At 57.1% G+C, this 115,343-nt stretch carries 86 protein-coding genes and 18 pseudogenes; 52 read left to right on the plus strand and 52 right to left on the minus strand.

Features of this window, described 5'->3' with window-relative positions:
• Nucleotides 1–635 precede the first annotated feature (635 nt).
• Nucleotides 636–4,595 (plus strand): DUF5801 repeats-in-toxin domain-containing protein, encoded by a 3,960-nt coding sequence (locus ACP2YO_RS19765; RefSeq protein WP_426442328.1) that lies wholly within the window; start codon nucleotides 636–638, stop codon nucleotides 4,593–4,595.
• Nucleotides 4,596–5,166: 571 nt separating this feature from the next.
• Here ACP2YO_RS19765 and ACP2YO_RS19770 read toward each other — a convergent pair.
• Nucleotides 5,167–5,451 (minus strand): annotated as a pseudogene (locus ACP2YO_RS19770) (transposase); the annotation flags it as partial.
• Between ACP2YO_RS19770 and ACP2YO_RS19775 the strand changes: the two are divergent.
• From ACP2YO_RS19775 to ACP2YO_RS19785, 3 genes and pseudogenes are all read left to right on the plus strand, one after another.
• Nucleotides 5,432–5,740: pseudogene (locus ACP2YO_RS19775) on the plus strand (plasmid pRiA4b ORF-3 family protein); the annotation flags it as partial. The pseudogenes ACP2YO_RS19770 and ACP2YO_RS19775 overlap by 20 nt on opposite strands.
• 75 nt (nucleotides 5,741–5,815) lie before the next feature.
• Nucleotides 5,816–6,085: pseudogene (locus ACP2YO_RS19780) on the plus strand (transposase); the annotation flags it as partial.
• Nucleotides 6,086–7,179: 1,094 nt separating this feature from the next.
• Nucleotides 7,180–7,674, plus strand: coding sequence for an H-NS family nucleoid-associated regulatory protein (locus ACP2YO_RS19785; protein WP_426442329.1), 495 nt, complete (start codon nucleotides 7,180–7,182; stop codon nucleotides 7,672–7,674).
• Between the two features lie 820 nt (nucleotides 7,675–8,494).
• On the opposite strand, the gene ACP2YO_RS19790 is transcribed toward ACP2YO_RS19785, so the two are convergent.
• From ACP2YO_RS19790 to ACP2YO_RS19800, 3 genes are all read right to left on the minus strand, one after another.
• Nucleotides 8,495–8,692, minus strand: coding sequence for a hypothetical protein (locus ACP2YO_RS19790; protein WP_426442330.1), 198 nt, complete (start codon nucleotides 8,690–8,692; stop codon nucleotides 8,495–8,497).
• A gap of 106 nt (nucleotides 8,693–8,798) precedes the next feature.
• Complete coding sequence (locus ACP2YO_RS19795) at nucleotides 8,799–9,446, minus strand: PEPxxWA-CTERM sorting domain-containing protein (protein ID WP_426442331.1); 648 nt, start codon at nucleotides 9,444–9,446, stop codon at nucleotides 8,799–8,801.
• A gap of 715 nt (nucleotides 9,447–10,161) precedes the next feature.
• Nucleotides 10,162–10,419: a hypothetical protein gene (locus tag ACP2YO_RS19800; protein WP_426442332.1), complete on the minus strand. Its 258-nt coding sequence runs from the start codon at nucleotides 10,417–10,419 to the stop codon at nucleotides 10,162–10,164.
• 155 nt (nucleotides 10,420–10,574) lie between these two features.
• Between ACP2YO_RS19800 and ACP2YO_RS19805 the strand changes: the two genes are divergently transcribed.
• Nucleotides 10,575–12,035, plus strand: coding sequence for an undecaprenyl-phosphate glucose phosphotransferase (locus ACP2YO_RS19805; protein ID WP_426442333.1), 1,461 nt, complete (start codon nucleotides 10,575–10,577; stop codon nucleotides 12,033–12,035).
• A gap of 570 nt (nucleotides 12,036–12,605) precedes the next feature.
• Here the strand turns inward: ACP2YO_RS19805 and ACP2YO_RS19810 are convergent.
• Together ACP2YO_RS19810 and ACP2YO_RS19815 are read right to left on the minus strand one after the other, a co-directional pair.
• Entirely contained in the window at nucleotides 12,606–14,039 is a 1,434-nt protein-coding gene (locus ACP2YO_RS19810) for an HlyD family type I secretion periplasmic adaptor subunit (protein ID WP_426442334.1), read from the minus strand.
• Nucleotides 14,036–16,744: a type I secretion system permease/ATPase gene (locus ACP2YO_RS19815; protein WP_426442335.1), complete on the minus strand. Its 2,709-nt coding sequence runs from the start codon at nucleotides 16,742–16,744 to the stop codon at nucleotides 14,036–14,038. The genes ACP2YO_RS19810 and ACP2YO_RS19815 overlap by 4 nt, the downstream gene beginning before the upstream one ends.
• 1,349 nt (nucleotides 16,745–18,093) lie before the next feature.
• On the opposite strand from ACP2YO_RS19815, the gene ACP2YO_RS19820 reads away from it, so the two are divergent.
• On the plus strand, nucleotides 18,094–22,863 hold the full coding sequence (locus ACP2YO_RS19820) for a hypothetical protein (protein ID WP_426442336.1): 4,770 nt from the start codon (nucleotides 18,094–18,096) through the stop codon (nucleotides 22,861–22,863).
• A 261-nt stretch (nucleotides 22,864–23,124) separates the two neighbouring features.
• Here the strand turns inward: ACP2YO_RS19820 and ACP2YO_RS19825 are convergent.
• A pseudogene (locus ACP2YO_RS19825) lies at nucleotides 23,125–23,836 on the minus strand (IS5 family transposase).
• A gap of 168 nt (nucleotides 23,837–24,004) precedes the next feature.
• Nucleotides 24,005–24,121, minus strand: a pseudogene (gene tnpB, locus ACP2YO_RS19830) (IS66 family insertion sequence element accessory protein TnpB); the annotation flags it as partial.
• A 189-nt stretch (nucleotides 24,122–24,310) separates the two neighbouring features.
• Between tnpB (ACP2YO_RS19830) and ACP2YO_RS19835 the strand changes: the two are divergent.
• From ACP2YO_RS19835 to ACP2YO_RS19860, 6 genes and pseudogenes are all read left to right on the plus strand, one after another.
• Nucleotides 24,311–24,655 carry a transposase gene (locus ACP2YO_RS19835; RefSeq protein WP_426442337.1) on the plus strand — a complete coding sequence of 115 codons (345 nt, stop codon included), beginning with the start codon at nucleotides 24,311–24,313 and terminating at the stop codon, nucleotides 24,653–24,655.
• A complete protein-coding gene (gene tnpB, locus ACP2YO_RS19840; protein ID WP_426442338.1) occupies nucleotides 24,652–24,801 on the plus strand; it encodes an IS66 family insertion sequence element accessory protein TnpB in 150 nt (49 codons plus the stop codon). The genes ACP2YO_RS19835 and tnpB (ACP2YO_RS19840) overlap by 4 nt, the downstream gene beginning before the upstream one ends.
• Before the next feature lie 31 nt (nucleotides 24,802–24,832).
• Complete coding sequence (gene tnpB, locus ACP2YO_RS19845) at nucleotides 24,833–24,997, plus strand: IS66 family insertion sequence element accessory protein TnpB (protein WP_426443260.1); 165 nt, start codon at nucleotides 24,833–24,835, stop codon at nucleotides 24,995–24,997.
• Between the two features lie 73 nt (nucleotides 24,998–25,070).
• Nucleotides 25,071–26,695, plus strand: a pseudogene (tnpC, locus tag ACP2YO_RS19850) (IS66 family transposase).
• A gap of 456 nt (nucleotides 26,696–27,151) precedes the next feature.
• Entirely contained in the window at nucleotides 27,152–29,812 is a 2,661-nt protein-coding gene (locus ACP2YO_RS19855; RefSeq protein ID WP_426442339.1) for a hypothetical protein, read from the plus strand.
• Between the two features lie 304 nt (nucleotides 29,813–30,116).
• Nucleotides 30,117–30,992: pseudogene (locus ACP2YO_RS19860) on the plus strand (UDP-glucuronic acid decarboxylase family protein); the annotation flags it as partial.
• A gap of 21 nt (nucleotides 30,993–31,013) precedes the next feature.
• Here ACP2YO_RS19860 and tnpC (ACP2YO_RS19865) read toward each other — a convergent pair.
• The 5 genes from tnpC (ACP2YO_RS19865) to ACP2YO_RS19885 all read right to left on the minus strand — a co-directional run bounded on the left by tnpC (ACP2YO_RS19865) (nucleotide 31,014) and on the right by ACP2YO_RS19885 (nucleotide 36,434).
• Nucleotides 31,014–32,618 (minus strand): IS66 family transposase, encoded by a 1,605-nt coding sequence (gene tnpC, locus ACP2YO_RS19865; protein ID WP_426443212.1) that lies wholly within the window; start codon nucleotides 32,616–32,618, stop codon nucleotides 31,014–31,016.
• A 73-nt stretch (nucleotides 32,619–32,691) separates the two neighbouring features.
• Nucleotides 32,692–33,036 carry an IS66 family insertion sequence element accessory protein TnpB gene (tnpB, locus tag ACP2YO_RS19870; RefSeq protein WP_426433797.1) on the minus strand — a complete coding sequence of 115 codons (345 nt, stop codon included), beginning with the start codon at nucleotides 33,034–33,036 and terminating at the stop codon, nucleotides 32,692–32,694.
• Nucleotides 33,033–33,419: a transposase gene (locus ACP2YO_RS19875; RefSeq protein WP_426435284.1), complete on the minus strand. Its 387-nt coding sequence runs from the start codon at nucleotides 33,417–33,419 to the stop codon at nucleotides 33,033–33,035. The genes tnpB (ACP2YO_RS19870) and ACP2YO_RS19875 overlap by 4 nt, the downstream gene beginning before the upstream one ends.
• Nucleotides 33,420–33,673: 254 nt before the next feature.
• Nucleotides 33,674–34,726 carry a glycosyltransferase family 2 protein gene (locus ACP2YO_RS19880; RefSeq protein WP_426442340.1) on the minus strand — a complete coding sequence of 351 codons (1,053 nt, stop codon included), beginning with the start codon at nucleotides 34,724–34,726 and terminating at the stop codon, nucleotides 33,674–33,676.
• Nucleotides 34,727–35,207: 481 nt separating this feature from the next.
• Nucleotides 35,208–36,434 (minus strand): glycosyltransferase family 4 protein, encoded by a 1,227-nt coding sequence (locus ACP2YO_RS19885; RefSeq protein WP_426442341.1) that lies wholly within the window; start codon nucleotides 36,432–36,434, stop codon nucleotides 35,208–35,210.
• 31 nt (nucleotides 36,435–36,465) lie between these two features.
• On the opposite strand from ACP2YO_RS19885, the gene ACP2YO_RS19890 reads away from it, so the two are divergent.
• The gene (locus ACP2YO_RS19890; RefSeq protein WP_426442342.1) at nucleotides 36,466–37,812 is read left to right on the plus strand and encodes an oligosaccharide flippase family protein; all 1,347 of its coding nucleotides are present in this window, start codon (nucleotides 36,466–36,468) and stop codon (nucleotides 37,810–37,812) included.
• A 14-nt stretch (nucleotides 37,813–37,826) separates the two neighbouring features.
• Here the strand turns inward: ACP2YO_RS19890 and ACP2YO_RS19895 are convergent, their stop codons facing one another.
• Complete coding sequence (locus ACP2YO_RS19895) at nucleotides 37,827–38,993, minus strand: glycosyltransferase family 4 protein (protein WP_426442343.1); 1,167 nt, start codon at nucleotides 38,991–38,993, stop codon at nucleotides 37,827–37,829.
• Between the two features lie 551 nt (nucleotides 38,994–39,544).
• Here ACP2YO_RS19895 and ACP2YO_RS19900 point away from each other — a divergent pair.
• The 5 genes from ACP2YO_RS19900 to ACP2YO_RS19920 all read left to right on the plus strand — a co-directional run bounded on the left by ACP2YO_RS19900 (nucleotide 39,545) and on the right by ACP2YO_RS19920 (nucleotide 46,826).
• Nucleotides 39,545–40,609, plus strand: coding sequence for an IS630 family transposase (locus ACP2YO_RS19900; RefSeq protein ID WP_426442344.1), 1,065 nt, complete (start codon nucleotides 39,545–39,547; stop codon nucleotides 40,607–40,609).
• A 260-nt stretch (nucleotides 40,610–40,869) separates the two neighbouring features.
• Nucleotides 40,870–43,074 (plus strand): NAD-dependent epimerase/dehydratase family protein, encoded by a 2,205-nt coding sequence (locus ACP2YO_RS19905; RefSeq protein WP_426442345.1) that lies wholly within the window; start codon nucleotides 40,870–40,872, stop codon nucleotides 43,072–43,074.
• Nucleotides 43,075–43,141: 67 nt separating this feature from the next.
• Entirely contained in the window at nucleotides 43,142–44,074 is a 933-nt protein-coding gene (locus ACP2YO_RS19910; protein WP_426442346.1) for a glycosyltransferase family 2 protein, read from the plus strand.
• A gap of 66 nt (nucleotides 44,075–44,140) precedes the next feature.
• Nucleotides 44,141–45,460 carry an O-antigen ligase family protein gene (locus ACP2YO_RS19915; protein ID WP_426442347.1) on the plus strand — a complete coding sequence of 440 codons (1,320 nt, stop codon included), beginning with the start codon at nucleotides 44,141–44,143 and terminating at the stop codon, nucleotides 45,458–45,460.
• 175 nt (nucleotides 45,461–45,635) lie between these two features.
• A complete protein-coding gene (locus ACP2YO_RS19920) occupies nucleotides 45,636–46,826 on the plus strand; it encodes a glycosyltransferase family 2 protein (protein WP_426443261.1) in 1,191 nt (396 codons plus the stop codon).
• A 272-nt stretch (nucleotides 46,827–47,098) separates the two neighbouring features.
• Here the strand turns inward: ACP2YO_RS19920 and tnpC (ACP2YO_RS19925) are convergent.
• Nucleotides 47,099–48,109: pseudogene (gene tnpC, locus ACP2YO_RS19925) on the minus strand (IS66 family transposase); the annotation flags it as partial.
• Between the two features lie 59 nt (nucleotides 48,110–48,168).
• Here tnpC (ACP2YO_RS19925) and tnpA (ACP2YO_RS19930) point away from each other — a divergent pair.
• On the plus strand, nucleotides 48,169–48,573 hold the full coding sequence (gene tnpA, locus ACP2YO_RS19930; protein WP_426437458.1) for an IS66-like element accessory protein TnpA: 405 nt from the start codon (nucleotides 48,169–48,171) through the stop codon (nucleotides 48,571–48,573).
• A complete protein-coding gene (gene tnpB, locus ACP2YO_RS19935; RefSeq protein ID WP_426437457.1) occupies nucleotides 48,570–48,779 on the plus strand; it encodes an IS66 family insertion sequence element accessory protein TnpB in 210 nt (69 codons plus the stop codon). The genes tnpA (ACP2YO_RS19930) and tnpB (ACP2YO_RS19935) overlap by 4 nt, the downstream gene beginning before the upstream one ends.
• A gap of 6 nt (nucleotides 48,780–48,785) precedes the next feature.
• On the opposite strand, the gene ACP2YO_RS19940 is transcribed toward tnpB (ACP2YO_RS19935), so the two are convergent.
• From ACP2YO_RS19940 to ACP2YO_RS19955, 4 genes are all read right to left on the minus strand, one after another.
• Nucleotides 48,786–50,903, minus strand: coding sequence for a recombinase family protein (locus tag ACP2YO_RS19940; protein ID WP_426440433.1), 2,118 nt, complete (start codon nucleotides 50,901–50,903; stop codon nucleotides 48,786–48,788).
• A complete protein-coding gene (locus ACP2YO_RS19945) occupies nucleotides 50,900–51,175 on the minus strand; it encodes a hypothetical protein (protein WP_038388924.1) in 276 nt (91 codons plus the stop codon). Before ACP2YO_RS19945 ends, ACP2YO_RS19940 begins: the two co-directional genes overlap by 4 nt.
• A gap of 29 nt (nucleotides 51,176–51,204) precedes the next feature.
• Nucleotides 51,205–51,669 carry a helix-turn-helix domain-containing protein gene (locus tag ACP2YO_RS19950; RefSeq protein ID WP_426437455.1) on the minus strand — a complete coding sequence of 155 codons (465 nt, stop codon included), beginning with the start codon at nucleotides 51,667–51,669 and terminating at the stop codon, nucleotides 51,205–51,207.
• Nucleotides 51,670–51,789: 120 nt separating this feature from the next.
• Entirely contained in the window at nucleotides 51,790–52,125 is a 336-nt protein-coding gene (locus ACP2YO_RS19955; protein WP_426443209.1) for a DUF5372 family protein, read from the minus strand.
• 17 nt (nucleotides 52,126–52,142) lie between these two features.
• Between ACP2YO_RS19955 and tnpB (ACP2YO_RS19960) the strand changes: the two genes are divergently transcribed.
• Both tnpB (ACP2YO_RS19960) and tnpC (ACP2YO_RS19965) read left to right on the plus strand, forming a co-directional pair.
• Nucleotides 52,143–52,316 carry an IS66 family insertion sequence element accessory protein TnpB gene (tnpB, locus tag ACP2YO_RS19960; protein ID WP_426437454.1) on the plus strand — a complete coding sequence of 58 codons (174 nt, stop codon included), beginning with the start codon at nucleotides 52,143–52,145 and terminating at the stop codon, nucleotides 52,314–52,316.
• 47 nt (nucleotides 52,317–52,363) lie between these two features.
• A complete protein-coding gene (gene tnpC, locus ACP2YO_RS19965) occupies nucleotides 52,364–54,016 on the plus strand; it encodes an IS66 family transposase (RefSeq protein ID WP_426442348.1) in 1,653 nt (550 codons plus the stop codon).
• A 78-nt stretch (nucleotides 54,017–54,094) separates the two neighbouring features.
• Here tnpC (ACP2YO_RS19965) and ACP2YO_RS19970 read toward each other — a convergent pair.
• Both ACP2YO_RS19970 and tnpB (ACP2YO_RS19975) read right to left on the minus strand, forming a co-directional pair.
• Nucleotides 54,095–54,694 (minus strand): annotated as a pseudogene (locus ACP2YO_RS19970) (IS66 family transposase zinc-finger binding domain-containing protein); the annotation flags it as partial.
• A gap of 73 nt (nucleotides 54,695–54,767) precedes the next feature.
• On the minus strand, nucleotides 54,768–54,947 hold the full coding sequence (tnpB, locus tag ACP2YO_RS19975; RefSeq protein WP_426441666.1) for an IS66 family insertion sequence element accessory protein TnpB: 180 nt from the start codon (nucleotides 54,945–54,947) through the stop codon (nucleotides 54,768–54,770).
• A 23-nt stretch (nucleotides 54,948–54,970) separates the two neighbouring features.
• Between tnpB (ACP2YO_RS19975) and ACP2YO_RS19980 the strand changes: the two genes are divergently transcribed.
• From ACP2YO_RS19980 to ACP2YO_RS19995, 4 genes are all read left to right on the plus strand, one after another.
• Nucleotides 54,971–55,300, plus strand: coding sequence for a DUF5372 family protein (locus ACP2YO_RS19980; RefSeq protein WP_426443262.1), 330 nt, complete (start codon nucleotides 54,971–54,973; stop codon nucleotides 55,298–55,300).
• Between the two features lie 118 nt (nucleotides 55,301–55,418).
• A complete protein-coding gene (locus ACP2YO_RS19985; RefSeq protein WP_426437455.1) occupies nucleotides 55,419–55,883 on the plus strand; it encodes a helix-turn-helix domain-containing protein in 465 nt (154 codons plus the stop codon).
• Nucleotides 55,884–55,912: 29 nt separating this feature from the next.
• Nucleotides 55,913–56,188: a hypothetical protein gene (locus ACP2YO_RS19990; protein WP_038388924.1), complete on the plus strand. Its 276-nt coding sequence runs from the start codon at nucleotides 55,913–55,915 to the stop codon at nucleotides 56,186–56,188.
• On the plus strand, nucleotides 56,185–58,302 hold the full coding sequence (locus tag ACP2YO_RS19995; protein WP_426441665.1) for a recombinase family protein: 2,118 nt from the start codon (nucleotides 56,185–56,187) through the stop codon (nucleotides 58,300–58,302). The genes ACP2YO_RS19990 and ACP2YO_RS19995 overlap by 4 nt, the downstream gene beginning before the upstream one ends.
• A 6-nt stretch (nucleotides 58,303–58,308) precedes the next feature.
• On the opposite strand, the gene tnpB (ACP2YO_RS20000) is transcribed toward ACP2YO_RS19995, so the two are convergent.
• Both tnpB (ACP2YO_RS20000) and ACP2YO_RS20005 read right to left on the minus strand, forming a co-directional pair.
• Entirely contained in the window at nucleotides 58,309–58,509 is a 201-nt protein-coding gene (tnpB, locus tag ACP2YO_RS20000; protein WP_426441664.1) for an IS66 family insertion sequence element accessory protein TnpB, read from the minus strand.
• Entirely contained in the window at nucleotides 58,506–58,892 is a 387-nt protein-coding gene (locus tag ACP2YO_RS20005; protein ID WP_426433795.1) for a transposase, read from the minus strand. The genes tnpB (ACP2YO_RS20000) and ACP2YO_RS20005 overlap by 4 nt, the downstream gene beginning before the upstream one ends.
• A 114-nt stretch (nucleotides 58,893–59,006) precedes the next feature.
• Between ACP2YO_RS20005 and ACP2YO_RS20010 the strand changes: the two are divergent.
• A pseudogene (locus ACP2YO_RS20010) lies at nucleotides 59,007–59,249 on the plus strand (IS110 family transposase); the annotation flags it as partial.
• Nucleotides 59,250–59,510: 261 nt separating this feature from the next.
• On the opposite strand, the gene ACP2YO_RS20015 reads toward ACP2YO_RS20010, so the two are convergent.
• A complete protein-coding gene (locus ACP2YO_RS20015; protein WP_426442349.1) occupies nucleotides 59,511–59,696 on the minus strand; it encodes a hypothetical protein in 186 nt (61 codons plus the stop codon).
• On the opposite strand from ACP2YO_RS20015, the gene ACP2YO_RS20020 reads away from it, so the two are divergent.
• Nucleotides 59,695–60,666 carry an acyltransferase family protein gene (locus tag ACP2YO_RS20020; protein WP_426443263.1) on the plus strand — a complete coding sequence of 324 codons (972 nt, stop codon included), beginning with the start codon at nucleotides 59,695–59,697 and terminating at the stop codon, nucleotides 60,664–60,666. The genes ACP2YO_RS20015 and ACP2YO_RS20020 overlap by 2 nt on opposite strands.
• Before the next feature lie 121 nt (nucleotides 60,667–60,787).
• Nucleotides 60,788–60,940, plus strand: a complete 153-nt coding sequence (locus ACP2YO_RS20025; RefSeq protein WP_426443561.1) for a hypothetical protein — start codon at nucleotides 60,788–60,790, stop codon at nucleotides 60,938–60,940.
• Between the two features lie 160 nt (nucleotides 60,941–61,100).
• Here ACP2YO_RS20025 and ACP2YO_RS20030 read toward each other — a convergent pair whose 3' ends face one another.
• Nucleotides 61,101–62,309 carry a glycosyltransferase family 4 protein gene (locus ACP2YO_RS20030; RefSeq protein WP_426442350.1) on the minus strand — a complete coding sequence of 403 codons (1,209 nt, stop codon included), beginning with the start codon at nucleotides 62,307–62,309 and terminating at the stop codon, nucleotides 61,101–61,103.
• Nucleotides 62,310–62,784: 475 nt separating this feature from the next.
• Between ACP2YO_RS20030 and tnpA (ACP2YO_RS20035) the strand changes: the two genes are divergently transcribed.
• From tnpA (ACP2YO_RS20035) to ACP2YO_RS20050, 4 genes are all read left to right on the plus strand, one after another.
• A complete protein-coding gene (tnpA, locus tag ACP2YO_RS20035; RefSeq protein ID WP_426442327.1) occupies nucleotides 62,785–63,249 on the plus strand; it encodes an IS200/IS605 family transposase in 465 nt (154 codons plus the stop codon).
• Nucleotides 63,250–63,718: 469 nt separating this feature from the next.
• Nucleotides 63,719–64,960 carry a WecB/TagA/CpsF family glycosyltransferase gene (locus ACP2YO_RS20040; RefSeq protein ID WP_426442351.1) on the plus strand — a complete coding sequence of 414 codons (1,242 nt, stop codon included), beginning with the start codon at nucleotides 63,719–63,721 and terminating at the stop codon, nucleotides 64,958–64,960.
• Nucleotides 64,961–65,000: 40 nt separating this feature from the next.
• On the plus strand, nucleotides 65,001–65,984 hold the full coding sequence (gene galE / locus ACP2YO_RS20045; protein ID WP_426442352.1) for a UDP-glucose 4-epimerase GalE: 984 nt from the start codon (nucleotides 65,001–65,003) through the stop codon (nucleotides 65,982–65,984).
• A gap of 211 nt (nucleotides 65,985–66,195) precedes the next feature.
• Nucleotides 66,196–68,475 (plus strand): tetratricopeptide repeat protein, encoded by a 2,280-nt coding sequence (locus ACP2YO_RS20050; RefSeq protein ID WP_426442353.1) that lies wholly within the window; start codon nucleotides 66,196–66,198, stop codon nucleotides 68,473–68,475.
• 71 nt (nucleotides 68,476–68,546) lie between these two features.
• Here ACP2YO_RS20050 and ACP2YO_RS20055 read toward each other — a convergent pair whose 3' ends face one another.
• From ACP2YO_RS20055 to ACP2YO_RS20100, 10 genes and pseudogenes are all read right to left on the minus strand, one after another.
• Nucleotides 68,547–68,948, minus strand: a complete 402-nt coding sequence (locus ACP2YO_RS20055) for a hypothetical protein (RefSeq protein ID WP_426443562.1) — start codon at nucleotides 68,946–68,948, stop codon at nucleotides 68,547–68,549.
• A gap of 64 nt (nucleotides 68,949–69,012) precedes the next feature.
• A pseudogene (locus ACP2YO_RS20060) lies at nucleotides 69,013–69,174 on the minus strand (IS66 family transposase); the annotation flags it as partial.
• A gap of 371 nt (nucleotides 69,175–69,545) precedes the next feature.
• Nucleotides 69,546–69,797: pseudogene (locus ACP2YO_RS20065) on the minus strand (IS110 family transposase); the annotation flags it as partial.
• A 77-nt stretch (nucleotides 69,798–69,874) separates the two neighbouring features.
• Entirely contained in the window at nucleotides 69,875–71,611 is a 1,737-nt protein-coding gene (tnpC, locus tag ACP2YO_RS20070; protein ID WP_426442354.1) for an IS66 family transposase, read from the minus strand.
• 44 nt (nucleotides 71,612–71,655) lie between these two features.
• Complete coding sequence (tnpB, locus tag ACP2YO_RS20075; RefSeq protein ID WP_082758020.1) at nucleotides 71,656–72,003, minus strand: IS66 family insertion sequence element accessory protein TnpB; 348 nt, start codon at nucleotides 72,001–72,003, stop codon at nucleotides 71,656–71,658.
• Complete coding sequence (gene tnpA / locus ACP2YO_RS20080; protein WP_426440094.1) at nucleotides 72,000–72,344, minus strand: IS66-like element accessory protein TnpA; 345 nt, start codon at nucleotides 72,342–72,344, stop codon at nucleotides 72,000–72,002. Before tnpA (ACP2YO_RS20080) ends, tnpB (ACP2YO_RS20075) begins: the two co-directional genes overlap by 4 nt.
• Before the next feature lie 86 nt (nucleotides 72,345–72,430).
• Nucleotides 72,431–73,213 (minus strand): annotated as a pseudogene (locus ACP2YO_RS20085) (IS110 family transposase); the annotation flags it as partial.
• A gap of 294 nt (nucleotides 73,214–73,507) precedes the next feature.
• Nucleotides 73,508–75,137: pseudogene (tnpC, locus tag ACP2YO_RS20090) on the minus strand (IS66 family transposase).
• Between the two features lie 73 nt (nucleotides 75,138–75,210).
• The gene (gene tnpB / locus ACP2YO_RS20095; protein ID WP_426442355.1) at nucleotides 75,211–75,540 is read right to left on the minus strand and encodes an IS66 family insertion sequence element accessory protein TnpB; all 330 of its coding nucleotides are present in this window, start codon (nucleotides 75,538–75,540) and stop codon (nucleotides 75,211–75,213) included.
• 11 nt (nucleotides 75,541–75,551) lie between these two features.
• Complete coding sequence (locus ACP2YO_RS20100; RefSeq protein WP_426442356.1) at nucleotides 75,552–75,896, minus strand: transposase; 345 nt, start codon at nucleotides 75,894–75,896, stop codon at nucleotides 75,552–75,554.
• Between the two features lie 336 nt (nucleotides 75,897–76,232).
• Between ACP2YO_RS20100 and ACP2YO_RS20105 the strand changes: the two genes are divergently transcribed.
• Nucleotides 76,233–77,261, plus strand: coding sequence for an IS110 family transposase (locus ACP2YO_RS20105; RefSeq protein WP_426442357.1), 1,029 nt, complete (start codon nucleotides 76,233–76,235; stop codon nucleotides 77,259–77,261).
• A gap of 359 nt (nucleotides 77,262–77,620) precedes the next feature.
• Here the strand turns inward: ACP2YO_RS20105 and ACP2YO_RS20110 are convergent.
• Nucleotides 77,621–77,982 (minus strand): annotated as a pseudogene (locus tag ACP2YO_RS20110) (IS66 family transposase zinc-finger binding domain-containing protein); the annotation flags it as partial.
• Between the two features lie 198 nt (nucleotides 77,983–78,180).
• On the opposite strand from ACP2YO_RS20110, the pseudogene ACP2YO_RS20115 reads away from it, so the two are divergent.
• Nucleotides 78,181–78,426: pseudogene (locus ACP2YO_RS20115) on the plus strand (IS66 family transposase); the annotation flags it as partial.
• A gap of 74 nt (nucleotides 78,427–78,500) precedes the next feature.
• Here ACP2YO_RS20115 and ACP2YO_RS20120 read toward each other — a convergent pair.
• From ACP2YO_RS20120 to ACP2YO_RS20130, 3 genes are all read right to left on the minus strand, one after another.
• Nucleotides 78,501–79,673: a hypothetical protein gene (locus ACP2YO_RS20120; RefSeq protein ID WP_426442358.1), complete on the minus strand. Its 1,173-nt coding sequence runs from the start codon at nucleotides 79,671–79,673 to the stop codon at nucleotides 78,501–78,503.
• A gap of 114 nt (nucleotides 79,674–79,787) precedes the next feature.
• On the minus strand, nucleotides 79,788–80,372 hold the full coding sequence (locus ACP2YO_RS20125) for a polysaccharide biosynthesis/export family protein (RefSeq protein ID WP_426442359.1): 585 nt from the start codon (nucleotides 80,370–80,372) through the stop codon (nucleotides 79,788–79,790).
• A 90-nt stretch (nucleotides 80,373–80,462) separates the two neighbouring features.
• Nucleotides 80,463–81,299 carry an ExeA family protein gene (locus tag ACP2YO_RS20130; RefSeq protein ID WP_426442360.1) on the minus strand — a complete coding sequence of 279 codons (837 nt, stop codon included), beginning with the start codon at nucleotides 81,297–81,299 and terminating at the stop codon, nucleotides 80,463–80,465.
• A 212-nt stretch (nucleotides 81,300–81,511) separates the two neighbouring features.
• Here ACP2YO_RS20130 and ACP2YO_RS20135 point away from each other — a divergent pair, with 212 nt between their 5' ends.
• Nucleotides 81,512–82,855, plus strand: coding sequence for a GumC family protein (locus ACP2YO_RS20135; RefSeq protein ID WP_426442361.1), 1,344 nt, complete (start codon nucleotides 81,512–81,514; stop codon nucleotides 82,853–82,855).
• Between the two features lie 21 nt (nucleotides 82,856–82,876).
• Nucleotides 82,877–83,698 carry a CpsD/CapB family tyrosine-protein kinase gene (locus ACP2YO_RS20140; RefSeq protein WP_426442362.1) on the plus strand — a complete coding sequence of 274 codons (822 nt, stop codon included), beginning with the start codon at nucleotides 82,877–82,879 and terminating at the stop codon, nucleotides 83,696–83,698.
• On the opposite strand, the gene ACP2YO_RS20145 is transcribed toward ACP2YO_RS20140, so the two are convergent.
• Together ACP2YO_RS20145 and epsI are read right to left on the minus strand one after the other, a co-directional pair.
• Complete coding sequence (locus ACP2YO_RS20145) at nucleotides 83,670–84,287, minus strand: S1 family peptidase (protein WP_426442363.1); 618 nt, start codon at nucleotides 84,285–84,287, stop codon at nucleotides 83,670–83,672. The genes ACP2YO_RS20140 and ACP2YO_RS20145 overlap by 29 nt on opposite strands.
• Nucleotides 84,288–84,386: 99 nt before the next feature.
• A complete protein-coding gene (gene epsI / locus ACP2YO_RS20150) occupies nucleotides 84,387–85,082 on the minus strand; it encodes an exosortase-associated protein EpsI, V-type (RefSeq protein ID WP_426442364.1) in 696 nt (231 codons plus the stop codon).
• Between the two features lie 182 nt (nucleotides 85,083–85,264).
• Here epsI and ACP2YO_RS20155 point away from each other — a divergent pair, with 182 nt between their 5' ends.
• From ACP2YO_RS20155 to ACP2YO_RS20195, 9 genes and pseudogenes are all read left to right on the plus strand, one after another.
• On the plus strand, nucleotides 85,265–86,161 hold the full coding sequence (locus tag ACP2YO_RS20155; protein ID WP_426442365.1) for a hypothetical protein: 897 nt from the start codon (nucleotides 85,265–85,267) through the stop codon (nucleotides 86,159–86,161).
• Nucleotides 86,162–86,180: 19 nt separating this feature from the next.
• Nucleotides 86,181–86,414 carry an XrtV sorting system accessory protein gene (locus ACP2YO_RS20160; protein ID WP_426442366.1) on the plus strand — a complete coding sequence of 78 codons (234 nt, stop codon included), beginning with the start codon at nucleotides 86,181–86,183 and terminating at the stop codon, nucleotides 86,412–86,414.
• Between the two features lie 65 nt (nucleotides 86,415–86,479).
• Nucleotides 86,480–87,394: an exosortase gene (xrt, locus tag ACP2YO_RS20165; RefSeq protein WP_426442367.1), complete on the plus strand. Its 915-nt coding sequence runs from the start codon at nucleotides 86,480–86,482 to the stop codon at nucleotides 87,392–87,394.
• 192 nt (nucleotides 87,395–87,586) lie between these two features.
• Nucleotides 87,587–88,156: an FxDxF family PEP-CTERM protein gene (locus ACP2YO_RS20170; protein WP_426442368.1), complete on the plus strand. Its 570-nt coding sequence runs from the start codon at nucleotides 87,587–87,589 to the stop codon at nucleotides 88,154–88,156.
• A gap of 212 nt (nucleotides 88,157–88,368) precedes the next feature.
• A complete protein-coding gene (locus tag ACP2YO_RS20175; RefSeq protein ID WP_426442369.1) occupies nucleotides 88,369–90,531 on the plus strand; it encodes a type I secretion system permease/ATPase in 2,163 nt (720 codons plus the stop codon).
• Nucleotides 90,518–91,945, plus strand: coding sequence for an HlyD family type I secretion periplasmic adaptor subunit (locus tag ACP2YO_RS20180; RefSeq protein ID WP_426442370.1), 1,428 nt, complete (start codon nucleotides 90,518–90,520; stop codon nucleotides 91,943–91,945). Before ACP2YO_RS20175 ends, ACP2YO_RS20180 begins: the two co-directional genes overlap by 14 nt.
• Nucleotides 91,946–93,980: 2,035 nt before the next feature.
• Nucleotides 93,981–94,091: pseudogene (locus ACP2YO_RS20185) on the plus strand (PEPxxWA-CTERM sorting domain-containing protein); the annotation flags it as partial.
• 744 nt (nucleotides 94,092–94,835) lie between these two features.
• Nucleotides 94,836–95,225: a VanZ family protein gene (locus ACP2YO_RS20190; RefSeq protein ID WP_426442371.1), complete on the plus strand. Its 390-nt coding sequence runs from the start codon at nucleotides 94,836–94,838 to the stop codon at nucleotides 95,223–95,225.
• 836 nt (nucleotides 95,226–96,061) lie between these two features.
• Nucleotides 96,062–96,343, plus strand: coding sequence for an H-NS family nucleoid-associated regulatory protein (locus tag ACP2YO_RS20195; RefSeq protein WP_426443264.1), 282 nt, complete (start codon nucleotides 96,062–96,064; stop codon nucleotides 96,341–96,343).
• A 596-nt stretch (nucleotides 96,344–96,939) separates the two neighbouring features.
• Here the strand turns inward: ACP2YO_RS20195 and ACP2YO_RS20200 are convergent.
• The 5 genes from ACP2YO_RS20200 to ACP2YO_RS20220 form a co-directional block, all read right to left on the minus strand.
• Nucleotides 96,940–97,251 (minus strand): H-NS family nucleoid-associated regulatory protein, encoded by a 312-nt coding sequence (locus tag ACP2YO_RS20200; RefSeq protein ID WP_426442372.1) that lies wholly within the window; start codon nucleotides 97,249–97,251, stop codon nucleotides 96,940–96,942.
• 436 nt (nucleotides 97,252–97,687) lie between these two features.
• Nucleotides 97,688–98,281, minus strand: a complete 594-nt coding sequence (locus ACP2YO_RS20205; RefSeq protein WP_426443265.1) for a hypothetical protein — start codon at nucleotides 98,279–98,281, stop codon at nucleotides 97,688–97,690.
• Nucleotides 98,282–98,364: 83 nt separating this feature from the next.
• Nucleotides 98,365–99,765 (minus strand): selenium-binding protein SBP56-related protein, encoded by a 1,401-nt coding sequence (locus tag ACP2YO_RS20210; protein WP_426442373.1) that lies wholly within the window; start codon nucleotides 99,763–99,765, stop codon nucleotides 98,365–98,367.
• A gap of 105 nt (nucleotides 99,766–99,870) precedes the next feature.
• Complete coding sequence (locus tag ACP2YO_RS20215; protein ID WP_426442374.1) at nucleotides 99,871–100,125, minus strand: hypothetical protein; 255 nt, start codon at nucleotides 100,123–100,125, stop codon at nucleotides 99,871–99,873.
• A 210-nt stretch (nucleotides 100,126–100,335) separates the two neighbouring features.
• On the minus strand, nucleotides 100,336–100,686 hold the full coding sequence (locus ACP2YO_RS20220; protein WP_426442375.1) for a class I SAM-dependent methyltransferase: 351 nt from the start codon (nucleotides 100,684–100,686) through the stop codon (nucleotides 100,336–100,338).
• 650 nt (nucleotides 100,687–101,336) lie between these two features.
• On the opposite strand from ACP2YO_RS20220, the gene ACP2YO_RS20225 reads away from it, so the two are divergent.
• Complete coding sequence (locus ACP2YO_RS20225; protein WP_426442376.1) at nucleotides 101,337–103,862, plus strand: MASE1 domain-containing protein; 2,526 nt, start codon at nucleotides 101,337–101,339, stop codon at nucleotides 103,860–103,862.
• 9 nt (nucleotides 103,863–103,871) lie between these two features.
• Here the strand turns inward: ACP2YO_RS20225 and ACP2YO_RS20230 are convergent, their stop codons facing one another.
• Nucleotides 103,872–104,420, minus strand: a complete 549-nt coding sequence (locus ACP2YO_RS20230) for a hypothetical protein (protein ID WP_426442377.1) — start codon at nucleotides 104,418–104,420, stop codon at nucleotides 103,872–103,874.
• An 889-nt stretch (nucleotides 104,421–105,309) separates the two neighbouring features.
• The gene (locus tag ACP2YO_RS20235; RefSeq protein WP_426442378.1) at nucleotides 105,310–105,624 is read right to left on the minus strand and encodes a helix-turn-helix domain-containing protein; all 315 of its coding nucleotides are present in this window, start codon (nucleotides 105,622–105,624) and stop codon (nucleotides 105,310–105,312) included.
• Between the two features lie 60 nt (nucleotides 105,625–105,684).
• Here ACP2YO_RS20235 and ACP2YO_RS20240 point away from each other — a divergent pair, with 60 nt between their 5' ends.
• Together ACP2YO_RS20240 and ACP2YO_RS20245 are read left to right on the plus strand one after the other, a co-directional pair.
• Nucleotides 105,685–106,083: a DUF1330 domain-containing protein gene (locus ACP2YO_RS20240; protein WP_426442379.1), complete on the plus strand. Its 399-nt coding sequence runs from the start codon at nucleotides 105,685–105,687 to the stop codon at nucleotides 106,081–106,083.
• Between the two features lie 2,259 nt (nucleotides 106,084–108,342).
• A complete protein-coding gene (locus ACP2YO_RS20245; protein WP_426443266.1) occupies nucleotides 108,343–108,585 on the plus strand; it encodes a cysteine rich repeat-containing protein in 243 nt (80 codons plus the stop codon).
• Between the two features lie 54 nt (nucleotides 108,586–108,639).
• Here the strand turns inward: ACP2YO_RS20245 and ACP2YO_RS20250 are convergent, their stop codons facing one another.
• Nucleotides 108,640–108,771 carry a hypothetical protein gene (locus ACP2YO_RS20250; RefSeq protein ID WP_426442380.1) on the minus strand — a complete coding sequence of 44 codons (132 nt, stop codon included), beginning with the start codon at nucleotides 108,769–108,771 and terminating at the stop codon, nucleotides 108,640–108,642.
• Nucleotides 108,772–109,401: 630 nt separating this feature from the next.
• Between ACP2YO_RS20250 and ACP2YO_RS20255 the strand changes: the two genes are divergently transcribed.
• The gene (locus tag ACP2YO_RS20255; protein ID WP_426436472.1) at nucleotides 109,402–110,748 is read left to right on the plus strand and encodes an IS5 family transposase; all 1,347 of its coding nucleotides are present in this window, start codon (nucleotides 109,402–109,404) and stop codon (nucleotides 110,746–110,748) included.
• Nucleotides 110,749–111,258: 510 nt separating this feature from the next.
• Nucleotides 111,259–111,402 carry a hypothetical protein gene (locus ACP2YO_RS20260; RefSeq protein ID WP_426442381.1) on the plus strand — a complete coding sequence of 48 codons (144 nt, stop codon included), beginning with the start codon at nucleotides 111,259–111,261 and terminating at the stop codon, nucleotides 111,400–111,402.
• 172 nt (nucleotides 111,403–111,574) lie between these two features.
• Here the strand turns inward: ACP2YO_RS20260 and ACP2YO_RS20265 are convergent, their stop codons facing one another.
• Nucleotides 111,575–111,790: a hypothetical protein gene (locus tag ACP2YO_RS20265; protein ID WP_426442382.1), complete on the minus strand. Its 216-nt coding sequence runs from the start codon at nucleotides 111,788–111,790 to the stop codon at nucleotides 111,575–111,577.
• A gap of 133 nt (nucleotides 111,791–111,923) precedes the next feature.
• Here ACP2YO_RS20265 and ACP2YO_RS20270 point away from each other — a divergent pair.
• A pseudogene (locus ACP2YO_RS20270) lies at nucleotides 111,924–112,249 on the plus strand (transposase); the annotation flags it as partial.
• Between the two features lie 261 nt (nucleotides 112,250–112,510).
• Here ACP2YO_RS20270 and istB read toward each other — a convergent pair.
• Together istB and istA are read right to left on the minus strand one after the other, a co-directional pair.
• Complete coding sequence (gene istB, locus ACP2YO_RS20275; RefSeq protein WP_426433809.1) at nucleotides 112,511–113,254, minus strand: IS21-like element helper ATPase IstB; 744 nt, start codon at nucleotides 113,252–113,254, stop codon at nucleotides 112,511–112,513.
• Nucleotides 113,255–113,265: 11 nt separating this feature from the next.
• On the minus strand, nucleotides 113,266–114,804 hold the full coding sequence (istA, locus tag ACP2YO_RS20280; protein ID WP_426443134.1) for an IS21 family transposase: 1,539 nt from the start codon (nucleotides 114,802–114,804) through the stop codon (nucleotides 113,266–113,268).
• Nucleotides 114,805–115,343 lie beyond the last annotated feature (539 nt).

Below are 115,343 nucleotides of genomic sequence, written 5' to 3' on the forward strand. Positions count from 1 at the left end.
CTGTTTGACGCATTGGCTTGAACGACGAGGCACGCGCATGTTCGATCGTGAACGAACCGACGGCCTTTACAACTCTGCCGATGAACTTTGCTGCGGCATCCTGAACGGCGGGTTGGACAGAACCCGTTTGCGCCAGCGCCGGACCAAACGTGAGACATGCGAGCGCCAAAGCGAGACTTGCGACCAATTGACGATTCAAACGCACGATCCCCTCCTGTTTGAGAAGATATTGTCGTGTCGCAACCCGACGGTTGACCGCCGAGCCAGGACAGCAGAATGACAGCAGACCAATCCTGCAAGTTTAGTGTAAATCAAATTAAAAGTAGACATTCTTTAAAATATACTATCAGTTGCATAGGATGGCACCGCAAGGAAATGACAGTAGTCCTGCCATTTTTTTGAAGGCCCCTTACTCTGAAATTTAGATCGACGATCGCAATTTAGGTTCAATCAGGACGTTTCTGCGGGCAAGCGTACGGCTGCCGGCGCGAGGATATTTTGATCTCGTGGCGGGGGCAGACCAGACTTCGAAGGGTGCTGCACCACGCTCCGCCTGAGTTCGTCGCTGAGTTCGTCAGCGGGCGGGTTCGAAGCAAATGGCAGTTGCGTCCGGCGTGGAGTTTGGGGACGCTTGCATGGTCGCGTTGGGCCAGCTTCCCCAATTGATCGGCAATATTCAGGCCGTGCATGGTTGTGGCACTGTCACGCGTGCGGGCGGCCTAGCCGTTCACGCCCTGGCTGGCGATCCTGTCTGCCAGGATGACGTGATCGAGACGGCAACCGACGCGCGGATCGAAATTCGGTTCATCGACGGTAGCGTTCTCAACCTGTCCGGTGACAGGCGCGTGGAGTTGAGCGGCCTCGCGCGGGATTCGATCCGCACCCAGCGCTCAGCGTTGTTCGCGATGATCCGACGGATACTCGCTTTTGTTGGCGGCCAGCCGGTAAAGCGAGGCTTCCTGACGGACGCGCCTATTGGCGGCATTCAAGGCCAGGCACCGGCCGGCAGCATCGGTGTGCTGTCGCTCGCGGCGCTGACTTTGTCACTCCTGAAGCAAGCCCAGGCCGCGGAGCCGGACGTTACGTTCCTGGACGACGACAGCATCCCATACAAAAGCCTCCATCACGGCGTGTTCGAACTCGTCACCAAGGATGGGATCCACTTCATCGTTGACGATCCCGAGGAGACAATCGTCTTAGCCAAAAGGGGCTCCTCGATCGGAATTGACCAAATCACGAATACGCCTGCTCAAATGGCACAGTTGCGGGAGGCACAACAAGATGCGCTCGCCACCTACGAGGAAGGACTGGGGGCAAAGGGGTCCGGCACACCGTTTTTCGACGAGTTATACCTGCAACCAATCAATTTTCCTCAGCCTGACCCGCCGCCGCCGCAAAACTCACTCCCACCGCTAGACGGGATCGTCATCCCACGTATTGAAATCCTTAAAGCGCCGCCGACGCCGCCGACGCCACCGCGGTTGAATCTCGGGGTTGCGCCGACTGAAGTCGATACGGCGGCATTTGACTCTTTCAAAACGACAACCGGGACGTTCTCCGCGAGCAGCACTAATGGCGGCACACTGACTTACGGCATCAGCGGGGAGATTGCTGGCAAGACGGTACTGGGCGGGCTGACATACGACGAGTCGACCGTCGGCACGTTTGGCACGCTCTACCTCAACAGCACAACCAGCGCCTACGCCTTCGTTCCAAACAATGATGCGATCAATGCGTTGAAGACTAACGCGACCCAGGGCTTCACCATTACAGTATCGGACGGCTCGTTCTTGGTCGGTCAGACCTTCAACATCACCATCCTCGGCACCAATGACGCCTCCATCATTTCCGGTACCACGACCGGCTCGGTGATTGCAGATGTCGGGGTCACCAATGCCTCGCCCGGCCTACTCATCGCGACCGGCTTGCTCACTGACACCGACGTCGACGATCCGCCCAACACCTTCACGGCCGTCAGCTCGCCGACAAAAAGCGTCGGCGGCTACGGCACGTTCACGATAACAACGGCCGGCGTGTGGACTTACACGCTCGACGAAGCGAACATTTCAGTGCAAGCGCTCAACGTCGGCGATGTGCTGACCGACACCTTCACGGTGACCACGATAGGCGGCACCCCAGAGGTTGTGACGGTCACTATCCACGGCCCCTTGATTAGGACGGGAACGGCGCCGTCGCTGACGCTGAGCGAGACCCATCTGACGGCCACCGCGCTGGACGACAACATCGCCGGCTCGGCGCCCAACGCGGCGCTGACGACGACGTCCGGCAACTTCGCGACGGCGTTCAGCTCGGTTCAAGGTGCGGACGGTGCGACGATCGGCTACGCGCTGGCGATCACCGGCGGCAACGGCACCGCCTCGGGGCTGGTCGACTCCCATACCGGCCTGGCCGACCTGCTGGTTTTGAACGGCAACACCATCGAGGGCCATGTCGGCAGCAGCAGCGGCACACTGGCCTTCACCATCACGCTTGATCCGGCAACCGGGCTTGTGACCTTCACCGAGGACCGGGCGGTGATGCAGGCGTCAGCCACCAGCCCGGACACCGGCGAGGGCGTGTCGCTTTCCGCCGGGCTCGTCAGCCTGGTTGCAACGATCACCGACAGCGACGGCGACTTCCAGAGCGCGAGCATCGACCTCGGCAGCCGGCTGACCATCACCGATGACGGGCCGCACATCACCGCGACGGGAACGGCGCCGTCGCTGACGCTGAGCGAGACCCATCTGACGGCCACCGCGCTGGACGACAACATCGCCGGCTCGGCGCCCAACGCGGCGCTGACGACGACGTCCGGCAACTTCGCGACGGCGTTCAGCTCGGTTCAAGGTGCGGATGGCGCGACGATCAGGTACGCGCTGGCGATCACCGGCGGCAACGGCACCGCCTCGGGGCTGGTCGACTCCCATACCGGCCTGGCCGACCTGCTGGTTCTGAACGGCAACACCATCGAGGGTCATGTCGGCAGCAGCAGCGGCACGCTGGCCTTCACCATCACGCTTGATCCGGCAACCGGGCTTGTGACCTTCACCGAGGACCGGGCGGTGATGCAGGCGTCAGCCACCAGCCCGGACACCGGCGAAGGCGTGTCGCTTTCCGCCGGGCTTGTCAGCCTGGTTGCAACGATCACCGACAGGGACGGCGACTTCCAGAGCGCGAGCATTGACCTCGGCAGCCGGCTGACGATCACCGATGACGGGCCGACGATTGGAGGGTTCCAGGAGACCGTCATCGCTGCTCAAGATAATCAGATCGCGAACGGCACCTTTCAGGTCAATTTCGGTGCGGACGGCGATGCCGCAATGCTCATCGCAATCAACAACGGCGCAGTCGGAAGCACGGGATACGATCTGGCCACGTCGAGCCTGGACGGCGGCATTACGTCGGTGCACGTAACCGGAAATGGCGACGACTACTCCTTCTATTATACGACCCATGCGGTAAGCGGTGGCGTGGAACTGGACGCCTACTTTGCAGATACAAGCGGAACGCTGACCGATCCGTACTTTACCCTACTGCTCAATCCAGACAGAACTTATTCCTTTGATACCGAGAGCGTCGAGGTTTTGAAGGAGGTAACCGTGGCCGGATCCGATTTCGGAGCTTCCGGCGGTGGGACGCCGTCACTCATTGCTCCGGACGGACAGCTTGTCATTACCGGTTCTGACAACACTGGTAATCTCCTCGATGTCAAGGCATCGAACAACGGTATCGCGGTTGGCGATACCGGGCTGCAAATGGATCCCAACGAGCAATTGAATCTCACCTTCCTGGAGGAGCAATCGCAGGTCAGTTTCGTTCTAACCCAATGGCAAGGCAACGGCACCGCGGATGTCATCTTCAAGGTTCTTGACGGCGGCGCCGACATCCATGACTTCAACATCAATGTACCGAAGCCATCCGGCGGCGCCGCCAACATTGTGGTGCAAGAGACATCGAACGCTTCGCTGGTAGATACCTATACCTTTGACAGCACGACCTTGACTTACACGCTCTACGTTGGACACACATTCGGGCAGGTCCAGGTCAACTACGATCACGCCGCAGCCGGTAACACCTCCTTCACCGTCAATAACATCACCTATAACGAGAGCACGACTATCCCGAGCACTGATCTATTGTTCAATGTGTCCGCAGTCGATAGGGACGGTGATTCGGCGGCGACCGGCTTTCAGGTCGACCTTCAGGGCAGCACGACCGGGGCGGCCGCCTTCACGTTTGCGGCCACTTTGGACAGCACGACGCCGATCGGCGGCGGCGGCACCGGCTCAACGACGACCATGTCCAGTCCCACGATTGAGGCTGCCGGCGCCACGTCCGGTACGCCGATAGCGGCCGGCACACCCACCGACCCTGCCGTCGGCAACACCTATCTCACAGCGTTCGACCAAAGCCCGGCGTGGTTCGATCATCACGAACACACCGCCGGAGCTCATGTGCCGCCGGCGATTTCCTATGGAGCGCGAGCGATTGAACCGCCGGTGCGGGACCACCAACCAGACGGCTATTTCCACATCGCTCCAATCTATGCGCCAGGCGCTCTCGTTGCTCATGTGCCGCACGATCTGATCTTGTGAGGTGGTGAGGAGACCTACGCTGGTTCCACCAGCGGTCTCGTCATCTCCTCCATCGTAGGCACCAGCAATGGAGCATCACAATCCAGCCGAGCGAGCCGATCGACAAGTTCTCGCAGCCTTGGTGGTAGATCGGCGTAATTGTCTCGCAGGGCAAAGCGGAGTCTGTCGCCAATCTCTTCACAGATAGCGCGCGCGTGCTCGGACGAAATCGGATGATGCTCAGTCATGGACGTGGACGGCTTGTGAAGATGAAGAGCCGGCAAGCTGCAGTTCCGCAACAGCAGATTCGGCATATGCGCAGGCGATCAAGACGAGGATCCGAACAATGCCGAACACGAGGCGCTCTCCCTTTTGTCTACCTTTCAATAGCAGGAGGTCGTTGCCGTGTGATTAGGGGAACTGGTTCTCACGGGCTTTAGAGAATTGGTAAATGTGAGGTTCAGGACGCACAACCGGGTTGTTTATGCGGGGGGACATTCAAAGCGTCGTGTCAGGGCGGAGCACGGGTCGAACCGGGTCCATTTGCGGGCGGCGAGAAGCACTTCCTAGCTAGCCTAGAGCGTGTGGACACTTATCGCATCCATAAGACGGTAGCAGCGATAGTTATGATGGCCAGGTAGTTACGGGCTGTCTTTTCGAAGCGGGCAGCGACGCGGCGGAATTGCTAGAACTTTGAGAAGCAGCATTCGACGAGGTGGCGCTGAGCGTAGAGATGCTTGTCGCGCGGATATTTTGAGCGCCCGTGACGGGTTGTTGGGGATAACGGCGAGCGCTCCTTTGGCGACGATAGCTTCACGCAAATGCGCAAATGATCGGCGTCATAGGCTGTATCTGCCATGACGATCTCGGCCGGTAGCCATCTCTTCGAGTTCCTGGCTGGCGAAGGACGTTGCGGCATCCCTGATCCCGATGGTGATTTTGGTCCCCAGCCTATCGATGCCCGCAAGACGCGGCTCTCCAATATCGTTCAAGAGACCGGCGCCAAGACGAGCCATTATCTCTATGACTTCGGCGACAGTTGGGATCATGTGATTAAGCTCGAAACATGGTTCGACAACACGTCGACGGACGGTCTTCCATTCTTGCTCGATGCCGCCGGTCGTTGTCCTCCAGAAGACGTAGGCGGTGCGCCAGGCTATGCCGAATACCTCGATGCCATCGGCGACCCCGCCCATCCGGAGCACGAACAAATGCGCCTCTGGGGCCTATCGGGCGCCGAACGGGCGTCCGGCGAAACGGCGATCGACGTCTTTGCCGAGAAATACCGCGCCAAATTCAGCCGGGCAGTCGGATGCCTGCTCAAGTATCGCGACTCACTGCTGGCCTTTTTGGACTTCCCTGCCGAGCATCGAGATCACTTGCGCACGAACAATTCCATCGAGAGCGTGTTCGCGACCGTGCGACACAGGACGGTGCGCACGAAGGGCACGTTCTCGCCGACCACCGCCAGGCTGATGGTGTTCAAGCTCGTCATCGCCGCATCACGAACCTAGCGGCGGCTCAACTTGCGCCTCGTCAGGTAGTAGAGCAGGATCGGACCTCTTCGACATTCCTCGGGTAACCTGAACGGCGAAACGATTTTCCAATGCCCCGGCAGCCGGCGCGCTGTTGGCGTCTGGAGTCACCGTGTTCAAAGCCGTGCCACGCGACCGAACATAACTTTGCGAAAATTCCGCCAAAGTCATTGCTCGCGCACTGGTCATATTGATCCTCCAATGCCAGTTCTGAGAGGTGCTTCGGGCCTCCGCCTTTTGGCGGTGGGGGTCCACGACAAGGTTCGGAGAGCTGAGTTTTCTAAGCATATCATTATTCCTTTAACTCAAACTCGTATTCGATCCCAAATCGATCATTGAATCTTGTACCTAGTCACAGTCTGCAGCAGCTAAGCAGTGGGCATGGCGAGCCGGCCCATTGCAAGCGCGCGGCCTACTCTAGACTACGCATCTTTCAATTTGAGCTATCTCACCTATTTTTATGGTGCTATAATACCTAAATCGCCTAATTCAAACAAGGATCCATTTCAGTCTAGTGCTGGCGGCCCGTCACTTGCGGCGAACCGTCTACAGCCGGCGCGCGGGGACCGTGGATCGGCTTTTCTGGTCCCGCGTTGCGCCGCGGCGTTGCTCCTGGATTCAACTCCTGCCAAGCCGAGCGCGGCGCGCTTCGAGCCGCGCGGGCAACGAGAGCTCGCACTGCGGTCCATAGGCTCAACGGGCTGGGTGGGGTAGCAAACGGATTGCCCGAGGCGACCCGGTGCACGACTGCGTCGGTCGCGGGGAGCCGGCGCCGCAGACGCAACAGCTTTGCTCCGGTCCCGCGCATTGCGTTATACGAATTTTAACTGATACTATTCCATCCCGGGGCGGAATATTCGGGGAGGTCGCCGAGAGGAGTTCGGACGCGCGAGGAGCGACATAGATGTAAGCGGATCTCCCCATTTACCCTTGTGTTCGATTCCCTTCGAGGCTCGTAGATTACATGCCGGCCAAAGCGACCGAACCGGTCACCAAGCCAAGATAGAAATTCCGGCGTTGGCTTGTGTTGCGCAAGCGAGGGTATCGCTCTTCTGGAGTTGGAACAGAGAATGCAGGCGGCTTTCTACTCCTCTGAGGAGCGTCAAATGGTATCGCGTGACGGCTCTCTCGGACGATGCTACCGCATGGTTGAAGGATTTGGACGGCTGATGAGCAAAAAGCTGAGTTTCGAGGGTATGTCCGTTGACGAGATGTGGCAGCTCCACGAAGAAGTTAGCCGTGTGTTGTCCGCGAAGTTAACGGCAGAAAAACGCGAACTCGAGAGGCGGCTCGCGCAGCTTCGGCGTGCGGAGGATTTTCGACCGTTGTCGGACTCCATCAAGGCGGGACCTGAAGAGGCGCCCACAGAGCGGCGGAAGTACCCACAAGTGTTGCCAAGGTACAGGAACTCCAAAGAGCCCTTTGAGATCTGGTCCGGGCGCGGGAGGCGGCCGGGCTGGTTGACTGCTGCGCTGAAGGCCGGTCGCAAGCTCGAAGAATTCGCGATTGACAGGCTTGCAGCCGGTAAGACCAAGTCTCGCAGCAGCCAGGCGCAGGACGCATAAATTCCAACGTCAAACGCTACTCGGCGCCACCAGCCGGTCTGTCGCTTGTTTACCGCAACTGGCTGGCATGTCGGGAGCCATTGAGAGGAGCGCTGCATGAAATCGCTGCTATTATGCGCTGCGCTGCTATCCACAGTGCCGCTCGGTGCATTCGCACAGGGAACCGAGAGTAGTCGGCAAGCGGTCGAAGCATGCCTCACAAAGTGTTCCAATGAAGACGCCTCTTGCCGGCGTGCTTGCCCGGTCACATTCAGCGGTCCATGTCTCAATAGCTGCGACATCCGCGCGCAATCCTGTCGGCAAGCCTGCCAACCGAGATAGCCGTTTGGCTGATCGTCTCACGGAAGCCTTCGCCAACCCGTCGAACAGCGCTCCGCGATACTCGGTCGCAGTCTGCGCACGGGTTTCGGTCAGGGGCGCGTTTGCCTGGTCGTCGCCACGTATCACGTCCAAGGCAAGGCCGAAGGCGCCCATTCGATGATTAAACGTTCGTCAAGCCGAAAGCCTGTCCAGAGCGCGCCTGATTTGAAGAGCGAGGCGGTTCTCGCGGCGGCGACAAAGCGCGTTCGCTCTGGCGCGACGTTGCTCTGTGTGCATTCGCCCCCGTTGCCGTCTCAAATATCTCTTTGATCGCGTATGCATGTGCCTCTCCGCTACGCACCCGGTGTCGAAGCCTTGCAATGCGTGCTGAGCATCACCTACCCAAATGGCGATGACGTGCGTCTTATCCTCTTATCCCTTGCGAATTCTCGGTTCACCGATGGCTCTGCCCGTTTCCAGCAGTCGCGCAACCCCAGAGCGGTTGGCGCCCCCGTCCAGCTTAGGTCTGGGTCGGGTTCTGTGGATTTTGAAACCTTGGCGCTACCTTAGAATAGGGTTTGCGAGGCTTGACCTTGCGCAGACGCCTTTGCAGTGTCCGTAACTCCTGCTCCGTTTTCTGGGCAAGCAGCTCGCGAATTTGGTTGTAGAGCAACCAAAGCTCCTCAGCCGACATCGTTTGCAAATGGACGAGCTTCATCTCCCGCCCCCATACTAGCGCTGAATCGTCCTTCCATTCGAGGACGACCAAGGAAGGGGCCGCCGCCTGGCGGCCCATCTCTCGTCGTCATCAGGTCTGTATCGACTTAAGCGAAACGAAACACTGCGTTCGATTTCCGTCGATAGGCCATGAAGCCGAGCCCAGCGAAGCCAATGATCAGCATTGCCCACGTGGAGGGCTCGGGAACGTTAGACACAGTGCCCGGGCCTACGAAACCGGTGTTGACAAAAGGCCCATTGTCCTTGGTGCAGCCGCTGGTGCCACAATAGCCCATCTGAGCCGCAAACTCGTTCCCATTATTGTTGGGCGTGAGAATGGCGTTTTGATCAACCCACGTACTGCCGCTCAAGTTGAGCGTGAACGAAACTGAGCCCGTCGCCAAGCCGTCAAACGTGTTGAGGACGAAGTCGAAGTGGCCGAAGCCGTCTTCATTTCCTGAGCCTTGTGTTGGCGCGCACGTCGTGCACGAGCTGTCGTTAAAAGCCAGCGTGGCGGAAAAGTTGGAAAAAGTTGCGCTACCGCCCCCAAGGTTCAGATTCAAAGCCAACACATCTTGGTGAAAGGCGAAGTCCGTAACAGCGGTTTCTGTAACGGTCGCCGTAGTCGAGTTTACCCAGTGGATGTCGACGGTCCCACAGTCGCCCGACGGACACGTAGCAAACCCGTTGGTCGCACCAAGAGTGAGTACAAGGTCAGCCTTGGCGGGACTGGTGAAGGCGAAAGCACTGGTCACAAATAGTAGTCCTAAGAGAGTCGAGCGTAATCTAAACATGGTACACCTCTGACTGTCGGTGATATTGTTCAGTCTTAGGCGCGAGCAGAAAATGATGACAGCACGAGCATCTCATCAGCTCGCAAGTCCACTTTACTTCAACAAATTGGCTTCTGTTAAATTAACGGTTAAGATTAACGCCGCGTGCGGGATTTTGTCAATCGTTCAATGGACAAAGCTTTGGTGCGCTGCAAATGTCGAAATATCCCTGAGCGTACATAGACATGCGCGGAGGCGCTTGTTTCGCTTGCAACTTCAAATAAATCTCCTCCGATTTACAACCTAATTTGAGTGCGCGGCGGGCGCTAGCCCGTTCGGTTAATTTCAACGGCAAAACACGATTGCAATGAAGTTATTTTCGGTGAGCGCTTTCCTCCGAGGGCGATAGAGAGCTTGGAAGGACAAATTTGCCGCTGGACTCGGGCGTTTCCGGCTAGTTCAGGCTGCATTGGCGCGAGCGTGGAGGCAGCTTTGCTGCTCAGATCGTTTAAAACTCGCATCAAGGAATGGTTGCCGCCCAAAGCGACCGAACCGGTTGCCAGACCAGGGGACAGTAGCTTCGCGACTGATGTCGTTTCAGCAATGAAAAGTGCCGCCAACCCGCGTAGCATCGAGATCGGCCATTTTCAGTTCTGCTTGGGATCCGGGACCTGAAGCGCGGCTTCGATTGGCGCGGCTAAATCCGGTGCGTCTGGCGCAGACTCATTCGACGTCGTGGCAGGTAAAATTCTCCCGCGACCAGCCCCACGATGTAACCCGCCTGAATGCAGCCGAGAAGGATTAGCGCATTGAAGAGCGCATGCGTCAGGCCTTGCGCGGATAGTGTCGGGAGAACAAGGACGCAGACCGCAAGAATCCAGAACGGCACGATCGCAAAGATGCGAAAATAACGCCCAAGGCAGATTCCGATATAGGTACCGACGAGGGCGATCATCGAGATCAAGGCTCAATTATTGAGTGTCGAGAATTAGCTATGTTGCGTGGCAATGCACTTGTTTTATCTTGTAACCCGTTAAGAATGAGTTATTTTGGCGTCGTGCATTTCAATAAAGTCTGCGATTTTACTAAAGTCATTGGGCGGATCGGACGATGTCGATTGGTTCGGAAATTGGCGAAAGAGCGAGCCCTATCCGCTCATCCGCTCCGAAGGAGGCGCGGTTCTCCGGCGCTTCAATTCCATATCTGTTGTCGACTGCCGATGCGTTCGTAATCCTGGTGTCGAGCGTCGTTGGGGGAGTCTCCTATCAGCTGGCAATTGGCAATCCAATGCCAGACCTTGTCCCCTACTGTGCGGTCGGACTTCTCGCCAGTTTTGTGCACGTGCTGCGGCTGAGCGGTACCGGCTATTATGATTTTCCGGATTGCGCCAGGCCGCATGTCGAGAGCACCAAAATTCTGGTGTGCTGGTTTACCACCGGCCTCTTGCTCGCCTTCTTCGCCTTTCTTCTGAAGGTCGGAGTCGATTACTCGCGCGGTGCCTTCATCGCATTGTTTTTGGTCGCGCCCGCTGGCTTGCTTGCCACGCGAAAGATCACCAAGGTCGTCCTGCAAAACGCCCTCACACGGGGCATGGTTGGTCGAACAGACGTTCTTCTGATCGGCGAGAACCACGAGTTGGCTGCACTCGAAGCCCGTGACTTGCTGGCTTTCTTCGGCTCGACCGACGTTACTCAATTCATGCTGAGCGAGGAGGGTGACGCTGCCCGACGAACGGCGACCGACCTGCAGCTATTCCAATCGGTGTCCAATTTCGTGCAGCAGCATGATTGCAAGGAAATCCTGCTTGCCTTGAACTGGACCGATGGCGAGCGAATGGAGTTTGTCCGAAATCAAATCAAGAAACTGCCGGTGGCGGCAAAGCTCCTGCCCGACATTCGGGTCCGCGGCTTGACACACTACGCGTCATCGGCACGGCGGCGCGTCCTGGCGATCGAGATCCAGCGCGCTCCGCTCGACCGCGCCGAACGGCTGGTCAAACGCTCGATGGATCTGGTTTTAGCCGGATTGGCTCTGTGTCCGTTGCTGCCGGTCATGGTGATCACTGCCATTGCAATCAGGCTCGATAGTCCCGGACCGGTGATATTCCGACAGCATCGAAAGGGATTTAATGGAAAACAGTTCGTCATGCTCAAATTCCGGACCATGACGGTGCAGGAAAATGGTCCGCAAGTCACGCAAGTGGTCCGAAACGATCCAAGAGTTACGCCTGTTGGAAGACTGCTTCGCTCTGCGAGCCTGGACGAACTGCCTCAGCTGATCAACGTGCTGCGGGGTGACATGTCCTTGATTGGACCGCGTCCGCACGCCTTGGCACATGATCATTATTTTGAGGAAATTATCGGCGACTATGCATTTCGCCACCACGTTAGGCCCGGCATAACCGGTTGGGCTCAGTGCAATGGGCTACGGGGGGCGACACCTGGCGTGGAGGATATCGCCGAACGTGTCAGGCTTGATCTTTGGTATATTAACAACTGGAGCCTTTGGCTCGATATTCAGATCTTGATCAAGACAATCTTCGAGGTGCTGCGCAAGCGGAATGCCTATTGAGGGTTTCGCTTTCTTGGAGATGAACCGAGAATGCAGGCGGTAGTTGTGAAACTGCTTAAGCTGCTGCTCCTCCAAAGTAGCGTGCAAATCGTGTTGCAAGACGATGAGGCCGCGACACGGTTAAATTGAAGGAATTGGGCGACTGATGAGCAAAAAGCTGAGTCTCGAGGGTATGTCCGTTGACGAGATGTGGCAGCTCCACGAAGAAGTTAGTGTGTTGTCCGCCAAGTTAACGTCGGAAAAGCGCGAACTCGAGAGGCCGCTCGCGCAGCTTCGGCATGCGGAGAATTTTCAGCTGTCAGATTCCGGCACCAAGGCGGGACCTGAAGCGGCGCCCAGGGAGGGTCGGAACCACCCGCAAGCGTCACCGAAATACAGGAACTCCGAAGAGCCCTGAAACCTGGCTCGGGCGTGGGAAACGGCCGCCCTGGTTGACCGCTACAAAGATCGATGAGTTTGCCATTGACAGGCTCGCCGTCAGCCGGCGCATCTAGCCCGCGGACCAACTCTGCTGCTTGGCAGGATAGCGCTTGCCGGAAACGTTCGGTTTGGATTGGTGAGAGGCGGCTCCTACCTCTCTCGCAGCATATCATGTCTATACTGCGCCAGCGGCGAAAGCAGATAACTGATAATCCGTCGTGAGCCGGACCTGATCTCGACCGTTACCGCCATGCCCGGCGACAGGTCGACCAGCTTGTCTCCCACTTGCATGCTGGTGCGCTCAAGGCTCACGCGCGCTGCGTAGTTCAGCTCCTGCCCTTTCGGTTCGCTGCTTGCAGTCTCGGCTCCTGCAATCCTGTCGTTGGTTCTGTCCTGGGGCCGTTCGCGCGTGATCGCGTCCTGCGACACGTTGAGAACCGTGCCGTGCAGAAGTCCGTAGCGCGTGAAGTTAAAGGTGTCGATTTTGACTTCAGCCTGCTGCCCGGAGTGAACAAATCCGATGTCGCGGTTTGACACCATCGCCTCGATCTCGAGATGGCTGTCCGATGGCACCACGGCGAGGAGCACCTGGCCGGGGCTAACGACACCCCCAATCGTGTGTACCGCCAGCTGCTGCACCACGCCGTCCACGGGCGCGGTAAGTTCCTGTAGCTTGGTCCGCTGCTCGGCCTTGATGACGTCCTGCGCCAGGCCGGCAGCCTTCTGCTCGGCCTTCGCCAACTCGTCGAACCGGCCCCTGCGATACTCGGCGGCGGTCTGCGCGCGGGTTTCAGTCAGGGCCGCAAGCGCCGCATCGGCTTCTTGATAGCGGCTCTTCTGAACCTGCAGATCCTGCTGCATGCTGACGAGTTCCTGATATTCGGTCAGATAGACGATCTTCGAGCCCAAATCCTTCTCGAAGAGATATTTTCGAATCTCGACCTTTTGGGTCAGCACTGGCAGTGTTGCTTCGATTTTAGCGGCCGCAGCACTGATCGTATCTCGCTCGGCCTGCTTCTGCTTCAGTTGTCGATCCAGGGCTGCAAGTTTTCCCCGTTGCTCGGCGAGCTGGCTGAGCAGGTATTGCCTGTTCATCTCGATCAGGGACGCGCTTGCCCCCTCGGGGGGGCGAAAGTCATCGAGCGGATTGGGCTTGTCGGACAAAGCCGCGCGGAGCCGCGCCAGCTCAAGTTCAGCGGAAACATAATCGCTCTTGAGGTGATCACGCTCGGCTTCCGTCATCGTCGGGTCAAGCTCGATCAATACCTCGCCGGCCCTGACGCTCTGACCATCGCGCACGTGAATGGCGCGAACCACGCCGCTTTCGAATGGTTGAATGGTCTTGGTTCGGCCGCTCGGAATGATCTTCCCGGACGCGGTCGCGACGATATCGACGCTGCCGAAGGACGCCCAGAGAAGCGCAAGGCAGAACAGTGCAATGACTGTGATTCCGATTGCGCGGCCGATCGGGGAGGGCGGTGTTTCGACGATCTCGAGAGCCGCAGGCAAGAACGCGAGTTCACTCTCGTTGCGGCGAATGACTTCCCTTTTGGGGAACTGAATGACTTTTTGGGAGGTGGTCATCCGATGCCCGCCTGCAGGTAATGCAACTTGGCGTAACGACCATTGCTGCGGATGAGCTGGTCATGGCTACCATCTTCGACAATGCGACCGCGCTCGATGGTGACTATACGATCGGAATGACGCACGGTCGATAGCCGGTGCGCAATGATGAACACCGTGCGCCCGGCGGCGATTTGCTTCATGTTATCCTGGATCGCTCGCTCGCTCTCGTAGTCGAGCGCACTGGTCGCCTCATCCAGGATCAAGATGCGCGGATTTGATATCAAGGCCCGCGCAATCGCGATGCGCTGACGCTGCCCGCCCGACAGGCTGCTGCCACGCTCGCCAATCCTGGTGTCGTACCCTTCCGGTAATTCCAAAATGAAATCATGCGCGCCAGCAAGCTTGGCGGCGGAAATAACTTTCTCTATCGGTATAGCCGGATCAGAGAGCGCAATGTTTTCGGCCACAGAGCAATTGAACAGGATGTTTTCCTGCAGCACCACGCCGACCTGCCGGCGTAGCCAGGCGAGATCGACCATCGCAAGGTCCACCCCATCAACCAGCACGCGTCCGCTCTCCGGCACGTATAGTCTCTGAATCAGCTTGGCAAGCGTACTCTTGCCGGAGCCGGAGGAGCCGACGATTCCGACGACCTCGCCCGGCCGCACCGCGAAACTCACGTCGTGCAAGATCTGCGAGCCATCGGCGCGATAGCGAAAGCTTACATGCTCAAACCGGACCTCGCCACGAATTGCCGGCAGCGTCGCGCGACCCGGACTGAAGCTCGGCTCCGGGATGGTGTTCAGGATGTCGCCGAGCCGCGCCACCGACAATCGCGCCTGATGAAAGTCCTGCCACATCTGCGCAAGGCGCAGGACCGGCGAGCTGACCCGGGATGCCAGCATGTTGAAGGCAACGAGCTCGCCGACAGAGAGGGTGCCGTCGATGACGAGCTTCGCACCGAAATACAATGTCAACGCGATCGTCACCTTGTTGACGAACTGCACGGCCTGGCTCGCGAGATTGTTGAGGCTGACCACTCGGAAGCTCGCCGAAACGTAGCCCGCAAACTGCTCCTCCCAGCGCCGCTGCATCTGAGGCTCGACCGCCATTGCCTTGAGCGTCTCAACGCCGGTGACGCTCTCAACGAGGAACGCCTGGTTTTCGGAGCCACGGCGGAATTTCTCGTCGAGCCGCCGACGGAAAGCCGGAGTCGCAGCAACGGAGATCGTAATGTAGAATGGAAATGCCCCAACGACGACCAACGTCAGCAGCGGCGCGTAATAGAACATAATCGCGATGAAGACGAAGGTGAAGAACAGGTCGATGATAAGGGTCAGCGCGGAGCCGGTCAGAAACTGGCGGATATTTTCCAGTTCGCGAACCCGCGCGACGGAATCGCCAACCCGTCTTGCCTGGAAATAAGCGATCGGGAGCGCCAGCAGATGTCTGAACAAGCGCGCGCCAAGTTCGACATCGATCCGATTGGTCGTATGTGCGAATAGATAGGTACGCAAGTAGCCGAGGATGGATTCGAACAGCGATATTCCCAACAGCCCGATCACTAACACGTCGAGCGTGCTCAAGCTGTGGTGCACCAGAACTTTATCGATCACCACTTGAAAGAACAGCGGTGAGATCAACGCAAACAGCTGCAGGAAGAACGAGGCGATAACAACCTCTGCAAGCAAGCGGCGATACTTATGGATCGCTCCTATGAACCATGTGATGTCGAAGCGCCGCGCGAGGTCAACTAGTTTGGCACGGCGCGCCATGAGCACGAGACGACTATCCCAGACCGCCTCGAACTGCTCCCGGTTCATCACTTCGGGGTGTGGCGACGACGGGTGCTGAACCAGCACCTTATCCTCGGCAGCTTTGCCAAGGATGAGAAAACCGCCGTCGCGCAATCCGGCAATTCCGGGCAACGGCGTACTCGAAAGCCGCTCCCAACTCGTGGCGCTGACTCGTGCTTTTAAACCGAGCTCTTTCGCATACCGCAGCATTTCGGGGGGGCCGATGTGGGCGGTCCCGCATCGGTGTTGAATTTGCCCAGGATCAGCGCCGATGCCTAGAATGCGCAACATCAAGACGAGTGCACCGAGCCCCGTTTCGTTGGGCATGGAAGAAGCGGAGTTTGAGTGTTCGATGGACGGATCAATCGTGAGTTCGTCGATCTGAAAAAGGTGCGCGACAGAAGCAGAAACCCGCTGAGCGAGGCGGCCGAGTCCGGCGGTGGTCCACTTCAAAAAAGTCTTGTACGAGGCCTGAAGGCGACGCCATGGGGCTATGAACCCTGAGCATCCCTGAACGAGGCGGCGACCGAGTGGAGGACGTACGCGAGGGCGGGCCATCTCTATGAGGTGGCCATTCCAGACGGACTCGAATTGAGATCGCGTTAGATACTCCGGCCGGGTCGACTCGGGATCCTGGACCAAAAGCTGCTCGTCGTCGATCTTGGCAACAATTAAAAGGCGGCCGTTACGCAGCGGCGCGATAACGGGTAGCATGGTGCTTCGAAGGCCGTTCCAATTCGTTGCGGTCGCGCGCGAACTCAATCCACGCTTTTTCGCGCAGCGAAGCATTTCAGGGATGCCGATTTTCGGTTTTCCACTTTGTCGGCGGATATCCTCAAGTGTGGCGTCGATGCCGTGAAGTCGTAGCATTAGCGCCAGCGCCAACAGCCCAGAATCGCCATGCATTCCAACGGCGTTCACCGTCATTGCGCATGCCTCAATGGTTATTTCGGATTACTTGCCCCAACCCGGAGCCAATCTTATGGCGCCCACTCTCAAGCTTTTTTGGGGCAATCGGCTACGGTCAATCACCTTTCCTGTCAGCAAGAGAATCCTGCCGCCAAAGCGCCACGATCATCCAATTAATGATTTTGCATCGCTGGTGGCCTCTCGTTGGATTCGATCGAAGGCGGCGTGCCGCGGCGGAAAATCGAGTTCGAACAATCGACTTTTGCGGCGCCGTGCCGCGCTTCAGCCGAGAATGCCAGTCCATTCCCGTATTATAACGGACCGTAGCATGGCGGCCCGTGACAGAACGGATGGTCGGCTTCGAAGAACTCGCTACGTCTGAAATCATGGAATCCACCAAGTCGGTGTCCAAGTGAGGTTGATGTCGATGCGGACGTCTATCTCGAGAGTGATACAGTTCGTGGAGCGGTCCACCGATCGTGCGGACTCCGGGCGGTCGTTGAGTTAGTTGCGTCATTGACTTCGATGTTCGCAACCAGACGTAGCGTGGATGAAGAAGAATCACGCAACGAAAGCTCGCTGAAGTTAGCGAGACGGAAGTTACGCCTGCCGCCAAAGCGCCATGATCATACGAGTGTATGTGTTGCAGGAAATGCGGAGCTGACGAATCGTGGGGACCGACAAACGGTTCGTCGCTTCTACGGGGACTTAGTCCGAAACGAGTTGAATGCGCGCGCGGCCGGGCGACGACGGAGTCAGCGATGCAAGCTGGTTCGACTGCGTCCGCTAGCCGTGTGGATGTGTGCTGCACGAGAATTTTCGGGGGAACCTTGGGACAGACAGCAGGCATACCCCGTATATTTACGGGCGAACTTTGCAGGGGTCGGGAAAATGAGGATGGATTGGATCAGTTCGCAGGGAGCGGACTCAACATCGAAGAAGAAACGTTGAGCTCGTTTGACCGTGAGATGTGGCTGTCGCCTGGTCCTGCTGGACTCGGCGTTCGTTCAATCGAGGAGATGAGTCCAACTACGCGAGAGGTTGCCGAAAGCGATGCGACAATCTCGCTCTTAATCGGCATGTGCTCACTTGGCCGCCGCGGCAGGTGGTGTTGTTGCGTTGACTTGCGCTTGTTGACGTTCGGCGACGCGAATACTGATCGCGCACTCTTAACTTGCGGTTCACCACATTCAATCTCCATACCCAAATGGGATGGAAAGCGAGCAGTAAGCTTGCCGTTGATCCGTAAAGTTTTACTTCGGCGCCGAACCACTTCTTTAAAGAAGGAAACTAGAGTGCATCCTCGGAATGCAGGCGCGTGCGCCATCGTGATCAAATCTCACAATCGAATTCGTTGAGAGGCTATCTTGCGAAGAGCATCCAAAAACAACTCCTCGCTTAGCGAGCAAGCTTTCATTGCGGAAAGCAATTTTGGCTTCGACCAAACGAGCGATTGGACAATCGCGGACGACTTGAATGCGTTTGACCACGATACGCTTGTGGCAAGCAGTGTCGCCTATCAAACTGCTGACTACTGGGATTTTGCCTCTCACTTCCCCGAGGCCGCTAAGAACGCGTCGCGGGCATTCGAGACATCGCCAGCAGAGTCCGCAACAAACTCGCCGCCGTTGACGACCGTTGATGCTGCTGCCGCCGTGGCAACTGCCGCCGGACCAACTTCAATTGTTGTCGCGGACGGCGCGACTGTCGAGATCAACGGTCCCGGTACGCAGTCGGTAAGCTTCTCGGGCGCGGACGGCACGCTCAAGATCGATCATTCATTGAGGTTCACGGGTCAGATTTCAGCTCTGTCCGGAGCTGATGCGCTGGATCTGGCTGATCTCAGCTATGGAGCGAATACGACAGCAACCTTTCGTGGAAATACCAGCGGCGGAACGCTGAGTGTCAGTAACGGAATAAATACGGTTAATCTCTCGTTGCAAGGCAACTACCTGTCATCGACCTGGACGGTGAGCAGTGACGGCGATGGCGGCACAACCGTAGTCGACCCGGTGGCGTCGACCAACTGGCAGGAGCTAAAGATCGGAGCGGGTGGTTTCGTCACTGGAATAGATATCGCACCAGACGATACTATGGTGGTACGCACAGACACGTACGGCGCCTACATTTGGAATGGTACGCAGTGGCAGCAACTTGTGACCGCAACAAGCATGCCAGCAGCAGACTTAACAGCAAATAACGCCCAAGGCGTATACGAAATTCAAATCGCGCCGAGCAATACCGATATTTTGTACATGATGTTTAACGGCTTTGTGTACCGGAGTGTTGACAAGGGAGCGACATGGATAAAGACGTCGTTTTCCCAAGTCACTGAGAATCCAAACGTAGACTCGACCAAGCTTGACGGCCAGAAAATGGCTGTTGATCCAAATAATCCGAACGTGGTGTACGTCGGAACGCCGCAGAACGGCCTCTTCGTTACAAGAGACGGCGGAGTCACTTGGCAAAGCGTGAACATACCGGTCGGCATTGCGAATTCAAGCGGCCAAAATCCTGGTATCACCGGTATTGTTTTCGACAAAACGTCCGGTGTTACTAACGGAATAACCAACGTAATTTTTGCATCGAGTTACGGTCAAGGGGTTTATGAAAGTACTAATGGTGGGGCCACGTGGACGGCGCTAGGTGGAGGGCCGGCGGACGTCGAGTATGCGACTAGTTCTAGTTCAGGCGGTTATTATGCCATCGGAAATAACGGTACTGCACTTTGGCGATACGCAAATGGCACGTGGACCGACTTGCTGAACGCAGATGTCAATGGGTTTCAGTCGGTCGCGATCGATCCGTTCAATCCAGCTCACATCGTAGTTCAATTGCCTGGCGGTAATATCAATCAAAGCCTCGACGGGGGGGCGACTTGGAGCGGTACCAATTGGAATAACCAATTTAGCGCGACCGATGTACCGTGGCTAGGTACGGTCGGCGGGTATATGGGAATTGGCGGAGCGATGTTTGATCAACTCGTTCCAAACGAGCTTTGGGCGACTGATGGTATCGGCGTTTGGAACACTAATATTTCAGCGAATTTCAGCTGGACATCGCCGGTCGTCTGGAACTCCCAAAACGTCGGCATCGAACAACTGGTAGCAAACCAGATTGTCGTTGCTCCTGGAGGCAAGCCGGTGCTTGCATCGTGGGACCGGTCCTTCTTCTACGTTAGCAATCCAAATAATTTTCCTTCTAATTACGGCGTCGGTGCACCAACCTCCTTTTCCGCGGGCTGGTCTCTTGACTATGCCTCGAGCAGCCCAAATTTTGTAGTTGGAATTAATGATTGGTGGGGCGTAGAGCAGTCGGGTTATTCGACGGACGGCGGCCAGACCTGGCGGGAATTTCCAACGATGCCTTCGTTCGCCGGAACCACTATCGGGGGCACGATAGCAGCAAGTTCTCCAACGGACATTGTTTGGGCGCCTGCGGATGGGGTAGCGCCGCAATACACTACCGACGGAGGACTTACTTGGAACCCTGTGGTACTGCCGGGCGTGACCGATTGGAGCGCTTTTGACTTCGCTTACTACTTGGATAAGCGCACGGTAACGGCTGACCGGGTACTCCCGGATACCTTTTATATGTATTACACCTCGACCTCGAATCCGACTGCCGACGGTGTCTTCAGAAGCAGCGACGGCGGCGTTACTTGGACGAAGGTATTCAACGGCCAAATTTCCGACTGGTCATTCTACAATTCGCAAATTGAAGCGGTCCCCGGTGAGGCCGGCAATCTGTTCTTTACTGGTGGTCCGCAATCCGCCGCGACGCATCCGGCGTCGGAGCCATTCTATCAGTCGACGGATGGCGGGGTGACCTGGACTGCGATCCCCAACGTACTGGAGGTTTCGACGTTCGGATTCGGCGCGCCGGCTACTCCGGGCGGCTATCCATCGATCTACATTGTCGGTTACGTCAACAACGTCTATGGCATTTGGCAATCCAACAACGATGCACAATCGTGGGTTCAGATTGGTCAATATCCAGAAGGTAGTCTCGACACCATCAAGACAATTGCCGGAGATCCCAACATATACGGCCAAGTTTACCTTGGTTTCGCCGGTTCAGGATATTCCTATTTAGCGGCAACTCCAGTTGGCCCGACGCTGACCTCGATCGTGGAGTCGCCTTCGAGCGGCGACCTCAATGCAGGAAAGACCGTCGCACTGACGCTCAATCTAAGTTCGGCAGTGACGGTGGCCGGCGGCATCCCGACGCTGACGCTGAACGACGGCGGCACCGCGACCTACACCGGCGGTTCGGGGACAAGTGCGTTGACCTTCAGCTATGCAGTCGGCTCAAGTGACAGCAATGTTGCCGCGCTGACTGCAACTGCGGCCAACCTCAACGGCGCGACAGTCAAGGACAGCAGCGGAAATGCAGCCAACCTTTCGCTAGCGGGCCTGACACAGAAGGGCCCGCAGATCGATACCACAAGGCCAGTGATCAGCGCGATTTCAGAGACCCCGTCGAGTGGCGAACTCAATGCCGGAAAAATCGTCACCTACACCATTACGATGAGCGAAGGGGTGACGGTCAACACGACCGGCGGACGCCCGACGTTGACGCTCAACGACGGCGGCTTTGGCACCTATGTCAGCGGCTCAGGCACGAACGCGCTGACCTTCAGCTACACGGTGCTGGCCGGGCAGAACACCCCCGACCTGATGGTGACGGCGTTCAACCTGAACGGCGCCACCATTCTGGACGGGGCCGGCAATGCCGCCAACCTGTCGCTGACCGGCGTCGCCCAGGGCAGCCCCCAAATCGACACCACACCGCCTGCGGTCACACAGGTTACCGCCTCGCCGGCAAATGGCACTGAATTTGCCGGCAACATCGTCACCTTCACACTGGCCTTTGGTGAGGCGGTGACGGTTGCCGGTACCCCGACGCTCACCCTCAATGATGGCGGTACTGCAACCTATATAGCCGGCAGCGGTACCAACGCTCTGACCTATACGTACACGGTCGGCTCGAGCGATGCTTTGGTTGCGGCGCTCGCCATCACGCAAGCCAACCTGCCCAACGGCGCGACCATCACCGACGGCGCGGGCAATGCCGCCAATTTGTCGGGCGCTTTGACCACCTTCCCCAGTCTGGTGATTGGCTTCGATAACCCGCCGGTGGTAACGACGTTCACCAAATATATGATGCGCAACCAAACCACCGCCGCATCGACTTTGTTCACCGCAAGCGATCCGGACGGCAACGCCATCACCATGTATGCGTTGAAGGATCCGACCGGCTCTGGCCACTTCACCGTGAATGGCGTGATCCAGCCGAGCAACACCGAAGTTGATGTCACGCCAGCCCAACTCGCCAACACCTATTATGTGGCGGGGATGTCCTCGGAGCAGCTCTCGGTACGCGCCTTCGATGGTGCGCTCTGGAGCGGGTGGCAAACCGTTTCGATAAACGTAGCTCCCAGCAACGAGAAGGCACCGGTGGTGACAGCTTCGAGCCTGAATACGCTGGCAGGCCAGACGTTCGCAGCGGCATCGTTGTTCTCTGTGAGCGATCCCAATGGCAACCCGATCGTGACCTACGCGCTCAAGGACACGACCGGCAGCGGCCATTTTGTGGTCAACGGGGTCGTTCAGGCGAGCAACACGGAGATCGATCTCACTTCGGCCCAGCTCGCGCAGACTGTTTTCCTTGCAGGATCGGCGACTGATCAACTGTCGGTACGCGCCTCCGACGGCTGGCAATGGAGCAGCTGGCAATCGCCGGCGGTCAACGTATCCTCTACGCCCGTCGTCAATGCAGGTGCAACGCTTGAGCTCGCATCGGCCTACGCAGGCCAGGTATCATTCGCCTCGACAACAGGAACACTAAAGCTCGACAACTCCGCGAGTTTTGCCGGCACAGTGGCGGGCCTGTCCGGACAAGACTCGCTAGATTTGGCCAATGTCAACTTTGCGAGTATCGGGACGCCTAGTTTTACCGGTACAAGTACAGGCGGTGTATTAGCAGTTAGTGATGGTACCAACAGCGCAAAAATCGCGCTCTTGGGCAACTACATGGCGGCCACTTTTGCGGTGTCCAGTGATGGCCATGGCGGCACCTTCGTAGTCGATTCCGCGACGACGCCCGTTGTCAATCCATCCCATGGCCACCACTGATGAAAGGAAAAGGCTGCCTGGCAGCGGAAGTAATCATCGCTTAGGAAAAGCCTCGGTGAGGCGGTTCACAACGGCCAGGCCCGTCAGGAAAAGCCGCTGGGGTCGAAGCGTTGACGGAGCGGCCTCGACCGCGTCTGACAGGCGGCCTCAACGAGCCGGGCGTCGCCCTCAAGCAGGGTGTTTTTGAGCGGCAGGCTCGCCTTGGCCCAAGGCCAGCAGGTCGTCGCCGGAACGTGAGGTCTCAGAGTCTGTCCGAGAACATCAAGCGGGATTACAAAGTTTGCGGAGCATGAGGCGGATTGAGGCGAGGCGCAAGAAAGCGAGCGCCTTGCGGTTGAGGTTCTCCCAGTCTTTGGCAAGCCTTCGGCAGCGGTTGAGCCACGCAATGGTGCGCTCGACGATCCAGCGCTTGGGTAGGACAACAAATTCTTTGACCTGATCAGAACGCTTGACGATTTCGGTTTCGAGGTAGGGCATGGTTTTCGCGAGAGCCTCCTGGAATTTAGGTCCCTGATAGCCGGCGTCGGCGAACAGCTTCTTCAAGAACGGATACATTCCAAACAGCGTCGCGAGCAACAGGATGCCGCCGTCGCGATCCTGGATATCGGCGGGATGAACGATGGCGTGGAGCAACAGGCCCATCGTGTCTACGAGAATGTGGCGCTTCTTGCCCTTGATCTTTTTGCCCGCATCATAGCCATGCGGATCGATGCAGGCCCCCCTTTTTCGGCGCTTTTCACGCTTTGGCTATCGATGATGGCGGCGGTCGGGCTGGCTTCGCGCTCTTCTTGCTCACGGCACTCCACATAAAGCTCCCGTTCATCACTTCGCGCACATCGACGTGGCGCTTGTTGCCGCCGCGCTTGGCCGGCGGGATCAACGGCTCGACATGCGCCCATTCGTCGCCGGTCAGATCACTCGGGTATCGCAATTGGCTGCGGTCGTAACGTCTGCGGTTCTGCGCCGTCCACATCGGTGAGCCCTCCTCGAATCAGGCCACCACCAATGAATCACAAATGATTCAGGAGATTCAACATGTTCCCGAACAGACACTCAAGCTCGCTCAGTAGCCGCGCGCGCAGCTCGGCCGATTGCTCAGGCGCAAGCTCCGAAGGGCGGTTGAGGACGGCCTTGGCGGGCTGAGCCGCTTGCTGCGAAACACGAAGACGTCGCCGCAATACGGGTTCGCACGCAGCGCTTCGCTCACCAGCGCCGACAGCGTGTGCACCGACTTACGAAAGTTGACCGGCTGTACCGCTGTACCGCCAGCACCACCTTGAGGTCAGACCGTAATGCAATCACCGGATGCCCCGAAGCACCGTAAGCGCCAAGGAGACCCCACATAGCGCGTGGGCGAGAGATCTGAGAATCTTCGGCATGGAGTGCCGGAGATTTGGTGATGGCAATTTCTATAAGTATGCCTATGCCTGATGACAGAAATTGTCAGGTGATCGAAGCGCTGGAGGCTCGGCCGCTTCGGGGTCGCCGGGCCTGGTCAGCCGAGGCGAAGGCGCGGTTGATCGAGGAAACGCTACAGCCGGGGGTGAATGTGTCGGCTATTGCGCGGCGGGCTGGTGTTGCCTCTTCGCAATTGTTTGGGTGGCGGCGCAAAGCGATCCGCAGTGGGGTGGTGAGCGCGCGCGAGCCAACCGGGCAAGTCGGCTTCGTCGAGGTTGGCACGGTTGCGACTTCGCTGGTGGAGATCAGTTTGGGCGATGCCGTCATCCGCGTCAGCGGCGATGTGGATGTCGCTCACCTGGTCAAGGTGATCCGGGCGGTTCGTCAGGCATGATTCCAAGTGGCGTGAAGGTGCTGGTCGCCAGCCATCCGGTCGATTTTAGAAAAGGCCCGGACGGGCTTGCGGCCCTGGTGCGCGACGCCGGCTCGGATCCATTCAACGCTTCGCTATACGTGTTCCGGGCCAGGGAGAGCGGATAGAATCAAGATTGTTTGGTGGGATGGATCCGGGATTTGCCTTTACTCGAAACAACTCGAGAAATCGAAGTTTTGTTGGCCGCGGATTGGCCCGTATCGGATCCAGCTCAATCAGGCACAGTTGCTGGCGCTGGTTGACGGGCTGGACTGGACGAAGGTGCGTGCGGTCGTTGTGAAGCGCCCGGAAACGGTGGGCTGACCAGCTGCGGCGAAGTGAATCAGGGCGCTGAAAGGGTTGGGAGATCGGCGACGACTCTGCTGTGATGGCGGCGATGACGACGCCCGTTGCAGAGCTTCCGAAGACCCTTGCCGAAGCCCACGCGCTGATCCTCGCCTTGGCGGAAGAGCGGGCGGCAATCGAGACCGAGAACAGTCGCATCACCTCCAAGATGGCGACACTGAGTGCGGCCAACGCCGATCTTGCCGCGGTCAACCAGGCGGCCGATGCGCGGATCGTGGAACTGACGTCAATCGTGAAGATGTTGGAGCGCACGCTTTACGGCACGCGCTCGGAACGGTTGCGTAGCGACAGGCCGAGCGATGAGCAGATCGCCTTTATATTTGACGAGATCGCCATCGGCGTGGCTGCAGTCGAAGCCGAGCTGGCGAAGGCTGGGAGCCAGGACAAGCCGAAACGCGCGCCGCGGCCGCGCAAGGAGTTCGGCGCGCATCTGGAGCGGGTCGAGATCATCATCGAGCCCGAGGTACCCCCTGGTTGCGAAGGGTTGGAGAAGGTCCTGATCGGCGAGGACGTCTCGAAGCGGCTGGACGTAACGCCGGCGAAGTTCCGGGTGATCGTGACGCGCCGCCCGAAATACGCCTATCGCAACCGTGATGGCGTGGTTCAGGCCCCGGCACCCGCCTATCTGATCGAGAGCGGCCTTCCGACCGAAGCGCTTCTCGCCCAGATCGCGGTGGCCAAATACGCCGACGGGCTGCCGCTGTACCGGCAGGAGGCGATCTACGCACGTGACGACGTCGATCTCGACCGATCGCTGATGGCGCAATGGATGGGCAAGGTCGGCTTCGAATTGCAGCCACTGGCCGACTACGTGCTGGAGAAGATCAAGCAGGGTGAACGGGTCTTCGCCGATGAGACGACCCTGCCGACGCTCGCTCCCGGATCAGGCAAGGCGCTGAAGGCATGGCTGTGGGCATACGCTCGGGACGACAGGCCGTTTGGTGGCAACGATCCGCCGATGGTGGCTTATCGCTTCGAGGACAGCCGCGGCGGCGAATGCGTCGAGCGTCATCTGGCGGGCTTTGCCGGCATTCTGCAGGTCGACGGCTATGCCGCTTATAATCGGCTCGCGAGATCGACGGGTGCCAATGAGGGGGTAACTCTGGCGGCCTGCTTTGCCCACGTCAGGAGGCGATTCTACGAGCTTCACGTCAACGAGAGCTCGCACCTGGCGACGCAGACCGTCACGACGATGGCGGGGCTATGGGAGATCGAGGCCGATATCCGCGGCAGGATCCCGCAACGCGCGTGAAGGCGCGCCAGCAAAAATCCGCCGCCATCGTCGCCGCGCTCTTCGAGTCGTGGGAGAAAGAGCTGCCCCGCCTGTCCGGCAAATCCAAACTTGCCGAGGCGATCCGCTATGCCACATCCAGGCGCACCGCCCTCGAGCGCTTCCTGAGCGACGGCCGCATCGAGATCGACTCCAACATCGTCGAGCGGGCAATCCGGCCGCAAACCATCACAAGAAAAAATGCGCTCTTCGCGGGCAGCCATGGCGGCGGCCGGACTTGGGCGACCATCGCCACGCTGCTGCAGACCGCAAAGATGAATGACGTCGATCCGCACGCTTGGCTCACGCAAACTCTCGAACGGATCGCGCAGGGCTGGCCGATCTCTCAGATCGATGCCCTCATGCCCTGGAACTTCAAAGCCTGAACGGCCTCAGCTTTGCGCTTACGAAGCACCGACAGCACCATCGAGAGCGTCGCCGGCTCCACGCCCGGCTCGACTCGGATGCGCGCTCCACCCATCTCGATCTCGATTATCCCGCAGGCCCTGGCTGGCGGCGCGGCCAACGGCTACCGTTGACTGGCGGGAGCCAGCTACTACGGTTCAACTATTTGGAGGAGGTTACTGGCGTGTTGAATACGGGAAGGAATTTGCCGCGCTCAAATGCTAGTACCTACTATTGATGGAACATGAGTCGTCAGGATGCTTCCCAAAGCAAGACAAGTCTGCATCCCGACGGGCGTCTCAAAGGCCGACGTATCACTCAGCTTCGATTCCGGGTACTAGGATAAACCGCGTCGGATTGAGTTTGACAATTGAACAAAGCTGTTGAGCTGGAAATAGCGCATGACCGACTGCACGTGAACTTAATGGAACAAGGCGTTGAACAGCAAACTGAACCGTCGAAGGTTTCTTAGAGTTTCCATTACCGCTCTTCTTGCCACTAACGGTGTAGGGGAGAGTTTCTTTATATGCGAGGCGGGAGAGGCGTCTTCCTGGCGTGATTTAAAAATAGGTGGAGGAGGCCAGTTAATCGGTATCAGCCAATCGGACGATGGCATCTCGACAATCGTCAACACCGATACGGCAGGTGCATTTCGCCTGAACACAATGACCCAGCTTTGGGAGGAGCTTATCGGTCTCGATACGATGCCGGACGGATTTACGCTGCCTTCTAAACCTGAGCAGTATCACTATGGTTATTACTGTTATGCGATCGAGGTTGCGCCCAACAATAAAGATATAGCCTACATGATCTATGGCAATCCAGGCCGAGGTAGATCATGGTTCTTTAGATGCTCTAACCTGACCTCATCCACGCCAACGTGGGTACAGTGTAAAGAGTTTCCAAATGTACCGTTTCAAGATAGTAATAATGAGAGCAACTGGCCGTCAATTGGCCCGAAGATGGCGATCGACCCTTTGAATGCTGATGTTTGTTATGTTGGCTTTGAAGCTGTGTCTGGTGTGGTTCATCAGCCTATCGTTACATTTGATGGCGGAATGACATTCCATATCGTGATGAGTATTCCCGCTGCCTCTCCGCCCGGGAATGCCAGCGTGGGCGGGTGGTGCTTTGATCGCGCTAGCGGCGTTACGACGGCGATGATCTTTGGGCACGCAGGCGTGCCTAGGCTGAAAATCATTTGGGTTTGTTCGTCGGGAAACGATGTTTACAGGTCAACTGATGGTGGCCTGACTTGGGCGACCGTTTCTGGTCCCCAAACCACGGATTACTATTCCATGACGATCGATCGGCATGACGGGACAGTCTATCGCGTCCCGAGGGATTATTCGGGCTTCTACGTTTATCGATTTGGAAAATGGTCCGCGAAAATTGATCCGTTCGGTGCCGGCGCAAATAATAGCGTTGTGTGGGTTGCACCGAATCCGGCCAGCTCAGGGAAGCTGGCCGCGGTCCGCTGGAACGGTAACGTGAAATGGTCGTCTGACTGGGGGACTACCTTTGTAGGCACATCACTAAGCCGCAAATCAACTAGCGGCGATGTATTTTGGATGTCAGCCAATTCGTCTGCGGCCCACTATATCGGAGTGGGTCAGGCAATGTACGATAATGTGGCTGAGAATAAACTCTGGGTCAACGACGGCATCGGGCAATGGTACACGACTAGTAGGTCCGGAGACGCTTTCTACAGGTCTGCCACAGCAGGAATACAGCAGATAGTAACGAACAAGATCTGCTCTCCTTGGATCGCGGGCAGCAAAGTAGTAGTCGCAAGTTGGGATCGGGCAGCGTTTGTTGTTGATGATCCGGAAGAATACCCGACCACCTATGCGCCGTTGCAGGGGAGTACGAACGACATTCATATGGGATGGGATGTTGATTGGGCATCAGCTGAGCCAACTCGATTGGCTCTTCTCGACACGTGGGGTACAGCTACACGAAATAATTCCGCTATGTCGACAGACGGTGGAGCAACATGGAGACAGTTCGCAAACTTCCCGTATTATCCAAAGATGGTGCACGCCGGCGGAGGTATCGCTGTCTCCGACGCGAACCATTTGGTCGCCGCTCTGGGAAATAATGGGCCGCTAGTTTACACAAAAGACGCCGGTGCGAGCCCCTGGGCGGAGGAAACCCTGAGCAGGTGGGGAGGGCGAGCGGCGAATGCAGCTTTTCCTGTAACTATCACGGGGACTCGGGCTGCTACCGCGAGCGACAAGGGCGCGACGATGGGTTGCGTTGTCTGCACGTGCGCATCCACCCAAGGATTACGGGACGTGGATATTATTCCAAATGGTTCTGCAACCACCATCGCTGACATCGGTGCCCGTACCAGCAGAATTACCGTTTTGAATGATACGGATTTCACCGTTAACGATTGCATCTGGAAATCAAATCAAAGTGGCACCGTATTCGTCTATATCTGCACAGGCAATGCTTTCGCATATTACCTCAATCAGCGAATGGTATGCGCCGATCGCAAGGCGAGTAACACGTTCTATTATGCCAACAGTAATCCCACTAATGCTGGTGGTGGTGTTTATCGGCTGAGTTTCCCAAACGATTTGTTCACTATTGAGCGAATGCGTTCTACTCCGCTGCCGTTGTCAGGGGCGAACTCGAAACTAAGATCAGTACCGTTCAACGGGATAACCGATACCACTGGTCACTTGTTCTATACGGCTGGGCCGCAGAATAGCTCGGCGTTGTATTTCAATCGCAGTGGAGGTGCGGATGGCCGCGGCATGTCAGGTTGGGTTACTGTCGGGAGGGGACCCAATTTAGTTGGTCAAACTTGGGATGTCGGATTTGGCAAGACAAAGCCTGGGAACGATTATCCTAGCGTGTTTATTTATGGGTACGTAGGCAATGGTCCGCTTGGCGTTTATCAGGCAAACTCGACGGCTGCGGATTGGGCTAGCAACCTGATCACATGGAACTTGATCGGCCGCATCTCGGACTTTCCGCGCAAGTTTCAGACGGACCTCTGCCACTGTATTGAGGGTGATGCGAATACTTATGGACAGGTTTACGTAGGTTTTGGTGCTTGTGGCCCGATGTATCGCAGGCCAAGTTGACGAGTTCTATTTCAGTTCGTGCAGTGCCCGCGACATGCGGGCTCGTTCCGTTAGGAAACGGTGGTGTTGCTATTTGTTCCGAGGCGTCCTCCCGGTATGCTTAAATAAATAACATAGAGCGATCGGCTCGACGGCGGCCCACGTTGGCAACCTTTGGGGGTGTGCCCACAACCCTTCACCTCTCATTGTAGAGAGACGAAGCTGCGGGCGACAAGCTTGAAAATTTACCAATGGTGGTTACGGTGTTGGAACGAGCGACCGAACTTCCGTGTTGCCGAAAGAATGTGATGGTTGGGTAGAGAACATGGTTGTTCAGAAACTGCGCCGATATAGCACTCGAAAGCGAGTTTTGGTTACGGGCGGAGCCGGTTTTCTGGGCTCTCATCTGATCGACCGCCTCCTTCTAGCTGGAGACGAAGTAGTCTGCGTGGACAATCTTTTTACAGGCATGAAACGAAATATCGAACATCTGCACGATAATCCTCGTTTTGAGTTCATCCGACACGATGTTACGTTTCCCCTTTATATTGGAGTCGATGAAATCTACAACTTGGCGTGCCCGGCCTCTCCGATTCATTATCAACATGATCCCGTGCAAACGACGAAAACATCGGTGCACGGGGCAATCAATATGCTAGGTCTAGCTAAGCGGCTAAAATGTAGGATACTGCAGGCGTCCACCAGCGAAGTTTACGGTGACCCCGCCATTCATCCGCAAACTGAAGACTATTGGGGTAACGTTAATCCGACGGGAGTGCGCTCTTGATATGATGAAGGTAAGCGCTGTGCCGAGACGCTGTTTTTCGATTACCACCGTCAACATGGGCTCGAAATCAAGGTCGCCCGAATTTTCAATACGTATGGACCACGTATGCATCCCTCCGATGGAAGAGTGGTCTCGAACTTCATTGTTCAGGCGCTGAAGGGTGAGCCTCTAGCTCTTTATGGGGACGGGTATCAAACTAGGTCGTTCTGCTATGTCGATGACTTAATTGATGGATTAGTGCGCCTGATGGCTAGCCCCGCCGACTTCCCTGGCCCAGTTAATCTCGGAAATCCCGACGAGTTTACGATGCAAGAACTGGCCGAGCTCGTGCTCGCCGAGACAGAATCTTCTTCTTCGATCGTGCTACAGCCTCTCCCCGAAGACGATCCTCGGCAGCGCCGGCCTGATATTTCGTAAGCGTGTAGCCGAAGCCGTTCAGGCTCTGAAGTTCCACGGCATGAGGGCATCGATCTGAGTGATCGGCCACCGGTTCGCGATGCGCTCGAGCGTTTGCGTGAGCCAGGCGAGTGGATCGACGTCGTTCATTTTGGCGGTCTGCAGAAGCGTAGCGATGGTCGCCCAGGAGCGGCCGCCACCATGGCTACCCGCGAAGAGCGCATTTTTTCTTGTGATTGCCTGGGGTCTGATGGTCCGCTCGACGATATTGGAGTCGATCTCGATACGACCGTCGCTCAGAAAGCGCTCGAGTGCGGCGCGTCTGGATGTGGCATAGCGGATCGCCTCGGCGAGCTTGGATTTGCCGGACAGACGCGGCAGCTCCTTCTCCCACAGATCGAACAGCGCCGCAACGATGGGGGCGGACCTTTGCTGGCGCGCATTCAGCCGCGTCTCAGGATCCTGGCCGCGGATATCGGCCTCGATCTCCCACAGCTCGACCATGGTGGTGACGGTCTGTGTCGCCAGGCGCGAGCTCTCGTTGACGTGAAGCTCGTAGAACCGTCTCCTGACGTGGGCAAAGCACGCTGCAAGCCGCACTCCCTCGTTGGCGCCCGCCGACCTGGCGAGCCGATTATAGGCGGCATAGCCATCGACCTGGAGGATGCCAGCAAAGCCTGCCAGATGGCGCTCGACGCATTCGCCGCCACGGCTGTCCTCGAAGCGATAAGCGACCATCGGTGGACCGATGCCGCCAAACGGCCGGTCGTCACGGGCATAAGCCCACAGCCAGGCCTTTTGCGTCTTGCCGGATCCGGGAGCGAGCGTTGGCAGGGTCGTCTCATCGGCGAAGATCCGTTCGCCTTGCTTGACCTTTTCCAGCACATAGTCGGCCAGCGGCTGCAATTCGAAGCCGACCTTGCCCATCCACTGCGCCATCAACGAGCGGTCCAGCTCGACCCGATCGCGGGCGTAGATCGCTTCCTGCCGGTAAAGCGGCAGCCCGTCCGCATATTTGGAGACGGCAATCTGGGCCAGAAGCGCTTCAGTCGGAAGGCCGCTCTCGATCAAATGGGCAGGCGCTGGCGCCTGTACCACGCCGTCGCGGTTGCGATAGGCGTATTTCGGGCGGCGCGTGACGATCACGCGGAACTTCGCCGGCGTCACATCCAGCCGCTTCGACACGTCCTCGCCGATCAGCACCTTCTCCAGCCCCTCGCACCCGGCAGGAACCTCCGGCTCGATGACGATCTCCACCCGCTCCAGATGCGCCCCGAACTCCTTGCGCGGCCGCGGCACGCGTTTCGGCATGTCCTTGCCGCCAGCCTTGGCCAGTTCGGCTTCAACCGCCGACACGCCGGTCTCAATCTCCTCGAACACGAAGGCGATCTGCTCCGTGCTCAGCTTGTCGCTGCGCAAGCGTTCCGAGCGCGTGCCGTAAAGCGTGCGCTCCAGCATTTTGACGATCGCCGTCAGCTCCACGATCCGCGCATCGGCGGCCTTGTTGATCGCCGTAAGATCGGTGTTTGCAGCGGCAATGCGGCTGTTCTCGGCCTCGATCGCCGCCCGCTCTTCCGCCAAGGCGACGATCAGCGCGTGGGCTTCGGCAAGCGTCGTCGGGAGCTCTGTAACGGGCGTCGTCATCGTCGCCATCACAGCAGAGTCGCCGCCACTCTTCCAAACTTTTCAGCACCCTGATTCAATTCGCCGCAGCTTGTCAGCCTACCGTTTCTGGGCGCTTCACAACCACCGGACGCACCTTCGTCCAGTCCAGCCCGTCAATCAGCGCGAGCAACTGCGCATGGTTCAGCTGCACCCGGGTCGGCGCAATCCTCGGCCAGCAGAACTTTGACTCCTCGAGAGTCTTGGCAAACAGGCATACCCCGCTGCCGTCCCACCAAACCGCCTTGATCCGATCCGCCCTTTTCGAACGGAACACGTACAGTGCTCCGCTGAAGGGGTCGGCCCCACCATCTCGAACCAGCGCCATCAAACCCGTGGCTCCCTTGCGGAAGTCGACCGGCGTGCTGGCCACGTAAACCTGAACACCCGCCGGGATCATGCCTGCCGAACCGCCCGGATCACAGCAGCAAGCCGCCCCGCCTCCACATCTCCACCAACGCGCACCACGACATCGCCGATGACGATTTCCACCATCTCCCCCGCCATGGTCTCAAAGCGCGCGAACTTAACCGATCGGTCTCGCGCCCCAGAGAGCGGCGCCACCATTCCCGAGGCCAGCGCCTTGCGTCGCCACGCAAACAACTGCGATGGATCGATCCCATGACAGCGCGCTATCGCCGACACGTTCGCCCCCGGCGCAAACGTTTCCCCGACGATGCGATCCTTCTCCTCCCGCGACCAGGTGCGGTAGCTCCGCCCGGGACTCACCGAAAGCCGCTCGGCCGCCGCTGTGATAACTTCGAAATTCTTGGTATCAGACATATGTTCGCTCTCATGAACTCCTGGGACAAATCACCAGGAGATTCTCTGACAATCGAACATCATCCGCTACGTGGGATGACCTACACGCTTACGATATTTCTCTTGCCAGTGCCCAACTAAATTGGGAGCCGAGCGTTCCGTTGCGCGACGGATTGAAGCCGACGACGGAGTATTTTCGTTCTTTCCTTACCGGGAGTTAGGTGGCTCATCCGACTCGGAGGCCAGCCGTCTGAACCACCATGGGTGCGGCGGCTTTAGGTTCGTCCCCAGTACCTGAATGCGCGTCCTTTTCGAACATCTCGGATTGCAGCTACGAAAACAGCCGCGTCCGCTAATGAAGCCAGCGCGGATACTGGCAACAGGCGCAGCTTCCCTGCGAACGACAATCCTTTGAGTCGTAACCAGCGACGGCCCCACCAGCTGGCTGGTAACAAACGCCAGCCTCTTTGGTGCACCTGCTCCGCAATATATTTTGGTAGCCATTCGGAATCCAGTCGCGTCCACATTTCCATCAGCGTCATCGCGCTCAGGCCCGAACTAGCTTCCTTCCAGAACCTTTCAAAAAGAATCATATTAACGATTGAGCTAGAGACGATCCATTTTTCATGCTTAAAGAGCTCATAAGCTGTCTGTACCGACTCAAAGATATGAGCCGCTTTCGTGTCGAGCACGATCCGGCTTGGGTTCTCGGGGTGCGTGAAGCCGTCTGTGAGCAGTAGAGCGCGCAGAAACCCGTCCTCTCCCGTGATAGCCTTCGGGAGCCAAATGGGCCGCAAATTTACGCTGTAAGCACAATAGAGCTGGCCACATAGAGGGACATCGCTTGCTGATAAATTTGGCATAGCAGCAATCAAAAGACGTTGGAGCAGGGTGCGTCTTGAAAGAAGCTCAATGTCCTTAATGGGACGATCAACACAAACGACTGCCTCCGAACTTCGATCCAGCGTTGTGACCATCGACGACATGGTATCCCGCTGCAAGATTTTTATGTCAGCATCCATGAGGAACAAAATGCGGGCTTGGTCCGAGCTAAGCTTATGCACGAAGGTGTTCCAAGCATTAGCCTTCCCGGCGACGGTAAGCTCTTCAACTCGTGCCGATCCGGTTTGAGACCAGACGCCGCTATAATCAGAAAGTAGCTGCTGAGCCACAGCGACCGTACTGTCCGTGCAACCGTTCGCGACGATCACTAACTCGATATTGAACTTCTGAAAGATGTCCTGTTGAAACAGCGTTTCCGCTGTCGCCTTGAGGCGAATGGCTTCATTATGGGCCAAGAGTCCAATAGAAATCTGACGCAGGCTCACCTTTTCCTCCGCGCAATGCGCTGAACGCTGGCGCTGAGTTAATATCTAACGCCTTAAAATGAAAAAGTGGCTCTTGCTGATACCACTTCCTGAGAAAGTGCGAGTTGAAGAAAAACAATGTGCGATGGCTGCCATCCGAAAACGGCAGGTGCCGGAAGCACAGGGCTACGCTTTAGTTTCCATCCTTTGCTGACAGCCTTGTAGATGTTAATAGTCAGTGGTTCAACGAGATCAACCTTTGGAATTAAAGATGGCGGGCATTCACTGGCTGCCGTACCTTGCGATCGGGTGTTCACTAATCGTTTTTATCATTGGAGTCATAATCTGGCGTCAGATTGATAAAATGGACAAGTGAGGCTCCAGAAGCGTAGTGTCGTAGGCTGTGATCTTGCTTAACAAGCACGCGTCGGAGACGCAGATCATCGGGCGTCTGAAGGCGTCAGATATCAAGGTGGCCGTCAACTTGGGAGGACGACACCGATTATGCAGATGATCTCGGACCATTGCTCGAGTGATCGGAGGCAGAACGACTTGATGGTTTGCGTTGATCCCTATCGGATCTAGCTGATACTTCCCTTAAGAAGTGCTGGTATTGCTCGGCCACTTTATTCCAAGCGAATTTGGCTGCTCGCTCGGTACGCAAAAGTCGCTTGTCCTTCGTCTCTATTCTCGCAACGCCGATTTGCGCGGCAATCAGCGCAGGATCGTCTTCCCTAATGAGGTGTTCGGAGTCGCCAACGATCCAGCGCGTTCTTGAAGAATCAAACCCAATGATAGGAAGTCCACATGCCATCGCTTCTAGGAAAACGTTTCCAAACAATTCAATCTGCGACAGATGCAAAAAAATGTCGCTCGATTGATATAACATAGGCATGTTATCGGGCGCGAGTTTCAGTCGTGTAAATCGGTTTGGCAATAGTTTCGACGCTAAGCGATCGATTTCATCACGCAGCGGTCCGTCACCGGCGACAACCATATGGGCGTCCGGAATCTTACTTACCGCCTCGATTCCCTGTTGTACACGTTTGGTGGGATCCAAAGCACTGACCATCAAGATGACTAATCGCTGAGGCGGCAGCCCTAATTTCTCTCTCTGGCTTGGTCCGGGCTTGAAGCGATCACAATCAACGCCGTTGGGGATTAAGCTGCAACGCCATCGAGCTCGATTTCTTTCATAATAGTCAGGGTTGGTGCAGATCAGTCCATCGCAGCTGAACAACCGGTTTTCCGAGTTGCGAGCGTACGCCGGCCAGTCTCCGTTTTGGGTCACAAACACGTGGGCTGGCCTAAATCCGGAAAGAGGAGGGCGTCGCAATCCTAGGCTGGTGAAGGGAAAGCTGCATGTGAGGGTCACGTCGTATTGGGCGGGTCGATAACGCTGCAATAAGCCAGGAAGAAATGTGAGATCTTCATAGGAAAATTCATTTCGTAAACCAGGCACGAAAGGAAACGATTCAAAGAATTCTCGGGAGATGCTTCTGGCGTGCAAAAATCTATATGGTGCAGCCTTATGAGCCAATCCCGACCCGATCAAAGTGACGTTCTCGCCCAATTTGGCGAGCTCTCTTGCGACGGAAATGAAGGCCACCTCCGCTCCTCGATTGAAGAGATGTAGCCCTGGTAACGCAAAAAGTATTCTCATGTTCTTCTTGGCGGTTTCGCTTGTGTAGATATAGATATTCTGGTCCCTTAAGGCTTCGCGGACCAAGCGAACGCCCGGCGCAAAAGTTTATGACCATATGAGACTGTCGCGTTTAGCACTTCTGAAAGGCGCAGGTTGGACCATTGCCGCATACGGTACCACTCAATTCCTTCGTGTTTTAACAAATCTGGCGCTTACCCGGCTTCTAGTACCCGAAATCTTCGGGCTAATGGCGATCGTAAATAGCGTGAAGACCGGCATTGATCTGATTTCCGATGTTGGAATAGAGACGAACATCGTCCATAATAAGGAGGCAGGCAAATCCAAATTCTACAACACTGCTTGGTCACTACAGATCGTTCGGGGCCTCGTGCTGTGTATTGTTTGCGCCGCAATCGGCTATCCGTTAGCCGGGATATTTGGAGCGCCAATTCTCAGAATGCTTCTTCCCATCGCGGGGCTTTACCTGGCGATTGGTGGATTTGTCTCTGTAGGACGAGCCCTTGTTCAGAAGGAGCTCGATTTTGCAAAGATAAACGTGTTTGAACTGACGATTGAATCCTTCAGCTCGGCCATTTTCATCGTTTTTGCCATCGTTAGCCCCACCGTTTGGGCTGTTATCCTTGCTGGCCTCGTGGGCGGCATCGCTCGCATGATAGGCAGTTATTTCCTACAATCGTCAATTCGACATAGGTTTTACATTTCGAAGAAGTATGCAAAGGAGATTCTTAATTTCGGTAAATGGATATTCCTTTCGTCTACCGTTTACTTTTTCTCGATTAGCTTTGACAGGCTTTATTTGGGCAAGGTTGCGCCCCTGGCGCTTCTCGGGATGTACGGTATCGCACGAGCCTTGTCGGAACCGTTCGGCGCGCTCATTGTAAGAATTGGAAACTACGTCGTCTTTCCAACTGTCGCTTCATTTTCGGGCCTGCCGCGGCGCGAGGTACGAAGCGGATTGGGGCCAGCGCGCCTCGGCTTTCTATCGTTGGTCGTAGGCGGACTTGGTTTCTTTGCGGCGACTGCCGACTTAGTCGTTAGCCTTATATATGACCAGCGTTATCAAGCGGTCGGTTGGATGCTTCCGTTTTTGATCCTCGGCACGTGGTTTTCGATTGTTAGTTCACTTAATGAATCGGTCCTCCTAGGAATTGGCAGGCCAGCGTATGCTGCCGCGTCAAATGCTGCTAAGCTAGTTTACATATTGATCGCGCTTCCAAGCGGATTTGCATCTTACGGCATGACTGGAGCAGTCATTGTGATGGCAGTCGCCGATCTTGCACGCTATATCCCTTCGCTCATTGGCATGCTTCGTGAGGAACTTTCCTTCGCGAAACAGGACGCTGGTTTGACGCTAGCTTTGATTGGGGTCACGTTTGCCTTCGAATGGCTGCGGTGTTCCATCGGTCTTGGACTGTCCTTTAGCAATTCGTTGCTGCAATAAGTATTCCATCGAGACTACAATCTGGGCGCGAGCATATGACTGCGCAACCAAGGCGACGAAATACCCTCATTCACCCAGGATCGCAGCATGGTCCTCCAATCAGCCGGCCCCTCAAGTGCCTTCCACGTACGGGGGGCGGCCGCTGACAATCGAGCATACAGTGCTGGGTCGGATAGCGTCGTCGCGATTGCCGCTGCGAAAGCCGCGCTATTTCCAGCTGGGAAAACGCTAGCGTTTTCACCATCTATCATCACAGAACGAAACATTGGGTGGTCGCTGCACACAATAGGCGTCCGGGATGAAAGAGCTTCAAACATGACGAGCGGAAAACCTTCAGTGTAATGTGTTCGGCTGGGAACAACTACCAGATCGGCACTCCTCATTATTCGGAAAACCTCGTCATTGCCGATAAGACCGAAAAAAGAGAACGAGTCAGCGACGCCCAACTTTCTAGACAGAATCCGCATTGCCTCGATGTCACCAAGTCCGGCGAGCGCGCAATGAATCTCAATGTTGCGGCGTCTCAGCAGTGAGACGGCATGAATTAGATCAGATACGCCTTTCGCTTCAGTAATTGAGCCTACATACACGAGTTCGAACTGTGAGCTAGCCTTAAGCACCTTGGGTTCGCAAGATGTCGGCGCGAACGGGTGGCTAATATCCCAAGCGATAAGCTTGGATCGTTCAACTCCGATTTGGGCTAGGTGCTCGGTTGCCGGAAGACAATGGTTGGAAACAAATTCAAATTGATCATCGTTCAGAAGTTTGACGATCTTTCGACGTTCTAGTAGAGATTTTATTCCTCGTTTGTTGTAACTGTTCGCTAGAACGGCAATGGCGCGCCGGTTCGACGCAACCACTGACTGCAATAATTCCTGATTAGGAAAGTGCGCGATAATGCATTCAGCTCTATCTTCTTCAACAGCGGCTTTGAGTAGGGAAGGTGTCGAATAATTTGCCGCGCCGAGATTGACAACTCTCAGACCTTTCGCGGGCCGGTCGTCGGTAGCCTTTGCTGTAACGAAACTATACAGATTCACTTCGTGTCGCTCTTCCAATAGGTCGCGGACTAGGCGAGCAACTTCATTATGTGTTTGATAGATCTGCTGTTCGCCGCGCTGAAAACGGTGCATGACATCGAGAAAATCACCCGCAAAAAAATAACACGAGACAACGGTCAAGCGGATAGCTCCATCGGCTTTACGAGCGTGCAAAGCTTACAATCTTCGTTCTTTCCATTCACAGAATGTATCCTCCTTTTCTCGATCATTCTTCTTCGCGGTTAAGCAGGACCGCGCGTTCGGTGGCGACGATTCGAACAGTTCAGCTGAAGGCAAAAAGCAATCTGCAGTCCATTTGCGTCCCCCAGAGCGGTCGATGCGGGGCGGATTTATCGAGTTCGACGATTAATACGAACGAGAATGACAAGAGCTGCGATCAGCCAGGATCCAAATACGATGGAATAAATCCAAAATTGGGCTGTTTCCATGTTTGCTAACAACGTTTGATTGTGAATTTCGAGTTTCGGTAAACAAGCGAGGTTAAGATCGTCATGACTGCTGGCGGATGCGAGACATGAATACTTAGCAAGGTGAGTAGTAACACTTTCGTCAAGTGATTTTGGCCGACCGATTTACAGGACTTTCGGGTCGTGGTCGGCGAAGCACGGTTTATGGTAGGGTAACTAGTACCCTCTTTTTTCTTAGAGCGTGAGTCGTGATTCAACATCTGGATGATACCCGAAGCAAGAGAAGTCCAGCTTTCGAAGAAAGATCGCAAGGTGCTTGAGGCCTGTTGCCGTTATCCGGTGACATTGCAGCGTGATTTGAAGCGGGCACGGATTGTTCTGTTGGCGGCGGACGGGCGTAGCACCCGCTCGATCGTCAAGGAAGTTGGAGTCCAGCCGCGGATTGTCAGCCTTTGGCGGCATCGCTATGCCGACCATGGCCTTGAAGGGCTGCAAGACAAGCCGCGGCCGGGCAAGCAGCCGATCTATACGAAGACCACCGACAAGCGGATTCTGAAGCTGCTGGACAAGCCGCCGCCGCAGGGGTTTGCGCGCTGGACCGGCCCCCTGCTGGCCGAGGCGCTGGGCGATGTCGATGTCCAATATGTCTGGCGTTTCCTGCGCAGCCACAAGATCGACCTTGTGGCTCGCAAGTCCTGGTGCGAAAGCAACGATCCGAACTTTACGGCCAAAGCCGCCGATGTCGTTGGCCTCTATGTCGCGCCGCCCGAGAAGGCCATCGTGCTGTGCGTGGACGAGAAGCCCTCGATCCAGGCTTTGGAGCGAGCGCAGGGTTATCTGAAGTTGCCCAATGGCCGCGCCTTGACCGGCCAGAGCCACGACTACAAGCGGCACGGCACGACGACACTATTTGCAGCGCTCGAAGTCGCCACCGGAAAGATCATCGCAGCGCATTCGAAACGCCGTCGCCGCGTCGAATTTCTCGACTTCATGAACAGCGTCACCAAGGCTTATCCGGGCCGCCAGCTTCGCGTCATCCTCGACAATCTCAACACCCATAAAAAGAACGAGGACTGGCTCAAGGCCCATCCCAACGTGCAATTTCATTTCACGCCGACAAGCGCGTCCTGGCTCAATCAGGTCGAAGTATGGTTCTCGATCTTGCAGGGGCAGTCGCTCAGCGGCACCTCCTTCACCAGCCTCAAGCAGCTTCAGGAACACATCGATGGCTACGTTAACGCATACAACGATAGAGCCGAGCTCTTCGTCTGGACCAAGAAAAAGGTCCGTCAACGCCGTTTCAAAGGCCGCCGTATCACTCAGCTCTGATTCCGGGTACTGGGGTTGTATTATGCAAAGGTACGAGCCGTCAGAATGCTTCCCAAAGCAAGACAAGTCGGCATCCCAACGGGCGTCTCGAAGGCCGACATATCACTCAGCTTTGGTTCCGGGTACTAGAATATCTTGCGGTTGTGCAGTCCGTTAGAGCAACCCTGGCTTTATTATGCCGCCAAGAGTGCAAAAATGATAACCTCTACGTTGCTTTTCTCGCTACTGCTGTTTGAGTATGTGACACCCAAAGAAAATGAATGTTTGACACCCCCAAAGAAAGGACGAGTTGCAATTTGAACTTCACAGCCGATCAAAAGACAGGAGCCGGCCCAGGAACCGTGCGAGTTGGTATCGTTGGTACCGGCTATATTGCGGATTTTCACGCCAATGCCGTCCAGAAGCTTGCGGGTGTTGAGCTGGTAGCAGTTTGCGATCAGAGGCTCGTCAGCGCAGAGGCGTTTGCTCAAAAGTGGGGAATTCGCTCCGCCTACAACTCTCTGGCTATCATGTTGGAGTCGCAGAAGCTGGATGCCCTGCATGTTCTCGTCCCGCCAGATTTTCACCATTCAATGGCGTGTGATGCACTGAAGACCGGTGTCCACGTCTTCCTGGAAAAGCCGATGTGTGTCTCGTTGGAGGAAGCCGACGATCTGCTGCAAACGGCCAAAGAAAACAATTGTCTTGTTGCGGTGAACCACAATATGCTTTTCGCTTCAGCCTACCAAAATTTGAGGCGTTCTGTGCACTCGGGAGACCTCGGTCCTCTGGTTAACATCAGTTTGGATTTTTTCCAAGAGGTTGGACAGATACGTTTTGGGCCGTTCGGCTCTTGGATGCTTCGATCTCCCGAAAACCTTGCGCTCGAAATCGGGCCTCACGTCTTCTCGATCGTGACGGATCTTGTTGGTAGACCCGATGCCCTTACAGCGGTGGCTGACCGAGCCGTACAGCTTCCAGGAGGACGGGGCGTGCTTCGCCGATGGCGCGTTCAGATGACGCGTGGATCGACATCCATAGCTATCGCCATGAACTTTGGGCCGACGTTTCCCTGTAAGACGATTAAAGTTTGCGGGCAATTTGGTACAGGATTCGTTGATCTGGACGCTAATATCTGTGTGATTGATCAAAACACGACGTTTGGCGTTGACTTGGATCGTTTTCTCCGGAGCATTGTGATGGCTCGAAGGATCTCGTATCAAGCAACACGAACAATGTTCGATTATGTGCTGTCAAAAATCAAAATTGGACGGCGCGGAAATCCGTATCAAACAACTATCATCGATAGTGTGGCAGCCTTTTACAAAGGCCTGAGAGATAGCGAAGCGCTTGATAAGCGAATTAACGGAGAGTCCGGCCGAACGGTAATCGATCTCTGCCGCCAAGTGATTGCCGCTAGCTGTGTCCAGGTGTCGTTAGAAGCGCCGAAACGCAGCGGCGCCAGGTCGATCATCCAACCTACGGTTCTTGTTCTTGGAGCCAAGGGCTTCATCGGCACAGAACTTGTAGATTCTCTGATTGCGGCAGGCTATCGCGTTCGCGCGATGGTCCGGGGGCACGCTCCGCAGTTGGAGCAAATGCAAGGCAGCAGTTTGGAAATCGTTCGCGGGGACATATCCGATGAGAAAGATCTCATCGCTGCAATGGAGAAAGTCGAGTTCGTTTATCATTTGGCGCGTGCTGACGTTAAAACCTGGGCGGATTATGTCAAATACGACGTGGATCCCACAGAACTAGTCGCAAGGACGTGCCTGCGGATGGGTGTAAAGCGCCTAATTTATACGGGGACGATCGATTCATATTATGCCGGAAAAGCCGGCGCTACCATTACAGAAGCCACATCCTTTGGTGACGTCGGACGTCGAAATTACTACGCTCGCGCTAAGGCGATGGCAGAGGACGTTTTGATGCAGATGCATCGGGAAGCTGGTCTTCCCGTCGTCATTTTACGACCGGGAATTGTGCTGGGGAAAGGAGGTACCCCCTTCCATTGGGGGGTAGGAATGTGGGGCTCCGGGAATGTTTGTCAGGTATGGGGAGACGGGAACAACAAGCTACCCTTCGTTCTAGTCGGCGACGTTGCAAAAGCGCTTGTCCGCTCTATCGAGGTTCCGGGTATCGAGGGTCGAACTTACAACCTGACAGACGTCCCACTACTATCTGCGCGCGAATATTTGGATGAGCTACAGAGGCTTGCCGGAATAAAAATCCGTGCGTACTATACTCCGACATGGCGTTTTTTTATTGCGGATTTCGCGAAGTGGTTGATCAAATTGGCGGTGGGGCACCACGATAGTAGTCGTATCCCCAGTTACTTCGACTGGAACTCGCGGAGGCAACTTGCGGTTTTCGATTGCTCTCGCGCTCGACATGAGCTCGGTTGGGCTCCAGCGTCTGACAAGACCGCGTTGGTCACGGATGGAATCAGCAACTCGCTAAAGCCTTGGATAGAAGCGATTGCATAACCTCGATGTGCGAGCTGGCTGGTGTCCAAGCCTTGCTGCACGCGCCACAGAATGGCAACTCAACTAGATGAATGACGCCTTTCCTCATAATTCGGTGGCTGTTGCTGTCTGCACGTACAACCGCAATGAGCCGTTGAACACGCTTTTGGCAGCCATAGTTGCCAATGCTCGCCATCTTGGGACCAAAGCAAAAGTTGGCGTTGTAGTCGTTGATGACTCTCCGGATGGGAACGCTCGGTCGATCGTAGAGAGATTCGACGGCCGTTTTGAGCTCGGGATTAGGTATCTTCATTCGGGGAAACGGAACATTTCGGTGGCGCGTAACTTGGCGATCAACACTGCGAGCCAAATAGCTGACTGGACCGTAATGACCGATGACGATTGCGAGCCGATCACGGAATGGCTCGAAGCGTTGTTGGATGTTCAAGCTCGAACGAACGGCGATGCAGTGACGGGGCCAATGAAGCGGCGAGTTCCACCCGGTTCACCTAAATGGTTGGAAGATGAACCTTTCCTCGAGTTGGGACTCGAAAAGTCGCCTGATTGTGCCTGTCTTTCGAGCGCATCGACGTTCAACTCCATGATCTCAAGTCAATGGCTCACGAACAATCCGACCCTTCGGTTTCAACCCTCTCTTGGAGTTATAGGCGGAGAGGACATGGTCTTTTACCGCGCCGCTAATTCAAGTGGATTAAGAATTTATTACTCTGAGCGCGCGGCAGTTTACGAGAACGAGCCAGCAGAAAGAGCAACTCTCGCCTATCAGCTTCGAGTGCACTTTTGGCATGGCAATAGTTCGTACGTAACTAGCGTTCGAACTGGCATCTCGTCCTTTCGAATGTTTTTGCATGCTGCGAATTCCCTAAGAAAGGCAGTCGCGCGACCAGTGGAACGTTTACTTCGGGGGCAAAGCCTGCAGTGGAGATACTCTTTGGCCTTGGTTCTTCACTCCTTGGGGAAGATGGTTGGAGTATTCGGATTTCGAGTGTCGCACAAATAGCAATCGCGCGGTGTCGTTGACCTCGGCAGCTCAAACGGATCGCATGATGAACGGCAGGACTCTTCTGTGAAGTGGGCGGTCATCTTCTTTTGTTTGATTGCGACTTTCCCGATCTCCGCGTGGCTCCGTGGCAATCCCCAGATCGTGCCTACGATTTGGATCGCGGTAGGCATACTGCCGTTCGCCGTTGGTCCGTTCCATTTGTACTTGGCGCCTCTATCGTGGGCGGATTGGCCGGGGTACGTGAAAGGGCTTGAGGTTACGGGCATCGATATTGCGTCGCTCGCAATACTGTTGAGCCTACCTAGATCGTCGAGCCCGCTGCCCTTTAAAGTTTCGATGTTGGTTTACTTGGTTGCGGTTTTTGTCTCCGCATCGCAAGCTCTTGTTCCGGAAGCAGCATTATTTTATCCGTTTCAGCTCGCGAGGGTTTTCCTTTTTTTTTCAGTCGTCGCAAAAGCAAGCGCCGTTGACGGGCGTGTCGCTCCCTCGTTGCTAAGGGGTATGCTCATCGGCATTTGCTTCGAAGCATGTTTGATGATGTTTCAGAGGCTGGTTCTTGGTGAGCTCCAAGCAGTCGGTACGATCGGTCACCAAAATGGAGTTGGCATGTTGACCAACCTGATAGTCTTTCCATTTGTCGCCTTGTTATTGGCAGGGGCGAACGGTTGGGAGCCGGTCGTAGCGCCTGTGGCCGGTGTGGTGGTCACTTTGTTGACGGTCTCACGCGCCGCGCTCGGTCTAGAGGGATTGGGTTTCGCAATTGTGTTCTCGATCTCGTCGCTCCGAATCTGGACCAATCGCAAAGGTCTATTGGCACTTTTGGCAGTCCTTGCGCTGATTGTCTTAGCGCCCATCGCCATGTTGTCGATGGAAACGAGATTCACTCTTCACCCTGAGACTGAATACGACGAACGGGCCGCCTTCGAACGCGCGGCTTCAGCTATTGTCGCAGAGAACCCATTTGGTGTCGGGGCCAATCATTACACCGTTTTTGCAAATGTCCACGGATACAACGAGAGGGCAGGGGTCATTCCTACCCCAAGTAGCTTGAGCGCCAACGTTCACAATGTGTATTTTTTGGTAACCGCCGAAACTGGCTGGCTTGGACTTGTCACGTTTCTAGGGTTGATACTTCGTCCCCTAGTGCTCGCGTTTGTGTCGGGATGGAGGGCGCGCAATCGTTTAGAGGGAGATTTGTTACTTGGGCTTGGAGTGTCGCTTTCCGTCATTTACATCCATTCCTTGTTTGAGTGGATTTTTGTAACTTACTTGTATCAATACTTTTTTGCGGCAATATCGGGCTTGATCGTCGGGTTGAGTCAGCAGTTGAATCCGCCTCGACGCAAGGTAGGTCTAAAAAATACCGTCGCAATCCCGCCTTAAATATGTTAACGACATTTTGATCCGGTCCAGTTTAGATGTGCCAAAGGGATTTGAACCACCACCTTCACAGAATGAGCCACAATGGTGTTGCTGGCGTCATTCGAAGACTGCAAGGGGCAGGCGTCGCAGTAGATTCGTTCAAAGGGCTTGGAGAGTAGAAAAGGGTAGCGTGCCGATGTGGATTGCCGGGCATTATATTTTACTGACAGTTGCATTGTTTGCGACCACCGCGGCCACGGTTTTTTTTGTCGAGGTGCTTGCAGCTGTCCTTTGGGCGCGTAAGCCGAACTCGTGGGAGAATCGTTCGGCTCGTCGTCCTCAAGTTGCTGTCTTGGTCCCGGCTCATAATGAAAGTACCGGTCTTGAGCCGACACTTACGAGCATCAAATCCCAACTTCGACCAAGCGATCGGCTACTGGTGGTGGCCGATAACTGTACTGACGATACGTTTTCTGTTGCGGCTGCGTTGGGAGCCGAGACAATCGCGCGTGAAGATATTTTACAGCGAGGAAAAGGCTATGCCTTGGACTATGGCATCGGATATTTGAGTAACGATCCTCCAGAAGTTGTGATTGTTATCGATGCCGATTGCTGGTTAGGCGACGGAGCGATCGATCTGCTCGCGTCTCAGTGTCGTGCCTTCGCGCGCCCAATACAGGCGCTTGACTTGATGAAAGCGCCCGATGGGCTTCTCGAACGTTATGACTTTGCCGAGTTTGCGTGGCGAGTGAAAAATTGGGTCCGTCCGTTAGGGCTCAAGGCACTCAATTTGCCTTGCCAACTCGCAGGTACCGGAATGGCTTTTCCGTGGGAGATCATTCAAACCGCGAGCGTCGCTAGCAGCGCGATTGTCGAGGACCTGAAGTTAGGCCTTGAGTTTACGAGAGCTGGGAAACCACCACTCTTTTGCCCGCAGGCTAGCGTAGTAAGCTTTTTTCCAATCTCGGTAGAGGCGGCAGAAACTCAACGACAGCGGTGGGAACAAGGACATCTGAGCATGATCATGCGCGCCGTGCCTCGGACTGCTTTGGCGGCACTGTGCGAGGGAAATTTTGCACTGCTGGTGCTCTGTCTGGATTTAGCGGTTCCACCAATTTTTAGTTTGGCCTTAGTCGAGATCAGTCTGCTGGTGATCGCGATGGCGGCTGCGTGTTTGGGGTTACCACGATCGACCCTCTATCTTATGATCGCCGGGGTTGTTGTTCTCTCGATCGCTCTTGTTCTTTGTTGGCTAGTTTTTGGTCGAGATATTCTTCCAATACGAAGAGTTTTGACAGTTCCAGGACGCGTTTTGGAAAAACTTCGGCTATATCGCCGTATATTTCTTCGGTCTCAAACGCATTGGATTAGAACCGATCGTAACTAGGTCAGCGTGTTCTTGGCCATGGTCGCTGGTGCTCGGCGTCAGTTCGTGTGCAACGATGATCTGCGCTTTGCCATCGACGGCCGCCTGCGCGTTATAGATGGGGTAACGGGCCCCAGTCTCCCTTCCAAGCAAGCCGCGCTAGCTACGGCGCTGTTGATGGCGCGCGTCGCGCGGCTTGCTTGGAAGGGAGGCGGTCGTCCCTCACATTGATGGTGTAGCGGAGTCGAGGCGAGGCCTCGCTCCAAGCATCGTAAGCGTGTAGCCGAAGCCGTTCAGGCTCTGAAGTTCCACGGCATGAGGGCATCGATCTGAGTGATCGGCCACCGGTTCGCGATGCGCTCGAGCGTTTGCGTGAGCCAGGCGAGTGGATCGACGTCGTTCATTTTGGCGGTCTGCAGAAGCGTAGCGATGGTCGCCCAGGAGCGGCCGCCACCATGGCTACCCGCGAAGAGCGCATTTTTTCTTGTGATTGCCTGGGGTCTGATGGTCCGCTCGACGATATTGGAGTCGATCTCGATACGACCGTCGCTCAGAAAGCGCTCGAGTGCGGCGCGTCTGGATGTGGCATAGCGGATCGCCTCGGCGAGCTTGGATTTGCCGGACAGACGCGGCAGCTCCTTCTCCCACAGATCGAACAGCGCCGCAACGATGGGGGCGGACCTTTGCTGGCGCGCATTCAGCCGCGTCTCAGGATCCTGGCCGCGGATATCGGTCTCGATCTCCCACAGCTCGACCATGGTGGTGACGGTCTGTGTCGCCAGGCGCGAGCTCTCGTTGACGTGAAGCTCGTAGAACCGTCTCCTGACGTGGGCAAAGCACGCTGCAAGCCGCACTCCCTCGTTGGCGCCCGCCGACCTGGCGAGCCGATTATAGGCGGCATAGCCATCGACCTGGAGGATGCCAGCAAAGCCTGCCAGATGGCGCTCGACGCATTCGCCGCCACGGCTGTCCTCGAAGCGATAAGCGACCATCGGTGGACCGATGCCGCCAAACGGCCGGTCGTCACGGGCATAAGCCCACAGCCAGGCCTTTTGCGTCTTGCCGGATCCGGGAGCGAGCGTTGGCAGGGTCGTCTCATCGGCGAAGATCCGTTCGCCTTGCTTGACCTTTTCCAGCACATAGTCGGCCAGCGGCTGCAATTCGAAGCCGACCTTGCCCATCCACTGCGCCATCAACGAGCGGTCCAGCTCGACCCGATCGCGGGCGTAGATCGCTTCCTGCCGGTAAAGCGGCAGCCCGTCCGCATATTTGGAGACGGCAATCTGGGCCAGAAGCGCTTCAGTCGTACTCGTCCGAAGACGGCCGTCTTGCGAGTTTATCCGGTCTGTAGCTGACTGTCGGTATGGATATCCTTACTGATAGTCGCCAAGTGCGTCGCCTTGAAATTGTGGAGACTGGTCGGCGTCGGCGCTGGTCGGCTGCCGAGAAGCTGCGGATTGTCGAGGAAAGTTTTTCGGGTCCGCGGCTGGTGTCGGCGACGGCACGGCATCATGGGCTTTCGAAACAGCTTCTGTTTTCGTGGCGCAAGGCCTATCGCGACGGCCAGCTTGGTGGCGGCTGTCAGGTAGGTGGATTTGTCCCGGCCCGGGTTGTGTCGGAAGTCCAGTCCACGACGGAGCGTGCGGCACCGGCGGCGACTGGCACTCTGGAAGTCGTGACCGCGAATGGCCGCCGCGTGATCGTGGATCGCAACGTCGATGTCGCGGTTTTGCTACGGATCATGCGAGGGCTGGAGACACTACGGTGATCCCGATACCGACAGGCGTGCGAGTATGGCTGGCGACGGGCCATACCGACATGCGGTGTGGCTTTCCGAGCCTGGCTCTGCGCGTGCAGGAAGTGCTCAAGCGCGACGCCATGGGCGGCGGTCTTTTCTGCTTCAGGGGCAAACGCGGCGATCTTTTGAAGGTCATTTGGCACGATGGCCAGGGAGCATGCCTGTTTACCAACTAATTGGCTTCATACTACAGCCCTTTCTTTGGGATCGGTGCATTTTGATGAGTTGAGCTGACGAATGATCTCAGCGCGGTGGGCAAGCTGATTCCATCGGCTGCATTGCTTGGCCGGAACGTGCGGTCCTGGCGGTTCATAGAGGCCGATATAGCCATTGTAGGCATGTCTTTTCACGATGCCGTATTTCGCCCATCTGACCAGGGTACTTTCGGTGATGCCGAGTTTGGCGCAGGCCTCCGCTTTTGTCAGCATCCCCCGTTCGCGCAGCCGATCATAGCGAGAGCGCAGACCATATTGTTTAACAAGATAGATGACCCGCAAATCAGTGAACTTCGCGTCGGCTTTAGCACGGCGTGCTGAGCCGCCGGGGCGGATCCCTCGGTCATTCAGGATGTCAGCGATTTCGGCGCAGATATGATCGTCGAGAAGCTTGTCGACCAGTTCGACCACCTCGGACCGGGTCTTTACCTGTTGTGCGGAGGATTTTGGGTTCTGAGTGGTCAATGTTTCGGTCTTTCCGCCTTTGAAGCGGATGTGGATCCGGGTCTCTCCCTCGGCCGGGAACTTGAGCAAGGTGACGTCTTCGACGAGATAGGCAAGGAGCCGCTTGCGTTCGCGGTTCGGCAAGGTCCGATCACACCAGACTGTTTTGAAGTCGGCCGTCATGGCGATCAATCGATCCCGGATCGCATCGTCGAGCGTCACCCGATCTTCGCACAGAGCACGTTCTCTTTCTTCTCGCACATCAGCCAGCACGCGCAGTTTTTCGTTCCATTCGCGTTCAAGAGTGTCCGCAACCAGGCGGTTGTTCGGATCAACCAGCATGAACCGCCGCTGTGCAAGATCGGCATCGATCTGGGCGCGTTCGACGGCACGGAGCCGGAGTCTGTCCGCTTCGTCATGACGCGCTTCGATCTCTTTTCGGATCTCCAATGCTAACTCCACGGCGGCAGGCGTCATTTCGGCGGCGATCAATTCGCCGACCGCTTCGTCGACAGGCCAGCCTGCGATCGACTGACAGTGGGGTTCGCCGCGAGAGGCGTAAGCGCGGTGACAGACATACCAGGTGTCCACCTGGCCGCGTCGGGCCGCGTAACGGGCGCTCATATGACTGCCGCAACGCCCGCATATGACACGCCCTTGTAGTAAAGCCGCGCCTTCGCGCGGTGGCGAAGCGCGAACGGCTTGATAACCTTGGCCATTGGCCTCGAGTACCTTGAGGTTGTGCTGGAACTGCTCCCAGCTGATATAGCCGGGATGGGCGTCCGGAATGCAGGCGAGCCATTCCTTGGGGTCCCGTTTGCGGAGCTGCTTCTTTCCATCGACGGTCCGGCGGTAAAGGCGCTGGCCATAGGCATAGACACCCGCGTAACGAGGATTGTGCAGCATGCGCATGGCGGTCGATGTGGTCAGCTGTTGGAAGACCACTTGTTTGCCGTTGCGCAGACGTGAGGGGAAGAGCAGACCTTCCCTGGTGAACGTCTTGACGGTCTGCGTAGCCGACCCGACCCGCGAGAACGTCTCGAAGAAGTGGGAGATCATCTCCCGGATCTGAGCGTCCGGATCGAGAACGACATCGCCAATCTCATCATAGATAAAGCCGGTCGGCAGAGGGCAACGATATTCACCACGACGCACCTTGTTGAGGATGCCGCCGCGTAATCGGGCCTTGATAACATGCAGTTCAGCTTCGCTCATCGTGCCCTTGAGCCCGAGCAACAGGCGGTCATTGAAGTTGGCCGGGTCGTACACGCCGTCTTCATCGAGGATAAGCGTGTCAGCCAAGGCGCATATCTCTAGCAGTCGGTGCCAGTCTGCATTGTTTCTGGCGAGGCGGGATACCTCCAGCCCCATGACGATCCCCGCGCGCCCCATGCCGACATCGGACACCAAGTGCTGGAAGCCTTCGCGCCATGACGCAGATGCGCCGGATACGCCCTGGTCGCTGTCGATGACGATGATCTGGTCGTCGCGCCATCCAAGTCCGATCGCGCGACCGCGAAGATCGTATTGACGCTTGGTGCTTTCGACGTTCTCCATGACCTGTCGCATCGACGACTGCCGGATGTAGAGATAGGCGCTCCGCTCGAGATGATGCGATTGGACCTTGAGCTTTTCGTTCATGCTGTTTTCCGTTCAGGGGTTGCCATCACGATGGCGGCGAGCAAGTGGATGATTGTGTGTCGCTCGGAAGTTTCGTCCGCGATGGGCAGGCCAGCCCTCAGCGGCACGGCAATGGGTTGGCGCCGGCAAGGCTCACGCAAAATCGCACGCGTCCACGCCCACATGCCGCGGTGTAGAAGGATGGTAAGGCCGCTGCGCGCCTCCGGCGGCAAAACGGCGCCGAGCGCGGCTGCGCGCAGTATTTCGTATTGTTCGGTGGCGTTGGACGACATCGTGCAATGCGGTCCCGGGCCACGATTGGTCACGCTGTTTTTTTTACGCCGAGCGCACGTTCGATTGTTCTGGGATGGATATCGAGGCCGAACTCGGTCCGAAGCTGGTTTGCCAGTGCGCGCGCCCGAATGGGTTCGCCGGGCTCCACCTGTGCCTTGAGGAAGGCCAGTACGTCGCCTTGGATCTTGTGTGGCCCGCGCGGTCCGCGTTTCCTGGGCACCAGACCGGCCAGACCCGCGTCCTCGAAGTCCGCTTTGGCCTGGTAGAAAGTTGGCCGAGAGACGCCATATTCGTCGGACACCTCCGTTACCGACATTTTGTCGACCGATACGCGCCGCAGCATTTCGTACTTCACTTGCACGATGTCTCGCGGGTCGAAGAAGTCGTTCTCCTGGAATTTCGGGTCGCCGACTTTCTCCGGAGCCGGATTGAGCACCCCATCCGCGGCCAGAGCGCTGACCTTCGATCGCTTGTGTTTGACGCCGTCCGACACCTGCGTCGCTCTCCAAGGTCGACTCAATAAACGTAACTATTAATATGCCGCACAAGACTAAATGGTCAAGCACCACGCTGCCGCCTAATGGTGTATTTGAGATCTACAAATAGGCAACATTTAGCGAAGCGTCCATGGGCTTTGCGGCGTTATTTCGCTTACATTTCCGGCAAAATTTACTTTACAGCCTTTCGGCGTCATGCACCTGCCTTGCAACATGAGGCGCTCTACAAGGCCGCTGAGAGCCAGTAGATCGGCGAGACTGCACAGTGCGCGCCCATCTCCCACCACCCCCTCGAGATTGGGGCCTGCTGCATCGGTCCATTGCGGCGGAACAGAGCAAATTCGGCCATCGTCAAAGCGCAGCAGCAACAGCTTGCCCGCTCGGTTGCCACGCCTCCCGACGCAGGCACCTCTCTGGCCGGAATACGGATGAAAGGGATGGCTCACCGTCACAAGCTGCAACGGGACTGATGAACCGCTTGCATTTCCAACTGAGTTACAAAAGACTCGAGAGAGGAAGGTTCATCTGGCCATCGGTTGCCGGTGAATCGGTAACGATCTCTCCGGCGCAGTTGAGCTATCTGTTGTCCGGAATCGATTGGCGCAATCCTCAAGAAACCCAACGTCCGACGCGGGTCGGATAGCCGCTTTTACGGTTTGCATCTGCTGCTTGATCTGATTCAATGGCTTCATGATATCGAAGCCGGACGATCTTCCTTCGGACCTTGTGAGTGCCCTGGCGGCACTGCAGGCCGAGCGTGAGGCGCGGCTGCAAGCCGAAGCGGTGGCTGCCAATGCGCGGGCGGAGCTGTCGGACAACGAGGCGCTGATCGCGCATCTCGAGCTGCGGATCGAGAAGCTCAAACGCGAACTGTACGGGCAGCGCTCCGAGCGCACGGCACGGCTGCTCGAGCAGCTGGAGTTGGAGCTCGAAGAACTCGTCACCACGGCGAGCGAGGATGAGCTTGCCGCACAGGCCGCGGCGGCGAAGACGCAGAACGTCCGCCCCTTCATGCGCAAGCGGCCGGTGCGCAAGCCATGGCCGGATGACATCGAACACGAGCGCGTCGTCATCGAGGCTCCGACGAGCTGCGCCTGCTGCGGCGGATCGCGGCTGGCGAAGATCGGCGAGGATGTGACCAAGACGTTGGAGGAGATCCCGCGTCGCTTCAAGGTCATCGAGACGGTGCGCGAGAAGTTCACCTGCCGCGATTGCGAGAAGATCAGCCAGCCGCCGGCGCCGTTCCATGCCACGCCGCGCGGCTTCATCGGCCCGCAGTTGTTGGCGACGATCCTGTTCGACAAGTTCGGCATGCATATCCCGCTCAACCGCCAGAGTGCGCGCTTTAAGGCCGAGGGGATCGACCTGCCGTTGTCGACGCTGGCCGACCAGGTCGGCCACGGGACCTTCGCCGTCATGCCGCTCTTCCACTTGATCGAACGCCATGTGCTCGCTGCCGAGCGCCTTCATGGCGACGACACCACCATCCGCATCCTGGCCAAAAGCAAGTGCACGACCGGTCGGATCTGGACTTATGTGCGGGATGACCGGCCCTTTGCCGGGCCTGCGCCGCCGGCGGCGGTCTATTACGCCTCGAGCGACCGGCGAGGTGAGCACCCGCAGAAGCATCTGGCCGCCTTCGCCGGCATCCTGCAAGCCGATTGCTACAATGGTTTTGAGCCGTTGTTCGACCCGCGCAAGAAGGTGCTGCCGATCACACCGGCGTTTTGCCTGGCCCATGCGCGGCGGGGCTTCTTCGAGCTGGCCGACATCGAGAAAAATGCTCGGGAAGGTAACAAGGGCAAACCGGTCTCCCCGATCGCGCTGGAGGCGGTCAGGCGCCTCGACGCGCTGTTCGAGCTCGAACGCGCCATCAATGGCCGTAGCGCCGACGAGCGGCGTGCCGTGCGCCAGGAAAAGAGCAAGCCGCTTCTCGAGGACATGCACGCCTGGTTGCTGCGTGAGCGCGAAACCCTGTCGCGCTCTGCCGAGGTCCTGAAACCGATGAATTACATGCTCAGGCGCTGGGACGACTTCGCCCGCTTCCTCGACGATGGCAGGATCTGCTTGACCAACAATTGCGCTGAGCGCGCATTGAGAGGCATCGCCTTGGGAAGGCGCAACTGGACCTTCGCTGGCAGCCGGCGGGGTGCTGACCGTGCCGCCATCATGCTGACGATGATCACGACCTGTCGCCTCAACGACGTCGATCCCAAGGCCTGGCTCGCCGACGTCCTCGCCCGTATCGCAGATCTTCCCGCATCGCGTCTGCACGAACTGCTGCCCTGGGAATGGAAGCTCCTGCGCCAAGCCGACAAGCCTGCCGATCAGCAGGCCGCCTGACCTTCGCGCAACGCCATCATAGAGCTCGCCATGCCCGCGCGCATGCGTCAATCTGGCGGTCTTCGTCGTATGCGTACCTTCAGTCGGAAGGCCGCTCTCGATCAAATGGGCAGGCGCTGGCGCCTGTACCACGCCGTCGCGGTTGCGATAGGCGTATTTCGGGCGGCGCGTGACGATCACGCGGAACTTCGCCGGCGTCACATCCAGCCGCTTCGACACGTCCTCGCCGATCAGCACCTTCTCCAGCCCCTCGCACCCGGCAGGAACCTCCGGCTCGATGACGATCTCCACCCGCTCCAGATGCGCCCCGAACTCCTTGCGCGGCCGCGGCACGCGTTTCGGCATGTCCTTGCCGCCAGCCTTGGCCAGTTCGGCTTCAACCGCCGACACGCCGGTCTCAATCTCCTCGAACACGAAGGCGATCTGCTCCGTGCTCAGCTTGTCGCTGCGCAAGCGTTCCGAGCGCGTGCCGTAAAGCGTGCGCTCCAGCATTTTGACGATCGCCGTCAGCTCCACGATCCGCGCATCGGCGGCCTTGTTGATCGCCGTAAGATCGGTGTTTGCAGCGGCAATGCGGCTGTTCTCGGCCTCGATCGCCGCCCGCTCTTCCGCCAAGGCGACGATCAGCGCGTGGGCTTCGGCAAGCGTCGTCGGGAGCTCTGTAACGGGCGTCGTCATCGTCGCCATCACAGCAGAGTCGCCGCCACTCTTCCAAACTTTTCAGCACCCTGATTCAATTCGCCGCAGCTTGTCAGCCTACCGTTTCTGGGCGCTTCACAACCACCGGACGCACCTTCGTCCAGTCCAGCCCGTCAATCAGCGCGAGCAACTGCGCATGGTTCAGCTGCACCCGGGTCGGCGCAATCCTCGGCCAGCAGAACTTTGACTCCTCGAGAGTCTTGTAACTCAGTTGGAAATGCAAGCGGTTCATCAGTCCCGTTGCAGCTTGTGACGGTGAGCCATCCCTTTCATCCGTATTCCGGTCAGAGAGGAGCCTGCGTCGGGAGGCGTGGCAACCGAGCGGGCAAGCTGTTGCTGCTGCGCTTTGACGATGGCCGAATTTGCTCTGTTCCGCCGCAATGGACCGATGCAGCAGGCCCCAATCTCGAGGGTGTGGTGGGAGATGGGCGCGCACTGTGCAGTCTCGCCGATCTACTGGCTCTCAGCGGCCTTGTAGAGCGCCTCATGTTGCAAGGCAGGTGCGTGACGCCGAAAGACTGTAAAGTAAATTTTGCCGGAGATGTAAGAGAAATAACGCCGCAAAGCCCATGGACGCTTCGCTGAATTTTGCTTATTTGCAGATCAAATACACCATTAGGCGGCAGCGTGGTGCTTGACGATTTAGTCTTGTGCGGCATATTAATAATTACGCTTATTGAGTCGACCTTGGAGAGCGACGCAGGTGTCGGACGGCGTCAAACACAAGCGATCGAAGGTCAGCGCTCTGGCCGCGGATGGGGTGCTCAATCCGGCTCCGGAGAAAGTCGGCGACCCGAAATTCCAGGAGAACGACTTCTTCGACCCGCGAGACATCGTGCAAGTGAAGTACGAAATGCTGCGGCGCGTATCGGTCGACAAAATGTCGGTAACGGAGGTGTCCGACGAATATGGCGTCTCTCGGCCAACTTTCTACCAGGCCAAAGCGGACTTCGAGGACGCGGGTCTGGCCGGTCTGGTGCCCAGGAAACGCGGACCGCGCGGGCCACACAAGATCCAAGGCGACGTACTGGCCTTCCTCAAGGCACAGGTGGAGCCCGGCGAACCCATTCGGGCGCGCGCACTGGCAAACCAGCTTCGGACCGAGTTCGGCCTCGATATCCATCCCAGAACAATCGAACGTGCGCTCGGCGTAAAAAAAACAGCGTGACCAATCGTGGCCCGGGACCGCATTGCACGATGTCGTCCAACGCCACCGAACAATACGAAATACTGCGCGCAGCCGCGCTCGGCGCCGTTTTGCCGCCGGAGGCGCGCAGCGGCCTTACCATCCTTCTACACCGCGGCATGTGGGCGTGGACGCGTGCGATTTTGCGTGAGCCTTGCCGGCGCCAACCCATTGCCGTGCCGCTGAGGGCTGGCCTGCCCATCGCGGACGAAACTTCCGAGCGACACACAATCATCCACTTGCTCGCCGCCATCGTGATGGCAACCCCTGAACGGAAAACAGCATGAACGAAAAGCTCAAGGTCCAATCGCATCATCTCGAGCGGAGCGCCTATCTCTACATCCGGCAGTCGTCGATGCGACAGGTCATGGAGAACGTCGAAAGCACCAAGCGTCAATACGATCTTCGCGGTCGCGCGATCGGACTTGGATGGCGCGACGACCAGATCATCGTCATCGACAGCGACCAGGGCGTATCCGGCGCATCTGCGTCATGGCGCGAAGGCTTCCAGCACTTGGTGTCCGATGTCGGCATGGGGCGCGCGGGGATCGTCATGGGGCTGGAGGTATCCCGCCTCGCCAGAAACAATGCAGACTGGCACCGACTGCTAGAGATATGCGCCTTGGCTGACACGCTTATCCTCGATGAAGACGGCGTGTACGACCCGGCCAACTTCAATGACCGCCTGTTGCTCGGGCTCAAGGGCACGATGAGCGAAGCTGAACTGCATGTTATCAAGGCCCGATTACGCGGCGGCATCCTCAACAAGGTGCGTCGTGGTGAATATCGTTGCCCTCTGCCGACCGGCTTTATCTATGATGAGATTGGCGATGTCGTTCTCGATCCGGACGCTCAGATCCGGGAGATGATCTCCCACTTCTTCGAGACGTTCTCGCGGGTCGGGTCGGCTACGCAGACCGTCAAGACGTTCACCAGGGAAGGTCTGCTCTTCCCCTCACGTCTGCGCAACGGCAAACAAGTGGTCTTCCAACAGCTGACCACATCGACCGCCATGCGCATGCTGCACAATCCTCGTTACGCGGGTGTCTATGCCTATGGCCAGCGCCTTTACCGCCGGACCGTCGATGGAAAGAAGCAGCTCCGCAAACGGGACCCCAAGGAATGGCTCGCCTGCATTCCGGACGCCCATCCCGGCTATATCAGCTGGGAGCAGTTCCAGCACAACCTCAAGGTACTCGAGGCCAATGGCCAAGGTTATCAAGCCGTTCGCGCTTCGCCACCGCGCGAAGGCGCGGCTTTACTACAAGGGCGTGTCATATGCGGGCGTTGCGGCAGTCATATGAGCGCCCGTTACGCGGCCCGACGCGGCCAGGTGGACACCTGGTATGTCTGTCACCGCGCTTACGCCTCTCGCGGCGAACCCCACTGTCAGTCGATCGCAGGCTGGCCTGTCGACGAAGCGGTCGGCGAATTGATCGCCGCCGAAATGACGCCTGCCGCCGTGGAGTTAGCATTGGAGATCCGAAAAGAGATCGAAGCGCGTCATGACGAAGCGGACAAACTCCGGCTCCGTGCCGTCGAACGCGCCCAGATCGATGCCGATCTTGCACAGCGGCGGTTCATGCTGGTTGATCCGAACAACCGCCTGGTTGCGGACACTCTTGAACGCGAATGGAACGAAAAACTGCGCGTGCTGGCTGATGTGCGAGAAGAAAGAGAACGTGCTCTGTGCGAAGATCGGGTGACGCTCGACGATGCGATCCGGGATCGATTGATCGCCATGACGGCCGACTTCAAAACAGTCTGGTGTGATCGGACCTTGCCGAACCGCGAACGCAAGCGGCTCCTTGCCTATCTCGTCGAAGACGTCACCTTGCTCAAGTTCCCGGCCGAGGGAGAGACCCGGATCCACATCCGCTTCAAAGGCGGAAAGACCGAAACATTGACCACTCAGAACCCAAAATCCTCCGCACAACAGGTAAAGACCCGGTCCGAGGTGGTCGAACTGGTCGACAAGCTTCTCGACGATCATATCTGCGCCGAAATCGCTGACATCCTGAATGACCGAGGGATCCGCCCCGGCGGCTCAGCACGCCGTGCTAAAGCCGACGCGAAGTTCACTGATTTGCGGGTCATCTATCTTGTTAAACAATATGGTCTGCGCTCTCGCTATGATCGGCTGCGCGAACGGGGGATGCTGACAAAAGCGGAGGCCTGCGCCAAACTCGGCATCACCGAAAGTACCCTGGTCAGATGGGCGAAATACGGCATCGTGAAAAGACATGCCTACAATGGCTATATCGGCCTCTATGAACCGCCAGGACCGCACGTTCCGGCCAAGCAATGCAGCCGATGGAATCAGCTTGCCCACCGCGCTGAGATCATTCGTCAGCTCAACTCATCAAAATGCACCGATCCCAAAGAAAGGGCTGTAGTATGAAGCCAATTAGTTGGCAAACAGGCATACCCCGCTGCCGTCCCACCAAACCGCCTTGATCCGATCCGCCCTTTTCGAACGGAACACGTACAGTGCTCCGCTGAAGGGGTCGGCCCCACCATCTCGAACCAGCGCCATCAAACCCGTGGCTCCCTTGCGGAAGTCGACCGGCGTGCTGGCCACGTAAACCTGAACACCCGCCGGGATCATGCCTGCCGAACCGCCCGGATCACAGCAGCAAGCCGCCCCGCCTCCACATCTCCACCAACGCGCACCACGACATCGCCGATGACGATTTCCACCATCTCCCCCGCCATGGTCTCAAAGCGCGCGAACTTAACCGCTCGGTCTCGCGCCCCAGAGAGCGGCGCCACCATTCCCGAGGCCAGCGCCTTGCGTCGCCACGCAAACAACTGCGATGGATCGATCCCATGACAGCGCGCTATCGCCGACACGTTCGCCCCCGGCGCAAACGTTTCCCCGACGATGCGATCCTTCTCCTCCCGCGACCAGGTGCGGTAGCTCCGCCCGGGACTCACCGAAAGCCGCTCGGCCGCCGCTGTGATAACTTCGAAATTCTTGGTATCAGACATATGTTCGCTCTCATGAACTCCTGGGACAAATCACCAGGAGATTCTCTGACAATCGAACATCATCCGCTACGTGGGATGACCTACACGCTTACCAAGCATCGAGGAGAGACGACCATGGACCATTATGCCGGAATCGATGTGTCATTGGAATGCTCGAGTGTGTGCGTTGTCGATGCGAACGGCAAGATCGTTCGGGAGACCAAGGTAGCGAGCGAACCCGCGGCGCTGATCGGCTGGTTCCGTTCGCTCGGGTTCGATCTGGCCAGGATCGGACTTGAGGCAGGACCGCTATCGCAGTGGCTCTACGCGGCCCTGAAGCAGGCCGGCCTTGCGGTCGAGCTTCTGGAGACGCGGCACTCTGGATGGCGCGATCGGGATGATTGACGTGACCCGTAAACCCGCCCGGAAGGCCTGAGCCTGTGGCGCTGTGGACATGCCGCCGCGCTTGGACAACGCCGACAGCGTTGCCCACATGCCCACAGCAGCAGCGACAAAAAACAAGTCCTTCGAGCCGCGATTCAAGATTGACCTCGTGGCTTCGCCGATGCCGATGCCAGAAACCAAACAGCCAGCACGCCTCCCGCCCCGGGCGACATCAAATCGGACTGGTGGGCGAGATCATCTCGGAATCCTGGCGAGATCAAATCGGTACACCCGGGCGAGATCATCGGAATCCGCACCCACCGTGCTTGAGAGTTCGTCCGGCTCGGTCGCGCCGCTCACCGACCGCGCAAAATTCGACGTATCTCGACGATCGATGGACTTTCCGCCAGCTCGTTTTTGATTTAAATCTATCTTGATCATGACAAGAACGCCGACGCTAGATGGACTAAGAGCTATAAGCATTCTCGCGGTGCTTTCGGCCCATATGTTGCCCCTTGGGCCAAAGTTTCTTCATCTGAACGCATCGGCTGGTGCAATGGGTATGACGTTGTTTTTTGCGCTTTCCGGCTTCTTGATCACCTCCAACCTCCTGGCTCATCAACAAATCTACAGCTTCTTCATCCGAAGGTTAACGCGAATTCTCCCGCTGGCCTACCTATATCTTTTGGTAGTGTACTTGACTATCAATCCGGCGATGCTTCCTGGCAACCTCCTATTTATTGAAAATTACGTTCAGTCCTACATGGACAGTTGGAACGCTCATTTTTGGTCACTATGCGTAGAAGTGCACTTCTACATCTGCATTGGGCTTTCGGTGGCGATCTTTGGCAACCGCAGTATCTGGCTTGTGATGCCTATGTGCTTCGCCGTGACGCTGCTGCGCATTTATCATGGCGTCATGATCGATATCAAAACCCACTTGCGAGGTGATGAACTTTTGGCCGGCGCCTGTGTGGCGGTAATCTTTCATCATGGCCTTTTGAAGAGCTTTCGAGTGTCGAACATGTGGCTCGCAGCGGCATTAGTGTTTTGGTTTTTTGCCAGCAGCGACTTCACAGGTCCACTCCAATATCTAAGACCATATTCGTCGGCGGCTCTGTTGGCCGCTATATTGGGTTTGGAAGATGGATTCGCGCTGGCCATATTAGGAAGCCGGCCGGCGCGGTACATCGCTGAAATTTCGTACGCATTGTATGTCATTCACCCCGCCACAGTTCATGGCTGGATGAACGAAGGTAGCACGACCATTCGTTATCTTGTAAAGCGGCCCATCAGCTTCTTCCTAACCTTCGTTCTTGCACATGTTTCAACCTTCCAATGGGAGCACAGATGGATGTCATTGGGAAAGAGCCTAACTGTTAGAAAGCCCGTTGTCACTGCGAGTTCATAGTTATCGAATTGACCTGCTCGTCTATGCAGCCGCGCATCTCGGTAATATAGCCAAGTTCGGACATCGCCCGCAGAACGGTCGGCGAGATGTCCGCTCCCACGTGAGCTCGTCGAACATCGTCATGATGCGAAAGCTCCGGCCGATCATCCTCGCCCGCATCGCCGCCCATCCGGTTCATCGGCTGGACGACCAGCTGCCGTGGAATTGGACGCCCGTGGGCGACATCATTCCGGAATGGTGGGCGACATCGAGCGGAATCAGCACGGTGGGTTAGGACGCAACGGTTGCACTTGATAGATGCCGTGCTTTTCGCCATTTTTCCATCCTATGCTGCGCAAGGTTAAAGCGCACGACGCCATTGGAAAGCATTAGCAGGCCCGCTTCGCGCTGATCGAAGGCATTGGTGATGGGGCATTGAAGCTATTGCGCTATTGTTACTGCACTTTCTGGCTCAACCAGCTGATCAAGGGGTCGAAAGCGGTCGTGACGTTATGCCTCTTCGCTACCTTTTCCTTGGCAGCTAGCCCAAGACGCTTACGAAGAATTGAGTCGTTCAGAAGCCGAGAAAGCTGCTCCGTAAGATCATCCCAGTTTGCTGGAGTGAAAAGGAGCCCGTCCTCCTCATGCGCAATGAGTTCTGGGATTCCGGCTACCCGCGGCGCAATGACAGGTCTGCCCAAGGCCATCGCTTCCATGAGAACGACTGGAAGACCTTCCATGAAACTAGCCAACGCGAGAGCATCGGATGCAGCAATTTCGGCAAGCGCTGCGTCTTCGCTCAAGATGCCTTGCAACAGAACGAAATTCTGTAAGTTAAGATCAGAAATCGTGTGTTCGATGTTCTCTCGTTCAGGCCCGTCGCCCACGAGGATAAGTTGGGCATCCGTACCCTGATCCAATGCGTTTCGAAACGCGTGCAAAAGTCCGATGTGACCTTTTTCTGGCGAAAAGCGCGCGACGCAGATCAATCGCGCCGCCTTCGACGAAGATTCCGCTTCAATGGTGGGGAGCTGAGAGAAATCTAGCCCGCAAGGCGTAATTCTGAGTTTAGGCCAATCGGCGGGAGAACAAACTCGCATGGCCTGCGCGCGAACGAATTCGGATGCGCACGCCACAAACGAGGCGACCCCAATTTTAGCGCCCAACAAGAGCCCGGCCGGATAGTCCGTTTCCGAAATGCCGTGCAGGGTTAGGCTCCAGGGCAGCTGTAAATATTGCGATGCGAGCATACCAACCGTAGCACCCGAGTTCGCAAAATGGTTGTGAACCTTTTGAATTTTTCGTCGCTCGAATTCGCGGGCTAATTGAATTGCTTCTGCAAAGTGAAACAGCGACCATAGGAATGCTCTAGCACCGGGTACTCGGTGCCTGACCGCGAGTAAGAGCACGCGTGCGTACATTCCAGGGCGCCGTATCACGGCAAGTATATGGGCGGCGACTAGACCGTTGATGTCGGTTGGCAGCAAGTAGAACGTCTTTTCGAACTCTGCCCTCTCTCGGGCAGAATTCAGCTCCGCCGCAGAGGGTCGACGAATGCTGAATGTCTGAATCTCGAGTCCACGAGAGCGGAGTGCTGCGACTTCGCGGCGGATGAACGTGTGCGATGCAGCCGGATATTGGCTCACTAGGTAAGCGACTGTCATTTATCCAGCAGTCTTAATCGGTGGTCTCGGTTGCTCGCTGTCAGCCATTCTCGCTTCCTCTCGTCGCTCTGACAAGATCCTCCGCGCCACACATCAATGCGATGCGCCACAGCCACGAGTCTCGGTGCGCCGTGCAGTCTTAAGCGCTCATCGACGGCACAAATCCGCTGCAGCAGGGCAGCATGGACGCTGTCGCGGTGCATCTTTTTCATCAGTCTGACGGAGCCACATCACAGGCAACGTGAGGCGGTTTTCAAAAATCCAGCTTTTCCTAGTTTAACATATCTATCGTCGTAGTTTAACATATCTATCGTCGTAAAAATCGATTTCCGTATATGACTGAAATGGTAAAATTGCTAACCAAACCTGCTAAGCCCCCGCCTATGGCGGGGCGAAAAAAGGAAGTTCGACAGCTGCGGGAATGAAGTCATGGAGTCTCCTTGGGGAACCGCCAAGAACCCTCAAGGAGACCATGATGGAAGCAGAGTACAATCATCTTAATCACGCGACATGGGAGTGCAAGTACCACGTCGTGTTTACGCCGAAGTACCGCAAGAAGCTGCTGTTCGGGAAGATCAAGCGGCATTTGGGCCAGGTATTTCACGATCTGGCACGACGGAAGGAGTGCCGGATCGAAGAAGGTCATCTGATGCCGGATCACGTCCATATGTTGATATCGATACCTCCCAAGTATTCGGTGGCGCAGATCATAGGGTACATGAAGGGGAAGAGTTCGATATGGATCGCGCAGAATGTCGAACGCAAGATGCGAAATTTCCTGGGCCACAAATTCTGGGCTCGCGGATATTTCGTCACGACCGTCGGTCGTGACGAGGAAATGATCCGGGCTTACATCAAGAATCAGGAAACGGCCGACCAGCAGCTGGATCAGTTTGAGCTAAAGATCTCAGCCGCTCCAAAGTCGAATCAATCGTCCTAACATCCCTTAAAACCGCCTTTGGCGGTTCCCAATCATAGCAGATCATATTATCAACCGGAGATCGAAACCCAACCAAGCTGCCCAACGCGGATATATAATCCCGACTTCGAGCGGAGCGAAGTTCTGCGAGGCTTCCGGAGAGGCGAGCTTTAGTGGGAAATTTACGGAGAATGGAATTGGGTCAAGGGGGCAGTACTTAAGCAAGTCAGGGCTACAGCAGAGACTGTTCGATCAGTGATCCCGTATCCAGCCGCCAAATTTCCGTTTTCCGAAACGGAAGGTGTATAAAATAATAAATCGGGGTTCTTCTTGAAAACTGTCGCGGATCCAGCCGCTCGGTTCGGTAGGTCCCACTTGGCTCGTTAAAATGCGGTTTTTAGTAATTGAAATCAAGTTATTAATATATTAAATTAAGGGGGACATCAAGGGTAAAAGTACGTGATAGAGCGCTCGCCGCGCAATTTTTGATATGGCGTTCACAGAAACGCAATTATTGGTTGTTAAGATGATTACTCACGGAATAGGTGTCTATGACGCCTCGGCTGGGCAGATTGCTGATGATCTCGCGCGAGAAACCTATGGTCTGCTCGGTCTGCCGATCGATGCTGCAGATCGAGCCTGCACGCTAGCAAATATAAGAGAAGCGGCAAAGAGCCGTAAGCGATGGTTGCTTTCGACGCCTAATGTAAATTTTATGGCGGAAAGCCAGCGCGACGTCAGCTTTCGGGAAACATTGCTTCAGAGCGATCATTGCTGCCCGGATGGTATGCCGATTGTCTGGCTCTCCCGCCTGTTGGGCGTTCCGATGAAGGAACGGGTTTCCGGCTCAGACTTGTTTGAATCCCTTAGAGCGGGGTGTTCCAATTCTGAGCCATTGAAAGTCTTCCTATTCGGCGGAGGAGCGGGGACTGCAGAGGTCGTTTGCAATCTGCTTAATGCGCAACCATCTGCGATTCGATGCGTCGGCTACCTGAATCCCGGCTTTGGTTCTGTCGATGAAATGAGCGAGCCTTCGATCCTCGATCAAATAAACGGTAGTCAAGCGGATTTCTTAGCTGTCTTTCTAAGCGCGAAAAAGGCACAGCGTTGGCTGCATCGGAATCATTCTCGATTGCAAATCCCAGTCAGGGGACAATTCGGATCGACAATCAACTACCAAGCCGGTATTGTTCGCAGAGCTCCCAGAATTGTTCAACGCCTCGGTTTTGAATGGCTATGGCGCATTAAAGAAGAGCCGCACCTCTGGCGACGATATTGGTCGGACGGGGCGTTGCTCGTGCGGCTAGTAATTACTCGCGCGTTGCCCATCGCGCTTGAGTTCGGCTGGCAGCGTTGGTTTTCCGCGCGCGACGACGATCTATCCTTTTGGAAAATTGAGCAGGAGAACTCTGTGCTGGTCGGGCTCATGGGCTCTGCCACGAAAACGCACGTGACGAAGGCAATAACGTTCTTTCGTACTTTGCTGCTTCTACGTCGGGACATCGTACTTGATCTTTCCAAAACGCAGGAAGTTGATGCTCGGTTTTTTGGATTACTTCTGATGTTCAGAAAGGAGTTAAAAGAAGAAGAGAAGCAGTTAAAGTTCACAGGCTTGTCGGCCAGAGCCAGACGTATTTTCCGATTGAGTGGGTTTGAGTTCTTATTGGAGCCGGGTCCTAGATTAGAGTCGAATGACCCTAGAGCGGATGTACGGGTCAGCGAATTGCTATGAGAAAATAACATTTCAGATTCTCAAGACAGGGCTGCTCTGAATGACCATTCTCATTACGGGGGGAGCGGGTTACATCGGGGGGCAGACGGTTCTCGCTCTACTTGATCGAGGCGAGATTCCGCTTGTGCTGGACGATCTGTCTACGGGCCACCGTGCGGCTGTGCCTGCGGAGGTTCCGCTGGTCATAGGAGACGTTGGAGACACAGAGCTTGTGTTACAGCTCATCAAGCAACATAACGTCGAAGCGATTCTTCACTTTGCTGCTAAGATCGTTGTAGCCGAGTCAGTCGCAGATCCACTCAAGTACTACCTTAGTAATACCGTGAAGACTCGCGCATTATTGGAGGCTGCGACAAAGGGCGCCGTTCGCCATTTTGTATTCTCGTCAACAGCCGCGGTATATGGCAATCCCGACGCTGCATCAATAAGTGAAGACGCCCCGCCGGTCCCGCTCTCACCGTACGGAAGATCGAAACTGATGTCTGAGCAAATGCTCCGCGACGTGAGCGCTGCTTACGGAATGAGCTATGCCATATTACGCTATTTCAATGTTGCTGGGGCCGATCCGGCAGGCCGTCACGGACAATCGACCCCCAATGCCACTCACTTGATCAAAGTGGCAATAGAGACTGCGCTCGGTCGCCATTCTCACATGAATATCTATGGAGAAGACTATCCAACCGCCGACGGCACATGCGTACGGGACTTCGTCCATGTCGCCGATCTCGCGAATGCACACTTGGCCGTGCTCGATTATCTTCAACGTGGGGGTGAATCTTGCATCCTTAACTGCGGCTACGGTCGAGGGTATTCTGTGAGGCAGGTCGTCGAGACGGTAAGAAGAGTAGCAGGCATAGCGTTTGAAGCCCGTTCTGCGGAACGCAGGCCTGGCGATCCGACATCGGTAGTTGCAAATAGCAGCCGCTTGGTACGATTGGGCTGGAGACCTGCTCTTGATGATCTGTCCACGATCGTGAGACACGCCTATGAGTGGGAAATAAAGCATAGCTCCTTTTTTTGCTGACGCGTGGTCTCAAAGTAAATGCGGTTCACCCGGATCCTGCCTCTTGCTTTCGCGATTGTTTGCACGCTCCATCTCACCAGGGGTTCTGAGCCAAGTGAAGAGCAAGATGCTACTTAGTAGAACTTATTGCGGCATATGGGCAGCTGCGCTGATATTGCTGTCGGCGTGCGGCTCTCCGGATGAACGAGCGCAACACTACTACGAGCGGGGCATGACCTTGATTGAAAAGGGCGATGATTTTGCCGCTCGGCTCGAGTTGCTAAATGCAATAAAATACAAGAGCGATAAGATTGAGGCATGGCGGGCACTCGCGGGTATCAATGAGCGAGTCAAGGCCTATCCATACCTGTTCGATAATCTCAGGCGCATCGTCGAACTCGATCCGACTGATGTTGAGGCGAGAACAAAGCTGGCAAGAATGCTGCTCAAAGGGGGCGCTCCGGATGCAGCGCTCAGAGTTGTGGAGACCGGCGGAGAAGCTGAAAACACCAATCCAGGCCTTGTAAGTCTCAAGGCCGCGATCCTGATGAAAATGAGGGACACTAGCGGCGGCCTGACTGAAGCGAAAAAAGCTAAAAAGCTCGATCCAGGAGACGTCGAGGCCGCAATCATTCTGGCCTCCGACAAGCTGTCGAAAGGAGATACCGTGGGGGCACTCGAGATCCTTTCAGTTCCTGAAATTGCCGCCAAGAGAGATCTTAGAGTTGATCGCACCAAAGCGCTTATCTTTGCCCAAAAAGGGGAACTGACGCAGGCCGAAGCGATTTTGCATGGATTGATCGCCAACGCACCACAAGACATCGGGCTTCATGATCTGCTCTTCCAGATATACGTGGCCGAGCGGCGATTTGAAGACGCTGAAAAGGAGCTTCGAGCCGTCGCGGCTGCCAATCCGCAAAATCCGAGGGCTGAGCTCGATCTGGTGCGCTTCCTCGGTGCTTCGAAAGGATCTGCTGCAGCACGAGAAGAGCTAAACAGCCGCCTCAAATTGGGAGGAGACATTTTTCCTTATCAAATGGCCTTGGCGGATCTCAACTTCAATGAAGGAAGATTCGAAGAATCGGTTGCCACACTTGAGGGGCTGGCCAAGGCTCCTGAGTCGGAGCGCTCATTGGCAGCGCAGGCCAAGCTCGCGGAATTCTATTTCCGTAAGTCGAACTTCCCGGCTGCCGAAAAGATAGTCGATGATATTTTGAGGCGTGATCCGCGCAACGTGGCAGGTCTCAAAATTCGCGCCTCTATTCGGATCGAGCAGGGTCAATATGAAAGTGCAATTGCAGACCTGAGAGAGGCCCTTAACGGTCAGCCACGATCGCCTGAGCTTTTGCTATTGATGGGATCGGCTTATGAGCGAGACGGCAAGCTAGAACTTGCCGATCGTCAATATGCAGATGCCAGCAAATCCGCAGCCGGTAATCCGTCCGTCGTCTTTCGGTATGTCGCATTCTTGCAGCGCCAGGGCAAGACCACACAAGTTGAGGATGTATTAACCGATGCGCTGAGCACCAATCCGCGCAGCCTCGAACTGCTGAGTGCGCTCGGTCAAGTCCGGCTGACGCGGCAGGATTGGAAGGGAGCATTGGAAACCGCGGACGCCATGAAGGCTATTGGAGGCGACAAGGGGGGGGCCGATCTCATCCGGGGGGCTGCTTTTGCCGGTCAGAACAACATGAACAAGGCCATCGCGGCGTTTGAGGCTGCGCACGCATCTGTGCCCGATGCGCTACAGCCGGTCGCCGCGCTCGTAGGTATTTTCGTGCGAAATGGGGAGGCAGACAAGGCTGGGGCTCTTCTCAGAGATAGTCTGACACGGAATCCTGATAATCTGCAGCTGTCTCTGCTGATGGGCAGAACCCAGCTTGCAAAGAAGCAGGTCGACCAAGCCGAAGCGACGTTCAAGACCGCCATCGGGCAGCATCCGAAAGACCCGGCCGGATACATCGCCCTTTCAAACCTGTACATCGGCCAAAAGAACTTTGATGAGGCCTCGAAGGCGCTGCAGGGGGGGATGCGCGAACAGCCAGACAGCATCGATCTCCGTTTGAACCTCGGCAACGTAATGATCCGAATGGGTGACGTCGACGGCGCGGTTGCCGCCTACGAGTTGATCTTGAAGAATAACCCCAATGTTCAACTGGCAGTCAACAACCTAGCCAGTCTCTTGTTGGACTACCGCACCGATGATGAGAGCCAGGACCGGGCGTTTTCGTTGGCTCAAAACCTGAAGAGTTCGAACGTGCCGCAGTTTGAGGACACGTGGGGGTGGGCGCAGTATCATCATGGAGATTTTAAAGCGGCCATTGCAACGCTGGAGGATGCTCAGGGCAAATTACCCAACGACGCTTCGATCCGATATCATCTCGGTATGGCCTATATCTCGACCGGGCAGAATGACAAAGCCGCCGAACAACTGAAGGCCGCATTGCAGTTGGAATCGATTGAATCGACGCTCAGTCAGAAGATTAGATCTGCGCTCAAGCAGCTGACGTGAATCGGCGCGCTCTCGCGATAGGTTTGTAACAGGTGGTCGGACTGTTACTGCGTACGCATACGACGAAGTCCTCACCGGATGCTTACGAAGCTAGAAAGTAACCGGCATGAGCATCCACGTAGGCAGTAATCAGCCAGTGCGGGCGTAGCGGATGGCATCCAGTACTGGCGCATGGCCGCGACGACCGCTGGGATATCGGTGTGGGCGTTGCGCAGAAATTCCTTGGTCTCGGGGCCCTTCCTTGCAGGTCCGAGCAGCGGGCGGCCCTGATCGTCCACACAGTGCAGCAGGATGGGCAGCAGCAGGCCGTGGTTGATGTTGCGGGTATCGAGCAGCGGTGCCCAAGCCGATAGTCGCGGCTGCATGGCGGCGTGGAATTCCTGGCACCAGGGACGCGCATCGACGTCGCCGTTCGGCTTGCGCGGATGGATCGGCTCGAACTTCTTCGCGTTGGTCGAGAGGGTGGTACCCATCCGGCGTAGGCCGCAGGCGAGTATGTTTTGGGATTTTAACGCCTGAGGAGTTTGGGGTCTTCTCTGTGCATCTTGACGCATGAAGCCGCTCGGCCATCATGACATGGGCTTCGACCAGGCGAAGCAAGGGGGCAAGCGCCGCACAGACCGATCCCACGGCATCGGCCATGGTCGATAGCGCGATTGGCACCCCTTCCAGAGCGTAGCGCTCGGCCTGGCGTGTCAATCGGCCCTTTAATTGCGGATTGATGTCAACTCTCTTTTTGAAGCCATTCGGCAAGACGGTAGCGCTCGGCCCGTTGAAGCGGGTCGGGGTTGCGGAGACGGGGTGAGCGCGGCTTGTAGATCGATAGCCAGCTCGGTAGTATTGGTCGATTAGCCGTCACCTAAATCTCAACGATCCGCTGCCCGTCGCTGGGGTCATGGTCCTTTCCGAGGTCGCAAGCGCCTCATGATGATGTCCGGATCGGGTGCCTCATCGTTTGCAACGGCGTGCGGACGAGCCGCCACCAGCCGATTGACCGAGGTCACCACGACCACCGTCCCAGCGGGACATCGCCGGCCCGGCGCACCGGGCCAGGAGCTTACAAAATAAGGTCAGGCCGGCACGTGGCCCCAGTCGAACGACGTGCCATCGACCCAAATGCAGTGGAGGATCACTGCGATCTTGCGGGCAATGGCGACCTTTGCCTTTTTCATACCGATCCGCTTCGCGAGCTTCATTCCCCAGGCCTTAAGGGAAGACCATTTTTTGGTCCGATAGAGAAGGACGGTCGCTGCCTCGAACAAGTAAGTTCGGAGAAGCCTGTCGCCCCATCTGGATATCTTGCCACTAGTGTCTGTTTCACCGTACGCATACGACGAAGACCGCCTGATTGACGCATGCGCGCGGGCATGGCGAGCTCTATGATGGCGTTGCGCGAAGGTCAGGCGGCCTGCTGATCGGCAGGCTTGCCGGCTTGGCGCAGGAGCTTCCATTCCCAGGGCAGCAGTTCGTGCAGACGCGATGCGGGAAGATCTGCGATACGGGCGAGGACGTCGGCGAGCCAGGCCTTGGGATCGACGTCGTTGAGGCGACAGGTCGTGATCATCGTCAGCATGATGGCGGCACGGTCAGCACCCCGCCGGCTGCCAGCGAAGGTCCAGTTGCGCCTTCCCAAGGCGATGCCTCTCAATGCGCGCTCAGCGCAATTGTTGGTCAAGCAGATCCTGCCATCGTCGAGGAAGCGGGCGAAGTCGTCCCAGCGCCTGAGCATGTAATTCATCGGTTTCAGGACCTCGGCAGAGCGCGACAGGGTTTCGCGCTCACGCAGCAACCAGGCGTGCATGTCCTCGAGAAGCGGCTTGCTCTTTTCCTGGCGCACGGTGCGCCGCTCGTCGGCGCCGCAGCCGTTAATGGCGCGCTCGATCTCGAACAACGCATCGAGGCGTCTGACCGCCTCCAGCGCGATCGGAGAGACCGGTTTGCCCTTGTTACCTTCCCGAGCATTTTTCTCGATGTCGGCCAGCTCGAAGAAGCCCCGCCGCGCATGGGCCAGGCAAAACGCCGGTGTGATCGGCAGCACCTTCTTGCGCGGGTCGAACAACGGCTCAAAACCATTGTAGCAATCGGCTTGCAGGATGCCGGCGAAGGCGGCCAGATGCTTCTGCGGGTGCTCACCTCGCCGGTCGCTCGAGGCGTAATAGACCGCCGCCGGCGGCGCAGGCCCGGCAAAGGGCCGGTCATCCCGCACATAAGTCCAGATCCGACCGGTCGTGCACTTGCTTTTGGCCAGGATGCGGATGGTGGTGTCGTCGCCATGAAGGCGCTCGGCAGCGAGCACATGGCGCTCGATCAGGTGGAAGAGCGGCATCACGGCGAAAGTCCCGTGGCCGACCTGATCGGCCAGCGTCGACAGCGGCAAGTCGATCCTCTCGCACTTGAAGCGCGCACTCTGGCGGTTGAGCGGGATATGCATGCCGAACTTGTCGAACAGGATCGTCGCCAGCAACTGCGGGCCGATGAAGCCGCGCGGCGTGGCATGGAACGGCGCCGGCGGCTGGCTGATCTTCTCGCAATCGCGGCAGGTGAACTTCTCGCGCACCGTCTCGATGACCTTGAAGCGACGCGGGATCTCCTCCAGCGTCTTGGTCACATCCTCACCGATCTTCGCCAGCCGCGATCCACCGCAGCAGGCGCAGGCCGTTGGAGCCTCAATGACGACGCGCTCGCGTTCGATATCATCCGGCCATGGCTTGCGCACCGGCCGCTTGCGCATGAAGGGGCGGACGTTCTGCGTCTTCGCCGCCGCGGCCTGTGCGGCAAGCTCATCCTCGCTCGCCGTGGTGACGAGTTCTTCGAGCTCCAACTCCAGCTGCTCGAGCAGCCGTGCCGTGCGCTCGGAGCGCTGCCCGTACAGTTCGCGTTTGAGCTTCTCGATCCGCAACTCGAGATGCGCGATCAGCGCCTCGTTGTCCGACAGCTCCGCCCGCGCATTGGCCGCTTCGGCTTGCCAATTGATGGCTTCGGCTTGTATCTGGGTGACCTTCGCCGCGGCCGCATCGCGTTCGACCTCGACCCGCAGCCGCGCTTCGCGTTCAGCCCGCAACGCCTCACGTTCGATCAATAGCGCCGCCTGGGCGCTGGCAAGATCCGAAGGAAGATCATCCGGCTTCAAACTCATGAAGCCAGTGAATCAGATTTCCCGGGAGGTTCAATCGCAGAATGCTATCCAACCCGCGTTGGACGCAAAGTTTCTTGAGGATTCCGCCAGTCGATCCCAGACAGCAGGTAAGAAAGTTGTGCCGGAGAGATCGTTACGGCTTCACCAGCAGCCGAAGGCCAAATGAATCTTCCTCTTTCGAGTCTTTTTGTAAACAGGCACGCTCCCTGAGAATCGTGCCAAATGATTTTTATCAGGTCTGAACGGCGCCCCCTGAAGCAAAACAAATGACCCCCCAGTGGGTCATGCTTCAAGACTTCCTGCACCTGCAAAGCCAAGCTCGGAAAGCCGCGCCGCATATCGGTATGGCCCGTCGCCAGCCATACCCGCACGCCAGAGGGGATCGGAATCATCGCAGCGCCTTCAACACCGCCGACACCAGCAAGGGCGGCGCCGACCCGCAAATCCTGATCCGTCCGCTCCCCGTCAATTCCACCACGATCACTTCACCGGACGGCGCCGCTTCCTTGATCGGCTCCGCTTCCATCGAAGCTTCCACAAAGCCCTGGTCAGCAAGGTCCTGGCGAAGCCGGCGACGCCAAGTGTAAATCAGACCCGTCGAAATATCGTGATCCCGCGCAACCTGCGCCACACACGATCCCGGCGCAAAGGCCTCCGCAACGATCCGGCACCGTTCATCCTCGCTCCAACGCCGCCGCCGTTCCGGCCCCGTCAGCACCGAAATCTGACCCATCAACCGCTCTTAAGCTCGCTCTTAAACACGTGCTTATGAGTGCTCAATCCACCTCTCAGAACAAGGCGGTCTTCATCGTAGGCGTACGTTTCACCAGACTGGTTGCGCCGAGGTGTGAGGCCGAGATAGGCGCCGACTGCCGAGGCCGATCGGAAGCGAGACGGGTCATCGATCGTATGGCGGAACGTCAAGGCAGTCACCACGCCAACACCAGGGACCGTCATCAGGCGACGCGTCGTCTCGTCAGACTTCGCCAATCGGCGGACCTCGTCGTCGAATTTGCTTTGCTGCTGGCAGATATGCTCATGAATCGACAGGAGCGGCCCGATCACGTTGAGGAGTTGATGATCTTCGCCCAATAGCTCGCCGACCTGGTTACGGAACTGTTGGCCAATCGCACGAGGGAATAGTAACCCACATTCCTTGATCAGACTGCGGACCTGGTTCTCGATATCCCGGCGTATGGACACAAGGCGGAATCGCGCGACGAGGATCGCTCGAACCTTCTGGCTCTCCTCGCCCTTGATTTTGACTTCTCGATACCACCCAACCCGCACCAGTTCGGCAAGGCCCCGAGCATCATTCCGATCGCTCTTGTTTATGCGGACCGACAGCGCTGCGTGTGCATGCCTAGCATCGATGCAAACGACGGGGAGTTCAACCCTACGAAGCTCGTGCCAAAGCCAGCTTGCCATCGCGCCCGTCTCAAAGCCGATGCGCTCTGCCAATGGCGCATATTTACGAAGCAGCTTGGACAGATCGCCCGGGTCAGACTTGGCCTTTCCTTCAAACACCGTTTGACCAGTCTCGTTGACAACGCAAACCGAAGTCTCTCTTTGCGAGACATCCAGGCCGACGTATTGCCTCATGACAGCTCCTCCGAATCGCTTGATTGCGAGAGCTCGACGATAACGGAGGTTTCGTGCCTCGAGCGCCGACCGCAATTACGTCATCGTGTTCAAATTTGGGTCTGACGCAAATTCGATGATGCGCCGCTTCGCATCAGGGTGATTCACTGGGTCATTCCATCAACATAAGCATGCTCTGTCCGAGATGCGCGGTTAGCTCATGGTCGCACCTCTGTGGCCAGAAGCATTGATGAAAAATCGAGAGTCTTTTCAACGAGATCGACCGGTGAATTGTAAGCGCAAAGCTGAGGCCGTTCAGGCTTTGAAGTTCCAGGGCATGAGGGCATCGATCTGAGAGATCGGCCAGCCCTGCGCGAGCGATCCGTTCGAGAGTTTGCGTGAGCCAAGCGTGCGGATCGACGTCATTCATCTTTGCGGTCTGCAGCAGCGTGGCGATGGTCGCCCAAGTCCGGCCGCCACCATGGCTGCCCGCGAAGAGCGCATTTTTTCTTGTGATGGTTTGCGGCCGGATTGCCCGCTCGACGATGTTGGAGTCGATCTCGATGCGGCCGTCGCTCAGGAAGCGCTCGAGGGCGGTGCGCCTGGATGTGGCATAGCGGATCGCCTCGGCAAGTTTGGATTTGCCGGACAGGCGGGGCAGCTCTTTCTCCCACGACTCGAAGAGCGCGGCGACGATGGCGGCGGATTTTTGCTGGCGCGCCTTCACGCGCGTTGCGGGATCCTGGCCGCGGATATCGGCCTCGATCTCCCATAGCCCCGCCATCGTCGTGACGGTCTGCGTCGCCAGGTGCGAGCTCTCGTTGACGTGAAGCTCGTAGAATCGCCTCCTGACGTGGGCAAAGCAGGCCGCCAGAGTTACCCCCTCATTGGCACCCGTCGATCTCGCGAGCCGATTATAAGCGGCATAGCCGTCGACCTGCAGAATGCCGGCAAAGCCCGCCAGATGACGCTCGACGCATTCGCCGCCGCGGCTGTCCTCGAAGCGATAAGCCACCATCGGCGGATCGTTGCCACCAAACGGCCTGTCGTCCCGAGCGTATGCCCACAGCCATGCCTTCAGCGCCTTGCCTGATCCGGGAGCGAGCGTCGGCAGGGTCGTCTCATCGGCGAAGACCCGTTCACCCTGCTTGATCTTCTCCAGCACGTAGTCGGCCAGTGGCTGCAATTCGAAGCCGACCTTGCCCATCCATTGCGCCATCAGCGATCGGTCGAGATCGACGTCGTCACGTGCGTAGATCGCCTCCTGCCGGTACAGCGGCAGCCCGTCGGCGTATTTGGCCACCGCGATCTGGGCGAGAAGCGCTTCGGTCGGAAGGCCGCTCTCGATCAGATAGGCGGGTGCCGGGGCCTGAACCACGCCATCACGGTTGCGATAGGCGTATTTCGGGCGGCGCGTCACGATCACCCGGAACTTCGCCGGCGTTACGTCCAGCCGCTTCGAGACGTCCTCGCCGATCAGGACCTTCTCCAACCCTTCGCAACCAGGGGGTACCTCGGGCTCGATGATGATCTCGACCCGCTCCAGATGCGCGCCGAACTCCTTGCGCGGCCGCGGCGCGCGTTTCGGCTTGTCCTGGCTCCCAGCCTTCGCCAGCTCGGCTTCGACTGCAGCCACGCCGATGGCGATCTCGTCAAATATAAAGGCGATCTGCTCATCGCTCGGCCTGTCGCTACGCAACCGTTCCGAGCGCGTGCCGTAAAGCGTGCGCTCCAACATCTTCACGATTGACGTCAGTTCCACGATCCGCGCATCGGCCGCCTGGTTGACCGCGGCAAGATCGGCGTTGGCCGCACTCAGTGTCGCCATCTTGGAGGTGATGCGACTGTTCTCGGTCTCGATTGCCGCCCGCTCTTCCGCCAAGGCGAGGATCAGCGCGTGGGCTTCGGCAAGGGTCTTCGGAAGCTCTGCAACGGGCGTCGTCATCGCCGCCATCACAGCAGAGTCGTCGCCGATCTCCCAACCCTTTCAGCGCCCTGATTCACTTCGCCGCAGCTGGTCAGCCCACCGTTTCCGGGCGCTTCACAACGACCGCACGCACCTTCGTCCAGTCCAGCCCGTCAACCAGCGCCAGCAACTGTGCCTGATTGAGCTGGATCCGATACGGGCCAATCCGCGGCCAACAAAACTTCGATTTCTCGAGTCGTTTCGAGTAAAGGCAAATCCCGGATCCATCCCACCAAACAATCTTGATTCTATCCGCTCTCCTGGCCCGGAACACGTATAGCGAAGCGTTGAATGGATCCGAGCCGGCGTCGCGCACCAGGGCCGCAAGCCCGTCCGGGCCTTTTCTAAAATCGACCGGATGGCTGGCGACCAGCACCTTCACGCCACTTGGAATCATGCCTGACGAACCGCCCGGATCACCTTGACCAGGTGAGCGACATCCACATCGCCGCTGACGCGGATGACGGCATCGCCCAAACTGATCTCCACCAGCGAAGTCGCAACCGTGCCAACCTCGACGAAGCCGACTTGCCTGGTTGGCTCGCGCGCGCTCACCACCCCACTGCGGATCGCTTTGCGCCGCCACCCAAACAATTGCGAAGAGGCAACACCAGCCCGCCGCGCAATAGCCGACACATTCACCCCCGGCTGTAGCGTTTCCTCGATCAACCGCGCCTTCGCCTCGGCTGACCAGGCCCGGCGACCCCGAAGCGGCCGAGCCTCCAGCGCTTCGATCACCTGACAATTTCTGTCATCAGGCATAGGCATACTTATAGAAATTGCCATCACCAAATCTCCGGCACTCCATGCCGAAGATTCTCAGATCTCTCGCCCACGCGCTATGTGGGGTCTCCTTGGCGCTTACGGTGAATTTGGTGATCGGCGCGCTTCTTCATCATCGAAAGTGAGTCAGAGCCCAAATTTGACCCCGTATCGGCGTCCAAATTTTGGACGCCGATCCCCCGGCTTAGGGGGTCAATATTGCAGACGATGACGTAATTGCGGTCGGCGTTCGCGGCACGAAACATCCGCTATCTTCAAGCCTTCCTGCAATCTAACGAATCGGAGGGGACTATGAAGCAATATGTTGGGCTGGATGTCTCGCAAAAAGAAACCTTAGTATGTGTGGTCGACGAAGTGGGTCAGGTCTTGTTCGAAGGAAAGGCCAAGTCCGACCCAGGGGCGCTCGCGGCATTGCTTCGCAAGCGGGCGTCACAAGCGGAGCGCATCGGATTTGAGACTGGGGCGATGGCGAGTTGGCTATGGCACGAACTTCGTAGGGTCGATCTCCCGGTGGTTTGTATCGACGCGCGGCACGCCCACGCGGCTTTATCCGTACGCATGAATAAAAGCGATCAGAATGATGCTCGAGGTCTGGCCGAACTGGTGCGAGTTGGCTGGTATCGAGAAGTCAAGGTCAAGAGCGAGGAAAGTCAGAAGATCCGCGCGATACTCGTCGCGAGATTCCGGCTCGTGTCCATGCGCCGAGACATCGAGAACCAGGTCCGGAGTTTGATCAAAGAATACGGCTTGCTGTTCCCGCGCGCGATCGGCCTGCAGTTCCGCAACCAGGTCAGCGAGCTATTGGGCAACGATCATCCGCTCCTCAGCGTGATATCGCCGCTCCTGTTGATCCATGAGCATATCTGTCAGCAGCAGAACAAGTTCGACGACGAAGTTCGCAAGCTGGCGAAGGCGGATGAGACGACGCGCCGCTTGATGACGGTTCCCGGTGTCGGCGTGGTGACCGCTTTGACCTTCCGCCATACGATCGATGACCCGTCGCGCTTCAGATCGGCATCAAGCGTCGGCGCCTATCTTGGTCTCACACCTCGGCGCAACCAATCTGGCGAAACCGACATCAACGGCAAGATATCACGATGGGGCGACCGTCTTCTCCGAACATACCTGTTTGAGGCCGCGACCGTCCTGCTTTATCGAACAAAGAAGTGGTCTTCTCTCAAGGCGTGGGGCATGAAGCTCGCCAAGAGGATCGGCATGAGGAAGGCGAAGGTCGCCATCGCCCGAAAGATCGCCGTAGTTCTTCACTGTATTTGGGTTGACGGCACATCATTCGACTGGGGTCTGGTGAAGGAAGCCTGACGATTTTGTAGTTCCTGGTCCGGCCCGCCGGACTGGCGATGTCCCGCTGGGACGAGTTGTGGCGACCTCGTTCATTCGGCTGGTGGCGGCTTGACCGTACTCCGCTGCAGACGTTGAGGCGCCCGACCCGGACATCATCATGAGGCGCTGCGCGACCTCGGAAAGGACCATGACCCCAGCGAAGACATCAACCGGTCTGGTCTAGGCGATCCCATGCCTGGCCGGCAAACCATGATCACCGCGCTCGCGCCGTCTCCGCAACCCTGACCAGCTGCGACGGCGCGAGCGCTACCCCTTGCCGTTGGAGAGTTCAAAAAATGTAAGCTTGACAACAAATCGCAATTAAAGGGCCGAATGACAGCCTGGCGGTTCAAGGGCTGATGCTGGCCGAACTTCTCGAACATGATCATGGCCAACAGGCTCGGGCCGGCCCATCCTCGTGCGACGGCATGGAATGGCGCCGGCGCCTGGCCGATCTTCTCGCAGTCGCGGCAGGAGAACTTCTCCCGCACCGTCTCGATCACTTTCCACTGGCGCGGCACCGATTCCAGCGTCCGGGTCACGTCTTCGCCGAGTTTGCGCAGGCGATTGCTGCCGCAGCACTCGCAAGCTGCCGGAGGATCGATCACCACCCGTTCGCGCGGGAGATGCTCGGGGAACGCACGGTCGTCGTCTTGGCGACGGCCCGCTCGGCAGCCAATTCGTCTTCAGTCGCGTCAGCTGCGCATTTCGCTGATGGTGAGCGGCGATTTCACGCGATGGTGAGCAGGTATTTCGCGCGATCATGAGCGGCTGAGTTTAAAAAACCCACCATTCGGCCATATCGACGTCAATCGCCGGGCCATCGATATCCACGTCATTTACTCGCCGCAGGGCAAACGATCGCTATCCCCCGAACGGCCTCAGCTCGACGCTTACGCTGTTTGAGATTGAGCGCTCCATCAATGGCAAGAGCGCCGAGGAGCGCCTGGAGGTGCGGCAGACGCTGAGCCGGCCTCTGGTCGATGACCTTCAGATCTATATGCGGGAGCAGCTCGCCAAGCTCTCCCGTGGACATGACCTGGCCAAGGCATTCAACTACGTCCTGAAGCGATGGGCGAGCTTCACGCTGTTCCTTGACGACGGCCGCGCGTGTCTCTCCAACAATGCCGCTGAACGCGGGCTAATATACGAGCCTTCTGCTGTTCGAAATCCTTAATCGCTTCAGCCTCAAACTGCAGCTCATCCCGACCTGAAATCTCAGTTCTTCACGGTCGACGACGGGAGTACGGTGAAGTTGCGGGTCAGAACCAGCATGATGCTGTCGGAAGTCGCGGATCCCGCCGAGGCGACAATCGGGATTCCAGTAGCTGGATCGAAAACCGCTCCGCCCGAGCCGCTGGCTGCCGTTCGGTGAAGGTGTCTATACGTAATCTGAGAGTTCCACTCACGAGCCAGCTGGTAGCTGTAGGTGACCGACGCCGAATAGAAATCAGAAGATGTCGTCGTGATCTGGCGGCTTGCGGATAGTCCGAATGACAAGCTCGACCGGCTGTTGACGAGCTCCGTCAAGCTCGCCCCAATCGTGGTCTGCTTGGTAAGAGACCCGATGACGCTCGGCCCGATGGTTTGATTTCCGGTCAGCGCCAGCGTCGTATTCTTGAGCATCCGATACGTGAGCACTATGTCCGCGAGGAAATCGGTGACGGAACCGGATGTGGTGGGTGCGCTGGCGGGCGGAAGTGGCGAAGCGGCAACGCTGTTCTGATTGGCCTGTAAATAAGCAGGACCGATCGTGCCCCTGAAGCTTAAGGTCGGAGACAAAATCGCGTCGACCCCGGCCATCTCGCGCAAGATCATGATGTTGGTACTGGAGGCGTTGTTGAAACTGAGCCACTCGAGTTCAGACGATCCTACGATCGCCAGGTTCGAATTCAGACGATGTTTCCATGTTCCCAGCGCGGAGCTATCGGTGAATGGTGTCCCTCCGGACGATGGATCGTAGCTGGTGTACGTGGACCGAGCCGAAAACGTAGCAAAATCAAGATTCGTGAGGTTGCGCTCAATACCGCCCCGGATCGTGGATGTATCAATAAAGCCGGCTGCCGTTGTCGCAACGCCCAAGTTGCTGAGCACAGCAAGCGCTGTGCTCGACTCTCGGAAGCTTACCTCCCCATACGTGAGATCGGTCGGCTCCTTTCCCTTCACCTCATAACGGGCCTTCACTCCGTCCTGACGAAATTCAGTCTGCGGTATGGGTTCAGTGCCCGGTCCCCAGTATTTTTGGTATGTGATGTCGCCATCGAGAATTAGACGAGAGGCTGGCGTCCGCGCCTGAGCCTCCGTAGTTATGGTGCTGTATGAACCGGCCGTGCCGAAGGGCCCTGTTGGGCGCAAAAATTGATTGGAATTGAGCTCGACAGTCTCGCTCAAAGACGAGTCGACGGACCAATCCCAGGCAAACGCGCGAGTCGTCGACATACCCAGGCATATCGACACTGCAAATATGGCGCGTTTCACCACAAGCTACCCCGGATTGAAGCCGCTCTATTCGAATAAGCCTCGCTCAGGAACGATCACCACATCGCCCGCATGCAGAGTTACGTTCCCCTCCAGGTCGTAGCCTGCCTCGTACGCCCGATAGTCGAAGGCGAAGATGGTCTCATTTCCCCCAGGGCCGCGTCTCCTGACCTGCAATCGGCGCTTGGCCGCGAACGGACCAAGGCCGCCGGCGAGCGCGATTGCCTGCATCACGGTCGTTTGCTGCCTGACGACGTAGTAACCGGGCCTGGCTACCTCGCCCGTGACGAAAATCCTGGGCTTCAAATCTTCTTCCGGCGGCTCAGGCTTCGCCACCCCAGCCAGCGCAACAGTGATATCGAGCGGCTCATTGTAATTTGATTTGAGCTTTTCTTTCAGAATGTTCTCGATCGCTTCCGGACTTAGACCGCGAGCCCGGATATGGCCCGCTATCGGGAATGCGATCTGTCCGCTCGGGTCAACGATGACCTGGCGATCCAGTTTGGGATCCTGCAAAACGGATATGGACAGGGTGTCGCCCGATTTGATGGTTTGGGCCAGGGCGCCGGTCGCAAACCCGACCAAAAAAAGCAGAGCCAAGACGATCCGCATCACCCACCCCTTGTCCCGTCAGCTGACAGTGCGGCATCGCGCCGCGAATCCGATAGATGTTTAGAACGGAACTTCTTCTTGACCAAACACTTAGCAGCTCTGAAGTGGCTTTTGGATCGGAAAGATGCTGAACTGTTGCTTGTCTGCAATAACCTCCCTCACAAGGGCTTCGGAGATGCTCCTGTGGCTCCCCGCAAACCCATAAACCAGGGCGGTGTCGGACAAAATGTTGATCATTCTGGGAATGCCGCCGCTCGCCCAGGCGATCTCGGCGCAGGCTGCCGCAGTGAAAAGCTGATCCGTCGCTCCGACTGCTCTCAGGCGAAAATCGATGTATTTGGCGACCTCGGCCTCGCTCAAAGGCTTGAGGTGGAAGTCCGACGAGATCCGCTGGGCGAACTGACGCAGCTTAGGGTTGAGCAGAAGGTCGCGGAGCTGCGGCTGGCCGACCAGAATCAGCTGCAAAATCTGATATTTATCAGCATTTATGTTGGATAGCATCCTCAGGTGTTCGAGCGCCTCCACCTCAAGATTCTGTGCTTCGTCGAGGATCAGAAGGGTGCGACGGCCGGCGGCGTATTGACTATACAAAAAATCCTGTAACTGTTTGAAAAGTCCTGCATAATTTCCATCGAAAGGTTGTCCGAGGGCCATCAAGATCCACTGCAGCAGCTCCTCTCGACCTTGAGGCGAGTTCGAAATGAGCGCCATGGTGAGGTTCGGGCTGAGCATCCGCAGAAGGTGTCGGACCAGTGTGGTCTTGCCGGACCCAATTTCACCGGTAATCACCGTAAAGCCCGCATTGTTCAACACGCCGAACTCCAGCATCGTGAACGCCATGCTGTGCATTCGGCCCCAGTAGATCAGATCTGGGTCGGGCAAAATGGAAAACGGTTTTTCTTTCAGCCCGTAGAAAGCCTCGTACATTCCGGTTTCCCCGTTATGGCCGGTCCGCTTTTGCAGGAGCACCTGCCGCAACGGGCAAAGACCAGCAGTTCGCGTACGAAAAATGATGCGCCCACGTTAAGTAACAAATAAGCTACTTGTCTGCGAAGGGATGCCTTTTTTTTGTTTTCCGAGTAATTTGCCATAAATCCGATTTGCTGAGCGTACGCTGAAATTGCCCAGGCTTTAAATAAATGCTCGAGAAGCTCCACGTTGAACCAGAGTTTCCGCAGGCAGATCCCGGGTACCTGCTGGAGCCCGCCTATTATCTAGGGGTGCTCAGGCGCCGTTGGGTCTATTTTGTAGTTCCGATGATAATGATCCTGCTCGCAGGCGCTGCGGGGATCTATCTCTGGCCGGCGACATACTACGCGGAAGGCAAGATCCTGGTGCAGTCGCAGCAAATTCCGGCCGAACTGGTAAGGCCGACGGTGACAAACGCAGCCCAGGAGCGCATCCAGGTCATCCAGCAACGTACCGTGACCCGCGACAATCTGCTGGCCATGGTCGAAAAATTTAATCTCTTCCCGGATCGAAGAGCTCTGATGTCGCCGACCCAGCAGGTCGATCTGATGAAGGAGCGTATCAAAATCGAACCGGTTACCCAGTCACTGGCATTTTCGTCTGGTTCGCGACCAGCGATCATCTTTACCGTAGGGTTTGAATACAGCGATCCGCAAAATGCGACGCGAGTTGCGAATGAACTGGTGACTCGGATTCTCGATCTGGATCTTAGGGATCGGACGAGCAGAGCCTCGGATACCACCAAATTCCTGGCGCGTGAGGTACAGCGGCTCCAGGCTGAGAGCGCCGCGATTGATGCAAAGATCGCGCAAGCCCGACTTTCCCCGGCAAAGCCGATGTCGCGGTCGACCGTTGACCCCACGGCAGTGCAGCTTGCGCAGCTGCGCGCCGAACTTGCCCAAAAGAGCGCAATCTATTCGGAGCGAAGCTTTCAAATCCAGTCATTGAAGCGACAGATCGAGGCGTTAGGAAAAATCGCGCCGCCTCCAGCCGCGAACGCAAGTGCAAGCGCTGCCGAACCGGCGCCGTCGCCAGACATTGACGCGCTGGAAACCCAACAGAAGAGCATACAGGCGAGCCTGGAAGCAGCCAGCCAGAAGCTTGCAGCGGCGCGTTTGGGTGAAACTCTCGAGCGCGACCAGCAATCGGAAAAATTAGAGGTTATCGAGCAGCCCGCCGTCCCACTCGAGCCCATTCGACCCAATAGACCCAAGGTTGCGGGTATTGTAGCCGTCCTGTCATTAATCGTCGGCGGTGGAATGGCCGCTGCTGCGGAACTGTTGGACAGAGCCGTCCGGCGGAGTTCGGATCTCTACAGCATATTCGACAGCGAACTGGTCGTTTCGATTCCCTACATCAGCACCCGACTGGAGCTGAGGCAGCAAAAGAAGAGATTTTGGCTCAGGATTGCATTAATCGCGGTTTTGTTGGCTGTCGCAGCAGCGGGCGCCTATTGGTTCTTGCCGCCACTTGATCTTATCATTGCAAAGGCGCGGGTTGGCCTATTCAGGTGAAGCAACCCATTGGAGACGCCAATGGACCAATTCAAAAAGGCTGTCGATCGGGCTCGCGGTGTTGTTTCACCGGGTTCTGAACAGGACCTGATCGAGCAAAAGCCACATGCGGTGCAAGCTCGAAGTTTACCGCAAGATGTGAGGAGCAAAACCTTCCCACTCAGGCCGGCACACCTGGAATCGATGCGGATCATTGCACATAATAAAGACGATCAGCACACAGCTTACTTCGACATGCTGCGCACGCAGGTATTGCATTCCATGGATGCTAACGGCTGGCAATTCGTGGCCGTCACGGCTCCGACGCCGGAATGCGGGAAAACCGTGACTGCGTGCAATCTCGCGCTCAGCATGGCACGCCTTTCGGAGCGTCCTGTGTTGCTTGTCGACTTGGACATGCGCCGGCCGAGAGTAGCGCGCTACCTGGGCATCGAGGCTGAGTTTGGCGTGCTAAGTGTGTTGCAAGGATACAAACACCTGTCTGAAGTTATTGTTCAGGTCGGGATTGAACGCGAGCAGTTGCTTGTACTGCCGGGCGAGCAGGCCAGGTCCTCCGCCGAGTGGATGGCCTCGCCCAACATGGCTAGTCTGCTTGATGGCATCAAGCGCGAGTTCAGATCTCACATTGTCCTGATGGATATGCCGCCTCTTTTGGTGGGCGATGACGTGCTTTCGATTTTGCCAAATCTACAGTCCGTGCTGCTCGTTGCAGAAGCAGGAGCTAGCTCTTTGTCCGAAATCAGAGAATGCATGAAGCATTTGAAGGCAACACCAGTGGTCCGCGTGGTGCTGAACAAGGTGACTGAAAGAGACCCTACTGCACTGTATTATAAGTATTATTGAGCTCGTGACGAAGCTCAGGCGGAACGAATTTGGCTATAGTTGAAGCTGGGACGAAGTATTTCGCGATGTCGTGGACCTCGGGTTTGCCTGTGGTCTTGTCGATCTGGTATTGGGATATCTTTCTGCTCATGATCCCGAGCAGGCACTTTTTCACGGCGTCAAACACGCCTGATCCAGAATTACCGGTTCGGGCAACGTCACTGATAACTGTGTCGAACTTTCGAACATTGGGAGGAAGTTGCTGGGGAGATAGAATTGTCGATCGAACTGTCCCCTCCGGCACCACCGTCACGACGGCTTGACCTGGCCTAGGCGGCTCTACGCACAGCGGATTTCGGCGAAGCGCCATGCGCGACGGCAACTGAGCTTCGTCAACGGACAGGAGGGTCAAATCGGTAGTTTCGAAACTCCCGGCCTTTACCACCAGTGTCGGGTATTCCGTGCCGTTAATCGAAACCTTTGGTCTGGTGAACCAGGTGTGACCAGCAACGTGAGCCGCTGTTATAAACAACCCCTTGCCCAGATAAATACCATACCCGGGTCCCCAGGACTGCAGGGGTGTTTGGTGGATGTTCACAGCATAGACCAACAACGAGTCGTCAGTGTCCTCCGCGTATGCCGGCAAACCGAACCCAACTCGGCCGACCCACGCAACTGCGATTAGCCACGCGGAGGGGCGAATCCGCACTTAACTTCCGGTGAAGAACTTGCGGTTCTCGGGCGCAATTGCCGCAAGAAGATCGCGAATAAATTGATCTTGGGCTTTGAAAGATGCTTCTTGCGCAAGCCCCACCGTCGAAATACGGATCAAGGCGCCGTCGGGAATGATTCCGCGCAATCCGTATCGGAGCCTGATGATCTGGCGATCAACGACGCCGGTGGCAATGTAGTCCCCAACGCGCATCCAATAGCTGATCGGCTCGTATCGTGCTTCTCGCTGTGCAATCAAACGGGTAAGCTTCAGAGGCTGCTGACCATTGGCGTAGTTGAGTTCGTCGCCGTGCTTTCCAAAAACGCGGAACCCCGCAGCCGTGTAACATATCTCCGGTCGATGCGCCTTGAGGCGGTAATTCTGGACCGGACCATAGGCAACCATTAGCATGACGATGTTGCCGCTGCGATCCACATAGCCGCGCCCGAGCTCCTGACTGTAAATCGGAGCATTCTTTGCGTCCGGGTCAATCACTGCCTCTGCGTCCGATGGCGTAACAAGCTGAAAGTTGGGGACTAGGGTCCAACCGCCGAACTGGTGTGGAATCGCCGTTTCGAGGTCCAATGCGCCGGTCCGCGCCATTAGCTCGTGCGGAGCGAGGACCTCGGCCAGTGCCGCGGCGCTTAAGATCGCGAGCGAAACCAGCACTGCCTGAAGTCGAATGTACTTCATGACCTTCGTCCGATTGCTTGCCACCGTCTCTGAGGGCAATTTACATTTCTAGCTATATACTTGATCATTAACATAAATGCACGAAGGCTTTAATATCGAGGGGCTTGTATCTCGACCGCGGGGCCAGTTGGCGATACGGAGAGTCGCCCTGGTGGCCGTGGGCTACCTCACCGGAGAGATTTATGTATACCGTGAACGGCGCTGCTTCTGCCAAAACCTTGGCTGCCATCGTGTTCTGCGGTATTTTTCTCTCCGGGTGCGGCAGAAGTTCCGATACTCAGCCCGTGGCAACAAACGGGCAGGTTGTGGCGCACGTCGGCAATGAGGTCATCACGATCCAAGAATTGGACAATGAGTTTCGACTAGCCAATATTCCAGCCGACAAACAAAAGGATCCGCAGCTTTTAAAGCGCGTGTTGGGGGACCTGGTTACCCGCAAGTATTTGGTCCGACAAGCGTTGGAGGCGAAGCTCGATCGAGAACCAAGCGTATTGTTGGACATCCTTCGCTCACGAGACCTGGTTCTCGCTAATGCCATGATTTACCGGGATGTTGCCAAAAAAGCCTCAGGCCTCACCAAATCTGAAATCGACCAATACATCGCCAATAATCCGGCGAAGTTTTCCAATCGTCAACTCATTGCAGTCGAGCAGATCACATTTCCGCTGGGCACGAATGCCCAATCCGTCATTGATGCCACGAGGGGTGCGAAATCACTTGATGATGTCGATCAAAAATTGACCGAAATGAAGATCACTCACAATCGCTCGACCGGCTCGATCAACAGTGCTGAGCTCCCCGAGAGCTTGTTCGATCAGATACAAGTAAGGAAACCTGACGATGTGTTCTTCCTTCGCGCTGGCCCGAACGGCGTCTTTATGGTCGTCAAGGGCGAGGAACCCCGACCACTTGGGGGCGATGCCGCAATAAATACCGCACGTCAAGGCCTCAATGCGGATCTGCTAAAATCGGAGATCGGCATGGCTTCCGTAGCCGCCAATCTCGAGGCCAAATTAGAGGGCGATTATGCGAAATTGATGGCTCAGCCAGACCAAGCGCAGACCGCTCCTCAAAAGTGAAACGGGGGAATAAGACGCAATGGAAACTTTGCTCGACGTCCTGTCGGTGGCGAGTTTCGCGGGCCTAGTGCTGGCATTTTTTCTCTGTACCGAGCGAGATAGCCGAACTCTCCTGCACTTCATGATTTCCGCTATCGTTTTCGCAATTGCAAATCAGGTCGGAAACGGCGGGCAAACGGCCTTCGCTTTTCTTCTAATCATCGCAGGAGCTGTCTACGCAGCCATTATCATCGCCCGGCGGCCTGCAAGGTAATCCCCTAGTTTTTTATGTTCATTTCGCGCTATATTTCCCAGATAAATTATCCGCGATTGATCATCATGGCATATTTGCAGACCGTCCATTCGAGCAAATCGTCTGTTGTTCCCAGGCTATTCGGGCCAATGCTCGTCGCGGGAGCCTTCGTAGCAGCCTACATTCCTACGCTGAAAAGTCTTGTCGATGGCCCATGGCGGACCGAGCAAGAAGGACATGGTCCGCTGATCATTGCCGCCGCCCTCTGGCTGGCGTGGCGATCCCACGAAAGGCTCAGGCGTCTTCCCTCATCGTCAGCACCCCTTGCCGGCTGGATTATTCTGATCTTTGGGCTCGTGTTGATGTTCCTGGCCCGCACACAGGGGGTCCTGACGTTCGAGGCGCTCTCGGCAATTCCCGTCATCATCGGCAGCGTCGTTGCGCTGGGCGGGTGGGGCGCCTTTCGGCTCCTAGCGTTTCCGATTTTCTTTCTCCTTTTCGCGGTCCCGGTGCCTGACTGGTTCATCGATGCGGCCACAATCCCATTGAAAGTATTGATTTCGGATGTCGTCACCCAAGCCCTCTACACGGTGGGGTATCCGGTCGCCCAGAACGGTGTCATGATCATGATCGGCCCCTACCAGCTGATGGTGAAAGACGCTTGCTCGGGGATGAACTCCATTTTCGCCCTCTCGGCGATCGGCGTGTTCTATGTCTATGTGTTCCGATCGGACGAAAAGCTACGCAGCTTGCTCCTGCTCGCGTCCATCGTTCCGATTACCATCGCCGCCAACTTTATTCGCGTGCTCGCACTCGTCTTACTTGCTTACCACGTGAGCGTTGATGCCGTTGAGGGGACTGTTCACGACCTTACCGGAATCGGGCTGTTCATTATCGCAGTAGCGTTGCTGTTCCTGTTTGACGGTTTTCTGGGCGTACTTTTGCGCCTATTCGGCCTTGAAAGGCCGAAGTCGATTGGTGCTCCAATCTCCACCTCCTAGACCGAGCTGACCAATCGAGACCGAGCCTCGAGGGAGAAGGTCATTTCGCAACGCCTCGCCTCGTGAATAAATACATTTAATTTGGCACATTATTAAATACCATTTATGGTTGATTAACCAGTAGTAGCACGGTAAATTAATTGTGCTTTGTCGGTCAATATTGTCGCGGTTTGACGGTCAATGGAGGCTAAAATGCGAAACTGGATATTATCATCGGCGCTGGCCACGGCCATCATGCTTGGAAGTGCCTGTTCTTCACAAGCGGCCGTGTTTGTTCTAGGCGCAGGTTCCTACACCCCGGGAAATACCCCCGCCACCGCGAATTTCGGAAATAGTGTCACCGGTTCGTTTACGGACGATTTTACCTTTTCGACTTCCATAGAGTCGTTTTTGACGAGCGCGTCGATTACCACTACGTTTGCAAGCGCTGGCGCGCAGATTCAAAATTTTGAGCTGGCGCTTTTTGAGGTGGGGTCTGCCGCCGCTCTTGACACGGTAACGGCGAGCTACGTCGCAGGGGCAGGTGTCGGGACGCAGCAGGGTAGCTTGGCACCGATCGTCATCACGCCTGGCAGTTATTTCCTTGAAGTCACGGGTACCACGGTTGGATCAACGCCCAACGCGAGCTACGGAGGTTCGTTCGCGATAAGCGCCGCCGTTCCGGAAGCGCCGACCTGGGCGATGATGATATCGGGATTCCTTGCGCTTGGTTTCCTGGCCTATCGCCAGAACGGCAAGCAAATTCGCTTTCGCCTCGCCTGAGTTTGCATCATTTTGTTGCGAAAGGGACCGCCACTTGGCGGTCCTTTTTTATTGGCCGTCTTAGCCAGCCTTGCCCGTGAGTCTCCGGAGCAGAGCGTGCGATTAGCATCTTCTTAGCATTTACCGATTAACACGATGAAGCCATCCTAAATTTATTGCGCAAGACGGTAATAGATCTCCATCGGTTTAAATCTGACACACAAGCGTCAGGAATGGCTGAAAAATCGAGGCGATGTCCATTGAAGACTCAATCGTACGGATCGCTCGATTCTGGCCTTACCGCGCTGACCGGCTTGCTTCGCCTGCACGGGATCGGGGTCGATCTACAGCAGTTGCAGCACCATTTCGCTGGCGAGGCAATTGGCGTGCAGGAAATGCTGCGCTACGCCAAACAGACCGAGCTAAAGGCCCGCGTCTGCAAGGCCCGCTACGATCGGCTGAGCAAGATGCCGCTCCCAGGCATCGCCTGCCTGCGCGACGGCGGATTTCTTCTCGTCGGCAAAGCAGGCGAGGGGATGGTGCTGGTGCAGTCATCCCAATCTGTCCGACCGCAACTGATGACCCAGGCGGAGTTTGAAGAAGCTTGGGATGGGCGCGTTGTTCTGATTGCACGTCGGGCCGGTCTGGTCGATCTTGCACGGCGCTTCGACATCACCTGGTTCCTCGGCGCCATCGTCAAATACCGAAATCTGCTTGCCGAGGTGCTCGCGGCCTCTTTCTTCCTGCAACTTTTCGCTCTTGCATCGCCGCTGATCTTCCAGGTCGTGATCGACAAGGTGCTGGTTCATCGTAGCAACAGCACACTCGATGTCCTGATCTTCGCTTTTGTCGCGATTTCGATTTTTGAAGCGGCATTGGGCGGCCTGCGGACCTATGTCTTTTCTCATACGACCAATCGCATCGATGTCGAACTCGGCGCCAGATTGTTCCGCCACCTTCTCGCGCTGCCGATTGCTTATTTTCAGGCGAGGCGAGTGGGGGATTCGGTCGCGCGCGTCCGCGAGCTGGAGAACATCAGAAACTTCCTTACCGGATCAGCGCTGACGCTGACGATCGATCTGTTTTTTACGTTCGTATTTATCGCAATGATGTTCATCTATTCGGGTTTGCTGACCTGGATCATCATCGGGTCACTGCCGTTCTATGTCGCCGTTTCCACAATCACGACCCCGATGTTCCGTCATCGCCTGGACGAGAAATTCAGGCGCGGTGCCGAAAACCAGGCGTTCTTGGTTGAGAACGTAACGGGCGTCGAGACGCTCAAGTCGATGGCGGTCGAGCCACAGATGCAGCGCCGGTGGGAGGAACAGCTTGCCGGATACGTGACTGCAAGCCTGCGGGTCACCAACCTTGGCAACGTCGCCAGTCAGACCGTGCAACTAATCAGCAAGATTGTCACTGCAGCAACACTATATTTCGGTGCCAAGCTGGTGATCGATGGCAGTCTGAGCGTCGGAGAGCTGGTCGCGTTCAATATGCTGGCCGGAAGAGTAAGCCAGCCGGTGCTCCGGCTGGCCCAGGTGTGGCAGGACTTTCAGCAGGCGCGGATTTCGATCGCTCGGTTGGGCGACATCCTGAACACCCCGGCAGAGCCGACCTACAATCCCTCCCGGTCGACCCTCCCGGCCGTCACCGGTGCGATCAAGTTCGAGCACGTCACCTTTCGCTATCGGCCTGACGGGTCGGAGATCCTGCACGACGTCGGCTTCGATATTGCTCCTGGCCAGATCGTTGGCATTGTCGGTCCTTCCGGTTCCGGGAAGAGTACGGTCGCAAAGCTGATCCAGCGATTGTATGTACCGGAAAGCGGCAAAGTCAGCGTGGATGGCGTGGATCTGGCCATGGTCGATCCCGCTTGGCTGCGACGTCAGATCGGCGTAGTCCTCCAGGAAAACGTTCTGTTCAATTGCTCGGTTCGCGAAAATATCGCACTCGCCGATCCTGCAATGCCGATCGAAAGGGTGATTGCAGCGGCAAAATTGGCTGGTGCGCACGACTTCATTTTAGAACTGCCGGAAGGCTACGACACCATCGTTGGGGAAAGGGGAAATAGCCTTTCAGGAGGACAGCGGCAGCGCATTGCGATCGCTCGTGCGCTGGTGATGAATCCGCGCATCCTGATTTTTGATGAAGCAACGAGCGCGCTGGACTACGAGAGCGAACAGATCATTCAAGACAATATGCGACAGATCGTCGAGGGACGGACGGCGCTGATCATTGCCCATCGGCTCTCGACCGTGCGTCGCGCTCACCGCATCATCACGATCGAGCACGGGCGGATTGTCGAGGATGGGACACACGACCAGTTGATCCGCTCGGCCGGTCGCTACGCCAATCTCTATCGACTGCAGGCGGGCCTCCATGAAGCCGGCTGAGAACATCATTCGCCTGCCGAAGCGGTCCGGCCAAACCAAGATCGAGGAGGCGGCCTTCTTGCCGGCCGCACTCGAAATCGTCGAGACACCGGCTTCGCCCGTCGGACGCGCGATCGCCTGGACCATCATTGCCGTCTTTTGCCTATCGATCGGATGGGCCTCGATCAGCCAGGTTGATGTTATCGCTTCTGCGCCAGGCAAGGTCGTTCCGGCAGGAGGGACTAAGGTCATCCAACCGTTCGAGATAGGCATCGTACGCGCGATCCATGTGCGTGATGGCCAGGAGGTAAAGGCTGGGGATCTGCTCATTCAGCTGGATCCGACTATCAATCAATCCGATCGCGATCATTTTCGTTCCGACCTTCTGGCAACCGAACTGGAGATCGCACGGCTCAAGGCTGCGCTCGCTGACCCGAATAAGCCACTCGACGGCTTTCATCCACCGCAGGACGCGACACCTGCACAAGTCGCCATGCAACGCGACTTCTTGATGAAACAGACGGCTGAATATCAGGCGAAAATTGATGGCTGCGATCGGCAGCTGGAGCAAAAACTGGCGGAACGCGATACGATCCAGGCTACTGTAGGCAAGCTCTCGGCCATCGTCCCCATCATTCAGCAAAGGGTCGACATTCGCAAGATCTCGGCGGAACAGGAGTTTACATCCAGGTTTCAGTATCTTGAAATTGTCCAGCAACTCGTCGAACAGCAGCAGGAACTGGTCGTACAACGAAGCAGGTTACGCGAGACGCAGGCAAGCCTTGCTGTGTTGACAGAGTCGCGAGCTCAAGCAGTTGCCGAATTTCAACGTACGCTTTTCGGTCAGTTGGCCGAGGCCGAGCGCAAAGCCGACGGACTGCGCTATGATATCGCGAAGGCGGAGCAGAAGCTCCAGGCGCAAAATCTGATAGCGCCCATCGGTGGAACGGTTCAGCAGCTTTCCGTGCACACCGTCGGCGGTGTCGTTTCGCCAGCTCAGGTCTTGCTGACGGTCGTTCCGTCACAAAGTCATCTGGAAATCGAGGCGATGGTGGCGAACAACGACATCGGCTTCGTTCACCCCAACCAGGCTGCCGAAATCAAGGTGGACACGTTCAACTTCACAAAATACGGCCTTTTGCATGGTGAAGTTATGAGTGTGTCGCAGGACGCGGTCGTACGCGATAAGCCGGCTGACCGTAGCGAGAAAAACCAGGGATCCGAAAACGCCTCGAGTGAACCAAAAGGGCAGGAGCTCAGTTTTTCGGCGCGGATATCCCTCGATCGGACGCAGATGCAGGTCGACGACAAGCTGATCAACCTCACACCCGGAATGGCCGTGACCGTCGAGATCAAAACCGGTGTGCGCAGCGTCTTGGCCTATGTTCTGTCCCCGCTGATCAAATATGGACACGACAGCCTGCGAGAAAGATGATGGCTGTCTAGCCCATCCTCGGTGGATCGGCCGGGTGGCGGCTGAAGCCTCTCTTCAGTGCACCGCTCGCAGGGGGCTTTTTCTGCGTCCTGTCCGTCCGGAACTGACTGTGAAATCGGGGGGTAACCAGCCGTTAACCATAACGTGCGCATAAGATTCCATGCGCAAGCTGCCGTTCTTCACAATGATAGGTCTGGCGGTCTGGCTTGGAGGGTGTGCGTCCAATCCCGGCCCCCCAATGTGTGGCCCGGCCTCAACGGTCGGTTGGCCCCGAAACCTTTCCTCCCCGCGGCGCCCGACCTACCGGCATGTTCGGATGTCGCATCCGAAGCTTCCGAAAGAGCTGGCGGTTTTTCCAGCTCCTCCAAGGGAAGAGGTGTCCGAGCCTCGTTTCACGAGCGGGGCACCTGAACCTCGCTTCACAAGCGCGGAATGGTGGAGACGGGAAAATGCGAGGCTGGCCAGGGTCACAACGATCTGCAAGGGCTGCTTAAGGGCTCCCGCCGCCCTGCCAGGGTTAGCCGATATGAGCGTCTCGCCTCCGATATCGGATCCGCAACCGCTTCCCGAGACCACGACGACCATTTCGCATTAAGCGGATACGCGGCCGGTCGCGCCGCAAAAAAGCTGTGGGCGCCTTCACACGGAATACATGGGGACGTTGCTATCAAGGCAACTGCTGTTGTCCAAGAATGGCACGAATGGAACACGAAGACAGAGGTGCGCATCAAATCCAGGTTCAAATTTGAACTCTCCGGCGGCGTCCTGCGTCGAATGTCTGTCTAGGCTTGTGGCACGCGAAATGCACGACTGAGATGGCGCTAATATTTGATTTATTTTGGAAGCCTCGAATGACCCAGGAATTTAATGCAACGAAATGGGCGGAACGGCGCAAACAGGCGGGCGCCTTCTCTTTGTATCTGTCTCCTCAGGAATTGGCCGAGCAATTCAATGAAGTACGGCGGCTTCGACAAGAAGTTAGAGCGGCTGAGCGCCGGAAGGCGAAGGCACCAGGCAATTCGATGCCGCGGGTTCCTGGCCTATCAACAAAGCCCCGTCCCTAAAGATGAGCAGCGCGAATCGCGACCCGGCTTGGATGATACCTTTGACATAGTCGGCTCCGGCTGCCTTCGGGGGAAATTTGAGTGGATAAACTCGAAGACCGGTTAAATTTGATAAATTTATCAGACTGTTTAACTTGGGAGATTTGCACTCTATCCAATTCCCGGCTACCGGACGGCCGGCAAATGGCAGGTCAACTTTCGCCGCCATGAGCATTTGAGTTTGTTGAAAAAATGAGGTCGGGTCTGCGCGCCTATGCCTTTGGTTCAAACGTCATTTTCAAAGTGGTAGATTGTAACCCTGCTGTTTAATTAATAATTCGGAAATTAATATTGTTTTAATGGAAGGTGTTGACTTCCATCAATCTGCCGGCTATGAAATTGTTTAATTAAGATTGTGGCAATTTTCACCATCAGGGGTTTCAAATATGATGAGGATTGGCTCTTTTTTGGCGGCGTTTTTTATTCCGGCGGTTGCGCTAAGTCTTCCCGCGAAGGCGGATGTGATCCTGATGGCCGATCTTACGATTGATCACTGCACGGGTGGTTGCTCGAGTGGGACCATTCCGTTTGGCACCGTAACTGCCAGCCAGGTTAGTCAGGGTGCCGACGTTGTGGTGACGGTATCGCTCGCTGACAGCTATTCCTTCCAAAATTCGACAGCGTTTGATGCGTTTGCTTTTAATCCGACCTTCAGCTTTAATTACGTCACGCCGCTACAGACGAACTTTGCGCCCGGGACCGCTCTCCCCACAGGCCAGGATGGCTTTGGCAATTTTACCCAAGGCCTCACGTTTGGAGGGACGGCGGGAACGGTGCAGACCCTTACTTTTACACTTGATCCGACTGACACGAATTTCCTCTTGTCCGCCGCTGCGTTCACGAACAGCACCAATCCCCCGGGAGACACTCCAGCGCTCTTCGCAGCCGATATTCTTGGTAACGGGAAGACCGGAAATGTGGGTGCTACGGTCGTTGCGGCTGTTCCTGAACCCTCCACTTGGGCAATGTTGATTATCGGCTTCGTCGGGCTCGGGTTCATGGCCTATCGCCGCAACTACCATAATAATTTCCGGTTTGCGTAATTCCATCAATCCGCCAGTGATCAAGCCGCCCGAATGGGCGGCTTCTTTTTTCTATGGGGAGGGGTGCTGACTATAAGAGGTTGAAGCCCTCCCGGGTGAGCCGGTCACAGCGCGCGAAGGGAAGCGTGGAGCGATGCTGCGACCTGGGCCAGCTTGGCAATCGCAAGCCAGCCGAGCCTCCTGGCAAATTCACGAGGGGGCGCGTTTGAAACTCCCGCAGCCCGATGCTAGGTTGCATTTTCCCAATTCTTCGTCCCCGAGATCGAACGGAGCGACTGAGAGCATGAAGCCTGTTCCCCCCGTTGGAGTCACACCATGAGGTTTGTTGCGACTTTTGCCGCCGCTATGCTGTTTTCGTCCGCCGATGCTCATGCCGCGCCGCTCATGTGGTCCTCGAACATGTCCCGCGTTGCGCTTCCGACGGAGCGCGTCAAAATAATATGCGAGGAAAATGGCAGGTGCTATCGACCAGCCGTGCGAAAGCCAGTGGCGCGCTGGGTCTACGGCGACAACATTTTTTATCCCTCATACGTCGGACCGGGCTCTTATGGTAATCCACGATATCATCGTAACTGGTGGCCGTGGTGGTGAAATGGCCGCAGGACGCTCAGCCTCCAAGGTTATCGCTTTCGGGCCAACGAAAGCTGCTTCTCTGGCTTTAGGCATTTTCGGCCGCGGCAGGAGAATGCGCAGAGTTACGTTCGACGAATAGTGAGCAGTGCTCCAGCCCGGTAAACCCGCAGAATGTTGGAAAAGCTTTTAAGCGTTGCTGCCTGGGCGCTTCTTGCCTTTATCGTCTACATTACGATCTCGCCACTTGTTGATCGGCCGAGGCTGACTAGCTCGGCCAGTTTTGAACACGTCGCAGCCTTCGCGGCGCTTGGCGCGCTTTTTTTCCTGGCATATCCGCGTCACATCGTTTTGGTGTGCTTGATCGTTATTGGCAGCGCCGTCCTGCTCGAACGGATGCAGTTGCTGACACCTGATCGCCATGCGCGGCTGCATGATGCGATCGAAAAGATCGCTGGCGGTGCCGCGGGCATGGTGGCCGCCCAAATGGTGCTGCTGCGGGCAAAGGCAAGCGGCTGGTTCAAGACCGGAACGAATCGCGGCCGCGTCTTGGGCTACAATTGAGGTCAGGAAGATGGTATCTTCTTCGAGATCGCGATTTCCGGCCGGGTTGATCCGCTCCAACGGGGATGGTCATGAAGTTTGCCACCGCGCTCTGCGTGCTGATCGCATTGCAAGGTTCAGCCTCGGCCGCGAGTGAGGCTACTCTGCTGCGAATCAAACATGGAAATGCCATCCTTGCGCAATCTTACTGCGCAATGTGCGGGGACAGCAGGACCGGCTGCATCATCAAGTGCAATGGAGCTGGAGAATGCATCCGCAAGTGCGATGACGATTATCGAGCTTGTGTTGAAAACAACTGTCGGGCTCGATGAGCATTAAGCCCCGCTGTGGTCCATTGCGGGCGCTGTATCCGCGAGGGTTCGAGACGGCGCCATGTCAGTTGGCGACGGCAGGCAGCGAGAGGTTGGCTTCACCTTGGACGACGGAGAACCATTCGGGTCAGCCGCGCGGACGTATCGACAGGGAGGCAAGATCGGTTGCCATGGGCCTGTGGTGTTTTGGAGCAGGAGCACCGTAGATGGAACGAGCGGCAGTCGGACGAGAGAGCGGCACCGATTTCCCCGGACCTTCGATCCTAATGGCGGCTCGGCGAGCCGTCGCGTACATGCCTACTGCAAAGATTGATATTTTTGCCGATCTAACCGGCGCCCGGCGCCCATTCGAGGTCCAGCCAGCAGTCAGCCATGTGGGTAACCCTCAACCTTCGTTCATACCTCTCGCCCGAGAGGAAAATCGGCTGTATATTAAATAGCATTTAATTTTCGACAATCGTCGTGTTGAGAGGGATTTTCACTAGCCTTGAGTTAGAAGAGATGGACCATCCCCCCTTGGAAGGTATGTCCCTTGACGAGCTTTGGACAGTCCACGAGGCGCTTGTCGCGGCGTTGACGTCGAGGATTGAGGCCGAACGGCGCACGCTGGAGCAGCGATTGGCTATCCTCATCGGAAAGTCTCAAAAAGCCGATCGACGACGGCCTTACCCGAAGGTCCTTCCCAAATTTCGCAATCCGAACAAGGCTACGGAAACTTGGTCTGGAAGGGGCAAACAGCCTCGTTGGCTCGTCCGTCTTCTGTCAAGCGGAACCTCGCTGGACGACTGTCGCATCGACCAGAACTAGACCGCGCGGACTGCGACCGCTCTACTCAACGCCTCGTGTGCAGACCCTGTGGCGCATAATCGGGCTCACTTCGCAATGCAGCAAGTGACCGTAACTCTGCCCGCAGTGCAATAATCTCCGACATTCGGGCCCGCAAAGTCCGGTCAGCTCGTGCCCTTGTATGGCTGCTGGGGATACGGCCGCTCCGGCTGTGCGTCGCTCTACGCTTGCGGACCATCTCACACCTCCTGCCGCTTGGGCAAAATCTATAAAGTATACGGCACTTCAAAACGCTTTATCGAAGCTATAAACTATTTAAGCGGCCGTCCTAACGCGATCCGCGTTTCGTATCCTGACCGGGTCATTTGGCGAGAGCCCAACGTCTTTGTGTGCCTCCTCCGAACTCTTGTCAACGAAGATCGGCGAAGGCGCTGGGTGAGCAGGCCGCCCATGGGGCGCAACCAGGGGCGTAGCCATTGGGTGCGCCGCAGCGTGCAACTCAACGGCGTCGGAAGCGGCCGTTAGGTTTTGGCACCGCCTCGCGTCATGCCATTCTGATCCGGGGCCAACATCCGGTTTCTGCTGGGGTGGGTGCCAGTTAAGTCCTGGGACTTTCGCTACGTTCGTTTGATACGGAAGTCCTCCAGTTTCCTTCCAGCCTCAAGCTGAACTGTGATCCAGCGTGGCTGCTTTCCGCGCCCGGCCCAGGTTTCATGCGGTTTCCTCGGATTTCTGTACTTCGCGCGAACCGGCGGGTATGGGCGACGTTCCTTCGTGGAGCAGTCAATGATCGCGACGTCGAGCTCGCGCAAACGCTGGTCAAGCCGCGCTTTTTCTGCAGCAAGCTTTTGCGGAAGTAGGCGCAGAATTTCCTGGTGTAGGAGCCATAGTTCGTCCACCGACATCGATTTCAGATCACCAATCCCCATGACCTACCGCTCCTCGATATTTGTTTTGAATTTGAGACCGCGACTGCGCTGCAACCTGCGGCGCCTGGCAGCCGACGAGAGAGCAGGGGTCCGAACTTTGCCTTCAAGATGGCTATGGTCTCTGTGAGCGCCATTTGCAATCGTCCATCGCCAGCAAAAAGTGTCTTTTACTTGACCTACATTACGGCAACGACTGAGATTGCGTTCGAATACGCTGCTTAATTAGCGGTTGGTCGCCGCGCATGCTGGCGAGAGCCTGCGTCTGCTGGTTCGATCAGTCGGACAGGAGTACACGAATCGTCAATGGTTGTAAGCGCGAGATGCCGATTACCCCGAATACGGGGTCCTTATTCCCTTATTCCATGCCGAAACACATTGGAGTGCGGCGGTAAAGGCTGTTTTGCGGGTCATTTAGTCAGAATGCACGCAATGCTGCTCAGTGCCGCGTGCCGATGCTGATTGCAAGGGATATAGCTCCAACCAATACGAGGCTGGAGGCCCAAGTCGCGTCCAGATTAAACCAGCTCCGGGAGACGAACTTGAGTCCTAGGTAGCGGTAGACGAGCAAGGCTAGGAATCCGCCGGCCGCAATCATTCCGACAGAGTGCACGACGGAGACCAGGACGGCCGTGCCGAGGTTAGCGTTTACGAGCGCGCCCGCCGCCTCGTGGCCCTTGTCGAGATCGGCCGCCCGGCAGAGCCCAAGATAAATCGGCACGAGCATCAGCCCCGCGCCATGCGCAATCGCCACGACGAAGGACCAAAGTCCGAGTTGCGTCGATCGTATTCGCGCTAACGCCCGTGGATGACGCCGGTGGACGAGCCGGAAAATGCCAAACCCGATGACCAGAAGGCTGGCGCCGATCTGTATCTGCCGCTGCCATTCGATGAGGGCGACGAGCACCGCAAAAGGAAAAATTATCATAAGCACGGCCAATAGGTGGCCGATCGATAGCGACCAAAGCGCCGCGACAAGCGCGCGAGGGTTCCTTTCCATTAGTCCGGCTGAGACGGCGAGCGGCCACCCCATTCCTGGGTTCACCCCGTGATAGAGGTCGCTCACGACAACAGCCAACCACAGTCCGGCAGGTGTCCAGTTCGCTCCGCTCAAATCTAAACCGATGGATAGCAGAATGAGTCCGTCGAACAGTCGCCTCCGTCAAGCCGGATTTGATGCGCGCGGTAGCCGTCGGGGAAGCTCACCCAGTAGTCCTTTGCCAGCTCCAGACCGCCGCCCGGTTTAGCATTGGCCATAACCTCAGCGCCCGGCATTCCGTCGGGATAGAACTGGTTATCCCATGTCGAGTACAGCGAGTTAGTCCAGTACACGCGTTTACCGTCGCGGCTGATCTCAACCATCTGAGGGCCGCCCGCATACGTTTTGCCGTTGGGATGGGGCGCGCGACGGACTATGCCGCCGATGTGCACCGAGCCCGCAAGCTTTGGCTTCCTCGGATCGCTGACATCGTACTGACGCATCTCGCCTGTTCCCCAGCAGGAAACATAGAGAAACTTGTCATCCATGGAGAGGTCGATGTCGGTTACCAGCGGCGGCACTGCGCCAAAGCCCTGGAGCAGCGGCGGAAGCTGATCCTTGCGCGCCGGTTCGGCTGGGATCGTGGCGGTCTTCTCGATTTGAAACTTGCCACCCTCGCGCCACCAGGTCCAGATAGAACCTTCGAGATTCGTGGTGTCGACCACGACGCCAAGGAAACCATACTCGCTAACGGGATCGTGCGCGGGGCGAACTTCAAGCGCCATTTGATGGTTGGCGCCGAGATCGACCGTCTGAACGTTACGCCGAGCTCGGAGATCCCAGAAGTGGATTCGATGACCATATTTGTTGGAGAGAAGATCCTCCGGCACGATGCCGTTTTCAAACTGTGGCGGTAGCGCCCACTCGCTTGTAACCATGTAGTCGCGCGGCAGGTTCCACCAAAAATCGTAGTGCAGCGTCTGAGGCCCACGATCGATCTCCCAGCGCCCGAGAACTTCAAAACTCTCGCAGTCCATAATGAAGACGCCGGGTGGACCATCGGTGCCATCCTTGCCGCCGCCGCCAAGGGTGCTGACGTAGATTCCTTCCGGCCCACAGTGGACCGTGTGGGGCCGGGAATAACCCGTCTTCTTGAAGAACTCTTCGGGTTCGATGATTTTGTGAATCTTTGCTTTGGTGGGGTCAGGTTTCGTATCCACGATGTAAATTCGCGAGGACCGGATCCCTGGGATGATCAAATAGCGCCGTTCTAGAAATGCGTGGCCGGTCAACGGGGACAGAGACGACGAGCAGGCGTTCCAACCGAAATGGTGAAATTCATCGCCCTTGTTGGGCATCCCCACCGTATGAACAACCCGACTATAGGTCGGTGAACCAAGCTTCACGTCGATCACTGCCAGAGCATCGGGCTTCGAGAAGTCCGGGCTCAGCAGCAAGGTATAAGCGAAATTCTCAGGCGGAGCTTCCATCGCAAGTCTTGGCGATGCATAAAAAGTCTGGTCGGGCCTCATCGTCATCTTAATGCCTCCCTGTTGTATCGACCAACTTCCCGACGGCGCGCCGTCGTGTCAGATCTGATCAATGTCGGCTTTTAAGAGAATGCTATCGCGCGAATTGAGTGATCAACTCGCAGCAACAGTCACGCGCAAAAAGGTCGCAGGAATGGAGGTGGCGTCCTTGCTCTGGCTCTTGTTTTGGCTGTTGAAGAGAGCTTCCAACTCCGTTTGAAGGTCAGCGGCTCGACCATTCTTTTCCGCAGCCTCGAATGCATTCATGGTCGGTCCGTAGTATTTTCTGAAGGCATCGACAAGGTCCAGCGGCCTCTCGGGAGAGTTGAAGGAATACGTATCTCTGACGAAGGAAATTTTCTCCTTCAAAATCCCTGCCCCCCAAATCGCTCGATGGCATTGCTCTCGATACCCCATGTGTCATAGGACTGACGAAGCCCTCCGGCGGTGGCGGCGAGTACGCAGAGCTGATTTTCAGGATTTGCGCCACCAGTCAGATCATTTGGAATCCAGTTCCCCATGACGATCCGGCCACCAGGCCGCGTTACTCGCACCATCTCCTTCGCGACATCGAATGGCTCAGGGTGCAAACATGGCTCCAAATATACTGACGACAAGATCGAAGGTGGGGTCCTTGAGCTCGTGCAAGCTCGAAGCGTCGCCCTCCTGAAACTTACAATTCGTAAGGCCTAGCTCTTTGGCGCGTCCGTTCCCCGCCTCAACGAGGTTCCACGCGATATCAACACCCAGCACATCGGCTCCAAGTTTCGCTTCAGGGATTGCCGTCGTTCCGTCGCCACATCCAAGGTCGAGGACCTTGAGTCCCTTTGTTATTCCCAGCCTGTTGACGAGCGCCTCCCCGCTATCTCGCATACTCGCCGCGATTCGCGTGAAGTCGCCCTTTTCCCAAAGTGCTTTGTTCGGATTCATTGGATCACTCCCGCTGCCTCGCACATTGGGCTTCGAGTTTTGGCAAAGGAAGGCCAGTAGCACTGATGATCGTCAGCAAAGCAAGAACCAACTTCTAATATGCTGCGCCGCATCAGTCTGGAATTGGCCCGAATGCGAAGTGCGGCCGGACTCTGAAATCGTCCGCTTATCGGGGTAAGACCGGAAGTGACTAGCCGACCTCACAAAATGGCGCTGTTGACCCAACTGAGACATTCGGGGCGACCCCGAGAGCAAAGCTCATCCTTTGCATCAACTGACACAATTAATGCTGATGATCTCGCCGACACGCAGCAGGATCGGACCTGTTCGCGTTTCCGAGTGCCCATGTGCACCCTTTCGTCTCTTGCTGGACCCGCTATTAGGTCAACGATGCTGCCCGAGCGCCCCTAGTACCAAACTTATCAGGCGACCATCGTGCGGCCATGCTTTGGTCAAAACTGCATTGAGTTTTTGGCGGGGTCGTCGGCGTGCTGGAAATGCGACTGCCCCCCTGGGCTAATGTCGGAAAGCGGGCTAGGTCCCCCGCCGCTTTTTTGAGGCGCCTACCGCAAAGGCTAGTGATGGAAAGGGCAAGATCTGGTAAAGTCAACATATTCGCTTTTGGCGGTGCTCGGAGTGCTGCATCCTACTTGGTCGAACTTTTAGTAGTCGCCGCGATTTACGGTGGCCTTGCCGAGTCCGCGCAATTCCTACCCGCAATGAATCCGACCGCGACACCGTTGTGGCCACCAACCGGGCTTACGCTCGCGCTGGTCCTGCTGCGCGGCTACCGGATTTGGCCCGCGATCTTAGTGGGGGCCGTTTCTCCTTACCTTATGGCCGACCGATCGCTCTTAGAGGTTGGCTCCGTTGGGGTCGGAACTCTCCTTGCAGCATTTGCCGGGACATGGCTGGTCAGTCGCTGGTCAAACGGTTACCAGACGTTTGCTACCCCCTCTAGTATCGCAAAGTTTGCAATTATTTCCTTTGCGCCGACAGCGATGATCAGTTCAATCATCGTCTTGGCCGGCTTCATTCTCGCCAACGAACCAACCCTTTCGGATTCCGTCGTCACCTGGTTAACCTGGTGGCTTGCAGACGCGGCTGGGACTTTGGTGATTGCTCCGATCGTCGTGCTCTGGGCAACGATGTCCTTACGCATTTCCTCCAATTGGACTCCATTGGAATCGATTGCAATCTCTGCTTTCGTAAGCATCATCGGGATCGTTGCTTACAGCCCGCTCATCGGCAGTGACCTCTTCAGCAACGGTTTCAACGTGCTGCTGCGGTACCGGAGCCTTCTAGGCTTTCTGGTTTTACTACCGTTGATGTGGGCTGGTCTGCGCGGCAATCGATGCAACGTCGCTACGGTCGCGCTCATTTTCATCGGAATGGCTGTGTGGGGGTTCTCGGTGGGCAACGATCCATTTCCGAAAGCGGATCCGAATGGAGCGCTATTATCGTTGCTCGTGCTTTCGATCAGCGTATCAGTACCGCCTCTTGCTTTAGCTGCGGCAATAGCGACGCACGAGACCACCGAAGCCCATTTGCGCTCTGTTCAGGACCAACTGAACCGTCAGATTGAACGGAATCGCGTGGCGCTCGACAGCGTTAGACGCCACTTCCAGATTCTTATCGAAGGTGTTGTCGACTATGCAATCTTTGCCCTTGATAGAGAAGGGCACGTCACGAGTTGGAATAGCACCACACAACGAATCATCGGCTACACCGCGGAAGAAATTATAGGCAAGCATTTTGGAATGTTTTATCGGCCGGATGAACGCCGCGCGGGTGCACCGACCCACGCATTGGAGTCGGCAATCCAACGAGGAAAGCACGAAGTAGAGGGTTGGCGCATCAGAAAAAATGGTACGCCGTTCTTCATCACCGGCTCGGTCTCTTCGAGCCGTGATGACGCAGGAAACCTGATCGGTTTTATCAGTATACTCCGGGACGCAACTGAGCGACGCGACGCGGAGGAGAAACTGGTCCAGGCACGCGAACAACTCGCGATGTCTCAGAAAATGGAGGCAATCGGCAAACTGACTGGCGGGATCGCACACGACTTCAACAATCTATTGATGATCATTGGAGGAAGTGCCCAGATCTTTGCACGCCTGCTCGATCCAAAACTGCCAAGAGCGATCGAAGCCATACAGACCGCGGCCAAACGCGGAGAAAGTCTCACGCGTCAATTGTTGACATTCTCTCGCCATCAGCATCTCAGCCCGACGGTCGTCGATTTGAATGATTCCATAAAGACCATGCGGACCATGATTGAGAGTTCACTGCGTGGAAACATTGTGTACAACGAAAAGATTGGCGACGGTGTTTGGCCGGTTAAGGTGGACCTCGCCGAACTTGAACTTGCGATTGTCAACATCGCCGTCAATGCGCGCGATGCAATGCCAAACGGCGGCACGTTCACGTTATCCGTCCACGCCGTGACCGTAGATCAGGAAATCGGCGGTGATCGTCTTGGGAAGGCTTTCTTTGCGATAGCGTTTGGCGATACGGGCACCGGTATTCCGCCAAATCTTCTGTCCAAGATGTTCGATCCATTTTTCACAACCAAAGAGGTCGGCAAAGGGACCGGGCTCGGTTTGTCCCAAGTTTACGGTTTTGCGCACCAAGCCGGCGGAACGGTGACGGCAGACAGCAAAGTCGGACAAGGAACGACGATTACGATCTATTTGCCGTCGTGCGCAGACGAGCAACTCACCAGCAAAGAGTCTGCCGCTGCAACACGGCATTCGCAGCGGCAGACGGTTCTCGTTGTCGACGATAGCGCTGATGTGGCTGACGTAACGTCCTCGCTGTTCGAGCATCTGGGCTATGAGACCATCTATCGAGAGTCGGCCGAAGCGGCATTGAAGCTGCTTGAAACGGGTACAAAGATCGATCTCGTCTTCAGCGATATCGTCATGCCAGGAACCATCGATGGCGTCGGGCTTGCGAGAGAAATTCGGTCGCGGTATTCCAATTTGCCCGTAGCCCTTACGACCGGCTACAGCGATGCCACAAAAGCGGTTCCTCCAAGTTTAAGAATACTGCGTAAGCCGTTCGATACCGAGGCACTAAGAGACTTTATCCAGGATATTCTGCCTCCGAGATCAACGAGATCATCCGGTGTGCCTCTGGCGTCAAGCACGACTAACGCTTTGCACAGAAGTTGACCGGTCGCGTCATCGACGAGAGAGTAGGTCAGATGAAGAGAGGACTTTTACTTTCAATCCGATTCCCGTTTGCATCGGCCGATGCCTTGTCCATTTCCGGAATTTCATGACGCCACGCAGGCCGACCGCTAACCAGCGTGGAACTGGGGAGCCTGTTGGAAACGGATTCGTGGCTCGCCAGTCATCTGCAGCGCTTGCCTGCTCGTTCTGGCAATCCTTGTGTTCGCGGCTCGTCAGGTAGCGCCGATCGACGGCCGCGCGTTCGTGTCGATTGCGCGCCATCGGCAAAATAAACAGGGACGAAAACGCATCTATTGCGCTTCGCCAGCGAGCGCATCGTGAAGGGGCGTGAAAATGCAATCTATCGATTTTTTGGGATTCATGGCCGCCGCCGTGCTTGCCAGCTTTTGCATGACCAGCATTGTGGCGCTTCGAACGATAGCGATGGTCAGCAACGTACTGTTCATTTCTTACGGTCTGTTTGGGCACATTTATCCGGTATTCCTTCTTCACATCGTGTTGCTGCCGATAAACCTCGTAAAGCTTCGGCAGCTCCATATTTGCTTGCCGCAAACCGCAAGGCGCGCATAGTTATGAACCCTCAGTAATTCGCTGGACAATCGTTGCAGCTCTATTTGGCATTATTGTCTGGACTACCATTGGTCCCGCACGGCACGTCTGGCGGCCGAAAGCTGCGGCCAGGATCGCAGATCGCGTCAAGGCGGACGTTTCTACCCAATCGCCGGACCAGACGGGTCCCGCCAAGCCCATGTCAGAGCCGAAGCGGAAAGGAGAATGGGCACCCGTTTTTAAGCAGGATATTGTCGTTCAAAATGCGCGTCGTTGAAATTGCAAAACGATCGAAATGGCTGCACGGAATCCGCGGGGGGCATGACCTTATTCGGCTCTATGCCTCGGCTTGCAGCCGGCAACGACGGCTTGCGAGTCAAAAGCTGCGACGAAGACCGCTTCGGTTGATGCCGCGCACTCCCATGCCGCGGATATCGCCCACAGCGCACGCAAAATCGAGACCCTGACAGGAAAATCGGAAAGCCTATTGGTGGGTGACCTTCACCGCGTCGCGGCTCAAGCGTGTCCCCACCGTTCGCGCCCAGCGCGACCGGTTCAATCAGATCGAGCGGGAGCTTGCCGCGCACAAAGTTTCTCGAGTTCGAGTTCGCAAGCCTCTCCCTGCGTTTGCTTGGTACCTTGATCCAGCCCTCGCTTGTAAGTTCCTTCGCTGTGCGGCCAATGACTTGATCTGCGTGTCTTTCTGCGACACCTATGGTTTCAACAGATGCAAGGACGACGTCGGCCGGAGATGCCGGCACGGGCAGGCTTGAACAGAAGCGCGGTATGTTGGCTAATAGCGTCGTGATATGGACCGCGGCGCTCTCGGCGTGGCGGCGTCAGACTGCGTCGTCAGCCTTCGGCAGATTTGCACCTATCAATTGTTGAGAGGTCGTCCTGCCCTGGTGCTCGCAGCGCCATGCCGCTGGGCTCGCCCCGACGTGCAGCGAGAAAACCGCTTTAAATGGCTCTGGTCCGCCAACCCGCATATGGCTGCGATCCGCGCGATCGCGGTCGCGGATTCCAGTAACAGCGCCTTCGCCTTCTGCACCCAGTACTTTTGGAGCCATTTGGCAAATGTTCTAGATTTCGCTTCTCTAAAATCTATTGGCCTATAAATGTTCTGCACAACAACGTGCATATGCCGGAGTTCTCCGTGGGTGAACGGAGTTCCTGCAACACGGAAAACCATGTTCGCAATTCGCGTGCTAGGCTCCCGGCCGCCTAATTACAGGCCGTTTGGGAGGACGCAATGAAAACACATTACATAGTCGTGGTAGCTTTGCTCGCAGGCGTTGCAATTGGCTCCATGGCAGTTCAGGGCCTTCACGCCCAGGCCAAGCCGCCAGTTTACCTGATCACCGAAATCGACGTGACGAATCCTGACGCTTACGGAAACGAGTTTGCCCCGAAGGCCCAAGCGACCATCAGAGGGGCAGGCGCTAAGTTTATCGTCATCGGCGGCGCGGGCGGTGTCGGCGCGAAGCCAATCAACGCAGTTGAGGGCACACCGCCCAAGCGTGTTGCGATTCAACAATGGGAAAGCCTCGAAGCGATGAATAAATGGTACAAGAGCGCCGACTATCAGGAGGCGCTCAAGATTGGCCTAAAGTATGCGACCTTCCGCCGATACGCGGTTGAGGGGCAATAAGCCCACTCCTTGCTTTCGTATTCGAGAGCCGCCTCAGTTGGCGGCCTCTTTCGTTATTTTGCTCGCCACTTCGCGGCGCCGGCGCGGCGCTCTTCGCGCCTTGGAGGCATCCACCTCGGCGTCGAATTCTATCGATCTCAACACGCGCCGACGGATTTTAGCGGTTCGAAGCGAAGGCAATCTGGCGAGCGAGGAACCAACGCTGATAGCAAGAGTCGAGTCCCGGCTTTCGGTCCCAGCCCCCAAAGCCCAACCGAGAGAAAACCCTCCACCGGGTTGGCGACCTTCGGCGTTCTCCTATCTCCGACGCCGGGGTCGTTTGATCATCGCGCGCTTGGTTTCGCCGCGGTAGGCACCTCAATGCAGCGTCGCCTCGCGCCTTTTGGGAGCTTCTGGATATGGTCGCAGCGTCGTGCGACGTGGCGAGCAGCGGCCCGTCAGGCAGCTCGATCGGGTCGTCAAACTCGCGCCGCCAACCGCGCGACTTGGACGAGTTATCGCTCTGTGACTGGGTTTCCTGGAGTTATGATCTGAAGGTCGACAGGCGTCACCGAAATGGGGTGGCCTTCAGGCCCTTCGTATCGGGCTGCAAGATCCAGAAGGCGGCGCTTGATATGCGGATCATCGGCTCGCGCAGCCAGATCGCGCACAGCCTGCGCGCTGCTTCCTGAAACTCTCGTCCAACATAATCTGCCTCGAAACACAATGAACAGAAAGACCCATCCTAGGCCGGCCCCTGAACGGGAGAAACTGAATCCAGCAGAGGATCTGGAACCTAACGGTAATCGAGGAGGGGCTCGCAGGAACAAACAGGCACGCCAATAAACGCCGCCCGCTTAAATGTATCGCGGGCGGCGGCTTTCCAGCCCCGGGTAGGTGATGCAAAATCCCGGCGAGAAATACTCTGCACAGCCCGTGCCAAGGTTTTTGTCACGCTGTGGGACACGCGGGCAGTTAGTATACCCTTAAACCCTACAGAGTATATGTGCATCCATCACAGTTCCCGCGAGCTTCTGTGATTTGGAATGCAGGACGGTCCCGCACAGGCGCGCGGGACCGTTTTTGTTTGGGCACCCCCAAACCCGCGCGACGCACATCCGCAGCGTCATGGAACTACTCTTTCTAAAACGACGCGGCCTCGGCGGTACGCCCCAGCGGGCGGTAAAGGCCGGGGCGGCGATCCCTTATCGCGCGATACGCATTGGTCGGGTTTGGGGTGCGGCGTCGGCCAATATCCGCGCGACGACGATATGCTAGAACTGAAAACGCCAGGGGCAATTGCCATTCCGCACTAGCTCCAAAGGGCGTATCGGCACGAGGATGGGCACACCCAGAAGACAGTCGCCCGGCGACGCTGGCGCGAATCCAAACCTTAAAAGAAGGCCCCAGCGCGGGGGGACGATAGCGCTGAGGCCCAAGGCGTCATGGGCTGTTCAAACCCAGCGCTCAACGCTGGGCCGCGGGGCTCGTTCCTAAATAGAAATGGGTACATAGCGAGATAGCGATTTGCCATTCGGTCGCCCGACTTCTTTCTTGGGAAGCCCGCCGCCATATCCATTTGATGATGAACAACCGTTCATGGAACGGGTGCTGAGTTCAGGTCGTTAATTGCTAGGGCTGGGTCCGAGGAGGAGAGAGGAGAGTTATGAAGCACGCAATCATCGCACTTTCTACCGCCTGCATCATCGCTGCTGCCCCTGCCGCTTTTGCACAGGGCGTATCAAGCAAGACACCTGGTCACGAAATGCAGGCGAAGGGCTCCAAGAAGGGCAGCCCCGGCGCGTCCGGTTACGCTCCGGGACAAGAGATGCAGGCGAAGGGGTCAAAGAATGGGAAGCCCGGGGCTTCCGGCTATGCTCCTGGTCAGACCACAGGTTCAAGCTCCACAAGGTCCAGGTAAGAAACGGCGGCCCGCCGCTCGACCGCGGCGGGCTTTCGTTTGGGGCGATGCTCGGGCAGAGAGCGGTCAACTCGGGCCTTCACGGTCAACAGATGGTAGTGGGTCACTGACCCACTGCCTAGCGCGACGCGGGATATGAAAAAATCGATCTGTGATGGAAACATCGGCAGCGGTGTGTGGAATGAGCCTCGCTCCATCCCACGGGGCTGGCGGGTGAGATGGAGCGAGACCTGTGCGCAACGCATGGAGTCGTTGCCGTTCCAGTATTGTTTCTGATTCGAGGCAGGTTCGAGGCGGCGCAGGAACCAGAGGAACCGCACAACGGTCTGCCACTTTATCCTGGGTGCGTTTGGACGTTCATGGGAGATGATCGATGCGCCAATTATTGCTCGCCGTTGTCGGGTTTACTGATCGGAGTATCATCGTCACTAGCCCAGGGGCATATGGGCACTCCGCAGGAGCAACAGGCGTGCAGGCGCGACGCGCAGCGATTCTGCCGGCAACAGCTGGGCGATGACGGAGCGGTTCAACAATGTTTGCAGCAAAACCGCACGAAACTGAGCAAGAGTTGTCAGAAGGTATTTGAGAGCCACGGCATGTAGATTGGGCTCAGATGCTGCCGATCCTGGGCGATGCATCAGCGGGAGAGTCTGCGTTCAGACGCCAAACGACCGACGCATCTCAAGAGCAATCCCCTTGACGGCGTCGGTGTATCGACCGTGCTCAAAATGTTGGTCCCAGACGTAGAGAATAGCGACGACACCGATGGCGAGAATAATTCCCTTCATAAAAGCTCCCGATCGATCCGGCATGTTGCCGGTAGTAGCAAAAACAGCGGCACCTGGCCCCCAGAGGCGCTAGATGATGGAAACAATCCTACCGCGCGCGTGTTCGGCTACAATACGGAGAACTACTGCTGCAGCGCGCGCCGCAAAAACTTCAGAGCGGCCCCGACGGCGAGCAACCCCCGCTCCCTTTGCTCAAGTCGATGAACATCAAGCCTAAAGGCAGCGCGTCTTCTCGATCACCCAGCTGCCGTTCGGCGGTTTGTCGAGCGTATTCCGGAAGCGCCCGCGGCATCCGCGGGATGTCGTCGCCTTGCGCGGGCCTGTTGCAGCTTGGGCATGGCACGGCCGCAAGGTGCAGGCGTGCGGACCTGAACCTCGGCTGAGGTGTATGGAACTGAGAATCTATATAGGTCCATAGATCCTGGGCAGGGGCAAATTTGTTCTCGCTCGGAGAACTACAGAGTCGTCCGTGAAGAGCGGCTAAGCGATTGAGCTAGAATCGCATTTGTCGTTGTGGACTGTTTTGCGATTGCAGGGTTTTGATGCTTCGAGCATCGGAACCCTGCAATTTCATTTTCAGGATTCCGTCGAATCGCCAGTCATGATTCCGTCGTCGCATCGGAGGTGGCGATGCGACCGAAGAAGCACAGGACGACGGGATCGGGCGATCTGTTCCGGGCCAGGCTGGACCAGATCATCAATATGAAGCACGAGCTGGTTCAGCTCGCCGGCAAAGTCGATTGGGACTGGATCGACGGTGAGATCGCGCCGCTCTATAGCGAGAACGGTCGGCCAGGCATCGCGACCCGATTCATGATCGGGCTGCTGTTGCTCAAGCACATTTATGGCCTGTCCGATGAGGGGGTGTGCGAGCGCTGGGTCCACGACCCGTACTTCCAGTTCTTCACCGGCGAAGAGTTCTTTCAGCACGCCTTCCCGCACGAGCGCTCGGACCTGAGCCACTGGCGCAAACGGCTCGGCGACAAGCTGGAGCTGTTGCTGGCCGAGAGCTTGCGGGTGGCGCACGAGGCCGGCGCGTTACGCAGCCAGGACCTCAAGCGGGTCACGGTCGATACCACCGTGCAGCCGAAGGCGATCACCTTCCCGACCGATGCCAAGCTGCTGCACGCGGCGATCAAGGGGCTCAACCGCCTGGCGAGGAAGCACGGGGTCAAGCTGCGGCAGTCCTACCTTCGCATTGCCAAGACCGCGGCAATGATGGCGGGGCGCTACGCCCATGCCAAGCAATTCAAACGGCATCAGCGGCAGTTGCGCATCCTGCGTAGCCGGCTGGGCCGGATCATCCGCGATCTCCGCCGCAAGATCGAAGGTCAGGCTGTGATCGAGAACGCGTTCGCCCTCCCGCTCAGCCGGGCTTCGCAGATCCGCTCGCAGCAGCAACGCCAGCGCGGCTGGAAGCTCTATTCCTTCCACGCCCCGGAGGTGGAGTGCATCGGCAAGGGCAAAGCAGCCGCGCCTTACGAGTTCGGCGTCAAAGCCTCCATCGTCACCAACAACCGCCTGGCTCCTGGGGGCCTGTTCGTGCTGCACGCCACGGCGCTACCCGATAACCCGTACGACGGTCATACCTTGCAGGACGTCATTGACCGCACCGAGACACTCACCGGCTGCGCGATCGAGCGGGCCTATGTCGACAAGGGATACCGCGGTCACAACGCACAAAATCCCCGCCGAATCTTCATCTCTGGCCAGAAGCGCGGCGTCTTCGGTGTCATCAAGCGCGAGCTGCGCCGCCGCTCCGCCATCGAACCCATCATCGGACACCTGAAGACCGATGGTCACCTCGGCCGCTGCTACCTCAAAGGCCGCGCCGGCGATGCGGCTAACGTCATCCTCTCAGCCGTCGGCCACAACTTCCGCCGCATCATCGCCTGGCTAAGGGCTCTTTGGTGCCTGATCCTGACCACCCTCATCGCTGCCGCCAGCGACCGCTCTCCGCTTAATTCGGTTTCTTAACGGACGACTACAGACGAGCGGAACGTTAAGGAAACGTTGGCACAGGCTTCTCGGTAGTCCTGCCGAGAACATCCGCTAAGCGATGATTTCCATTCGACCAAGCGGCGGAACGGTCCCGGCGGGGGTTGGGGGGCTGACAGGCCGGGACCGCTCCAGGTCGGGAAGCCCGGCGGCGGGCACCCAACCGTTCTAACGGTTCCGGTTCGATTCAGGTTCCATGCGATGTTGAGCCCCGGTATTTGCGCGCTAACTGCACAGTGGCACGCTGTGGCTCATTGCAGCGAGTGAGTCGATTTCATCCATGAGCATTTCGAACGAACAACCCTGCCAAGACTGCGGCGTGCCAAGGCACATCGTGAAGACCGAGCTGCTAAACGACGACTACTTTCTGCGTGTGTGGCAATGCCCCAAATGTGGAAGCGTTGTCCGGCTGACTACTGAGAGCCGGACGAAAGACAGACTAACTTAATTCGTTATGGCAGGAGTCTCTCAACTGGGACAGCACCCGCCATGATGCAGCGCTTTCAGGAACGCAATCCGGGCGAACATGGCGGCGAGCTATTGCGCGTCGTGGGTGTGGAACGGACTTCCGCATCAGTAGAAACCCGCACTTATTCCGAGACCCAGATCCAGGCTGCAGATCGCGAGGCATGAGACGAGTAATCCAATGGCGGACAAAAACGCCACCGTCACGAAAGCGTTGTCGTCCTTGACGTCGCCCCGTCATGAACAGCCGATTTGGTTTCGACGATGAGCGTGGTCAAGGTTGCAATGATAAGGCAGCCGATCCTGATCGCCAGTCGCGAGAAGCCAAGTTCATAGTGCCCTATGAATCCAAGGCCAAACCCTGCAATGGATTGCGCGCGTCGAAGTAGCGCACTCTTTCGTCTGTATGAGCCAGGCGGATGCGAAGAATTGGGTAGTCATCGCAGAGAGATTTGCCGCTCGAATGAAGTGATTTGAGTTTGGTTTGAACCCTCTCGTCGGCAAAAAAGGTCTCGGCCTCGAGATGTCTTTTGGTGGCGATGGCTAGGATCGGCATTCAGTCTGCTCCAGACGGTGCGCCTATCGCTGCGCGGCATAGCGAAATACGGCAAGCACAGGTCGACGTCATGAAGCGGCGTCGAAGATCGCACCCCGAACCCGCAGCCGGCAACGGCGCAGCTACGGTCGGCGGGCTATTCTCGCGCGAGGACTTCACCTATGACCACGCAGGTGACGTGTACCGCTGCCCCAGCGGCAACGTACTCAACACGACGGGAACGCTGGTGCATGATGGCGCCACGATGCTTTACATGGCCAGAAAGCGCGATTGCGATCGGTGCGCACTGAAATCCCGGTGTTGCCCCAAGCAGCCTTCACGGAGGGGCCGCGCTCAATCTATGAGGGCGCTCGCGACATGGCCCGCCAGATCGCAGGGTCGCGGGAAGGAGGCGCCTCGTGTCGGCTCCGCAAAAAGATCGAGATGCTGTTCGCGCACCTCAAGCGCATTCTCAGGCTTGCAGATTCCGATGATCTCGCCCGGGTGTACCGATTTGATCTCGCCCAGGATTCCGAGATGATCTCGCCCACTATTCCAATTTGATGTCGCCCGGGGCGCGAGGCGTTCTGGCTGTCTGGTTTCTGGCATCGGCGAAGCCGCGAGGTCAACCTTGAATCACGGCTTGAAGTCTTCGTTGTCTGTTGCTGCATCTGCTGTGGGCATGTGGGCAACGCACTTCGCGTTGTCCAAGCGCAGCGGCATGTCCACAGCGCCACGGGTTCAGGCCTTCCGGCCGGGTTTGCGGGTTCGCCGCATGCTCTCGCCGTTGAGGTCGATGCGGTGGGCGTTGTGGACCAGGCGGTCGAGGACGGCGTCGGCGTAAGTGGGGTCGCCGATCAGCGCGTGCCATTGATCCACCGGGAGCTGGCTGGTGACGATGGTGGAGCGGCGACCGTAGCGGTCCTCGAGGATCTCCAGGAGGTCGTGGCGGGCCGTGGCATCGAGCGGTTCGAGGCCCCAGTCGTCGAGGATGAGCAGATCGACGCGGCCAAGCGCCCGCAGCAGACGGGAGTGGCGGCCGTCGCCGCGCGCCAAAGCGAGATCGGTGAACAGCCGGGGTGCGCGCTGATAGAGCACAGAGCGATTGTCGCGGCAGGCCTTGTTGCCGAGCGCCGAGGCGAGCCAGCTCTTGCCGACGCCGGAGGGCCCGCAGATCAAAAGGTTGACGTGGTCGTCGATCCATCCGCCTTCGACCAGCATCGTCAAGAGACTGCGGTCGAGGCCGCGCGGGGTGCGATAGTCGATGTCCTCGATGCAGGCCTGCTGGCGCAGCTTGGCGTATTGCAGCCGCTTCGACAGTCGCTTGTCGCGCCGCAATGACGCTTCGCGTTCGAGCAGGAGGGCAAGCCATTCGGCGTGGCCGAGGCTTGCGGCCTCGCCGCCGGCTTCGATGTCGGCAAAGGCCTTGGCCATGCCGTGAAGGCCGAGCGTGTGGAGTTGATCGAGAGTCGGATGATTGAGCAAGACGTGATCTCCTAGTTGTAGTAGCGCGGCCCGCGGATGTTGGGATGAAGGATCGGCGCGTCGTCCGCGGAGCGCTTGGGTGAAGGACGCCGATCGAGATTGTTGGCGAGGATCGACTTGACCGAGCCGTAGGTGCGTGCGCCGATGTCGATCGCCCGCGCGGCGGCGGCATCGAGCCGCTCGTGCCCGTAGGATCGGGCAAGCCGGATGATGCCGAGACAGGCGCGGAAACCCTGTTCCGGATGCGCGCGCTCGTCGAGGATCAGGTCGCAGAGCGCGGCGGTGGCCGGCCCGATCGAGGCTGCGTCCTTGCGGATACGCTCGATGGTCCAGCCGGCGTAGCGCCGATGACTGGAGGCCATGTGCTCCGGCACGGTCGTATGCTTGTGGTTGCCGCTCATGCGCTGATGCGCGGCGATCCGCTCGCCCTTGTGGAAAATCTCGACGGTGCGGGCGGTGAAGCGAACCTCGACCTCGACGCGGACGAAGCGATGCGGAACGCTGTAGTAATGCGCCTCGACCTCGACGTGATAATCGATGCTGACCCGGCAGATCCGCCACTCGGCGAACACGTAAGGGCTCTGCGGCAAGGCCTTTAGCGCGGGCCGGTCGATCTCCTCCAACAGCTTGCGGCGGGTGATGCCGAGCCGTCGGATCGGCCGCTCCTCGTTGAGCCGTATGAGCAGTTCGGCGATCGCCGCGTTGACCTCGGCGAGGCTGTGGAAGATGCGGTGGCGCAGCCGCCCAAGCAGCCAGCGCTCGACCATGAGGACCGCCTGCTCGACCTTCGCCTTGTCCCTCGGCCGTCGCGGTCTGGCCGGCAGAATGGCGATGCCGTAATGCGCCGCCATGTCGGCGTAGCTGCGGTTGATCTGCGGATCGTAGAGGCAGGCCTTGATCACTGCGGTTTTGGTGTTGTCCGGCACCAGCAGCGCCGGCACGCCACCGATCGCCTCGAAGGCGCCGACGTGGCCGCCGATCCAGTCGGCGAGCCCCTGCGTCCAGGTCGCCTGCGCGTAGGTGAAGCTCGATGCGCCGAGCACCGCGACGAAAATTTGCGCGGTGCGCCGCTCGCCGGTCAGCCGGTCGATCACGACCGGCACGCCGTCGCCGGCATAGTCGACGAACAGCTTGTCGCCGGCTGCATGCGACTGGCGCATCGTGACCGACAGCCGGCCTTCCCAGGTGCGGTAGAGTTCGCAGAAACGCGAATAGCGATACCCGCCGGGTTCGCCCGCGATGTACTCCTCCCACAGGATCGACAGCGTCACGTGCTTGCGCCGCAGCTCGCGGTGCACCGCCGCCCAGTCCGGCTCGGATTGCCGGCGATGGCCCCGCCGGGTGCCAGAACCGGCGCCGCCCCCCGCGAACAGCCGGGCCTCCAGGACAGGATCCGTCAGGTCATCGCTCAACGGCCAGGTCAAGCCCGCCGCCTCGAACCGGCGGATCGTCAAACGCACCGTCGACGGCGCCGTTCCCAACCGCCGCGCAATCTCACGGGTCGGCATCCCGGCCGACTTCAATCTGATCACATCGCGCACATGGCGCATCGCAAACCTCTCCGTCGGCATCCAGGTCCCCTTCGCAAAGCCGAAAGGCGGGACCGTAGCGGAGCCAGAAGAGGCCTCGTCACCCCCGGGCGACATCATCCCGGAATGGTGGGCGAGATCATCTCGGAATGGCGGGCGAGATCAAATCGGAACGGTGGGCGACATCATTCCGGAATGGTGGGCGACATCGAGCGGAATCAGCACTCAGGCTCGACCGTCTACGTTTACGAGGCCCAAACGGAGCCCGAGATGAGTTCATCCTCGCAGCCACCGCCCAGAGCCTTCGAAAGATGGCCAAGCTGATTCCGATGCCCACTCCGAGGCTCGCATAAGAACAGCCGGAGCCGTTCGCCTGCATCAGTACTCGTCATTGCGACGAATTACTTCCGGTCTTTTTCAACAAAATCGACCCTTTGCACAAGTGACCGGCTCACGGGTGGTCTGGTTTTGGAGGCAGACCGGAAGCGGCTCGGCCGGCGCGCGAACGACGCGATTGACCGTGCGCCCCGAGGGCGCGAACTACCAGTGAGGGAGGAACT

Origin of the sequence: Bradyrhizobium genosp. P (assembly GCF_049949265.1) — a bacterium.
Classification (GTDB): domain Bacteria; phylum Pseudomonadota; class Alphaproteobacteria; order Rhizobiales; family Xanthobacteraceae; genus Bradyrhizobium.

What these genes read in the sequence shown, in the direction of transcription:
- ACP2YO_RS19765 (WP_426442328.1), top strand. Translation starts at nt 636, where the DNA reads ATGGTCGCGTTGGGCCAGCTTCCCCAATTGATCGGCAATATTCAGGCC.
- ACP2YO_RS19785 (WP_426442329.1), top strand. Translation starts at nt 7,180, where the DNA reads ATGCAGGCGGCTTTCTACTCCTCTGAGGAGCGTCAAATGGTATCGCGT.
- ACP2YO_RS19790 (WP_426442330.1), bottom strand. Translation starts at nt 8,692, where the DNA reads ATGAAGCTCGTCCATTTGCAAACGATGTCGGCTGAGGAGCTTTGGTTG.
- ACP2YO_RS19800 (WP_426442332.1), bottom strand. Translation starts at nt 10,419, where the DNA reads ATGATCGCCCTCGTCGGTACCTATATCGGAATCTGCCTTGGGCGTTAT.
- ACP2YO_RS19805 (WP_426442333.1), top strand. Translation starts at nt 10,575, where the DNA reads ATGTCGATTGGTTCGGAAATTGGCGAAAGAGCGAGCCCTATCCGCTCA.
- ACP2YO_RS19810 (WP_426442334.1), bottom strand. Translation starts at nt 14,039, where the DNA reads ATGACCACCTCCCAAAAAGTCATTCAGTTCCCCAAAAGGGAAGTCATT.
- ACP2YO_RS19815 (WP_426442335.1), bottom strand. Translation starts at nt 16,744, where the DNA reads ATGACGGTGAACGCCGTTGGAATGCATGGCGATTCTGGGCTGTTGGCG.
- tnpB (WP_426442338.1), top strand. Translation starts at nt 24,652, where the DNA reads ATGATTCCAAGTGGCGTGAAGGTGCTGGTCGCCAGCCATCCGGTCGAT.
- tnpC (WP_426443212.1), bottom strand. Translation starts at nt 32,618, where the DNA reads ATGACGACGCCCGTTACAGAGCTCCCGACGACGCTTGCCGAAGCCCAC.
- tnpB (WP_426433797.1), bottom strand. Translation starts at nt 33,036, where the DNA reads ATGATCCCGGCGGGTGTTCAGGTTTACGTGGCCAGCACGCCGGTCGAC.
- ACP2YO_RS19875 (WP_426435284.1), bottom strand. Translation starts at nt 33,419, where the DNA reads ATGTCTGATACCAAGAATTTCGAAGTTATCACAGCGGCGGCCGAGCGG.
- ACP2YO_RS19890 (WP_426442342.1), top strand. Translation starts at nt 36,466, where the DNA reads ATGAGACTGTCGCGTTTAGCACTTCTGAAAGGCGCAGGTTGGACCATT.
- ACP2YO_RS19900 (WP_426442344.1), top strand. Translation starts at nt 39,545, where the DNA reads ATGATACCCGAAGCAAGAGAAGTCCAGCTTTCGAAGAAAGATCGCAAG.
- ACP2YO_RS19905 (WP_426442345.1), top strand. Translation starts at nt 40,870, where the DNA reads ATGTTTGACACCCCCAAAGAAAGGACGAGTTGCAATTTGAACTTCACA.
- ACP2YO_RS19910 (WP_426442346.1), top strand. Translation starts at nt 43,142, where the DNA reads ATGAATGACGCCTTTCCTCATAATTCGGTGGCTGTTGCTGTCTGCACG.
- ACP2YO_RS19920 (WP_426443261.1), top strand. Translation starts at nt 45,636, where the DNA reads ATGTGGATTGCCGGGCATTATATTTTACTGACAGTTGCATTGTTTGCG.
- tnpA (WP_426437458.1), top strand. Translation starts at nt 48,169, where the DNA reads ATGGATATCCTTACTGATAGTCGCCAAGTGCGTCGCCTTGAAATTGTG.
- ACP2YO_RS19940 (WP_426440433.1), bottom strand. Translation starts at nt 50,903, where the DNA reads ATGAACGAAAAGCTCAAGGTCCAATCGCATCATCTCGAGCGGAGCGCC.
- ACP2YO_RS19945 (WP_038388924.1), bottom strand. Translation starts at nt 51,175, where the DNA reads ATGTCGTCCAACGCCACCGAACAATACGAAATACTGCGCGCAGCCGCG.
- tnpB (WP_426437454.1), top strand. Translation starts at nt 52,143, where the DNA reads ATGAACCGCTTGCATTTCCAACTGAGTTACAAAAGACTCGAGAGAGGA.
- tnpC (WP_426442348.1), top strand. Translation starts at nt 52,364, where the DNA reads ATGATATCGAAGCCGGACGATCTTCCTTCGGACCTTGTGAGTGCCCTG.
- tnpB (WP_426441666.1), bottom strand. Translation starts at nt 54,947, where the DNA reads ATGAACCGCTTGCATTTCCAACTGAGTTACAAGACTCTCGAGGAGTCA.
- ACP2YO_RS19990 (WP_038388924.1), top strand. Translation starts at nt 55,913, where the DNA reads ATGTCGTCCAACGCCACCGAACAATACGAAATACTGCGCGCAGCCGCG.
- ACP2YO_RS19995 (WP_426441665.1), top strand. Translation starts at nt 56,185, where the DNA reads ATGAACGAAAAGCTCAAGGTCCAATCGCATCATCTCGAGCGGAGCGCC.
- tnpB (WP_426441664.1), bottom strand. Translation starts at nt 58,509, where the DNA reads ATGATCCCGGCGGGTGTTCAGGTTTACGTGGCCAGCACGCCGGTCGAC.
- ACP2YO_RS20005 (WP_426433795.1), bottom strand. Translation starts at nt 58,892, where the DNA reads ATGTCTGATACCAAGAATTTCGAAGTTATCACAGCGGCGGCCGAGCGG.
- ACP2YO_RS20020 (WP_426443263.1), top strand. Translation starts at nt 59,695, where the DNA reads ATGACAAGAACGCCGACGCTAGATGGACTAAGAGCTATAAGCATTCTC.
- ACP2YO_RS20015 (WP_426442349.1), bottom strand. Translation starts at nt 59,696, where the DNA reads ATGATCAAGATAGATTTAAATCAAAAACGAGCTGGCGGAAAGTCCATC.
- ACP2YO_RS20025 (WP_426443561.1), top strand. Translation starts at nt 60,788, where the DNA reads ATGATGCGAAAGCTCCGGCCGATCATCCTCGCCCGCATCGCCGCCCAT.
- ACP2YO_RS20030 (WP_426442350.1), bottom strand. Translation starts at nt 62,309, where the DNA reads ATGACAGTCGCTTACCTAGTGAGCCAATATCCGGCTGCATCGCACACG.
- tnpA (WP_426442327.1), top strand. Translation starts at nt 62,785, where the DNA reads ATGGAAGCAGAGTACAATCATCTTAATCACGCGACATGGGAGTGCAAG.
- ACP2YO_RS20040 (WP_426442351.1), top strand. Translation starts at nt 63,719, where the DNA reads ATGGCGTTCACAGAAACGCAATTATTGGTTGTTAAGATGATTACTCAC.
- galE (WP_426442352.1), top strand. Translation starts at nt 65,001, where the DNA reads ATGACCATTCTCATTACGGGGGGAGCGGGTTACATCGGGGGGCAGACG.
- ACP2YO_RS20050 (WP_426442353.1), top strand. Translation starts at nt 66,196, where the DNA reads ATGACCTTGATTGAAAAGGGCGATGATTTTGCCGCTCGGCTCGAGTTG.
- ACP2YO_RS20055 (WP_426443562.1), bottom strand. Translation starts at nt 68,948, where the DNA reads ATGGGTACCACCCTCTCGACCAACGCGAAGAAGTTCGAGCCGATCCAT.
- tnpC (WP_426442354.1), bottom strand. Translation starts at nt 71,611, where the DNA reads ATGAGTTTGAAGCCGGATGATCTTCCTTCGGATCTTGCCAGCGCCCAG.
- tnpB (WP_082758020.1), bottom strand. Translation starts at nt 72,003, where the DNA reads ATGATTCCGATCCCCTCTGGCGTGCGGGTATGGCTGGCGACGGGCCAT.
- tnpA (WP_426440094.1), bottom strand. Translation starts at nt 72,344, where the DNA reads ATGGGTCAGATTTCGGTGCTGACGGGGCCGGAACGGCGGCGGCGTTGG.
- ACP2YO_RS20105 (WP_426442357.1), top strand. Translation starts at nt 76,233, where the DNA reads ATGAAGCAATATGTTGGGCTGGATGTCTCGCAAAAAGAAACCTTAGTA.
- ACP2YO_RS20125 (WP_426442359.1), bottom strand. Translation starts at nt 80,372, where the DNA reads ATGCGGATCGTCTTGGCTCTGCTTTTTTTGGTCGGGTTTGCGACCGGC.
- ACP2YO_RS20130 (WP_426442360.1), bottom strand. Translation starts at nt 81,299, where the DNA reads ATGTACGAGGCTTTCTACGGGCTGAAAGAAAAACCGTTTTCCATTTTG.
- ACP2YO_RS20135 (WP_426442361.1), top strand. Translation starts at nt 81,512, where the DNA reads ATGCTCGAGAAGCTCCACGTTGAACCAGAGTTTCCGCAGGCAGATCCC.
- ACP2YO_RS20140 (WP_426442362.1), top strand. Translation starts at nt 82,877, where the DNA reads ATGGACCAATTCAAAAAGGCTGTCGATCGGGCTCGCGGTGTTGTTTCA.
- epsI (WP_426442364.1), bottom strand. Translation starts at nt 85,082, where the DNA reads ATGAAGTACATTCGACTTCAGGCAGTGCTGGTTTCGCTCGCGATCTTA.
- ACP2YO_RS20155 (WP_426442365.1), top strand. Translation starts at nt 85,265, where the DNA reads ATGTATACCGTGAACGGCGCTGCTTCTGCCAAAACCTTGGCTGCCATC.
- ACP2YO_RS20160 (WP_426442366.1), top strand. Translation starts at nt 86,181, where the DNA reads ATGGAAACTTTGCTCGACGTCCTGTCGGTGGCGAGTTTCGCGGGCCTA.
- xrt (WP_426442367.1), top strand. Translation starts at nt 86,480, where the DNA reads ATGGCATATTTGCAGACCGTCCATTCGAGCAAATCGTCTGTTGTTCCC.
- ACP2YO_RS20170 (WP_426442368.1), top strand. Translation starts at nt 87,587, where the DNA reads ATGCGAAACTGGATATTATCATCGGCGCTGGCCACGGCCATCATGCTT.
- ACP2YO_RS20175 (WP_426442369.1), top strand. Translation starts at nt 88,369, where the DNA reads ATGGCTGAAAAATCGAGGCGATGTCCATTGAAGACTCAATCGTACGGA.
- ACP2YO_RS20180 (WP_426442370.1), top strand. Translation starts at nt 90,518, where the DNA reads ATGAAGCCGGCTGAGAACATCATTCGCCTGCCGAAGCGGTCCGGCCAA.
- ACP2YO_RS20190 (WP_426442371.1), top strand. Translation starts at nt 94,836, where the DNA reads ATGTTGGAAAAGCTTTTAAGCGTTGCTGCCTGGGCGCTTCTTGCCTTT.
- ACP2YO_RS20195 (WP_426443264.1), top strand. Translation starts at nt 96,062, where the DNA reads ATGTCCCTTGACGAGCTTTGGACAGTCCACGAGGCGCTTGTCGCGGCG.
- ACP2YO_RS20200 (WP_426442372.1), bottom strand. Translation starts at nt 97,251, where the DNA reads ATGGGGATTGGTGATCTGAAATCGATGTCGGTGGACGAACTATGGCTC.
- ACP2YO_RS20205 (WP_426443265.1), bottom strand. Translation starts at nt 98,281, where the DNA reads ATGGGGTGGCCGCTCGCCGTCTCAGCCGGACTAATGGAAAGGAACCCT.
- ACP2YO_RS20210 (WP_426442373.1), bottom strand. Translation starts at nt 99,765, where the DNA reads ATGACGATGAGGCCCGACCAGACTTTTTATGCATCGCCAAGACTTGCG.
- ACP2YO_RS20220 (WP_426442375.1), bottom strand. Translation starts at nt 100,686, where the DNA reads ATGAATCCGAACAAAGCACTTTGGGAAAAGGGCGACTTCACGCGAATC.
- ACP2YO_RS20230 (WP_426442377.1), bottom strand. Translation starts at nt 104,420, where the DNA reads ATGGAGCTGCCGAAGCTTTACGAGGTTTATCGGCAGCAACACGATGTG.
- ACP2YO_RS20235 (WP_426442378.1), bottom strand. Translation starts at nt 105,624, where the DNA reads ATGGTTTTCCGTGTTGCAGGAACTCCGTTCACCCACGGAGAACTCCGG.
- ACP2YO_RS20240 (WP_426442379.1), top strand. Translation starts at nt 105,685, where the DNA reads ATGAAAACACATTACATAGTCGTGGTAGCTTTGCTCGCAGGCGTTGCA.
- ACP2YO_RS20245 (WP_426443266.1), top strand. Translation starts at nt 108,343, where the DNA reads ATGGGAGATGATCGATGCGCCAATTATTGCTCGCCGTTGTCGGGTTTA.
- ACP2YO_RS20250 (WP_426442380.1), bottom strand. Translation starts at nt 108,771, where the DNA reads ATGAAGGGAATTATTCTCGCCATCGGTGTCGTCGCTATTCTCTACGTC.
- ACP2YO_RS20255 (WP_426436472.1), top strand. Translation starts at nt 109,402, where the DNA reads ATGCGACCGAAGAAGCACAGGACGACGGGATCGGGCGATCTGTTCCGG.
- ACP2YO_RS20260 (WP_426442381.1), top strand. Translation starts at nt 111,259, where the DNA reads ATGATGCAGCGCTTTCAGGAACGCAATCCGGGCGAACATGGCGGCGAG.
- ACP2YO_RS20265 (WP_426442382.1), bottom strand. Translation starts at nt 111,790, where the DNA reads ATGCCGATCCTAGCCATCGCCACCAAAAGACATCTCGAGGCCGAGACC.
- istA (WP_426443134.1), bottom strand. Translation starts at nt 114,804, where the DNA reads ATGCGCCATGTGCGCGATGTGATCAGATTGAAGTCGGCCGGGATGCCG.